Origin of the sequence: Flavobacterium qiangtangense (assembly GCF_042658345.1) — a bacterium.
GTDB lineage: Bacteria > Bacteroidota > Bacteroidia > Flavobacteriales > Flavobacteriaceae > Flavobacterium > Flavobacterium qiangtangense.
Window position 1 is genome coordinate 230,687 of record NZ_JBHSQB010000007.1, and the last position, 115,343, is coordinate 346,029.

General features: G+C 35.6%; 91 protein-coding genes, 5 tRNA genes and 1 pseudogene (1 of these 97 cut by a window edge). 33 read left to right on the forward strand and 64 right to left on the reverse strand.

Going from position 1 to position 115,343, the window contains the following annotated elements:
* Positions 1-119: 119 nt before the first annotated feature.
* Positions 120-193, reverse strand: a tRNA-Met gene (locus tag ACFPVY_RS08880).
* A gap of 149 nt (positions 194-342) precedes the next feature.
* Between ACFPVY_RS08880 and ACFPVY_RS08885 the strand changes: the two genes are divergently transcribed.
* Both ACFPVY_RS08885 and ACFPVY_RS08890 read left to right on the forward strand, forming a co-directional pair.
* Positions 343-735 (forward strand): START-like domain-containing protein, encoded by a 393-nt coding sequence (locus ACFPVY_RS08885; protein WP_379791626.1) that lies wholly within the window; start codon positions 343-345, stop codon positions 733-735.
* A 56-nt stretch (positions 736-791) separates the two neighbouring features.
* On the forward strand, positions 792-1,628 hold the full coding sequence (locus ACFPVY_RS08890; RefSeq protein ID WP_379791627.1) for an aminotransferase class IV: 837 nt from the start codon (positions 792-794) through the stop codon (positions 1,626-1,628).
* Here ACFPVY_RS08890 and ACFPVY_RS08895 read toward each other — a convergent pair.
* The 5 genes from ACFPVY_RS08895 to ACFPVY_RS08915 form a co-directional block, all read right to left on the reverse strand.
* Positions 1,625-2,185 (reverse strand): YqgE/AlgH family protein, encoded by a 561-nt coding sequence (locus tag ACFPVY_RS08895; RefSeq protein ID WP_379791628.1) that lies wholly within the window; start codon positions 2,183-2,185, stop codon positions 1,625-1,627. The two genes, ACFPVY_RS08890 and ACFPVY_RS08895, sit on opposite strands and share 4 nt — an antisense overlap.
* Before the next feature lie 121 nt (positions 2,186-2,306).
* A complete protein-coding gene (locus ACFPVY_RS08900) occupies positions 2,307-2,585 on the reverse strand; it encodes an HU family DNA-binding protein (protein WP_379791629.1) in 279 nt (92 codons plus the stop codon).
* A 177-nt stretch (positions 2,586-2,762) separates the two neighbouring features.
* Positions 2,763-3,710: a methionyl-tRNA formyltransferase gene (fmt, locus tag ACFPVY_RS08905; RefSeq protein ID WP_379791630.1), complete on the reverse strand. Its 948-nt coding sequence runs from the start codon at positions 3,708-3,710 to the stop codon at positions 2,763-2,765.
* A complete protein-coding gene (locus tag ACFPVY_RS08910; RefSeq protein ID WP_379791631.1) occupies positions 3,711-5,603 on the reverse strand; it encodes a RecQ family ATP-dependent DNA helicase in 1,893 nt (630 codons plus the stop codon).
* A 4-nt stretch (positions 5,604-5,607) separates the two neighbouring features.
* Positions 5,608-6,147 (reverse strand): AAA family ATPase, encoded by a 540-nt coding sequence (locus ACFPVY_RS08915; RefSeq protein ID WP_379791632.1) that lies wholly within the window; start codon positions 6,145-6,147, stop codon positions 5,608-5,610.
* Positions 6,148-7,080: 933 nt separating this feature from the next.
* Here ACFPVY_RS08915 and ACFPVY_RS08920 point away from each other — a divergent pair.
* The 4 genes and pseudogenes from ACFPVY_RS08920 to ACFPVY_RS08935 all read left to right on the forward strand — a co-directional run.
* Positions 7,081-10,038 (forward strand): annotated as a pseudogene (locus ACFPVY_RS08920) (reprolysin-like metallopeptidase); the annotation flags it as partial.
* Between the two features lie 1,536 nt (positions 10,039-11,574).
* On the forward strand, positions 11,575-11,853 hold the full coding sequence (locus tag ACFPVY_RS08925; protein ID WP_379792006.1) for a T9SS sorting signal type C domain-containing protein: 279 nt from the start codon (positions 11,575-11,577) through the stop codon (positions 11,851-11,853).
* A 10-nt stretch (positions 11,854-11,863) separates the two neighbouring features.
* Complete coding sequence (locus ACFPVY_RS08930) at positions 11,864-12,097, forward strand: hypothetical protein (protein ID WP_379791633.1); 234 nt, start codon at positions 11,864-11,866, stop codon at positions 12,095-12,097.
* 254 nt (positions 12,098-12,351) lie between these two features.
* Entirely contained in the window at positions 12,352-16,905 is a 4,554-nt protein-coding gene (locus ACFPVY_RS08935; RefSeq protein ID WP_379791634.1) for a DUF8202 domain-containing protein, read from the forward strand.
* 95 nt (positions 16,906-17,000) lie between these two features.
* On the opposite strand, the gene hisS is transcribed toward ACFPVY_RS08935, so the two are convergent.
* A complete protein-coding gene (hisS, locus tag ACFPVY_RS08940; RefSeq protein ID WP_379791635.1) occupies positions 17,001-18,368 on the reverse strand; it encodes a histidine--tRNA ligase in 1,368 nt (455 codons plus the stop codon).
* A gap of 203 nt (positions 18,369-18,571) precedes the next feature.
* Between hisS and ACFPVY_RS08945 the strand changes: the two genes are divergently transcribed.
* A complete protein-coding gene (locus tag ACFPVY_RS08945) occupies positions 18,572-19,813 on the forward strand; it encodes an ABC transporter permease (protein ID WP_379791636.1) in 1,242 nt (413 codons plus the stop codon).
* 58 nt (positions 19,814-19,871) lie between these two features.
* Here the strand turns inward: ACFPVY_RS08945 and prmC are convergent, their stop codons facing one another.
* The 5 genes from prmC to ACFPVY_RS08970 all read right to left on the reverse strand — a co-directional run bounded on the left by prmC (position 19,872) and on the right by ACFPVY_RS08970 (position 22,598).
* Complete coding sequence (prmC, locus tag ACFPVY_RS08950; RefSeq protein ID WP_379791637.1) at positions 19,872-20,720, reverse strand: peptide chain release factor N(5)-glutamine methyltransferase; 849 nt, start codon at positions 20,718-20,720, stop codon at positions 19,872-19,874.
* Positions 20,721-20,800: 80 nt separating this feature from the next.
* The gene (locus tag ACFPVY_RS08955) at positions 20,801-21,268 is read right to left on the reverse strand and encodes a hypothetical protein (RefSeq protein ID WP_379791638.1); all 468 of its coding nucleotides are present in this window, start codon (positions 21,266-21,268) and stop codon (positions 20,801-20,803) included.
* Positions 21,269-21,300: 32 nt separating this feature from the next.
* Positions 21,301-21,501: a hypothetical protein gene (locus ACFPVY_RS08960; protein WP_379791639.1), complete on the reverse strand. Its 201-nt coding sequence runs from the start codon at positions 21,499-21,501 to the stop codon at positions 21,301-21,303.
* The gene (locus ACFPVY_RS08965; protein WP_379791640.1) at positions 21,498-22,109 is read right to left on the reverse strand and encodes a hypothetical protein; all 612 of its coding nucleotides are present in this window, start codon (positions 22,107-22,109) and stop codon (positions 21,498-21,500) included. The genes ACFPVY_RS08960 and ACFPVY_RS08965 overlap by 4 nt, the downstream gene beginning before the upstream one ends.
* A gap of 3 nt (positions 22,110-22,112) precedes the next feature.
* Positions 22,113-22,598, reverse strand: coding sequence for a GNAT family N-acetyltransferase (locus ACFPVY_RS08970; protein WP_379791641.1), 486 nt, complete (start codon positions 22,596-22,598; stop codon positions 22,113-22,115).
* A 27-nt stretch (positions 22,599-22,625) separates the two neighbouring features.
* Between ACFPVY_RS08970 and ribD the strand changes: the two genes are divergently transcribed.
* The 3 genes from ribD to ACFPVY_RS08985 are packed head-to-tail and all read left to right on the forward strand — an operon-like array spanning position 22,626 to position 24,886.
* On the forward strand, positions 22,626-23,666 hold the full coding sequence (gene ribD, locus ACFPVY_RS08975; protein WP_379791642.1) for a bifunctional diaminohydroxyphosphoribosylaminopyrimidine deaminase/5-amino-6-(5-phosphoribosylamino)uracil reductase RibD: 1,041 nt from the start codon (positions 22,626-22,628) through the stop codon (positions 23,664-23,666).
* Entirely contained in the window at positions 23,663-24,271 is a 609-nt protein-coding gene (locus tag ACFPVY_RS08980; RefSeq protein ID WP_379791643.1) for an HAD family hydrolase, read from the forward strand. Before ribD ends, ACFPVY_RS08980 begins: the two co-directional genes overlap by 4 nt.
* A gap of 3 nt (positions 24,272-24,274) precedes the next feature.
* Entirely contained in the window at positions 24,275-24,886 is a 612-nt protein-coding gene (locus ACFPVY_RS08985; protein WP_379791644.1) for an IMPACT family protein, read from the forward strand.
* A gap of 23 nt (positions 24,887-24,909) precedes the next feature.
* On the opposite strand, the gene ACFPVY_RS08990 is transcribed toward ACFPVY_RS08985, so the two are convergent.
* Complete coding sequence (locus ACFPVY_RS08990) at positions 24,910-25,320, reverse strand: acyl-CoA thioesterase (RefSeq protein WP_379791645.1); 411 nt, start codon at positions 25,318-25,320, stop codon at positions 24,910-24,912.
* A gap of 199 nt (positions 25,321-25,519) precedes the next feature.
* Here ACFPVY_RS08990 and dnaA point away from each other — a divergent pair, with 199 nt between their 5' ends.
* On the forward strand, positions 25,520-26,947 hold the full coding sequence (dnaA, locus tag ACFPVY_RS08995; protein ID WP_379791646.1) for a chromosomal replication initiator protein DnaA: 1,428 nt from the start codon (positions 25,520-25,522) through the stop codon (positions 26,945-26,947).
* Positions 26,948-26,990: 43 nt separating this feature from the next.
* Positions 26,991-27,458 (forward strand): low molecular weight protein-tyrosine-phosphatase, encoded by a 468-nt coding sequence (locus ACFPVY_RS09000; RefSeq protein WP_379791647.1) that lies wholly within the window; start codon positions 26,991-26,993, stop codon positions 27,456-27,458.
* Positions 27,459-27,485: 27 nt separating this feature from the next.
* Here ACFPVY_RS09000 and ACFPVY_RS09005 read toward each other — a convergent pair whose 3' ends face one another.
* Positions 27,486-27,797 (reverse strand): type II toxin-antitoxin system RelE/ParE family toxin, encoded by a 312-nt coding sequence (locus ACFPVY_RS09005; protein WP_379791648.1) that lies wholly within the window; start codon positions 27,795-27,797, stop codon positions 27,486-27,488.
* A complete protein-coding gene (locus ACFPVY_RS09010) occupies positions 27,782-28,003 on the reverse strand; it encodes a hypothetical protein (RefSeq protein ID WP_379791649.1) in 222 nt (73 codons plus the stop codon). The genes ACFPVY_RS09005 and ACFPVY_RS09010 overlap by 16 nt, the downstream gene beginning before the upstream one ends.
* A gap of 117 nt (positions 28,004-28,120) precedes the next feature.
* Between ACFPVY_RS09010 and ACFPVY_RS09015 the strand changes: the two genes are divergently transcribed.
* From ACFPVY_RS09015 to ACFPVY_RS09040, 6 genes are all read left to right on the forward strand, one after another.
* Positions 28,121-28,837 carry an SAM-dependent methyltransferase gene (locus ACFPVY_RS09015; protein ID WP_379791650.1) on the forward strand — a complete coding sequence of 239 codons (717 nt, stop codon included), beginning with the start codon at positions 28,121-28,123 and terminating at the stop codon, positions 28,835-28,837.
* Positions 28,838-28,924: 87 nt separating this feature from the next.
* A complete protein-coding gene (locus tag ACFPVY_RS09020; RefSeq protein ID WP_379791651.1) occupies positions 28,925-29,245 on the forward strand; it encodes a hypothetical protein in 321 nt (106 codons plus the stop codon).
* A gap of 53 nt (positions 29,246-29,298) precedes the next feature.
* Positions 29,299-29,475 (forward strand): hypothetical protein, encoded by a 177-nt coding sequence (locus ACFPVY_RS09025; protein WP_379791652.1) that lies wholly within the window; start codon positions 29,299-29,301, stop codon positions 29,473-29,475.
* Positions 29,453-30,571: an aspartyl protease family protein gene (locus ACFPVY_RS09030; RefSeq protein WP_379791653.1), complete on the forward strand. Its 1,119-nt coding sequence runs from the start codon at positions 29,453-29,455 to the stop codon at positions 30,569-30,571. Before ACFPVY_RS09025 ends, ACFPVY_RS09030 begins: the two co-directional genes overlap by 23 nt.
* Before the next feature lie 17 nt (positions 30,572-30,588).
* A complete protein-coding gene (locus tag ACFPVY_RS09035) occupies positions 30,589-31,725 on the forward strand; it encodes an HlyD family secretion protein (RefSeq protein WP_379791654.1) in 1,137 nt (378 codons plus the stop codon).
* A 27-nt stretch (positions 31,726-31,752) separates the two neighbouring features.
* Positions 31,753-33,903 (forward strand): peptidase domain-containing ABC transporter, encoded by a 2,151-nt coding sequence (locus ACFPVY_RS09040; RefSeq protein ID WP_379791655.1) that lies wholly within the window; start codon positions 31,753-31,755, stop codon positions 33,901-33,903.
* A 214-nt stretch (positions 33,904-34,117) separates the two neighbouring features.
* Here ACFPVY_RS09040 and ACFPVY_RS09045 read toward each other — a convergent pair whose 3' ends face one another.
* From ACFPVY_RS09045 to dapF, 5 genes are all read right to left on the reverse strand, one after another.
* Positions 34,118-34,759: a peptidoglycan-binding protein LysM gene (locus ACFPVY_RS09045; RefSeq protein ID WP_379791656.1), complete on the reverse strand. Its 642-nt coding sequence runs from the start codon at positions 34,757-34,759 to the stop codon at positions 34,118-34,120.
* A gap of 97 nt (positions 34,760-34,856) precedes the next feature.
* Positions 34,857-35,771, reverse strand: coding sequence for a DUF2279 domain-containing protein (locus ACFPVY_RS09050; RefSeq protein ID WP_379791657.1), 915 nt, complete (start codon positions 35,769-35,771; stop codon positions 34,857-34,859).
* A 2-nt stretch (positions 35,772-35,773) separates the two neighbouring features.
* On the reverse strand, positions 35,774-36,814 hold the full coding sequence (gene mltG / locus ACFPVY_RS09055) for an endolytic transglycosylase MltG (protein WP_379791658.1): 1,041 nt from the start codon (positions 36,812-36,814) through the stop codon (positions 35,774-35,776).
* A gap of 12 nt (positions 36,815-36,826) precedes the next feature.
* Positions 36,827-37,360, reverse strand: a complete 534-nt coding sequence (locus ACFPVY_RS09060; RefSeq protein WP_379791659.1) for a GNAT family N-acetyltransferase — start codon at positions 37,358-37,360, stop codon at positions 36,827-36,829.
* 183 nt (positions 37,361-37,543) lie between these two features.
* Positions 37,544-38,326, reverse strand: a complete 783-nt coding sequence (gene dapF / locus ACFPVY_RS09065; RefSeq protein WP_379791660.1) for a diaminopimelate epimerase — start codon at positions 38,324-38,326, stop codon at positions 37,544-37,546.
* A 180-nt stretch (positions 38,327-38,506) separates the two neighbouring features.
* On the opposite strand from dapF, the gene ACFPVY_RS09070 reads away from it, so the two are divergent.
* The 9 genes from ACFPVY_RS09070 to ACFPVY_RS09110 all read left to right on the forward strand — a co-directional run bounded on the left by ACFPVY_RS09070 (position 38,507) and on the right by ACFPVY_RS09110 (position 46,083).
* Positions 38,507-39,904 (forward strand): trypsin-like peptidase domain-containing protein, encoded by a 1,398-nt coding sequence (locus ACFPVY_RS09070; protein WP_379791661.1) that lies wholly within the window; start codon positions 38,507-38,509, stop codon positions 39,902-39,904.
* A 148-nt stretch (positions 39,905-40,052) separates the two neighbouring features.
* The gene (locus tag ACFPVY_RS09075) at positions 40,053-41,501 is read left to right on the forward strand and encodes a glyceraldehyde-3-phosphate dehydrogenase (RefSeq protein WP_379791662.1); all 1,449 of its coding nucleotides are present in this window, start codon (positions 40,053-40,055) and stop codon (positions 41,499-41,501) included.
* Positions 41,502-41,670: 169 nt separating this feature from the next.
* Positions 41,671-42,369: a C1q-like domain-containing protein gene (locus ACFPVY_RS09080; RefSeq protein ID WP_379791663.1), complete on the forward strand. Its 699-nt coding sequence runs from the start codon at positions 41,671-41,673 to the stop codon at positions 42,367-42,369.
* A 40-nt stretch (positions 42,370-42,409) separates the two neighbouring features.
* Entirely contained in the window at positions 42,410-42,877 is a 468-nt protein-coding gene (locus ACFPVY_RS09085; RefSeq protein ID WP_379791664.1) for an OsmC family protein, read from the forward strand.
* Positions 42,878-42,927: 50 nt separating this feature from the next.
* Positions 42,928-43,341: a DUF1801 domain-containing protein gene (locus ACFPVY_RS09090; protein ID WP_379791665.1), complete on the forward strand. Its 414-nt coding sequence runs from the start codon at positions 42,928-42,930 to the stop codon at positions 43,339-43,341.
* Between the two features lie 94 nt (positions 43,342-43,435).
* Complete coding sequence (locus ACFPVY_RS09095) at positions 43,436-44,260, forward strand: SDR family oxidoreductase (protein ID WP_379791666.1); 825 nt, start codon at positions 43,436-43,438, stop codon at positions 44,258-44,260.
* A 27-nt stretch (positions 44,261-44,287) separates the two neighbouring features.
* Positions 44,288-45,211, forward strand: a complete 924-nt coding sequence (locus ACFPVY_RS09100) for a helix-turn-helix domain-containing protein (RefSeq protein ID WP_379791667.1) — start codon at positions 44,288-44,290, stop codon at positions 45,209-45,211.
* A gap of 2 nt (positions 45,212-45,213) precedes the next feature.
* Positions 45,214-45,768 (forward strand): DNA-3-methyladenine glycosylase I, encoded by a 555-nt coding sequence (locus ACFPVY_RS09105; protein ID WP_379791668.1) that lies wholly within the window; start codon positions 45,214-45,216, stop codon positions 45,766-45,768.
* 3 nt (positions 45,769-45,771) lie between these two features.
* A complete protein-coding gene (locus ACFPVY_RS09110) occupies positions 45,772-46,083 on the forward strand; it encodes a nucleoside triphosphate pyrophosphohydrolase family protein (protein WP_379791669.1) in 312 nt (103 codons plus the stop codon).
* Positions 46,084-46,139: 56 nt separating this feature from the next.
* On the opposite strand, the gene ACFPVY_RS09115 is transcribed toward ACFPVY_RS09110, so the two are convergent.
* The 7 genes from ACFPVY_RS09115 to ACFPVY_RS09145 form a co-directional block, all read right to left on the reverse strand.
* Positions 46,140-48,407 (reverse strand): aconitate hydratase, encoded by a 2,268-nt coding sequence (locus ACFPVY_RS09115; protein WP_379791670.1) that lies wholly within the window; start codon positions 48,405-48,407, stop codon positions 46,140-46,142.
* Between the two features lie 107 nt (positions 48,408-48,514).
* Positions 48,515-51,286, reverse strand: a complete 2,772-nt coding sequence (locus ACFPVY_RS09120) for a bifunctional aconitate hydratase 2/2-methylisocitrate dehydratase (protein ID WP_379791671.1) — start codon at positions 51,284-51,286, stop codon at positions 48,515-48,517.
* Between the two features lie 345 nt (positions 51,287-51,631).
* Positions 51,632-52,765 carry an acyltransferase family protein gene (locus tag ACFPVY_RS09125; protein WP_379791672.1) on the reverse strand — a complete coding sequence of 378 codons (1,134 nt, stop codon included), beginning with the start codon at positions 52,763-52,765 and terminating at the stop codon, positions 51,632-51,634.
* Positions 52,766-52,810: 45 nt separating this feature from the next.
* Positions 52,811-53,764, reverse strand: coding sequence for an AAA family ATPase (locus ACFPVY_RS09130; protein WP_379791673.1), 954 nt, complete (start codon positions 53,762-53,764; stop codon positions 52,811-52,813).
* A gap of 51 nt (positions 53,765-53,815) precedes the next feature.
* Complete coding sequence (locus tag ACFPVY_RS09135; RefSeq protein ID WP_379792007.1) at positions 53,816-55,246, reverse strand: peptidylprolyl isomerase; 1,431 nt, start codon at positions 55,244-55,246, stop codon at positions 53,816-53,818.
* Positions 55,209-56,057 carry a hypothetical protein gene (locus ACFPVY_RS09140; protein ID WP_379791674.1) on the reverse strand — a complete coding sequence of 283 codons (849 nt, stop codon included), beginning with the start codon at positions 56,055-56,057 and terminating at the stop codon, positions 55,209-55,211. Before ACFPVY_RS09140 ends, ACFPVY_RS09135 begins: the two co-directional genes overlap by 38 nt.
* Positions 56,057-58,027, reverse strand: coding sequence for a peptidylprolyl isomerase (locus ACFPVY_RS09145; RefSeq protein ID WP_379791676.1), 1,971 nt, complete (start codon positions 58,025-58,027; stop codon positions 56,057-56,059). Before ACFPVY_RS09145 ends, ACFPVY_RS09140 begins: the two co-directional genes overlap by 1 nt.
* 249 nt (positions 58,028-58,276) lie before the next feature.
* Here ACFPVY_RS09145 and ACFPVY_RS09150 point away from each other — a divergent pair, with 249 nt between their 5' ends.
* Positions 58,277-59,866 (forward strand): peptide chain release factor 3, encoded by a 1,590-nt coding sequence (locus tag ACFPVY_RS09150; RefSeq protein WP_379791677.1) that lies wholly within the window; start codon positions 58,277-58,279, stop codon positions 59,864-59,866.
* Positions 59,867-59,941: 75 nt separating this feature from the next.
* Here ACFPVY_RS09150 and ACFPVY_RS09155 read toward each other — a convergent pair whose 3' ends face one another.
* The 26 genes from ACFPVY_RS09155 to ACFPVY_RS09280 form a co-directional block, all read right to left on the reverse strand.
* Positions 59,942-60,154, reverse strand: a complete 213-nt coding sequence (locus ACFPVY_RS09155; protein WP_379791678.1) for a hypothetical protein — start codon at positions 60,152-60,154, stop codon at positions 59,942-59,944.
* 11 nt (positions 60,155-60,165) lie between these two features.
* Entirely contained in the window at positions 60,166-64,716 is a 4,551-nt protein-coding gene (locus tag ACFPVY_RS09160; RefSeq protein WP_379791679.1) for a choice-of-anchor J domain-containing protein, read from the reverse strand.
* A 229-nt stretch (positions 64,717-64,945) separates the two neighbouring features.
* Positions 64,946-65,125 carry a hypothetical protein gene (locus ACFPVY_RS09165; RefSeq protein WP_379791680.1) on the reverse strand — a complete coding sequence of 60 codons (180 nt, stop codon included), beginning with the start codon at positions 65,123-65,125 and terminating at the stop codon, positions 64,946-64,948.
* Positions 65,126-65,159: 34 nt separating this feature from the next.
* Entirely contained in the window at positions 65,160-68,414 is a 3,255-nt protein-coding gene (locus tag ACFPVY_RS09170) for a T9SS type A sorting domain-containing protein (RefSeq protein ID WP_379791681.1), read from the reverse strand.
* 222 nt (positions 68,415-68,636) lie between these two features.
* Positions 68,637-75,080 (reverse strand): Ig-like domain-containing protein, encoded by a 6,444-nt coding sequence (locus tag ACFPVY_RS09175; RefSeq protein ID WP_379791682.1) that lies wholly within the window; start codon positions 75,078-75,080, stop codon positions 68,637-68,639.
* A 792-nt stretch (positions 75,081-75,872) separates the two neighbouring features.
* Positions 75,873-76,184 carry a DUF3467 domain-containing protein gene (locus ACFPVY_RS09180; protein ID WP_379791683.1) on the reverse strand — a complete coding sequence of 104 codons (312 nt, stop codon included), beginning with the start codon at positions 76,182-76,184 and terminating at the stop codon, positions 75,873-75,875.
* 3 nt (positions 76,185-76,187) lie between these two features.
* Positions 76,188-80,495, reverse strand: a complete 4,308-nt coding sequence (rpoC, locus tag ACFPVY_RS09185; protein WP_379791684.1) for a DNA-directed RNA polymerase subunit beta' — start codon at positions 80,493-80,495, stop codon at positions 76,188-76,190.
* Positions 80,496-80,791: 296 nt separating this feature from the next.
* Positions 80,792-84,604: a DNA-directed RNA polymerase subunit beta gene (gene rpoB / locus ACFPVY_RS09190; RefSeq protein ID WP_379791685.1), complete on the reverse strand. Its 3,813-nt coding sequence runs from the start codon at positions 84,602-84,604 to the stop codon at positions 80,792-80,794.
* Between the two features lie 257 nt (positions 84,605-84,861).
* Positions 84,862-85,233 (reverse strand): 50S ribosomal protein L7/L12, encoded by a 372-nt coding sequence (gene rplL / locus ACFPVY_RS09195; RefSeq protein ID WP_379791686.1) that lies wholly within the window; start codon positions 85,231-85,233, stop codon positions 84,862-84,864.
* A gap of 55 nt (positions 85,234-85,288) precedes the next feature.
* On the reverse strand, positions 85,289-85,789 hold the full coding sequence (rplJ, locus tag ACFPVY_RS09200; protein ID WP_379791687.1) for a 50S ribosomal protein L10: 501 nt from the start codon (positions 85,787-85,789) through the stop codon (positions 85,289-85,291).
* A 22-nt stretch (positions 85,790-85,811) separates the two neighbouring features.
* Positions 85,812-86,501, reverse strand: coding sequence for a 50S ribosomal protein L1 (gene rplA, locus ACFPVY_RS09205; RefSeq protein WP_379791688.1), 690 nt, complete (start codon positions 86,499-86,501; stop codon positions 85,812-85,814).
* An 8-nt stretch (positions 86,502-86,509) separates the two neighbouring features.
* Entirely contained in the window at positions 86,510-86,950 is a 441-nt protein-coding gene (gene rplK, locus ACFPVY_RS09210) for a 50S ribosomal protein L11 (RefSeq protein ID WP_056069304.1), read from the reverse strand.
* Positions 86,951-87,018: 68 nt separating this feature from the next.
* A complete protein-coding gene (gene nusG / locus ACFPVY_RS09215; protein ID WP_296148654.1) occupies positions 87,019-87,573 on the reverse strand; it encodes a transcription termination/antitermination protein NusG in 555 nt (184 codons plus the stop codon).
* Positions 87,574-87,580: 7 nt separating this feature from the next.
* The gene (gene secE, locus ACFPVY_RS09220) at positions 87,581-87,778 is read right to left on the reverse strand and encodes a preprotein translocase subunit SecE (protein ID WP_379791689.1); all 198 of its coding nucleotides are present in this window, start codon (positions 87,776-87,778) and stop codon (positions 87,581-87,583) included.
* A 15-nt stretch (positions 87,779-87,793) separates the two neighbouring features.
* Positions 87,794-87,864 (reverse strand) — tRNA-Trp (locus ACFPVY_RS09225).
* A 57-nt stretch (positions 87,865-87,921) separates the two neighbouring features.
* Positions 87,922-89,115 (reverse strand): elongation factor Tu, encoded by a 1,194-nt coding sequence (tuf, locus tag ACFPVY_RS09230; RefSeq protein WP_379791691.1) that lies wholly within the window; start codon positions 89,113-89,115, stop codon positions 87,922-87,924.
* Between the two features lie 55 nt (positions 89,116-89,170).
* A tRNA-Thr gene (locus ACFPVY_RS09235) sits at positions 89,171-89,242 on the reverse strand.
* A 75-nt stretch (positions 89,243-89,317) separates the two neighbouring features.
* A tRNA-Tyr gene (locus tag ACFPVY_RS09240) sits at positions 89,318-89,398 on the reverse strand.
* A gap of 34 nt (positions 89,399-89,432) precedes the next feature.
* Positions 89,433-89,506, reverse strand: a tRNA-Thr gene (locus tag ACFPVY_RS09245).
* Positions 89,507-89,598: 92 nt separating this feature from the next.
* Entirely contained in the window at positions 89,599-89,901 is a 303-nt protein-coding gene (gene hpf / locus ACFPVY_RS09250) for a ribosome hibernation-promoting factor, HPF/YfiA family (RefSeq protein WP_379791692.1), read from the reverse strand.
* Between the two features lie 30 nt (positions 89,902-89,931).
* On the reverse strand, positions 89,932-90,828 hold the full coding sequence (locus tag ACFPVY_RS09255) for a tyrosine-type recombinase/integrase (RefSeq protein ID WP_379791693.1): 897 nt from the start codon (positions 90,826-90,828) through the stop codon (positions 89,932-89,934).
* A gap of 72 nt (positions 90,829-90,900) precedes the next feature.
* Entirely contained in the window at positions 90,901-91,095 is a 195-nt protein-coding gene (gene rpsU / locus ACFPVY_RS09260) for a 30S ribosomal protein S21 (RefSeq protein WP_296148638.1), read from the reverse strand.
* A gap of 73 nt (positions 91,096-91,168) precedes the next feature.
* Positions 91,169-92,338, reverse strand: coding sequence for an acyl-CoA dehydrogenase family protein (locus tag ACFPVY_RS09265; protein ID WP_379791694.1), 1,170 nt, complete (start codon positions 92,336-92,338; stop codon positions 91,169-91,171).
* Positions 92,339-92,531: 193 nt separating this feature from the next.
* Positions 92,532-93,407, reverse strand: a complete 876-nt coding sequence (locus tag ACFPVY_RS09270) for a ComEA family DNA-binding protein (protein WP_379791695.1) — start codon at positions 93,405-93,407, stop codon at positions 92,532-92,534.
* Positions 93,408-93,455: 48 nt separating this feature from the next.
* Positions 93,456-93,677 carry a PspC domain-containing protein gene (locus tag ACFPVY_RS09275; RefSeq protein WP_379791696.1) on the reverse strand — a complete coding sequence of 74 codons (222 nt, stop codon included), beginning with the start codon at positions 93,675-93,677 and terminating at the stop codon, positions 93,456-93,458.
* Between the two features lie 56 nt (positions 93,678-93,733).
* Positions 93,734-95,002, reverse strand: a complete 1,269-nt coding sequence (locus ACFPVY_RS09280) for a DUF2851 family protein (RefSeq protein WP_379791697.1) — start codon at positions 95,000-95,002, stop codon at positions 93,734-93,736.
* A 111-nt stretch (positions 95,003-95,113) separates the two neighbouring features.
* Between ACFPVY_RS09280 and ACFPVY_RS09285 the strand changes: the two genes are divergently transcribed.
* Complete coding sequence (locus tag ACFPVY_RS09285; RefSeq protein WP_379791698.1) at positions 95,114-96,787, forward strand: GLPGLI family protein; 1,674 nt, start codon at positions 95,114-95,116, stop codon at positions 96,785-96,787.
* A gap of 347 nt (positions 96,788-97,134) precedes the next feature.
* Here ACFPVY_RS09285 and ACFPVY_RS09290 read toward each other — a convergent pair whose 3' ends face one another.
* The 6 genes from ACFPVY_RS09290 to ACFPVY_RS09315 all read right to left on the reverse strand — a co-directional run bounded on the left by ACFPVY_RS09290 (position 97,135) and on the right by ACFPVY_RS09315 (position 107,274).
* Positions 97,135-98,496 carry a pyridoxal-phosphate dependent enzyme gene (locus ACFPVY_RS09290; protein WP_379791699.1) on the reverse strand — a complete coding sequence of 454 codons (1,362 nt, stop codon included), beginning with the start codon at positions 98,494-98,496 and terminating at the stop codon, positions 97,135-97,137.
* Between the two features lie 245 nt (positions 98,497-98,741).
* Positions 98,742-100,694: a putative porin gene (locus ACFPVY_RS09295; protein WP_379791701.1), complete on the reverse strand. Its 1,953-nt coding sequence runs from the start codon at positions 100,692-100,694 to the stop codon at positions 98,742-98,744.
* Positions 100,695-100,787: 93 nt separating this feature from the next.
* Positions 100,788-101,765 carry a hypothetical protein gene (locus ACFPVY_RS09300; protein ID WP_379791702.1) on the reverse strand — a complete coding sequence of 326 codons (978 nt, stop codon included), beginning with the start codon at positions 101,763-101,765 and terminating at the stop codon, positions 100,788-100,790.
* 85 nt (positions 101,766-101,850) lie between these two features.
* Positions 101,851-102,654 (reverse strand): hypothetical protein, encoded by an 804-nt coding sequence (locus ACFPVY_RS09305; RefSeq protein WP_379791703.1) that lies wholly within the window; start codon positions 102,652-102,654, stop codon positions 101,851-101,853.
* Positions 102,655-102,668: 14 nt separating this feature from the next.
* Positions 102,669-104,159, reverse strand: a complete 1,491-nt coding sequence (locus tag ACFPVY_RS09310; protein ID WP_379791704.1) for a SusD/RagB family nutrient-binding outer membrane lipoprotein — start codon at positions 104,157-104,159, stop codon at positions 102,669-102,671.
* A 10-nt stretch (positions 104,160-104,169) separates the two neighbouring features.
* Positions 104,170-107,274: a SusC/RagA family TonB-linked outer membrane protein gene (locus ACFPVY_RS09315; protein WP_379791706.1), complete on the reverse strand. Its 3,105-nt coding sequence runs from the start codon at positions 107,272-107,274 to the stop codon at positions 104,170-104,172.
* A gap of 197 nt (positions 107,275-107,471) precedes the next feature.
* Between ACFPVY_RS09315 and ACFPVY_RS09320 the strand changes: the two genes are divergently transcribed.
* On the forward strand, positions 107,472-108,098 hold the full coding sequence (locus ACFPVY_RS09320) for a ribonuclease HII (protein WP_379791707.1): 627 nt from the start codon (positions 107,472-107,474) through the stop codon (positions 108,096-108,098).
* Here ACFPVY_RS09320 and lipB read toward each other — a convergent pair.
* On the reverse strand, positions 108,079-108,798 hold the full coding sequence (gene lipB, locus ACFPVY_RS09325; protein WP_379791708.1) for a lipoyl(octanoyl) transferase LipB: 720 nt from the start codon (positions 108,796-108,798) through the stop codon (positions 108,079-108,081). The two genes, ACFPVY_RS09320 and lipB, sit on opposite strands and share 20 nt — an antisense overlap.
* A gap of 593 nt (positions 108,799-109,391) precedes the next feature.
* Here lipB and lysS point away from each other — a divergent pair.
* On the forward strand, positions 109,392-111,089 hold the full coding sequence (lysS, locus tag ACFPVY_RS09330) for a lysine--tRNA ligase (protein ID WP_379791710.1): 1,698 nt from the start codon (positions 109,392-109,394) through the stop codon (positions 111,087-111,089).
* A 145-nt stretch (positions 111,090-111,234) separates the two neighbouring features.
* Entirely contained in the window at positions 111,235-111,543 is a 309-nt protein-coding gene (locus ACFPVY_RS09335) for a hypothetical protein (RefSeq protein WP_379791711.1), read from the forward strand.
* Positions 111,544-111,586: 43 nt separating this feature from the next.
* On the opposite strand, the gene ACFPVY_RS09340 is transcribed toward ACFPVY_RS09335, so the two are convergent.
* From ACFPVY_RS09340 to ACFPVY_RS09355, 4 genes are all read right to left on the reverse strand, one after another.
* The gene (locus ACFPVY_RS09340; RefSeq protein ID WP_379791712.1) at positions 111,587-112,540 is read right to left on the reverse strand and encodes a transporter family protein; all 954 of its coding nucleotides are present in this window, start codon (positions 112,538-112,540) and stop codon (positions 111,587-111,589) included.
* Positions 112,541-112,542: 2 nt separating this feature from the next.
* A complete protein-coding gene (locus ACFPVY_RS09345) occupies positions 112,543-113,586 on the reverse strand; it encodes a cytochrome-c peroxidase (protein ID WP_379791714.1) in 1,044 nt (347 codons plus the stop codon).
* Positions 113,587-113,767: 181 nt separating this feature from the next.
* A complete protein-coding gene (locus ACFPVY_RS09350; RefSeq protein WP_379791716.1) occupies positions 113,768-114,583 on the reverse strand; it encodes an MbnP family protein in 816 nt (271 codons plus the stop codon).
* Positions 114,584-114,721: 138 nt separating this feature from the next.
* Entirely contained in the window at positions 114,722-115,096 is a 375-nt protein-coding gene (locus ACFPVY_RS09355) for a hypothetical protein (protein WP_379791717.1), read from the reverse strand.
* 111 nt (positions 115,097-115,207) lie between these two features.
* Here ACFPVY_RS09355 and ACFPVY_RS09360 point away from each other — a divergent pair, with 111 nt between their 5' ends.
* On the forward strand, positions 115,208-115,343 hold the start of the coding sequence (locus tag ACFPVY_RS09360; protein WP_379791718.1) for a hypothetical protein. The gene runs 317 nt beyond the window's last position; 136 of the gene's 453 nt are visible here — the first part of the coding sequence; its start codon is at positions 115,208-115,210; its stop codon lies off the right edge, out of view.

A 115,343-nucleotide genomic window follows, 5' to 3' on the forward strand; every position in this document is an offset into this window, starting at 1 on the left:
ATCGGGACTTTGGAAAGGCAGCGGGAAATGCGATTGCTGAAACTTCACTATCGATTCGCTTCAAAATAAAAATAAAAAAAATCCCTAACTATTTCTAATTAGGGATTTTGCCTTTTTCGTAGCGAGGACGGGAGTTGAACCCGTGACCTCAGGGTTATGAATCCTGCGCTCTAACCAACTGAGCTACCTCGCCATTTTTTTGGTTATGTGCATCCTTGAATGCGGGTGCAAATATAAAACTAAATTCAGATGTTGCAAATATAATTGGCTAAAAAAAAATATTTTTATTTTGTGGTTAATTTGATTTTATTCTATATATTTCCAAAAAAATAAACCTAGCTCATGGAAAATAAAATACGTTATGAATTAGAATTTCCTTTAAATTCATCGCCTCAATTGCTATATCAATATATTTCAACGCCTTCTGGATTATCTGAATGGTTTGCCGACAACGTAAATTCAAGAGGAGAATTCTTCACTTTTATCTGGAACGATAACGAGGAAAAAGCAAGATTGGCTTCAAAAAAAACTGGCGAGAAAGTAAAATTTCGTTGGGTTGAAGAAGATGGAAAAGATGGTGAATACTTTTTTGAGCTAAGAATTTTGGTTGACGAGATCACAAAAGACGTTTCTCTAATGGTTGTTGATTTCGCCGAAGAAGATGAAGTGGACGAATCAAAACAGCTTTGGGACAACCAAATTTCAGATTTAAAACACGTTATTGGTTCTGTTTAATAGATTTCAATTTATAAGACTTATATTTGCCCTGCATTAATTTCAGGGCTTTTTTTATGATTAATTTTAACGGAACAATTTCTTCAGAAGATAATTTATTGACCAATAATCGCGGATTGCTTTATGGCGATTCTGTTTTTGAAACTGTAAAAATTCTTGACGGAAAGATTCTTTTTGTTGAAGATCATTACTTTAGATTAATGGCTTCGATGCGAATTGTGCGAATGGAAATTCCGATGAACTTTACGATGGAATTTTTTGAGGAGCAGATTCTTTCTTTGGCCAAAGCTGAAAATTTAGAAAAATCTTCTCGTGCTCGCGTGACAATTTTCAGAAAAGAAGGCGGTTTGTATCTTCCAAAGGATAGAAATGTCTCATTTTTAATTTCAGTTTCTGAGCTTGAAAATGCAGTTTATAGCATCGAAAAAGAGAATTATGAAGTGGAATTGTACAAAGACTTTATTGTAACAAAACATCTGCTTTCCACAATTAAATCGTCAAATCGATTGATAAACGTGACCGGAAGCATTTTTGCAGATGAAAACGGCTATGATAATTGCTTGCTGATCAACGACGATAAAAATGTGATTGAAGCTTTAAACGGAAATCTTTTTATGTTGATGGGAAACAAATTAATCACGCCACCAATTTCTGAAGGATGTTTAAACGGAGTTATGCGCAAGCAGGTTTTGGCTCTTGCCAGAAAAATTGAAACTTTGGAAGTTGTGGAAGAACCAATTTCACCATTTGACCTTCAAAAGGCTGATGAACTGTTTGTTACGAACGTAATTAAAGGAATTCAACCGATTACAAAATACCGCAAGAAGGAATATGAAACTAAAGTTTCAAAAGATTTATTGCTCCGATTGAATGCTCAAATCAGATTTAATTAGTTTAAAATCGGATTTTCTGGAGCGTTTGACCAGATGACATAATCGCCACCAAGTTCTAAGATTTTTTCCTTCCAGAAATGTGTGGCAGATTTTCCGATGATTTTATTCTCGTAAACATTTGGGGAAATAATCCACGAATTAGCCTCCATTTCTTTTTCTAACTGGTGCGCGTCCCAACCTGTATAACCTAAGAAAAATCGAATATTGGTCTTCTTAATCTTTCCTTCGTTAATAAGTTCTTTTGTGGACTCAAAATCTCCTCCCCAATAAATTCCGTTTGAGATTTCAATACTGTTTGGAATCAGATTTGGAATATTGTGAATAAAATAAAGATTATCTTGTTCCACGGGACCACCGTTATAAATCTTAAATCTTGCTTCAATTTCAGGAATCAAGTCCTGAATGGTATATTCCAAAGGTTTGTTCAGAATAAAACCAACTGACCCTTCATCATTATGATCGGCAAGCAAAACAACTGAGCGATTGAATGATAGGTCTCCGATAATGGAAGGTTCTGCGATGAGCAACACTCCTTTTTTGAGTTTTTCTGAAATCATTTGGCTACAATTTTTATTAAATTTAACAATAAATATTTTTTATTCCAAATAATTTCGATGTAATGCATAAAAAAAGCCTCTCAAATTGAAAGGCTTTAATTTATTTTTTATCAGGATGAAACTATTTTGAGTTTACTGAACCTTCTAATTCTGCACCAGCTTTGAATTTTACTACATTTTTAGCAGCAATGCTGATAGTTTTTCCAGTTTGTGGGTTTCTTCCTTCTCTTGCAGCTCTTCCAGAAACTGACCAAGATCCGAATCCTACTAAAGATACTCTTCCACCTTTTTTTAATGTACCACCTACGTTAGATAAAAAAGACTCTAAAGCCAATTTTGCAGCAGCTTTTGAAATTCCAGCGTCAGCTGCGATAGCATCGATTAATTCTGATTTGTTCATAATATTAGTATTAATTGTTGGTTAAACATTCTATTGTTATAACAAATTTAGCAGGATTTCCTTACCGTGCAAGACTTTGAATCGGATTTTAGCACATTTGTTGATAACTTAAGCGTTTTGTTAATAAAACCGACTTGTTTTTAATAAAATCACTGTCAAATCACTGTTTATGCGGTCTTAGAAAGCTTTCGCTTCTTCACTCAAACTAATACCGTTCAAAAGCTCGGCAATCTTCAAATTTTTTTTCCCAGGAAATTGCAATTGTACTATTTCGATATAGCCGTCTTTTGTAGCAATTTTCATTTCTTTTTTGGTCGTAATTATTTTCCCAATTGCTTCTGAATGATCTTTTGGAGAAAATCTCGCTTCATAAATCTTCACGTTCCATTCTTGTTCTTTGTCTTTGAAAAATGTCCACGCCGATGGATAAGGCGAAAGCCCGCGAATCAAATCATGAATTTCTTTGCCAGATTTATTCCAGTCGATTTTACAATTGTCTTTATTTAATTTGTAAGCCGTTTTTATATCGTCAGAATCCACTTGTGTTTTTGGTTGCGCTTTTCCTTCTTCTATCAAATTTAAAGTTTCAACAACAGCCTCACTTCCTAAATTCATTAAAGTATCGTGTAAAACGCCAGCATTTTCTTCCGAAGAAATGGCAACTTTTTTGCTTAAAATCGTTGCTCCTGTATCAATTTTATCGTCTATAAAAAAAGTGGTCACGCCCGTTTTCGTTTCTCCGTTGATAATCGCCCAGTTGATCGGTGCCGCGCCACGGTAATTTGGCAACAGTGAAGCGTGAAGATTAAAAGTCCCAAATTTTGGCATTTCCCAAACTGCTTTTGGCAACATTCTGAAAGCCACAACCACCTGAAGATTAGCATTCAAACTTTTTAATTCTGCTAAAAAAGTTTCATCTTTTAAATTTGTCGGTTGCAATAATCTCAAATTATTTTCCAATGCATATTCTTTCACGGCAGAATATTTAATTTTCTGTCCGCGTCCGGCTGGTTTATCGGCTGCGGTGATAACTCCCACAACTTCAAAATTATTTTTGACAATGGTATCCAAAATGCCCACGGCAAATTCTGGCGTTCCCATAAAAACGATGCGTAACTTTTCCATTTATTTCAAGGTATATTTATTGTTTGGCAAAATCTCAATCTTATTTATCTCAAGCAATTGTTGCAATGCAAAGATAATCGCCTCATCTGAAAATTTCGAATACATTTGGATTTCTCTCGAGCTCATCGGACTTGTTTTCAGCAAATCCACTATTTTTTCTGCGGTTGAAGAAACTTTACTTTCTGTTCTGTTCAAAGTGATACAATACGAACAAATACCGCAGTTTTTGCTTTCTTTTTCTCCAAAATAATCTAAAAGCTGACGACTTTTACACGATTTGTCATTCACCACATAATCCAAAACCGATTTCAACTGCGCTTTTTTCAAGTCATTCTGATTCTCCAGATATTTTGAAACCCGATTTATCGTTCGATCATCTTCGCGAACTTCGTTAAAAGTAATCGTCGAATCATTGCTTTTTGCGTGATAATCGATAATTTGTCTTTCCTGTAATTTATTTAAAACTGCTACAACTTGATTTTCTGCAGACTTGGATTTTTTAGCGATAAGCGAAATATTGATCGCCGTAATTATTTCGTAAATCCCTGGATAGGTTCGAAGCATCGCCAAAATAATCTCCTCATCTTGCGGATTCAGGCTCATGTAGCGCATGACTTCTTTTGATTCAATGACAAATTGAACCGTCACTTTTTCTGTAAATTCTTGCGACAGCGAAATGATTCCTTGTCGGTCTAAGAATTGCAAACCGTTATAAGTTTTTAAAATCGGGAAATTATATTGCACGCAGAATTGATTGATATTGAACGAAAATTGCTCGTCAATCCCTTCGCCATAAGCAATTTGGAAAAAATTACACAGCTTCACGTACATCTCCTTCAAAAATTTGCTATCCGGAAGATTATTCAAAATCTGGCTTTCAGAAGATTGCACATCAGACGGGCTGTTCAGCAAAACGGCAAAAGCTTTCTCGCCATTTCTTCCGCCTCGGCCAGCTTCTTGGTAATAATTTTCAAGATTTTCGGGCAATTGAATATGGACAACGGTTTTCACGTTCGCCTTGTCAATTCCCATCCCAAAAGCGTTTGTAGCCACAATTGCTTGAACTTCTTCGTTCTTCCAAAGCTTCATATTTTTATCTTTTTCTTTGGCATGCAGGCCTCCATGATAAAAAGTGGATTTGATTCCAAGGTAATTTAATTGAGAAGAAACGTCAAGGCAGGCTTTTCGATTTCGCACATATATTATGGAAGGCTGTGGATTTTTCTTCAAAATTTGTTCCAAACGATATAATTTGTCTTCCACATTAAAAACCATATAAGCCAAATTTTTTCTGGCAAAAGATTTCTGAAAAACCGCTGGATTTTCTAATTTCAACTGCGAAATAACATCTGTTTTTACGCGGTCGGTTGCGGTTGCGGTCAACGCCAAAAACGGAATTTTAGGAAAATGTTCTTTTAAAGAAGCTATTTTTAAATACGCCGGACGAAAATCGTGTCCCCATTGAGAGACGCAATGCGCTTCATCAATAGCAATTAAATTTATCGGAAGTGCTTTGATTCGGTCTAAAATCCAATCAGCTTGAAGACGTTCTGGAGAAAGGTATAAAAATTTGTAATTCCCAAATTGGCAATTGTCTAAAAGGTCGCTGATTTCATCCGAAGAAATTCCTCCGGTCAGCGCGATTGCTTTGATATTTAGCTTCTGGAGATTGGCGACTTGGTCTTTCATCAACGCAATCAAGGGCGAAATCACAAGACAGATTCCGTCTTGCATCATGGCCGGAATTTGGAAACAGATGGATTTTCCTCCTCCTGTTGGCATCAAGGCAAACGTATCCTTTCCGTCTAAAACCGAAGCAATGATTTCGGCTTGAGGCGTTCTGAATGTGTCGTATTTCCAGTATTTTTGAAGAATCGAAAGCGCTTCTTGCATAGTTCTAGTTCGAAAGATGTCCCAATATAAAAAGAATTCTGTTATCGACAGTATCTTTTGGGACTTCAATCAAGTTATAACCATAACTTTCGTAGGTTTCTTTAAGGTGTTTGTAAATCAAAGTAGCCTGTTCGTAGTTTTCGTATCGGGCGTCATCACTTTCGTAAATTGCTTCCCACGGTGGTAAAATAAAGATTTTTGTGTATTTATGTTCACGGCATGCTTCGTCAAAAAAAGCAGGATAAGCGTCGCCGATATAATGCATGTAAGCCAAAACGTCTGGAATGCCGCGGTCGATGAAAACGACTTCACATTCTTCTTGTAACGCTTGCTTGTGTTGTTTTTTTCTTCCTTCAAGAAGCAACTCGCTGAATAACAGCGGATTTTCAAGAAACAATTGTTCGATTCCTTCTTTTTTTGCTTCGAGTGTAATTTCTCGTGAAATTTCGGGATAACAACAATGTCCGCGTTCAAGCAAACCGTCAATGATTGTGGTTTTTCCAGTTCCGGGCCCGCCGATGATGACAATGATTTCTTTCTGCACTTTTAAAAAATAAGGGGCAAATTTACTTAAAGATTTTTAGATACTAAAGGGAAATTTTATTTTTTAAAAAGCTGTTTTTCACGCCTCGTTTTCACGCAATGGTCGTGAAGTTTCCAAAAATTCGAAAACCTTTCTCAAATAGCCCTGATGGTGGCGACTATCCTTTTTTTCTCTTTTTTGAAAAAAAGATAGTGCCATCCAGCAGGAATTGCGCTTGCTGAAAATGACTGATGATTCGCTTCAAAAAAATTTTGGAAATGTATTGAAAAAATAAAGTTCAGCTCTTAAATTATCATAATTAAAAATTATTTTACAATATTTTAACATTATTAAAAACTTTTTTTCTACGTTTGTAGTCCCAAATCTAATATTAAACTATGAACAAAACTACCCCATTAGTATTGTTGTACCTCGCCCTTGTTGGTATAACTGAAGTCTGCAAAAGTCTTTTGCAAGAACCTCAACTTTTTTTTAAAAGAGATTTAGACTCATCTCTAATTTATATCTTAAAATAATTTCTTCTCATAACCGGCAAATTTGGAATTACGAATGTATAAATCCTGATAGAGGATGCATCATTTTATTCCGCTATTTGATGTTTATGGTTGTCTTACTCAAAAAAATTTATCCCCAAAATTTTTTAATCACATGAAAAAAAATCTACTAATTACATTTTTTTTGGCGTTCGTTTTTTCACAAAGTCTCTTTTCTCAATCTTCAAATTTTTGGAAAGTAAAAGGTGAAAACAACCCACAATTGGTTCAAAACAGAAAAAATAAGGTCAGGAAATTTAAATCGCTCGAACTGGATTTTAACTTATTGAAACAAAAACTTCAAGGAGCAACTTCGAGAGAAACCTCAAATCTGGTTCAGACAGTTCTGTTGCAATTTCCTTTGGAAAACGGAAGTTTTGAGGAATTTGAAATTGAAAAGATGAATGTTTTTCATCCAGAATTGCAAGCGAAATTTCCTGAAATCCAATCATTTTATGGAACTAGCAAGCAAAATTCTCTAAATAAAATTTATATCAGTATTTCTCCTGAGGGATTTACTGGCTTGATTACTGGACATAAAACTATTTATATCGATCCTGTTTCGAAAGGAAATACGACTCAATATATTGTTTATGATCGAACGGACTGCCAAAGAAGTTCGTCTGACGATTTTGTTTGTCATGCAGAAGATGAAGAATTTGAAAATGTATCTAAATCGTTTAACAACAATGAAATAAATAATACAACTGACGGAAAAATAAGAACTTACACGATTGCAATTGCTTGTACATCTGAATATTCTGCGTATTATGGAAATACAATTTCACAGGTTTTAATTGCCATGAACAACACAATTACCCGCGTTAATAGTATTTATTTGAGAGATTTGGCGGTAAAATTTCAAATTACAGCAAATAACGACCGTTTGATTTATATTAATGGAACTAATATAAATGGAAATACCGATCCTTATGATAATTATGATGGGTCGCAAATGTTGGACATCAATACTGCAAATATATCAGGAATAATTGGCGTAAATAATTATAACATTGGGCACGTTTTCAGTACTGGTGGCGGTGGAATTGCAGGCACTTCGCCTTGTAGTTCTGTTTCAAAAGGCAATGGTGTTACCGGAATTGTTACGCCACAATTTGATCCGTTTGATATCGATTATGTTTGTCACGAAATTGGGCATCAATTTGGGGCTGGTCATACTTACTATAACGCTTGTTTTGGTTCAAAAGTTAATGATGATTACGAACCTGGAAGTGCTTCTACCATTATGGGATATGCGGGTATTTGTGCGCCAAATGTTCAATCAAACAGCGATGCCTATTTTCATGCTCGAAGTTTAGCGCAGATGACTGCCCAAATTGCAATGCACACTTGCGAAAGTGAAGTTTCAAATACAAATGCCGAGCCGGTTGCTAATGCTGGATCTGCCTATACGATCCCCAAAAGCACGCCTTTCATTTTGAATGGCTCTGGAAGTTCTGATCCCAATCCTGCAGATGTATTGACTTATTGCTGGGAGCAATATAATAATGACGGGGCTTATACGCAACCTCCGTTGGCCACAAACGTTGGAGGTCCGATTTTTCGATCATTGACACCAACTATTGATGCTTTTCGTGTTTTTCCTAATCTTAATTCGATTATTAATAACGAAACTCCAACTTGGGAAGTTTTGCCGTCTGTGGCCCGAACTTTAAATTTCAGATTGACGGTTAGAGACAACAACACAACTGCACCACAGACAAATAGTGCAAATGTTGTAATAACTGTTGGAACTGCTGGGCCATTTGTTGTCACTTCGCCAAATACTTCTGTTGTTTGGTATGTAAACGAAACAAAAGCGGTGACTTGGAATGTCGCAAGTACAAATACAGCGACCTATTCACAAACTGTTAATATCAAAATGTCAACAGATGGCGGTTTAACGTATCCGACTGTACTTGCGACCGCAGTGGCAAATACTGGAACAGCTAATATCGTTGTTCCAAATTTAATTGGTAAAAATAACAGAATTAAGGTCGAGGCTGCTGCGAATATCTTTTTTGATATTTCAAATGCGAATTTTGAAATAAAATCGAATAAATATGATTTAACAATTGCACAGCCAACTGTTTCTGTTTGCAAACCGACGAATGCAGTGTACACTATCGCTTACGCGCCAGCGCCAGGTTTTTCAGAAACTGTTACATTTTCAACTTCTGGATTACCTTCGGGAGCGATTGCAACGTTTTCTCCTGCAACTAGAAATACTGCTGGAAATGTAACTTTAACCATTTCGGGACTTTCAACTGTACCAACCGGAAATTTCAATTTTGAAGTAAAAGGAACTTCAACTACTTCAAATATAGTAGCAAATGCTGTTTTAAAAACCTTCGACAATAATATTGAAACTGTATCACTGACATCTCCAACGAACGGAGCTCAAAACCAGCAAACTTCTGTTCTTCTTCAGTGGAATCCAATTTCTAGTGCTTCTTCATATATTGTAGAAATAGCGACAAATCCAACTTTTTCTTCAATAGTTGAAACTGCAACTGTAACAGAAAGTTCTTATCAAACAACTACTTTAGTTGCGGGAACAATCAACTATTGGAGGGTCAGACCGTTAAATTCTTGCGTTACCGGAGTGAATTCAGAAGTCTTTTCATTTCAAATTGCACAAGATACTTGCAAAACCTATTCAAATGTTTATTTTGACGGAAATGCAAACTGGGAAACCAATTCAACGAATGCAGTTATCGCCAAAATGAACGTTGTTGATGATATTGTAATCAGCAAAGTGACTTTCAAGTTAAAAGCAACTCATAGTTTGGCTACAGATTTAAAGATGCAATTTAGCAGTCCGACTGGACTTTTTATAGAAGTTTATAATCGTGATTGTTCTGGATCAAATTTTGACGTAACGTTTGATGACGCTGGAACTGATCTTGCCTGCGGAACAAATCCTGCATTAGGCGGAACGCAAAAAGCGAATCAACCTCTGACTCGATTTATAAATTCAAATGCACAGGGAATTTGGACTTTTCTAGCAACAGATCGTGTTGCAAATTCTTCTGGCGGAACACTAACTACATTTTCAATTACAATTTGCGGAAAATTACAAACCGTGAACGATTTGGCTATTGCAAAAAATACTTTAAAACTTTCACAAGGAAATTCTGCAACGGTCACTTCGATTTTATTAGCATCATCACAAGCAAATGCTACTACGGCGCAAATAAAATATACTATAACACAGCTTCCGCTTCACGGAACTTTAAAAAGAAATTCTGTTTTAATGAATGTGGGAAATACTTTTACCCAAGCTGACATCAATAGCAATCTTATAACTTACACGAACGACAATAGTTCAAATAATTCTGACAGCTTTAAATTTGCTTTAACCGGAAACAATGGCGCTTTTCTTGGCGGAGAAGTTTTTAATATTCAAGTATGCACGCCTCCAACGTTAGCAAATTTGCCAGATATCACTGGGCAATGCGATGTAACTTTGTTAGCGCCAACAGCAAGTAGCAATTGTTATGGATCTATTACTGGAACAACAACAACTCAATTCCCTATAACAGCTCTTGGTACAACAGTTGTAACTTGGACTTTTAACGACGGAAACGGACAAACATCAACGGCCAATCAAAACGTAATTATTAGTGGCACAACTTGGAATGGTTCTTCGTGGTCAAATGGTTTGCCTACAGCTTCCTTGGGAGCAATTATTTCTGGAAATTTTACAGCAACCCAAGATTTAGTTGCATGCAGTCTTCTAGTTACAAATAATGCAAACGTTATTGTCAATGCTGGAGTTGACTTAACTATTTCTGGTGATGTAACTGTAAATAGTGGCGCAACATTAACTTTTCAAAATAATTCAAATTTATTACAGACTAAAAATACGAATGGAAACAGTGGTACAGCTTTTGTCAAAAGACAAACTTCTGCTATAATGAGGCAAGACTATAACCTTTGGTCAAGCCCCACTGCTACACAAGGACTATTAGCCTTTTCACCTGCAACATTAACCAATCGTTTTTATACTTACAATCCCACGACAAATCTATATAATGTAGTTGCCTCTCCTTCAACCACAAATTTTGATTTGGCAAAAGGATATTTAATTCGCGTATCAAACACCCACCCTACTTCGCCAACAATCTGGGAAGGCCAATTTAGCGGTGTATTGAACAATGGAAATTATACAGTTCCCGTAAATAATGCCACATATAATGCCATCGGAAATCCTTATCCGTCAACTATTAATGCAAATAACTTTATCAATGCAAATAACATTAACGAAGCAATTTATTTTTGGCGAAAGACAAATAATTCTTTAACAACTTCTTATGCAACTTACACGCAAGCTGGTGGAACCGCGAACGCTGGCGGACTTAGCAATATCACACCGAATGGATTCATTCAAGTTGGACAAGGATTTATCATAAAGTCAACTTCTTCTTCAGTAAATTTCAACAATAGCATGCGAACCGGAAATAATGCCAACCAATTTTTAAGAAATCTTGAAGAAGAAAAACATAGAATTTGGCTCAACCTTTCACATGACGGAATGCCAATAAATCAAATGATGGTCGCTTACATGAATGATGCAACCGAAGGAATTGATGATAAAATTGACGGAAGATTTATAAACGACAATCAAGTTGCTTTAAACTCGTTGATAAACGAAGAGGAATTTGTAATTCAAGGCAAATCATTACCTTTTTTAAATAGTGATATTGTTCCGTTGACCTTTAAAACTGATATCGCCGGAAATTTTTCTATTGCTATTGACCATGTCGATGGATTGTTCGAAAACGGCCAAGAAATTTTTATCAAAGACAAACTAACAAATTTCACTCACAAGCTAAATGACGGAGAATATCAATTTAATTCGCCTGTTGGGGTTTTCAATGACCGATTTGACATGGTTTATTTAAATAACGCGTTAGCAAATCCCAGTTTTAATTTTGAAGAAAACAATTTAATAGTTTATACAAAAGAAAGAAATTTGGTGATTAATTCCTCTCTACTTTTGATCAAAAATGTAAAAATATTTGACGTTAGAGGACGATTTTTATATGAAGCAAAAAATGTCAACACAAATTCTTTAGTAGTCAATGACATTGGCCTTGCAAGACAAACACTTATTTTACAAATCACAACAGAAGACAGCAATATAACTCATAAAAAAGTTATCTACTAAATTTAAAACTATGAAAAAATATATAAATTTAAAAATCTGGTTTTGCTTCTGTATAATGTGTAATTCATTAAGCGTGATTGCCCAACCTGGCGATGACAATCCAGATGGAACTCTTGAAGGAAACGATCCCACGGGAGTTCCAATTGAAAACAATATTTTAGCAACCATTTTAATTATTGCAATCATAGTATTTTGTTTAAAAAAGTTTATTTATTTAAACAAATCGACGACTTCAATAAAATAACCAAAATAAAAAGCTCTAATCTTAACGATTCGAGCTTTTTATTTTTTCTAAAACAATTAGTTTTCAACGACATAACTAAAAAATATTATACATTTTACTACTTATCTTATATAATTTCATTATATTTGTAGTAGATTATTAACATTTTAAAAATTGCATAAACTATAATGTTGTTTCCCCGATAACATTATAGTAGTATTCACAAACCCAAATCTATTTTTAACGAAATTATTAGTATCTAATCCCCATAAGATATGAAAAAAACCTACCCCCTCACCCGTGAGCTTTTGCTCGCGGTAATCTTCATGTTATGTACTTTTCAAGGTCGTTCTCAGACTGTATTAAATCAGGAAAAATTTGAAAGTGGAAATACTGGCATATGGACTGTCGGAAGCACTAACGTCGCCACTCAAACAACATTACCGTACAACGGAGCAAACTCAGTCAGATTTCGAGGAACAACCAATATGACCTTGACATCCAATTCATTAGCCGTTAATATCACTCCATACAATAAAATTGATATCAAATTTTTTTTAGCGAGTAGTAGTAATAATAGTGGAGAAACGATGATATTACAATATCGAGATGTCGCCACAAACGCTTGGCAAAATGTAAAAACAGTGATGGTAAGAACATCTGGAGGTGCCACACGGGACATTAATGTTACAAACCGATATCACGCATACCACGCAACTTTGCTTAACACAAACTTTAATTTTTTAGCGACTGGTCAGTTTCGATTTATAGCAAATTTAGCGGATGCAAATCGATTTCTCTATTTAGACAACATCTCGATTATTGGAACGACCTTTACAACTCCATCAAGAGGTCCCGGTGGCATAACTGCAAATCTTGAAACCTGGCTAAAAGCAGATAAAATAAACGGAACAAATGTTGATGCAGACAACTCCACAATCAATTCTTGGCAAGATCTAGGAAAAGGAAACGACGCAAGCGTAATCGACGATGAAAATGTCTCACTAACAAATAAACCAATATTTAAAAACAATCCTACAAATAATGTTAATTTCAATCCTGTTGTATACTTTAACAACGATAATTTAAGTGCACGTGACTACACAGGATTAACCAATCGTGCAGAACTTAATGCGACAGGTGGTTTTTTCAGTCAAGATCAGTTTATAGTTGTAATTAACGAAAATGGCACAACCTTAAGCAACTCAAGTGGAGTTAGAGACGTCTTTTGTGGACAAGAAGTTAACACGCAAACTTATGAAGAAGATATTTCCGGAATTGGTTTTGGAGATTATTCGCTGAGATTAGATCAAGAAATAATCAGTTATTGCATAGGAAACAGCCCAGTAGATGGTAGTGGAAATCCAGTTGCAGAAGCATCAAGAGGGTATGGAATAGCACAAACTGGCGCAGCAACTTACACCAACTTATTAGGAATAATTAATGCGAGACAAAATCTTGCAACGACGCCCACAGCGCAACAACTCTTTTATAATGGCTTATCAATAACAAATAAAGAAGTTGGCGCGCCGCAATATAGATCATACTCAAATCGAAGATTTTGGATAGGTCGTAGTCAAGCTTTTAACGGAAGTTTCAATGGAAGAATTGCCGAAGCAATTACATATTCTGCCAGAAAAAATGATGCTTCTGAAAGAAGAAGAATTGAGAGTTATCTAGCCATAAAATATGGAATAACCCTTGGCACAAATGGCGTTTCCATGGATTATCAAAATTCTGAAGGGAATGTTATTTGGAACCAAAATAATAATATCGGATACAATTTTAACATCGCCGGAATCGGCCGTGATGACCTGGCAGATTTAACTCAAAAACAATCTCGCAGTTCTAATTCTGCTGCTGAAGTGGCCATTGGTTTAGGAGAAGTTGCCACTACAAATACCGCAAACACAAATACCTTTTCAGTCGACAAGGCATTTTTAGTATGGGGATCAAACAATGCTGCTTTAACCCTAACAGGGACAACTACAACAAGTGTCACATTAGGTTCAAGCATAACAACAAATTTTATTCCAGCACTAAGAAAATATAAAATCGTGGAAACTGGAGGCGAAGTAGCACAAACTGTTGTTTCAATTCCTCAATCTTCTTTCTCTACATTGACAAGAACAGGAAGCCAAGAATATGTAATGATTGTTTCTTCTACTGCCAATTTTGCCAGCGCAGATATTATCGATGTTGTACCAATGACAACAAACGGTACAAACTATGAAACTTGGTATGATTTTGATGCAACAAAATTTTTCAGTTTTGGTGTTGCAAATATTTCGACCACAAAATACAGATTAGAAAATGATAATTCTGATTTTGTCGTGGGCGAAAAAGATGTTAACTTAAATAACGCGTTCACCGTTTCTTCATGGATAAGAACAACGAACAATAACGGTGTTTTTGTAGCAAAAAGTGGCGCTTACCAATTCTATGTAAACAATAACGGCAAGGTTGTGGGAAATTGGAATAACGCCGACAGAGTTGTAAGTAACGCTACAGTGACCACTGGAAGATGGCATTATGTTACAATAGCTTTTGCAAGCGGTACAGCCAAGATTTATATCGACGGTGTTTTAGATGCAACTGCAACGGGACAGCCAACACCAGCAACAAATAGCAGCAATTTTTCTATCGGAGGAGTTTGGACATCAAAAGCTTCAATAACAAGTCGTTTTTTGGGAGATATTGATGAAATTAGAATTTGGACAAATGAATTGACCGAAACTCAACTTCGATTTATCATGAATCAAGAAATTCTAAAAAGTGCAACAAACACTTTTGGAAAAGTCATCCCAAATACAATTACAAAAAATGATATTGCGACACTTTCTTGGAATAATTTGCAAGCTTATTATGACATGAACACGCTTTATGGAACTTGCATAAAAGATCTTTCTGACAATAATCGTTACGCAAGAATTAAATATTTGAATCCTGACAATAACATAATTGCTGGTCAAACCGCTCCTCTCCCTTACGTTTCGAGCACAAATGGTTTATGGCAAAATACGGCAACTTGGTCAAATGGAGCTGTTCAAAACATTGCAAACAGCCCTTCTCTTGTAACGCCTTCCATAAATATAGACTGGAACATCGTGCAAACGCAAAATGCCGTGGAGTCACAAGGAAACAAAACTCTTTTAGGATTAATTGTTTCAAGTAATACCTTGAGCGCAACAAATGATTCAAAAATTGAAGTTTCTCATTATTTAGATTTAGACGGAAAAATTGATTTGGTTGGAGAATCGCAACTAATTCAAACTTTAAATAGCGATTTAGACGTAACCAGCTTTGGATCAATTGAAAGAGACCAACAAGGAACCAAAATTATTTATGACTATAATTATTGGTGTTCACCTGTTGGAACTCCAAATACTACTTCAAACAACAATAGTTATACCGTAAACGGAGTTTTTAAAGACGGAACCACCACAACTCCAACAAATATAAATTGGGTTAGCGGTTACAATGGTTCTCCAACATCGCCAATTACGTTAGCAAGTTTTTGGATTTATAGATTTCAAAGTGCGGCAGGAGATTACGCAAACTGGGTTTACACTGGTCCAAACGGAACATTAAACGCCGCTCAAGGCTTTACTTTAAAAGGAAGTGGCGCAGCGACAGCCAATCAAAATTATACTTTTGTTGGAAAACCTAACAACGGTTTAATTCAATTTTCAATTGGTGCAAATTTGATTAATTTGACCGGAAATCCTTACGCATCAGCGATGGATGCGCAAGCTTTTATCTCCGCAAATAATGTTTCCACAACCGGAACTTTGTATTTCTGGGATCATTTTGGAGGCGGAACTCACAATTTAATGGGTTATCAAGGCGGTTATGCCACTTACAATAATTTAGGTGGCGTTGTGGCCATGTCACATCCGTCGCTTTCAAATGTTGGCCCTGGAACCAAACAACCACGACGTTATGTGGCAGTTGGGCAAGGATTTTTTATCCAAGCAAGTGCCGCCGGAGGAAATGTGATTTTCAATAATAACCAACGTGCGTTTTTTAAGGAAGACGGTACAAATTCAGTGATGTTCAGAAACGGAAATCAGACGTCAAATATTCCAGAAGTTGATTATTTCATGGATAATTCAGAAGACGAAATTCAAGAAGACAATCAGTTTATGAAAATACGTCTGGGTTATAAAACGAAGGATGATTATCGCAGACAAGTACTTTTAGGCTTCGCAAATGAGAATGCCACAAGCGAAATTGATCCTGGATATGACGCAGTAACTATGGACGATCAAGAAAATGATATGTACTTTTTACATGGAGATAAAAGACTGATTATTCAAGGAGATGGCTTTTTCAACATCAACAACAGTTACCAAATTGGGATAAAATCTAGCGGTGTCGGAACAGTGAAATTTGCAATTGATGAAATAGAAAATTTCGACGAAAATCAGCCCGTTTATATTTTCGATAGTTTAACAGCCATTTATCACAACATTAAAACGGAAACTTTTCAAATTGAATTACCTGAAGGAACTTTCGACGAAAGATTTTCATTGCGATTTACAAACGGAGAAAATTTGGGAACTGAAACGCCAACATTCTTAAACGGAATTCAAGTGGCTTTTACCAGCAACAACAATGTTTTACATATCAAAAATCAATTGGTTGACACCACCGTTAATTCAGCAACGCTTTTCAGTATTTTAGGACAGAAATTAGGGACTTACGATGTTGAAAATCAGGCACAGCAATCAATTCAAATTCCGATTTCGAATATAAGCGCGGGAACTTACATTGTAAAAATCGAAACAACGAATGGTAATTTGAGCAAGAAAATAATTATCAAATAATACAAAAAGAGTTTATTTTTAGGTTTTTAGAACGAAAAAGTCCCGTAACAATTGTTGCGGGACTTTTCATTTTTATTGATTTTAATTTATAAATCCTATTTCAATAATTCTTTCAAACCGTCAAAATCAACCGTAAGTTTTTCTCCCGACAGTAGATTTTTTACGCTAAAAGTTTTGGTTTCCATTTCGTTATTTCCAACCATCACCGCAAACGGAATCAAGCGTTTTTCTGCGTATTTAAACTGCTTGTCCATTTTTGCTTTGTCTGGATATAATTCTACTTTGATATTTTCATCGCGCAATTGCGAAATAATTTTCATCGAATAAAAAGCTTCGTCAATTCCATAATTGAAGAAAATGGCTTTTGAAGAAGTAGTCACCGTTTCAGGAAACAAATTCAATTCGTCTATAACCAAATAAATTCGGTCTAATCCAAAGGAAATTCCAACGCCACTCATGTTTTTTAATCCGAAGATTCCGGTCAAGTCATCATATCTTCCGCCACCACCGATGGAACCCATTGCAACCGTTTTTGGCGGAGCCACTTCAAAAATTGCTCCTGTATAATAATTCAAACCTCTGGCCAAAGTCACGTCCAAATCTAAAATTGATTTTTTCAATCCTAATTCCACGACTTTTTCACAGATAAATTGCAACTCTTCTACTCCTTTTCTACCTTCTTCGGAAGAAGAAAGTAAATCAGAAAGTTGGCTTATTTTCTCGGAAATCGTTCCTGTAAAATTGAATAACGGCTGTACTTTTTGAATAGCTTCGGCAGAAATTCCTTTTTCAAGCATTTCTTTTTTCACGCCGTCCTCGCCTATTTTGTCTAATTTATCAAGAGCAACCGTGAAGTCGATCAATTTATCAGAAGCTCCGATAACTTCCGCAATTCCTGATAAGATTTTTCTGTTGTTGATTTTTATGGTAACGTCTTCCAAGCCTAATTCTGTAAAAACCGAATCATATAATTGTACCAATTCAATTTCTTGAAAAAGCGAAGTCGAACCCACAACGTCAGCATCACATTGGTAAAATTCTCTAAAACGCCCTTTTTGCGGATTATCAGCGCGCCAAACGGGTTGGATTTGATATCTTTTGAAAGGAAATTCCAATTCACTTTGGTGCTGAACAACATATCTCGCAAACGGAACTGTCAAATCATAACGCAAAGCTTTTTCAGAAAGCGAACTTGAAAACTTGGCTAAATTGCCATTTTCCAAAGCATTTAAATCGGCTTTTTTAACTTTGTCTCCAGAATTCAAAATCTTAAAAATCAAGCGGTCGCCTTCTTCTCCATATTTTCCCATCAAGGTTTCAGAGTTTTCAAAAGATGGCGTTTCTATGGGCTGATAGCCGAATTTTTCAAAATTATTTTTGATGATTTGGATGATATATTGTCTCTTTGAAACTTCAATTGGTGAGAAATCTCGGGTTCCTTTTGGGATGCCTGGTTTTGCCATTTTTATTCGATTTTTAGACTTCTTAGATTTTTAGACAGTTAGACCTATTTAAGCAGATTTTCGGACTTTACGACCTTCGACTTTTAAACTTTGGACTTGGGTTGCAAATATCTTACTTTATTTTTAGAAATTAGTTTTTAGAATTGAGAATTGAGCGTTACATTTGACTTTAGAGTTTGGACTCCTGACTAAAAATTAAAATTATGCTAAAACTGCTGAGAGAAAATGTGAGTATTGCGATGGGTTCGATCAGAACGCAACTGTTGCGAACGACTTTGACGGTGTTGATTATTGCTATTGGAATCACGGCTTTGGTTGGGATTTTGACACTGGTTTCGGCTTTGGAAAATACAATTTCTGGCAATTTTTCTTCGATGGGATCGAATACTTTTTCGATGAGTCAGTACGATGCTTCGGCACAAATCAACCGAAATAATAGCGTTGAAAAGATAAATCCAATCATCAGTTATCCGCAAGCAAAAGCGTTTCAGGAGAAGTACCAATATCCGTTCACGACGACTTCTTTGTCATTCACAGCAACTTCAACAGCCGAAATTAAATATGAAAGCAAGAAAACAGATCCGGATATTTCAGTTCTTGGAGTGGATGAAAATTTCTTGGTAAACTCTGGTTTGGAAACACAATTGGGCAGGAATTTCACGGCTTTTGACGTTCAAAATAACAGTTATGTTTGCCTCGTTGGTTCTGACTTTTTGAAAGGGCTTTTAAAAGATGTAAACCCGATTGACAAGGTGATTTCGGTTCGAGGCGCCAAATTTAAAGTCATCGGCGTATTGAAAGAAAAAGGTTCGACGTTTGGAAACGCACAGGATTTGAGAGTGATGATCCCAACGCAAGTTGCGCGTTCACTTTTTACCGCTCCAAATATTAATTATGACTTAAAAGTGATGATTAATAAAAAGGAATTGCTTGACGCGGCGGTGGATGACGCGATTATCACGATGCGAAGAGTGCGAAAATTAAATCCGGTTGAGGAAAATAATTTTGGAATTACTCGAAGTGATGAGTTGCTTCAAATGGTGATGTCGCAAACGGCGGCTTTGGGAATTTCGGCTTGGGTGATTGGAATTATTACTATTTTTGGATCGTCAATCGCTTTAATGAATATTATGATTGTTTCGGTAACTGAAAGAACGCGTGAAATTGGCGTTAGGAAAGCACTTGGAGCAAAACGCTCCACGATTGCATTTCAGTTTTTTACCGAAAGTTTAGTCATCGGACAATTAGGCGGATTTGTTGGAATTATTCTCGGGGTTTTAATCGGCTGGGGAATTTCTACTGCTTTGGATTTTGCATTTGTCGCTCCGTGGATGGCGATAATTGCAGCCGTTGTGATTAGCTTTTTAGTTGCTTTAGTTTCTGGATTGTATCCCGCGATTAAAGCGGCATATTTAGATCCGATTGAGGCTTTGCGTTATGAATAAGTTCGCAGATTTTAGTTTTCAGTTAGCAGTCCAACTAAATGGTTGAACTTCTAACCGATTAAACCTTTTTCCCAAAAATCATCCTATCATTTTCATAAATATCTTTTCGCAATTCAATATTTTTGAAGTTTTTTACTTCTAACAAATCAATCATTTCTTTTCCTAAATATTGATTGATTTCAAAATAAAGCTGTCCGTTTTCAGTAAGATTTTTTTGCGCTAATTCTGAAATTTTTCGGTAGAAAATTAAAGCGTCATTATCTTCGACAAACAAAGCCAGATGCGGTTCGTAATCCAAAACATTCTTTTTAATTTCTTCTTTTTCCAAATTTCTCACGTAAGGCGGATTAGAAACGATAATATCAAACTGCTGTTCTAAATCTTCTGTTTCTAAAATATTTTTTATCAGAAAAGTAACTTCTGTTTCATTTTTCAACGCATTTTTTTTGGCAGTTTCCAAAGCTTTTTTAGAAACATCAATGGCAAAAACTTTTGCGTGCGGAAGATTTTTGGCCAATGAAATCGCAATACAACCCGAACCAGTTCCTATATCCAGAATTTTTATTTCTTCTGAAAATTCATTGTTTTTAATAATCCATTCGACCAATTCTTCGGTTTCCGGCCTTGGAATCAACGTATTTTCATTGACTTCAAATTCCAATCCGTAGAAATGTGCGTTTCCTAAAATATACTGAATCGGGATTTCTTTTTCTAATTTTTCTAAAACTGAATTCCATTTTGCCAAATCTTCTTCCGAAAAAACATACGTTGGATTCAACGCCAAATCAATTCGCTTCATTTGATGAAAATCCTCTAAAATGATATAAAAGAAACTTTCGGCTTCAAGAACATCATATAAAGGAAGGAGTTTTTCGATGAAATTATTTCTGTAGTCTTTGGCGAGCATTTTTTTTTGGGTTGAGGTTTTTGGGCGAAAGGTTTAGGGAATATTCTTTTTAAAAACGTAATGAATGTAAGGATATTTTTTCATATTACAGAGAATCTTTTTAAAACTATTGGTTCTGAAAATTCTTCTTTCCAAATTTGAATCAAATAAGAATCTTGTGGATTTTCATCAAAAGCCAAAGCCAAATTCCTAGAGTAAATCCTAGCTCTAAATTCTCCATTTTCTACCTCAGTTTGAAATTGAACTTCAGAATTTGGACAATCTAAAACCTGAAAAAATCCAGAGTCGATTTTTAAACTTGCTTCAACAATATGGTCAAAGTCGTTAAAATCAACTTTTAGATTTCTAGAAACTAATATTTCAAATTCACATTTCACAATTCCTTCTTCATTACCTATAGCAATTCCGAGAATTCCATTTTCTACTGCAATTTTGTTATCATAAGCTTTGTCGGTCCAAAAATTTTCCGAATCTGTCTGTCCTAAAAAATTTTTATCGCAAATATAGAATTGCCCATAATCAGTTGTAAAATCTAAATTAAATTTCATAAAAACATTTTACATTTTTAATTCCGCCTAAATCAACAATCAAACTGAATCGCGATTTCTGAAACTTTTTTAACCACATTTTCTTTCTCCGCTTTTGAAGAAAGAAACAAAATTACTCTTTCTTCTTCGTAATTTCTATTGGCTCCAAAGATAAAATCTAGTTTTCCGTCGTTGTCAATGTCGCCGGCGAAAAGCAATTCCACGAAAGTGTCGTTAAACGATTCTTCTTTCAACAACAATTTTTCTGGAATGTCTTTGGTAGAAATATATAATTTGTAGTTTTCAACCACTTGAAAGGTTTCGAAGCCATTGTCTGTATGTACTTTTCTGAAGAAAGCACTTTGCCTTCCGCTCTTAAGAAATAATCTACATTATTAAAAGTGAAAGTTATTTTTTCATTTGGCCAAATTTTATTCTTAGCAATTTTTAAAAACTTGATTTCTCCTAATTTTGAGTCTTTCAAATCCATAAAAAGCACAGTTTTATTCTTAGATTCAATTATTCTTGTGGAATCTCCAATGCATTCGTCGTAACCGCTTTCTAACTTAAAATCGGCTTTGCCTAAGTAATATTTCCCGTTTTTTTCATACAAATCAATCCAGTTTTTGGTGATTGCATTGGCTTCATTTTTTCCTTCCCAATTGCGGTAACTTCTTGGAATAAGGATATCAAAATCGTTTTTAAATTCAATTTCTTCTTCCACAATTTCTTCTTTTGGAAGAATTTCTTCTACCGAAGAAGTGTCTGAAATTTCCACAATTTCTTCTTTTTCAATTTCTTTAGAATTGTTGCAAGAAACTAAAATCGAAAGCAAAAACAAAGAGAAAAATAGCTGTTTCATATCTTATAATTCTTTAAGCATCCAAACCGGACAAGCATTGTGGCCTGTGTTTCCCAATGGTTTATCCAAATATTGAAATCCTGATTTTTTGTATAAATTTTGTGCGTTTGTCATGTACGGCATCGTTTCCAAATAACATTTTTTGAATTCAAATTGGCGCGCTTTTTCTAGACAAACTTCCATCAATTTGGCTCCAAGTCCGAAACCTCTTGCTTCTGGTAAAAAATACATTTTCTGAAGTTCACAGATTTCTTTTGGTCCATTTTCCAACGGAGCAATTCCAGCACCGCCGATAATTTTCCCTTCATTTTCAACCACAAAATACGCCGATTTTTCTTCAGAATAATTTTCAAACATAAAATCAAGCGACGGATCCGCAAAAGCCGTTCCTACTTTTGGCACGTTGTGTTCGATTAACACATCGCGAATCACTTTGGCAATCACAACATTGTCAGCCTTTTGGATTTCTCTAATAATTATCGCATTCATTTTGACAGAAAAAGGTATTTTTGTGATGTGAAGATACACGAAAAATATATAAAACGTTGCATTGAACTCGCCAAAAATGGCATGGGAACGACCTATCCAAATCCGTTGGTGGGAAGCGTAATCGTTTATGAGAACCAAATTATTGGCGAAGGTTGGCATCGAAAAGCGGGTGAACCACACGCTGAAGTCAACGCTGTAAATTCCGTAAAAGATAAATCTTTGCTGGCAAAATCCACAATTTATGTGAGTCTGGAGCCTTGCAGTCATTTCGGAAAAACGCCTCCGTGTTGTGATTTGATAATCGCCAATAAAATTCCGAATATCGTAATTGGAACTATTGACCCGTTTGCAAAAGTTTCCGGAAACGGCATCAAGAAATTAATTGAAGCTGGAAGAAATGTGACCGTTGGAATTCTAGAAGATGAATGCAATGAATTGAACAAGCGCTTTTTTACGTTCCATAAAAACAAAAGACCTTACGTAATTTTAAAATGGGCCGAAAGTCAAGACGGATTTTTGAGTCCTATATATAAGGAAGAAAAAAAACCGGTTTGGATTACGAATCAATATTCAAGACAATTGGTTCATAAATGGCGAACTGAAGAACAGGCGATTTTGGTTGGAACTCAGACGGTTTTAGACGATAATCCAAAGTTGGATTCCCGCGATTGGAAAGGCAATAATCCGGTTAGAATTGTTTTAGACAGAACTGGAAAAATTCAAAATAATTACTTTGTAAAAGACAATAAATTAAACACAATTATCATTACAGAGCAGGAAAATTTACAGAATGCCTCGAAAATTTCCTTTGAAAATGCTATCTTTGATAGTAAGCTCGCTTTTTCCGTTCTGGATATTTTGTATAAAAAAGACATCCAATCTGTGATAATTGAAGGCGGAAAACAAACGTTGCAAACTTTCATCGATGCGAATCTTTGGGACGAAGCGCGTGTTTTTAAAGGAACAAATTCTTTTGTAAACGGGACAAAAGCTCCCGATTTTAAAGGAAATTTGGTTTCAAAAGAAGCAATTTTGAATGACGAACTTCTAATTTTCAAAAAGGTATGATCACAACGATAATTTTTGATTTTGGAGATATTTTCATAAATATCAATTTCAAGGCGATGGAAGATGCGATGAAATCTCTTGGCCTGAAGGAATGGAACGACGATTTGGACAAACTCAATTATAAATTTGAAAAAGGAAAAATAAAGGAAGAAGACTTTTTGAAAGGAATCCAGAAGTATGTTCCAAATGCTTCTTTGGAAGAAATCAAAACCGCTTGGAGCAAGGTGCTTCTAGACTTTCCTTTATATAGATTAGAATTTCTTCAGAATCTTTCGCACAATTATCAATTGTTTCTTTTGAGCAATACCGATTCGATTCACGTGGAGCAATTTGAAAATATGGTTGGCGAATCGTTCAGCCGTGATTTTTACCAATGTTTTGAAAAAGTGTATTTCTCCTTTGAAATTGGACAGCGAAAACCAGAACCCGAAGCCTTCCAATATATTATTAACAAACACGAATTGTCAGTCAAACGCACTTTGTTTGTCGACGACAGAAAAACCAACACCGATATTGCCGAAAGCCTTGGTATGAAAGTCTGGAACTTGAAAGTTGGCGAAGAAGATGTTGTTGATTTATTCGAGAAAAAAATTATTCCGCTTTAGATTTTGGAACTAAAAGATACTTACAGAACGCTTGATTTTCCTTCGGAAGAAATTTTATACAAAGAAAAAAACAGCAAATTTTTCGGATACGCCTTCCCTATTTCTTCGGAAGACGAAGCAAAAACAATACTTGAAAGTTTAAGAAAACAACACAGTTCGGCAGGACATTGCTGTTACGCTTTTCAAATTGGCACTGATAAAATTCAATTCAGAGCAAATGACGACGGCGAACCTTCCAACTCTGCCGGAATGCCGATTTATGGACAAATTCAGTCTTTTGATGTTACCAATTTATTAGTTGCTGTTGTAAGATATTTTGGTGGCGTAAAATTGGGCGTTGGCGGATTGATTTCGGCTTATAAAATTTCGGCACAAATGGCTCTGGAAGCTTCCGAAATTGTCGAAAAAACGATTGACATTCATTTCATCATCAAATTCGATTATAAAAATATGAATAAGGTGATGCGAGTTATCAAAGAAAAAAACTTGGATATCGTTTCTCAAAAGATGGAAATGAGTTGCGAAATTGAAATCAAAACTCGAAAAAAAAATGCCGAAATGATATTCGACATTTTTTCTAATTTATACGAAATTGACATAAAATTGAACGAATAAATTCCAATTTTGCGAATTCAATATCATTCTTCAATAAACGCTAAAAGTTTCTCAGAAACATAGCTTGGAGGAAGCGTTGGACGACCCGTTTTCATATCCACAAAAACCAACATCGAAGTTCCCGTTGTTAATAACTCATCCTTTTCATTGAATATCTCATAGTCGAATTCTATCTTCACAGACGTCTGGCTTTTGAAGATGGTTTTCACCCGAATCAAATCGTCATAACGCGCTGGCTTTTTATAATTCATCGTCAAAGAAACTACAGGAAGCATGATTCCATTTTCTTCCATGAATTTATAAGACAACCCTAGGTTTCTCAGCCACTCCACGCGTCCCATCTCAAAATATTGGGCGTAATTTCCGTGGTAAACAACGCCCATTTGGTCTGTTTCTGCGTATCTTACTCTTACTTTAAATTCAAATTCTCGCATATTATTATTTACTAATACATTAATTTTAATGTAGCTAATTTCCCAAACTACTTACAACAATATTTTTATAAAATCAATCCCTATTTAATTTTTTTTTACAGATTTTTGTCACATATTTGTTCTCCCAAAGAAGTTACAAAAGATGTACTTTTCTTTTGTAGGAATTACTTTTAACAAACATAATAATTTAACTCAATATATGAACAAAACTGCGCAATCGGTATGGGAAAACTGTCTGTTATTTATAAAGGACAATATTCAGGACCAAGCTTATAAAACTTGGTTCGAACCAATTAAATCGGTTGAGCTAACTGACAACGCTTTGTATATTCAAGTTCCGAGTAAATTCTTTTATGAATGGCTCGAAGAACACTACGTTAAATTATTAAAAGTCGCTTTGACCAAAGAACTTGGTAAAAATGCAAAGTTACTTTATAAAATTAAGATGGAAAACACTTATGGCAACAAACAACCGTTTACGGAACAATTGCCAAGTGCGCACAGAAGCCCTGTAAAACCTCAGGAAGTTGATGTTCCATTGCAAAATAAAAATCCTGAATTAAAAAATCCTTTTATCATTCCGGGAATCAGAAACGTGAAAATCGAGTCACAACTGAATGCAAATTACAGTTTTGACAATTTTCTTGAAGGAGATTCAAACCGTTTGGCGCGTTCTGCAGGTATGGCTGTGGCCAATAAACCTGGAGGAACTTCATTCAATCCGCTATTGATTTTTGGTGGAGTTGGTTTGGGAAAAACACACTTGGCACACGCTATTGGTGTGGAAATAAAAGATAAATATCCCGAAAAAACGGTTCTTTATATTTCTGCGGAAATTTTCACGCAACAATATATTGAGTCTGTAAAGAAAAATACACGTAATGATTTTATTCATTTCTATCAATTAATTGACGTTCTAATTATTGACGACGTTCAATTTTTGTCAGGAAAGACGGGAACTCAAGACGTATTTTTCCATATTTTTAACTACTTGCACCAAAACGGAAAACAGGTCATCTTGACTTCAGACAAGGCGCCTGTGGATATGCAAGACATCGAACAAAGATTACTTTCTCGTTTTAAATGGGGACTTTCTGCGGAGTTGCACCAACCTGATTATGAAACAAGAATTTCTATCTTAAAGAATATTTTGTATCGCGACGGCGTTGAAGTTCCTGAAGAAATTTTAGAATATGTGGCGAGAAATATCAAGTCAAATGTTCGTGAATTAGAAGGTGCTATTATTTCCTTGATTGCACAATCTTCTTTCAACAAAAAGGAGGTTACGCTGGAATTGGCGAAACAAGTTGTTGAGAAATTCGTCAAGAATGTAAAACGCGAAATTTCAATCGATTATATCCAAAAAGTGGTTTCAGATTATTTCCAGTTGGATTTGGATATGCTTCAGTCAAAGACAAGAAAACGTCACGTGGTTCAAGCGAGGCAGTTGGCGATGTTTTTTGCGAAGAAATATACCAAAGCTTCGTTGGCAAATATTGGTTCACAAATTGGAGACCGCGATCACGCAACGGTTCTTCACGCTTGTAAAACGGTTGACAACTTGGTTTCAACAGACAAGCAGTTCAAGAAATTTGTGGACGATATCAACAAAAAATTATCTTTATAAGAGTTCGGTATTTCTGAAATCTTATATCTGAAATCTCGAAATTATGCCTATAAAAATCTTAATGGTTTGCCTTGGAAACATTTGCCGTTCGCCTTTGGCAGAAGGTATTTTGCAGTCCAAGCTTCCGCGAGATAAATTTATAGTAGATTCTGCTGGAACCGGAAATTGGCACGTTGGAAGACAACCTGACTCCAGATCTATTGCCATTGCAAAATTAAAAGGATTAGATATTTCTAAACAAAAAGGAAGACAATTTACTACAAAAGACTTTGAAACCAATGATTATATTTTTGTAATGGACAATTCTAATTACAAAGACGTGATTCAATTGGCTCCAAATCAAGAGGCAAAATCAAAAGTTAGCTTGATTCTTAATGACTTATTTCCAAATGAAAATGTAGATGTTCCAGATCCTTATTATGGAATGGAAGACGGTTTTTCAAATGTTTATGGAATGCTTGATGAAGTTTGTGAGATTATTGCAGAGAAATTGATTGCTAAGCATTCGTAAGGTTTACCCCAGATTTTTGGATTTTTTCTATTCTATTTCTTCTAAATTAGAATTTAAACTTTGAGGATTTCTTCTTTCGTCCCAAATCAATTTGACGATAATTTCATCTTTTGTAATGGAAAAGAAAACAGAAATATGTTTATGTGTAAAATAATATAAATCTTTAATTGACGTCTTTTGCGGAAATGCAATTTTTGAATCTAATTTTTTGATTTTCTGCGTAATTTCTCTATATAATTTTTCACTGTAGATTTTACTTTTATTTCTTTCTTGATAATAATCCATAATGCTGAACATTTGTATCTCAGCATTTTTCAGCCAAATTATTTTTTTTGCCATTCTTTGAATTTTTCATCCATCGCTTGATCATCAATAAATTCTCCCTTTTCATATTGATTTTCGGCTTCATTGACTAAAGAAATTTGATCTTGTGACAATTGATATTTAGAACTATCCAAAATAGTTTTAATTTTTTCAAGCAAAGTAATATCTTCTATTTCAGATATTTGCTCAATTATTTGTTGTTGTAAAGAAATTGTCGCCATAACAAATTAGTTTGAATTACAAATTTACATCTTTTTACAATCAGTATTACAATATTAAATTTCGCAATCACTTTCAGAATCCCTAAATTTACAATCTAATAAAACGAAATAATTACGATGAAATCTTTAGGAAAATTATACTTAATTCCAACCACTCTTGGCGAAAGCGACCCAATGGATGTCTTGCCACAAACCGTAAAAAGAGCGATTGACTTCATTGATTATTATATTGTTGAAAATGAAAAAACAGCTAGAAAATCAATAAAAATTGTTCATCCCGAAAAAAAACAGCCTGATTTAAAAATCAGTTTATTGAACAAACATACCGACGTAAAAGAACATTCAGAAATGATTGCACCTTGCTTACAAGGAATCAATGTTGGTTTAATGTCAGAAGCTGGTTGTCCTGGCGTTGCAGATCCTGGTGCTGCGATTGTAAAAATTGCACACGAAAAGGGAATTCAAGTAGTTCCTTTAGTCGGACCTTCTTCTATTTTATTAGCCTTGATGGGTTCTGGAATGAACGGACAAAGTTTTGCTTTCAACGGCTATCTTCCTATTGAAAAATCAGAGAAGAAAACAGCTTTAAAAAATTTGGAGAAATTGTCTTTTGACAAAAACCAATCGCAGTTGTTTATTGAAACTCCTTATCGAAATAATAAATTATTGGAAGATATTTTGCAGTCTTTACAGCCAAATACGCATTTGTGCATTGCTTGCGACATCACTTTGCCAACTGAATACATCAAAACTTTTAGAGTAGCGGATTGGAAAAAAACGAAGGTTGATTTACATAATAGACCTTGTATCTTTATCATTCATAGGATGAATTAAAAAAATATAACAAAAATTTGTTTAAATGTAATTTTTAGCGTTATTTTACCTAAATAAGATTTTTCTTATTCACTTAAATTACATGCCATGAATTTCTTAAAACAAATAAACCGAATTAAGGAAACTCATATCTTAATTTTAAATGAGCAAACAGGTAATCCCGAAGAATTTGCTATAAAGCTCCACATTTCAAGAAGCCATTTATATAATGTTCTCGAATCTTTAAAAGATTTTGGAGCTGTAATTAAGTATAGCAAAAAATCAGAAAGCTTTTATTATGGTTCGCCATTTGACTTAGAGCTTCACTATTCTTTAAAAATAATTTCAAATGACGAAACCAAAGAAATTTTTGGTGGTTTTTTATTGCGTCCAACTTTATTAGACGGAACTCTTCTTTATTTGCAGTAACAAATAGTTCTCGCGAAACAAAATTGTTATTGTTTAATTTTAAAATTTAGAAAATGAATTTAGAGAAAATGAATTTAGTTGAGATGAGTTCTCAAGAGGTTAAAGAAACTAGTGGTGGATTTTTAGGATTCTTAATTGCTGCAATTATTATTGTTGCTGCGGTTATATTTGCTAATGATGGTAACGATAGCACAGAAACTTATGTTAATGGTGTCAGAGTTGGTAAATAAAAATCATTTCAAAAGGGAGCATTTAATTATGCTTCCTTTTTTCTTTCTCTTTTTTAGTTGCAGAACTTTAAAACAAACAACCTTACCCTTTAAATACGATGATTTTATCTTAGTTAATGTAACGATAAATGATACTTTATCAGGCAACATGATTTTTGACACAGGTTCAAATCACACAATTATTTACAAACAGTTTATCGAATTTGATAAAAACATAAAAAGTAAAGAGGCAAAAATTATTGATTTTTATGGCAACATAGATAAAATAATATATTCAAGAGTCAAAAAATTCACAATTGGCAATCAAGATTTAAGCAATGTAAAAATTAGATTCAATAATCTTAATAATATTTACAAAAAAAACAATATTATTGGAATTTTAGGAACTGATATTATTAGTAAATATTCTTGGGCTTTTGATTTTAAAAACAATGAATTAAAAATTAATTCTCCTATTGATTACAACAATTTAAATATTCTAAATATTGATTTTAAGAAAAAATCGGTAATAAACGAAAATATCACTATCGCCAGCAAAAGAATTAGTAATTTAAGACTCGACACAGGTTGCCTATGTCAATTGACACTAAATTCAAGAGATAAGCCAAATTTATATTTTAAAACAGAAATAAATCTAATTACAAGTATAATTGGTAAAGAGGATAAATATAGTATTGATTTTTCAAACCTTGGCACAATAAGTTACAAAGAAATTGAAAGTGATTCGATACAAATACAAGTTTCTAATAATTTTATAAATCTAGTAGGTATAGATTTTTTTAAAAAAGACATTTTAGTAATCGACGGAATTAACAATAAATTTTATTATTCTGACATACTAAAACACAGACCAAATCAAAACAACAAACTTGGATTAAGATTCGGAATTAAAAATGAAAAAATATTTATCACAGCAATCATTAAAGATTCTCTATCATATAAAAAAGGTATAAAACTAGGAGATGCAATAGAATCAATAAATGAAAATAAAATAAAAATATCAGAAAATACTTTAGACTCAATTAACAATATTAGAAACAATATTAAGAATATAACTATTAAGAGAAATGACGAACTTTTACAATTCTCATTTTAAAATTTTAAATGTTGCAAATGACTTTTAGCTCTGACCCAATTAACACAATCGAAAATCTCCACGCCAAAAATAAAACAAAAAGTATTTCTATTTATTTGGCAATTATTCTTGCATTAATAGCAATATTATTTTTACTACCAATTATCAAAATAGACATAAGCAGTCAAAGCCGTGGCATAATCAGAAGTACAACTGACAATGTTCCAGTAACCACAATTGTAAATGGACGAATCACTTGGATTAATTTAAAAAATAACACGCAAATTTATCAAGGCGATACTTTGCTGAAAATCGCTAAAGAATCGCTAGAAACAGAAAAAAAAGTGCAAAATGATTTATCAGGCACTGCATTTCAAATTTCTGAAGATTTATTAAATGTGCTTAATGGAAAAACTTCAAATTTAAAAACAGCTTCTATTAGAGAAGATTTTAATAAATTTCAAGCTCAAAAAGAAGAACTTCAAAACAAATTTTCTCAAGCTGAAATAAATTATAATAGAAATAAAACCTTATTTGATAAAGGTATCATCGCCAAAGTGGAATATGAAAAATATTTTTATGAATTTGAGTCTTCAAAACATGCGTTAAACAGTTTTATTAAATCTCAAAAATCTACTTGGGAAAATCAAAAACGTGATTTAGAAGAACAAATCAAAAACTTAAAAGGTAGCGTTTCTAAAATAAATGTCGAAGAAAACAATTATGTTGTGATTGCGCCAACTTCAGGCACAATTGAAAATTTTTCGGGTTTGCAAATCGGATCCTTTTTAAATGCTTCCCAACAAATTGCTACTATTTCACCAATCGACGACCTTATTGTTGAAAGTTCTGTTTCTCCAGATGATATTGGCCTAATTAGAAAAAATCAAAAAGTCAAATTTCAGATGGATGCATTTAATTATAATCAGTGGGGATTATTGGAAGGAGTAGTCACAGATATAGACAAGAATATTACATTACAAGAAGATATTGCCTACTTTAAAGTGAGATGCAAATTAAATAGCAAAGAAATGCTATTAAAGTCAGGCTATAAGGCAGAAGTTTCAAAAGGAATGACGCTGACTACAAGATATCTCATTACAAGACGAAGCCTTTTTGACTTGCTTTTTGACAAAGTTGACGACTGGATTAATCCAAAGTCAATCTCTAAATAATATTTCCATTTAAATCCATTCAGAAAAATGTCTTCTATAAAAATTAAACAACATGATATTAAAGATTGTGGTGCTACTTGTCTTGCTTCTATTGGAAATCATTACGGAATTAATTTGCCAATAGCGAAAATCCGTCAATACGCCAACACCGATAAGAGAGGAACCAATGTATTAGGAATTATTGAAGCGTCAGAAAAAATGGGCTTTTTAGCTAAAGGCGTAAAAGGTGGTTTTGATTCTTTAGATAAAATTCCTTTACCTGCAATCGCACATGTTGTGGTTAAAGAGCAACTACATCATTATGTTGTCATTTATGCTGTTAGTAAAGACAAAATTGAAGTTATGGATCCTGCTTTTGGAAAAATGGAAACTTACAATTTCGAAGAATTTAAAAAAATATGGTCTGGTGTTTTAATTCTCTTTGCCAAAAATGATGATTTTATAGCTTATAATGAAAAAGTTTCTTCTATCAGAAGATTTTGGACTTTGGTACAACCACATAAAACTATTCTACTACAAGCTTTAGTTGGAGCTATATTATTTACAGTTCTTGGACTTGCAATGTCAATTTATGTCCAAAAAATAACTGACTATGTTTTAGTAGAAGGGAATCGTAATCTATTAAATTTAATGAGCGTTTCAATGGTTGCAATTATCTTACTCCAAGGTTATATTGGATCAAAGAAAAGTCTTTTTGTCATGAAAACGGGACAATTAATTGATGCAAAATTAATTTTAGGATATTACAAACATTTGCTTCATTTGCCACAGCGCTTTTTCGACACTATGCAAATTGGCGAAATTACCTCAAGAATAAATGATGCCGTAAAAATTAGATCATTTATAAATGAAGTTGCAATTGACATGATAGTCAATGTTTTTATAGTCGTTTTTTCATTTGCGTTGATGTTCACTTATTATTGGAAATTGGCTTTAATAATTTTGCTAGTAATTCCATTTTATGCTTTGATTTATTTTTTACTTAATAAATTCAATAAAAAGGTAGAAAGACAAATAATGGAAAATGCTGCTGAACTCCAAACACAATTAGTTGAAAGTGTAACGCACATTAGAACAGTAAAAGAATTTGGAATAGAAGAATTTTCAAATATTAAAACAGAAAATAGGTTTGTGAAATTATTATTCACAACTTACAAGTCTGGATTAAACAGTATTTTTGCTGGTACGTCCACACAATTTTTAGCATCAATTTTTACTGTAATTCTTCTATGGGTTGGTTCAGGATATGTAATTGATAGAGCAATAACTCCAGGAGAATTATTTTCTTTTTATGCATTGATTGGATATTTTACTTCTCCAGTAGCTTCTTTAATAGGCATGAACAAAACTGCACAGAATGCATTGATTGCAGCGGATCGTCTATTTGAAATCATGGATTTGGAAAGAGAAGAAACGGAAAACAAAATTGAATTACAAAAAGAAAATATCGGTGATATAAAATTTGAAAATGTTTCGTTTAGATATGGTTCAAGAACTGAAGTTTTTAAAAGTTTCAACGCAACTTTTAAAAAGAATGAAATGACTGCTATTGTTGGAGAAAGCGGCAGTGGCAAAACAACATTAATTTCTCTACTACAAAATCTATATCCAATAAAAGAAGGAAAAATAATTATTGGTGATTATGACTTGAAGCACATCTATTATAAAAGCTTAAGAAACTACATTGGCGTGATACCGCAACAATTAAATCTTTTTTCCGGTAATATTATTGAAAACATAGCATTAGGTGATTCATTTCCAAATATTCAAAGAATTATTGACTTATCTAAACAACTTGAAATAACTGAATTTGTTGAAAAGTTACCTAATGGTTTTGAGAGTCAAATTGGCGAAAACGGGGCAATGTTATCGGGCGGGCAAAAACAAAGAATTGCTATAGCACGAGCATTATATAAAAATCCGGAAATACTCTTGATGGATGAGGCTACCTCGTCTTTAGATACAAATTCAGAAAAAATTGTAAAAGATGTGATTGACAATTTTAAATCTCAAGGAAAAACAATCATAGTAATTGCGCATCGCTTAAGTACGATTGCAAATGCAGATACAATCATTGTAATGGAAAATGGCACTATCGTTGAATCTGGAACTCATAGTAATTTGATAAATCAAAATGGCAAATATCTTGATTTATGGACTAAACAAAGTTTGGTGTAATTTTTAAAATAAAAACAATGAAAAATCAAATTTTAAATTTACTACTAGGAAAAGAACACAGAAATTTTTTCGTCATAATCTACTCAATTATAATAATTTCTGCTTTTCTATTTTACAGGTTATGCAATTGGGCAAGCATTTTATTATTATTTCAATTAGAAACAAAAAAGCCGATTATCACTAATCGGCTTTTTTATTTACAAAAATTGAATTTCTAATTCAACTTCACTTTTGCATTCATATTTGCAACGATGTGCGAAGTATCATAACCTCCGAATTTCTTAAAGTAGCTTTTCATTGAGGTCCCGAAACCGTCTTTGAATTTGCTTTTTCCGTTGCTTCTCAAGTAATTTTTAACTGATCCAGCGCCACCTAAATGTGCTGCCGCTAAAATACCAGATTCGGTAATTTTTACGCCGTTAACCACTTTTCCTTCATACTTTTCGATTTCGTATTCCAGCTGTGCTTTGTTGATGGAAAGCAATGCCTTGAACGCTTTTTCTTGAAGTCTTGGGTTGTTCAAAAAATCTTTTTTACTCTTAATCCCAATAGAACGCAGGGCTGACATACCAAATTGGTATTTTCCCATGTATCCAAAAGTGTTGATTAATTTGTATTGTCCTTGAGATTCTCGAATGGCGATTGCCTGTTTGAAGCCGGTGTAAGATTTTCCTGTGTAAGGTAGCTCGAGATTGACGTATTGACTTTCATCTTGTGTTGGGACTGTGTAAATGATTTCCTCATCTTCTCCCACATAAAACCAAGAATTTTTTTCGGATTCTTTAGATGTAAAACCTAAAGTGATGAAGGCGATTATAAGCATCAAGCCTCCAAAAAAGTAACATTTTTTTATCATAAATTGGATTTCTCAAGCACTGTCACCATCTTGAAATTTCTAGGGGGCAAAGATACGATAAAAAATAGGATATTGACTATCAGGCTGTTAATGTTTTCTAAAAATAGATTAAGTGCGCTTTTATTCCGCCTAACTCCCTGAATTCTAAAGTTGGAGCTGGAACTTTTATGGAGTTAAAAATCGAAAAAAGTGTCTTTAAAACGTGATTTTGAGTCTTAATTTTAGTCAAATCTAAATCTAAACTGACGTAAAACTGTCGCGTTCTTTCCTTTTCTGGAAGAAAAACAGTGTTGACCAAACCGTCATTGGCCGTAATCATTCCTTCGGCGCCATAACCGACTGCAACATTCAGCCATTTTGGGATTTTTGACTCCTTAAAAAACGAATGAATATTTGCCGAAAGCCAGTAGGTTTGTCCATTATAATCTTTTAAAATTTCTTCGGAAAATGTGCTTCCCAAAACTTCAGGCCGCGCTCCCGCGTAAGGCGTTCTGTGGAAAGAAAACTTTGGAACAATTCGCTGTTCGTCCCAAAGCAATTCTTGGCCTGCATATAAAATCGTTCCGGAAGCATTTGAAGCAACATCACCCCAAGAAAATCCCCATTCAGCGGAATAGCCGTCCATAACCTCAACAGCAGTCAGAAAAACAAATCCGGTTGTTGCGCCAAAAATTAGTTGATGCTTTTTCGAAACACCGCTCCAGTCGAGCAATTCGGCCGAAAATCTTCCTAAATGATACGAAGAATAAACATGCCCTGCCTTGTCCATTTGCAACCAATGCGCATTGTCATTCTTAAAATGGAAATCTGATTTAGCGTAATCTTTATACCAAAGTTGGTTCAAACCCACCAAAGCTCCTCCGAGAGCTACGGTTTCTGAAAGAACGACTGCGTTTCTTCGAGGTACATTTAAAGAATCAGATGGCGTGAGCAAATCTTGGAATTGATTTTGCGCCACGCCATCTGACAATGAAAATAATAGTAGTAGAAAATAGTATTTAAAAAACCTCAAAACTATCTTTTGATTCCTTGTTTGTTAACCCAAGCCACATATTTCTGGCGATTTACTTCGTGTTGCGCCGGAGTTACCGCAAATTCGTGGTAGCCAAAATTGGTTACGCTCGCACAAAAATAAATGTAATTATGTTGCTCCGGATTTAAAACTGCGTCAATTGCAGTTACATCTGGCATTGCAATTGGTCCTGGTGGCAAACCAAAATTTCTGTATGTATTATAAGGAGAAACGGTTTCTAAATCCTTGTATAAAACTCTTTTGATTACTCTGTTGAAATCATTCTCCGATTTTTTTACTGCGTAAATCACTGTTGGGTCAGCTTCCAATTTCATTCCAGTTTTTAATCGGTTTAAGTAAACACCCGCCACTCTTGGTCTTTCGTCTGTTTTTACGGTTTCTTTGTGAACGATTGAAGCCAATGCAGAAACTTCTAGCGGAGTCAATTTTTGTGCTTCTGCTTTTGCTTTTCTGCTATCGTTCCAGAATTTTCTGTATTCTTTCGCCATTCTATCACGGAATTTTTCTGCAGAAGTATTCCAGAAAAAGTCGTAGGAATTTGGGATAAACATCGCCAAAACGTTTTCTTCCGTGAATCCGTTTTCGTCTAAAAATGCTGCATCGGTAAAAGCTTTCATCAATGAAGTGCTGTCGGCTTCAATCTGCGTACTGATTCTTCCAGCAAAATCTTCCAATCTTTCTTGGTTGTTGAAAGCAATTTTTGTTTCTAAAGGCTGACGCAATGAATTGATGATATCATTATTGTTCATTCCTTTTTTCAGAAGAAATTTTCCTGCTTTTACATTGGCAACGTATGATTTTTTTTCAGCCACATTTCTGAAGCTTTCCAAATTTTCTAAATAAGGAGATACGATTTTTTCGACTTCTAAGTAGTCAGAATCGGTTGGAATGTAAACGAAAAGCTCTTTTTCTTCAAATTTTGTATTGGGTGCAAAAATCTTTTGGTACATAAAATACCCAAAAATCATTAAACCAATCATTACAATGACAGAAGTTATGCCTATGATTTTTTTTAGTTTCAAAGTGGTAGTTTTTTAAAGTTGATGATTGATTAACTGAAACATTGCTTCGTCTTTATAAACGCCGTCAATGAGATTCCATTGTTTTTTTATTCCGCTTTTTTCGAAACCAAAATTAGTAAAAAGAGTGATACTTGCTTCATTCTCTGGATTGATATTTGCAAATAATTGGTTTAAATTTAATTGCTTAAACGAATAATTTATCAAAAGTTCTAAAGCCTGAGAACCAACGCCTTGATTTCTGTTTCCTTCGTTCTTAATAATAATGCCAATTCCCGCACGGTTATTTCTGGGGTCGTATTCGAATAAATCGATTAATCCAATGGCTTTAAAATCGTCATTTTTGCAAATCGCCAAGCGCAATTGTTTCGCTTCATAAATATCTTGGTGTGCATTTTCAAGATATTGGCGAATTAAAAATCGGCTGTAAGGCGTTTGCGTGTTGCTGAATTCCCAGATAGATTCGTCATTTTCTATGGCAAAAATGAATTCAAGATCTTCAGGTTCTAAAGCGCGGAGATAGATATTTTTTCCTTGTAAGGTTGTCATTTGGACTTCTTAGATTGTTAGATTTTTGGACTTTTTAGATTTAAGCGTATTCGCTGTTTATAATTTTTTTCTAAAATTCCTACTTTACACAGACTTGTCATTCCGACGAAGGAGGAATCTTAACTAGTTGCTCAAATGGCGGAGATTCCTCCTTCGTCGGAATGACAAAAAATGTCTTAAAAATTAAACGGCAACAGTTCCTTCAAACACAAATGTAGCCGGACCTTTCAAGAAAACATCGGTATATTTTCCGTCTTTTTCTATGAACGAAACTTCAAGCTTCCCTCCTTCTACATTTAATTTAATGGTATCAGAATTTGTTCTTCCGGTGGCTTTCATAGCGATGGCGACCGCTGTAACTCCGGTTCCGCATGATAAGGTTTCGTCTTCCACGCCTCTTTCGTATGTTCTTACTGAAAAAGTGTCAGTGTCATTTTGATGTACAAAGTTGACATTGCTTCCGGCTTGACCGTATAAATTACCGTAGCGAATTTCGGCGCCTTTTTCTTTTATCGGATAATTTTTCAAATCTTCAACCAACTGAACGTGATGTGGCGAACCGGTATCTAAGAAAATATAATCTTCTTCAATTTTCACGGCATCAACGTCTTTCATCTGAAGCGACACGATTCCGTTTTCAGAAATTGTCGCGTGATGCAAGCCGTCTGTGGCGATGAAAGTCGTTTTGTTTTCAATGACTCCGAGTTGTTTTGCAAAGGCGACCAAACATCTTCCACCGTTTCCACACATTGAACTTTGGTTTCCATCAGAATTGTAATAGACCATTTTAAAGTCGGTTTCTGCATCATTTTCCAATAAAATCAATCCGTCAGCTCCAATTCCAAAACGTCTGTCGCAAAGTTTTGCAATTAATTTGGTATCGTTTTTGGAAAAAGTTTCTTGGCGATTATCAATCATGATGAAATCGTTTCCTGTGCCTTGGTATTTATAAAATGTAATTTCCATGTTCGATGTAATATTTAACCCTACTAGGGTTTGAAACCCTAGTAGGGTTGTAAAAATAAGTCATTACAAAAGTACGAATATTAATGAAAAGTTAATCATTGTTAATCGTGCGTTAAAGCGAAAATAACGGCACAATTTTCAATATATATTTACATCAAATAACTTAATTATTAACATACTATGAAAAGATTTTCCAGTTTATTTCTAGTGTCCTTATTAAGTGGCGCGACCACTTTGGGCGCTTACAAGCTGTTCATTGAAAATGACGGTTTATTATCCAACAACAAAAAATCGATTGTGACGGAAGCTCCTGTGAATTTCACTAAAAACGTGGGACTTGGCGCGGAGACGGTTAATTTTACGGAGGCAGCAGACAATGCGGTTCACACGGTAGTTCACGTGAAAAATGTGACGTATCGAACGGTAAATAATCCCATGCTTGAATATTATTATGGTTACAAAGGCGGTCAACAGCAAGCGCAAGTGGGGACTGGTTCTGGCGTAATTATTTCTGAAGACGGTTATATTGTGACAAATAATCACGTGGTTCAAGACGCATCTGAACTTGAAGTTACCTTAAATAATAAAGATACGTATAAGGCAAAATTGATTGGAACCGACTCAAAAATGGACATCGCGTTGCTGAAAATTGACACCGGTTCTAAACTTCCTTATGCAGTTTTTGGTGATTCTGATGGCGTGAAAGTTGGCGAATGGGTTTTGGCTGTTGGGAATCCGTATAATTTGACTTCGACTGTAACGGCAGGAATTGTTTCGGCGAAAGCCAGAAATTTAGACCAAAAGGGAATTCAGTCGTTTATCCAAACTGATGCTGCGGTAAATCCTGGAAACAGCGGTGGTGCTTTGGTGAATACAAGAGGAGAATTGATTGGAATCAATACGATGATTTCTTCGATGACGGGTTCTTACGTAGGATATTCCTTTGCGGTTCCATCAAATATTACCAGAAAAATCATTGAAGATATTATGGAATATGGTAACGTGCAACGAGGAATCTTGGGTGTTGAAGGTGGCGAATTGAACAGCGCGGTTTCTAAAGAATTGGGTATCAATCGTTCTTCCGGATTTTATGTAAACGGCGTGACCAAAAATTCTGGTGCTGAAAAAGCAGGCTTGAAAAAAGGCGATATCATCATCAAATTAGACGAAACGAGCGTGACTTCTTTTGCCGATTTATCTGGAGTTGTGAACACCAAACGCCCAAATGATGTGATTAAAGTGACGTATGTAAGAGACGGAAAATCTTGGGTTGTTCCGGTGACTTTGACTAAAAACGAGTTTTCTTCGTATAGTTTTAATGGAATGCAATTGGAGGATATTTCTCCGGCGGACGCCAAAAAATTCAACTTGAGTTATGGCGTAAAAATTAAGGAAGTCGAAAATGATTATAACGACTTCTTAAAAGGGAGCATCATCTTGAAAATTGACAATGAAAAAGTAGAAAATGTGGAAAGTGCTTCTGAAATCTTAACTAAAAAGCAAGAAAATCGTGCGATGAAAATCGAATTGATTAACAAAAATGGTCAATTGGAAAGATATATTTTACAGACAAGATAATTTCTAAAACCTCTGAACAAAGCCAGTTTTAACGACTGGCTTTTTTTATGGAAAATTTTTAGCAAAATCCTTTACGAAAACGTTTGAAATCTATACTTTTGCATCGGTAAAAAAAACTTACAACACTCAAACGACACTTTTTTTAATCATGACAAAAACAATTTTATACGAAAAAGAACTTTCTTTTCAGGCAGACAGAAGAAGAGCTGGAGTCGAATTCATCAAGATCATCAGCGACCTTTGGTATGATAAATCGATTGAATTGGTTCTTTTCAAAAATCAGTTGATCAATACCAATGTGAGCGACATCATCAATCTTCACGAATATGCTGGAGAATTTGTTGGAAAACCGATCAATGTTTTTGATTCTGTGGAAATCGCCCGCGCTTTATTATCGCTTGATTTGCCTCCTGCAAAGTTGGACATCGGAAAACTGACGTATGAATATCATTTAGAAGACAATAAATATAATGATGCAAAAGCGTTTGTCATCGACAAATTAAGCAATGCAAAAGACTATAAAAACAACAAGCCAAAAGATGTGGTTTTGTATGGTTTTGGACGTATTGGAAGATTATTGGCTCGTGAGTTGATGTCAAAAACCGGAAAAGGAACGCAATTGCGATTGAGAGCGATTGTTGTTCGTGAGAAAAATGACGCTACAAGTTTAGAAAAAAGAGCGTCTTTATTAAGATATGATTCGATTCACGGAGATTTTCAAGGTTCGGTTTCAGCTGATCCAGAAAATAATGCTTTGATCATCAACGGAACAACGGTTCACATTATTTCTGCCGGAAGCCCAGAAGATATTGATTATTCAGATTACGGAATCCAAGACGCTTTGGTGATTGACAATACTGGAGCTTTCACTACAAAAGAAGCGTTAGAAAGACATTTGAAATCAAAAGGAGTTCACAAAGTTTTGTTGACAGCGCCAGGAAAAGGAATGCCAAACATCGTTCACGGCGTAAACCACAAAGAACACAATCCTGATGAAGTGCATATTTTTTCCGCGGCATCTTGTACAACAAATGCAATTACGCCTATTTTAAAGGCGGTTGAAGATACTTTGGGCGTTGTAAAAGGACACTTAGAAACCATTCACGCTTACACAAACGACCAAAATTTGGTTGATAATATGCACAAAAAATACCGTCGTGGTAGAGCTGCAGCGTTAAATATGGTCATCACTGAAACTGGTGCGGGAAGCGCAGTTGCAAAAGCGTTGCCAACTCTTGCCGGAAAATTAACTTCAAATGCAATTAGAGTTCCTGTTCCAAACGGATCTTTGGTAGTTTTGAATTTGGAAGTAAGCAGAGAAACTTCGGTTGATGAAATTAATGAAATCATGAAACGTTATGCTTTAGAAGGTGAATTGGTGGAACAAATCAAATATTCTTTGAATAACGAGTTGGTTTCTTCTGATATCGTTGGCACTTCTGCTCCATCGATTTATGATAGCAATGCAACAATTGTTTCTGGCGACGGAAAAAACATCGTGCTTTATATTTGGTACGACAACGAATATGGCTACAGTCACCAAGTAATTCGCTTGGCAAAATATATTTCTAAGGTAAGAAGATACGCTTACTACTAGGAATTAATTTGAATTTTAATTTTGGTAAAAAAATCCGTTCTAGAAATAGAACGGATTTTTTGTTTTAAATAATTCTCAAATTGAAACTTTATAATTTATTTAAAATCGCATTATGAGAATATATTAATATTATTTCCTACTTTTGAATTGCCACCAAATTCAGAATGTTATGAAAAATATTTTACTATCCATATTATTTTTCCCACTTTTTTCTTATTCCCAAATCGGAATTGGAACAGAAAATCCAACACGAACTTTAGACGTCAATGGCGATTTAAGAGTTCGCACAACTAATGTAACCGTCCGCGAAAGCGCAGCAAAAGATTCTATAATAACGGTTGGCGCAACTGGAAATATCACACGAGTTAGTTCGAAAACGGTTGTTGAAAGTCATCTCAAATCTTTTGTCAAAGGTAGCTTTCCAATTGGCGGAACGGGAACTATTTCTATGAGTATCACGGCTGGAGGTTATGCGCTGATTCCGTTTAACACCGAAGAATTTGACATCAACGAAGAGTTTAATCCTTTAACCGGAATTTTTACTGCGAAAGCAAGCGGAATTTATTCCGTTTCCGTAAATGTCAAAACTACGCCTGCATTATTAAGTTTAAGCAATGATTTTGGTCTTGCGATTTTCAAGAATAGCGATTTAAAAGTCAGAAATAGTTATGCAAATGTATCTATAAGTTTACTCGGAATTGGATTAGTAAACGCTTCGCCGCCGGTAAGATCGCTTCAAACACTTGTTCAACTTAACGCTGGTGATACAGTTTCATTTAGAGCTTACAGCAGTGGAGCTATTTTAAGTACAGGACTGATAGTTGGTTCGGGAGAAGATTCATTTTTCACAATTCAACAAGTTCGATAAACGCTAAAATTTGATTAGATTTGGAAAAACAATTTATCAAATGCATCCAAATCACAACTATAAACTCACCTTAAAATGGACCGGAAATAAAGGAACGGGAACTTCTAGCTATCGTTCTTACGACCGAAACCACGATATTTTAATCGATAATAAAACCACGATTAGAGGTTCGGCCGATCCCACTTTTCACGGAGACAAAACTGTTCACAATCCCGAAGATTTACTTTTGGCATCGCTTTCGGCATGTCACATGATGTCGTACTTGCACGTGTGCGTAAAAAACGGAATCGTTGTCACAGATTACATCGACAACGCAACCGGAATCATGAAAGTAAATGACGATGGTTCGGGGCAATTTATTGAAGTCACGTTAAATCCAATTGTTACAATTTCTGACGAAACATTTTTAGACAAAGCCAATGAACTTCATAAAGAGGCAAATAAATTGTGCTTTATTGCGAATTCGGTGAATTTTTCGGTGAAGCATAACGCAACTAGTAAAGTATGACAAAAGCGATAAGAAAATAGGTCGAATTTGAAAAATAAAATTAGAATCTAATGGCAAAATCAAAGCTTTCAAACGAAGAAGAAGTCTCAGAATATATTTCAAAATTAGAAACTCCTTTAGCAGAAACAGTCCGTTATCTGACAGAAGTAATTTTAGAAACTGACACTGAAATCGCCTCACATATAAAATGGAATTCCGTCAGCTTTTACTATTCTGGAGAGATGAAAGAATTTGATCCAAAGGAATACAAACGCGATTTATTGGTTTTAAATATTCACCGAAAAGATCAGATTTTGATAGTTTTTCCAACCGGAAACAAGATAAATGACACTTCAGGTTTTTTGGAAGGAAATTACACTGACGGACGAAAACTTGCCAAAATAAAAGATTTGGAAGAGGCAAAAGTGAAGAAAGATGCTTTGCAAAATGTGATTAAAGATTGGCTTTCAAAAATTGAAAAATAACTTTCCGTCATTTCGGCTACGCGAAACATCACTTTGGCGAATTAAAAAGTTCAGCTTCTAAAGACCTTTGCTTTGTAATCTTAAACAAAGTAAAATGAAAACAATCTTCATCACGGGAGCTTCTTCCGGACTAGGAAAAGCGACTGCAAAATTATTTCAATCAAAAGGCTGGAACGTCATCGCAACCATGCGAAATCCCGAAAAGGAAACCGAATTAAGTGGTTTACCGAATGTGACTTTATTGCCATTCGACGTAACTAATTTGGAACAAATTGAAGCTACAATCAAAAAAATTACGTCAAAACAAACTATCGATGTGGTTTTTAATAACGCCGGATATGGTTTGGTCGGCGCTTTAGAATCTTATTCTGACGACCAAATTACTAACCAAATCGACACAAATTTAACTGGAGTTTTGCGCGTTATCAAAGCTTTTATTCCCAACTTCAAAGAAAAAAGAAACGGTTTATTTATCACGACAACTTCGGTTTGTGGATTTTCTTCAAATCCGCTTTCGCCGGTTTACAATGCTACAAAATGGGCTTTGGAAGGTTTCAGCGAAAGCATTTCGTATGACTTGGCTTTGTTCAATATCGGGATAAAAACCGTAGCGCCGGGTGGCATTAAAAGTGATTTTATGAAAGGAATGGTTGCTACATCTGACCAAGATTATGAAATTTTAAACAAGAGATTAGGCGAACTTTTTTCTGATGGAACTTTGATTGAATTTACCGAACCAGAAAAAATTGCCGAAGTAGTTTTTGAAGCCGCAACCGATGAAAAAGATCAGCTTCGCTACTTGGCAGGAAATGACGCTGTAAAAATCAGCAATGAAAGAGAAAATAAAGGCAGAGAAAATTTCAGGAAAGATTTGACAAAGCTTTTCAATTTAGAATCGCCATATAAAAAGACAGTTTAATTGCACATCAATTCGTAAATTCGTAACATGAATAGTAAGGAAAATATACCGCAGAAATTTACTTCGATTGGAGATTTGCAACGCACTTTGGGTCTTCCAAAACCGTTGCATCCGTTGGTGAGTTTGGTAAATTATGCCGATATAAAAACTCCGGAAGAAGATTTGCCAAAGGCGATGTTGCTTGATTTTTATAAGATTTCTTATAAGTTTAATTTACAAGGAAAAGTAAAATATGGCCAGCACCATTATGATTTTGACGAAGGCGGCATTTCGTTTATCGCTCCGAATCAAATTATTGCCTCCAAAGAAGAGGAAAAAGATTATTCGGGCTACACACTTCTCTTCCACCCCGATTTTCTTTACGGTTCTTGCATGGCAAAAAACATCAAAAAGTATGGCTTTTTCTCTTATTCTGCCAATGAAGCTTTGTATTTATCGGCTAAAGAAAGACAGACAATTTCCGAAGTTTTTGAACATATTTCACAAGAATTAGACGGAACGATTGACGATTTCAGCCAAGATGTGATTCTTTCGCACATTGAAGTTTTACTGAATTATAGCAGCCGATTTTACAAAAGACAGTTTATAACTAGAAAAGTTGTCAATCACGATATTTTAACCAATTTGGAAGAATTGCTCGAAAATTATTTCAATGATGAAAATGCTTTGCTGAAAGGACTTCCAACAGTAAATTATTTGGCAGAAAAATTACATCTTTCACCAAGATATTTAAGCGATTTATTGCGTTCGCTAACGGGCCAAAATACGCAACAACACATTCATGAAAAAGTGATTGAAAAAGCAAAAGAATATCTTTCTTCAGATAATTTGAATGTGGCAGAAGTTGCTTATCAATTAGGATTTGAGCATCCGCAGTCATTCACGAAGATTTTCAAGAAGAAAACAAACTTGACTCCGATTGAATTTAAACAGAACTTTCAAAAAAATTAATTATGTCTTATTGTAATGCCGTAGAAAATATGCAACCCGCTGAGCGAAAAGCTTTGCATAAAAATTACCACGATAACCATTATGGTTTTCCGATTCACGATGACAATGAATTGTTTGGAAGATTGGTTATGGAAATAAATCAGGCAGGTTTGAGTTGGGAAACAATCTTGAAAAAAGAAGCTTCGTTCAGAAAAGCATACGATAATTTCAATATCGAAAAAGTCGCAAATTATTCCGAAAAAGATAGAGAACGTCTTTTAAACGATGCCGGAATTATTAGGAACAAATTAAAAGTAAACGCCGCAATTGAAAACGCAAACAGCATTATTGAACTCCAGAAAGAATTTGGTTCTTTTGAAAAATGGCTAGAACATCATCATCCAAAAACTAAGGACGAATGGGTAAAAATTTTCAAAAAAACTTTCAAATTTACTGGAGGCGAAATTGTAAATGAATTCTTGATGAGCATCGGTTATTTGAACGGAGCACATTCTGAAAATTGCAAGATTCAAGAAAAAATAGTAAAACAAAACCCGATGTGGCTTACAAAAAAATAAATTATGGATTTTAAAGAAATCGAGGAACGTTCACTAAAAATCAGGGCAAAATATCACGAACTTGAAAAACAGTACCATGGAAGCGAATGGACTGTTGAAGAAGATGCTTTGGCGTTTTTAACCGACGCTGGTTTGGTGGGAAGACTCACGATGTCGCAACAAGGACGCTGGCCAAAAGCCGATGAAAACAATGCAGAATTGAAACATAAACTAGGAGAAAATATTTGGTGGCTGATTGTCTTAGCAAACAGAATGGACATAAATATAGAGGAAGCTTTGGAAGGATTTTTATCCAAAACTGAAAAGCTGCTGTAATAATAAACAAAAAACTCCCGACTTTCATCGGGAGTTTTATTTATATGGAAATCAAATTATGCGTTTCCTGCAGCTGCAATTAAGTTCAACGCTGAACCGGCTTTGAACCAGCCAATTTGTCCTTCGTTATATGTGTGGTTTGCCAGGATTGTATCTTTAGTTCCATCTGCGTGGACGAATTCTAAAGTCAATGGCTTTCCAACTGCAAATTCTGTCAAATCTGTGAAGTTGATCGTGTCATCTTCTTGGATTAAATCATAATCGGCTTCGTTAGCAAAAGTCAAACCTAACAATCCTTGTTTTTTCAAATTCGTTTCGTGAATACGAGCGAAAGATTTTACCAAAACTGCTTTTACACCCAAGTGACGCGGTTCCATTGCTGCATGCTCACGAGAAGAACCTTCACCATAATTGTGGTCACCCACAACGATAGACGGAATTCCTGCCGTTTTATATTCTCTCTGAACCGCCGGAACTGCATCATATTTGCCTGTCAATTGGTTTTTCACAGAGTTCGCTTTTTGGTTAAACGCGTTGATCGCACCAATAAGCATATTGTTTGAAATATTATCTAAATGTCCACGGAAACGCAACCAAGGTCCAGCCATAGAAATGTGATCTGTTGTACATTTTCCGAATGCTTTGATCAGCAATTTCGCTCCTGTGATATTTTTTCCATCCCAAGGTTCAAAAGGAGCCAATAATTGAAGTCTTTCAGAAGTTGGGCTAACCACAACTTGAACTCCAGAACCGTCTTCAGAAGGCGCTTGGAAACCTGGATCTTCCGCGTCAAAACCTTTTGGAGGCAATTCGTTTCCTGTTGGTTCGTCAAGCATTACTTCTTCTCCGTCTTCATTGATCAATTTATCAGTCAACGGATTGAAACCTAAATCGCCGGCAATCGCCAAAGCAGTTACCAATTCAGGAGAACCAACGAATGCCAAAGTATTTGGGTTACCATCAGCACGTTTTGAGAAATTTCTGTTGAATGAGTGAACGATGGTATTTCTTTCCTCTTTTTCAGCACCTTCTCTGTCCCACATTCCGATACAAGGTCCGCAAGCATTGGCAAAAACTGTCGCTCCAATTTTATTAAAAGTATCGATAAAACCATCACGCTCAATCGTATAACGAACTACTTCAGAACCCGGAGTAATTGTAAATTGTGCTTTCGTTTTCAAATTTTTCTCGGAAACTTGTTTTGCCAACGAAGCCGCGCGAGAAATATCTTCGTAAGATGAATTGGTACAAGAACCGATCAATCCCACTTGAATTTGCAATGGCCAGTTATTTTTTGCAGCTTCTTCTTTCATTTTAGAAATTGGCGTAGCCAAATCTGGCGTAAAAGGACCGTTCAAATGTGGCTCTAATTCAGAAAGATTAATCTCGATAACTTGGTCAAAATATTGCTCTGGATTTGCGTAAACTTCGTCATCCCCTGTTAAATACGACGCAACTTTGTCAGCAGCTTCAGCAACGTCTGCTCTATTTGTAGATTTTAAGTAACGACGCATTGAATCGTCATAACCAAAAGTGGAAGTTGTTGCTCCAATTTCGGCACCCATATTACAGATCGTTCCTTTTCCTGTACAAGACATTGAAGTTGCGCCTTCCCCGAAATATTCAACGATAGCACCAGTTCCTCCTTTTACAGTAAGAATTCCGGCAACTTTTAAGATTACGTCTTTTGGAGCTGTCCATCCTGATAATTTTCCTGTCAATTTAATTCCTATAAGCTTTGGAAATTTTAATTCCCAAGCCATTCCAGACATTACGTCAACTGCATCAGCACCACCAACTCCGATGGCAAGCATTCCTAAACCACCAGCATTTACAGTATGAGAATCGGTTCCAATCATCATTCCGCCAGGAAAAGCATAATTTTCAAGAACAACTTGGTGGATAATTCCAGCACCTGGTCCCCAGAAACCGATTCCGTATTTGTCAGAAACCGAAGAAAGGAAATCGAAAACCTCGTTGCTTTGTGTTTTTGCTCTGGCCAAATCGGTTGCAGCATCTACCTTCGCTTGGATCAAGTGGTCACAGTGAACCGTTGTTGGCACTGCTACTTTTGGTTTTCCGGCGTGCATAAATTGCAAAAGCGCCATTTGAGCCGTTGCATCTTGGCAAGCAACTCTATCTGGAGCGAAGTCCACATAATCCTTTCCTCTTGTGAAAGCTTGCGTTGGATTTCCCTCCCAAAGGTGAGCATATAAAATCTTTTCAGAAAGTGTAAGCGGTCGGCCCACAAGCTCACGTGCTTTGTCAACACGTTCTGCCATAGTACCGTATGCTTTTTTAATCATTTCAATATCAAAAGCCATAGTGTATATATTTGTATTGTTATTCTATTCTAAATGTACGAATAATAAAGCTACTAGAAAAGGAAAGCTTGAGTTTATCACCCAAGCTTTCTTATAAAGTTATGTTATTATATTGCCAATAATTTGTTAGAAGGGACAAATTTCGTCAAGTTGATGCCTTCCACAGCTGCTTTATATTCTTCAATTGTTGGAACTCTACCTAAAATTGTGGAAAGAACTACAACTGGAGTTGAAGAAAGTAATGATTCTCCTTTTTTACCTTCGGTATCTTCAACGACTCTTCCTTGAAAAAGACGTGTTGATGTTGCCATAACGGTATCTCCTTTTGAAGCCTTTTCTTGGTTACCCATACAAAGATTACAACCCGGACGCTCTAAATAAAGCATATTTTCGTATTCTGTTCGAGCCGAAGCTTTTGGAGCATTGTCATCAAATTCAAAACCAGAATATCTTTGAAGAACTTCCCAATCGCCTTCAGCTTTTAATTCATCTACAATATTATAAGTAGGCGGTGCAACAACAAGCGGTGCTTTAAATTCAACCTTTCCGGTTTGCGCTTCCACGTTTTTAAGCATTTGGGCAAGAATTTTCATATCGCCTTTGTGTACCATGCACGATCCGATGAATCCTAAATCTACTTTTTTATCAGCTCCATAAAAAGATAATGGTCTGATGGTATCGTGCGTATATCTTTTAGAAACGTCTTTGTTATTTACGTCTGGATCAGCAATCATTGGTTCTGAAATCTGGTAAAGATCCACAACCACTTCTGCATAATATTTAGCATTTGCATCTGGAGTCAAAGCTGGTTTTTCATATGATTTGATTTCAGCGATACGTTTGTCTGCTTTATTAATCAATCCTTGTAAAACTTGCTTTTCGTTATCCATTCCTTTGTTAATCATAATCTGGATTCTGCCTTTTGCAATTTCCAATGATTCAATCAAAGTGTCGTCTTCTGAAATACAGATAGAAGCTTTTGCCTTCATTTCTGCAGTCCAATCCGTAAAAGTAAAGGCTTGGTCAGCAGTAAGCGTTCCCAAATGCACCTCGATAATTCTTCCCTGGAATACATTTTCTCCACCAAATTCGTGCAACATCTGCGCTTGAGTTGCGTGAACAACATCACGGAAATCCATATAGCTTGCCATTTCTCCTGTAAAAGTAACTTTCACAGATTCTGGAATTGGCATGGAAGCTTCACCGGTAGCCAATGCAAGCGCAACAGTTCCTGAATCTGCACCAAAAGCAACACCTTTTGACATTCTTGTATGTGAATCTCCACCGATGATAATTGCCCATTCGTCAATCGTGATATCATTCAAAACTTTGTGAATAACGTCTGTCATTGCGTGGTAAACACCTTTTGGATCACGCGCTGTGATTAGGCCAAAATCGTTCATGAATTTCATCAACTTTGGAATATTTGCCTGCGCTTTTTTATCCCAAACCGAAGCCGTGTGGCATCCTGATTGGTAAGCACCATCAACAATTGGAGAAATGACAGTTGCCGCCATCGACTCTAATTCTTGAGCAGTCATCAATCCTGTCGTATCTTGTGAACCAACGATATTCACTTCCACACGAACATCTGAACCAGCGTGCAATACTTTTCCGGGTGCGATTCCAACAGCGTTTTTGTTGAAGATTTTTTCAACCGCCGTAAGACCCTGCCCTTCGATAGAAATTTCTTTTGAAGTTGCAAATACCTGAACCGGTTCGATATCTAAAATTTTAGCCGCAACGGTCTGGATTTTCTTTCCAAATACAATTGCATACGAACCTCCAGCTTTAATGAATTCCATTTTCTGAGGTGTAAATGCCTTCGAAATGTCCATCAATTCTTGGTCGCCGTTGTATAGTTTTTTTGTTTTTGTATTGATTGTAAGAACTGTACCTGTTTCAACAGAATAAGCTTCCTCTAAAATTGGATCATTATTCTCATCGCGAACAATTTCGCCATTTTCATCAAGTTTTTTCACCCAGTTTTTTAGGTCTAAACCAATTCCTCCGGTAACATCGACTGTTGTCAGAAAGATTGGCGAAATTCCGTTTGTACCACCCACAATTGGAGCAATATTTACGAATGGAATATATGGACTCGCTTGTTTTCCCGTCCAAAGCGCCACGTTATTCACACCTGACATTCTTGAAGAACCAACTCCCATTGTCCCTTTTTCAGCAATCAACATCACGCTTTTATCTGGATGTTGCGCTTGCAAACCTCTGATTTCAGATTGGGCTTGCGGCGTGATCATACATTGTCCGTGAAGTTCACGATCAGAACGTGAGTGCGCTTGGTTTCCTGGAGAAAGTAAATCTGTAGAAATATCTCCGATTCCGGCGATAAAAGTTACAACTTTAATTTCTTCTGGAACTTCTGGAAGCTTTGTAAAAAATTCCGCTTTAGCGTAGCTTACAAGAATTTCTTTCGCAAATTCGTTTTCGTTTTTATACGCTTCTTTTAAACGATCAATATCAGCATCATAAAGGAAAACTTGTGTTTTTAAAACCTCCGAAGCCTGTCTTGCAATTGTAGTATTTTCTCCTAGAGCTAAATCTAAAAGCACCTCAATTGAAGGGCCGCCTTTCATATGAGATAATAATTCAAAGGCAAAAGCTGGAGTTATTTCTTCAACTAGTGATTCGCCAAGAATAATTTCTTTTAGAAATCTAGATTTTACGGTTGCCGCACTTGTTGTTCCCGGTAAAGTATTGTATTTAAAAAAGTTAAGTGATTCTGCTCTGTGAGCATTATTTGAGTCCTTGATTTGAAAAATAATTTCGCTTAGTAACTCAGCGCCGTCAATTGGCTTTGGGTGAAGCCCTTGTTCTTTACGCTCTTCAATTTCTTTGAGGTAATCGTTATAAATGTTCATAGTTAAATTATAGGAGTCTTTTGAAAAACACAGGCTTTTTTAATCATCGAAGATTTTAAAATTGTGCTTTTAGTTTTGTTTATTTGTTTGAGGCAAATTTACGCATTTCCCTTAATATATTAAATATTTTTAAGAAATGGCGTGTTTTGAAAGATTATTATTTCTAAAATCTTAATTTTAATGATTATAATTAAATTATAATTAAAAAGGGGTGAAATTTTTCCGATTTTGTTAATTTAAAAAAGTTTTATTGTCAAATTCGGAATTCGATTGAGACGAAAACGATAGAAATCGAATTAAGAATGCTTCTAAATTAGCTGATTTCCTCGGTAAAACTGAAAAACGCTAGATTTTTTGCTTCCGAGAAAAGTCTCTCAAATCTGTCAATGGTTTTTCATAAAAGAAATAAAGTAGCGAGCTAATCGAAAAAGTGATGACCAAAAAAATGATTGTGTAAATATGTAATTCGTTTGTTGCATATTTCTCCGTAGGAAAATAAAATTTCATCAGTTGCAAAACTATTCCGTAATGAACTAAATATAGTGAATAAGAAATCAAACTTATGTAGGTAATTATCTTTGTTAGAATCGAATTTTTAAAATTAAAATCATACAAAAAAGGGAAAAAGAGGCACAACGACATTGAATTTAACGGAAGGAGAAAAACGGTATAAAATAAAATGTGATCTGCATCAGACTTTACGAAAAACGATTGCCCGAAATAAAGAACTGACATGAATAAGACGCCTAAAAATGCCAAATGAAATTTATACTTTTTACATTGCTCTAAGTAATTAATGTAAATCCATCTTGCTAAAACACCGAATATTATTGCATCAACTCTATAAATAACAACTGATTTCAGCCCATAATTCCATGCTAAAATTGTTGAATTTTCAGTGGTAAAATGGTGGATGATCTTATTGGTTTGGAATAAAAAAATTAAGAAAACCGTTAAGAATAAAAACAAATATTTCTTTTGGACATTCCTGACTTTTGTTAAAAGAAAAAGTAAAATTGGCAACGACAAATAAGTCCATTCTTCAACAGAAAGACTCCAAGATTCATTAAAAAAACGCGGAAGCAGATCTGAAAAATTTTGTAGAAAAAAGAAATATTTCCAAAATCCGTTGGTATTATATCCGATTACCAAAGCTATCAGAATATTGATTATCAGTATTAAATAATAATTTGGCAATGTTCGAAACCATCTTCGTTTTAAGAAGACAATTACTTCCTTTAGAGAAAAATCGTCGGTTACAAATTTGTCATATAGAATCTTACCTATTAAAAATCCGCTTAAAACGAAAAAGATTTCGACACCTAAAAACCCGAATAATTTTAATACTTGAACCAAAAAAGAATTGCTTTCAGGATATATCCAAAGAGAATGCGAACTCAAAACCATTAAAATGGCTGTGGCTCGCATTATATCTAAACCAAAAATTCGTTTTGGATTTTTAAGTATATCTTGAATCAAGGATTTTCTATTTTCATCAAATATATAAAATCCAATGTTGATATTTTAAAGCAATTTCTGAATAATCATTTCTTCTGTGATTCCTTCGGCGTCGGCTTTATAATTTTTGATAATTCTATGACGAAGAATTCCTGTAGCAACGGCTTTTACATCTTCAATATCTGGAGAAAATTTTCCGTTAAAAGCCGCATTTGCTTTTGCCGCTAAAATCAAATTTTGCGAAGCTCTTGGTCCGGCTCCCCAATCTAAATAATTTTTTATAAAATCATTTGACAAAGCATTATTTGGACGCGTTTTGCTAACCAAAGTTACCGCATATTCGATTACATTATCAGCCACCGGAATCCTGCGAATCAAATGCTGAAAATCTATAATTTCCTGCGCAGTAAACAACGGATTTATTTTATTTGTAAAATCTGAAGTCGTGCTTTTTACCACTTGAACTTCCTCTGCAAATGTTGGGTAATCTAATTTTATAGCAAACATAAAACGATCCAATTGTGCTTCTGGCAAAGGATAAGTTCCTTCCTGCTCAATTGGATTTTGTGTTGCCAAAACAAAATAAGGCAACGATAATTTGTAATGCTGGCCGGCAATTGTCACCGCTCTTTCTTGCATCGCTTCTAATAAAGCTGCTTGTGTTTTTGGAGGTGTTCGATTGATCTCATCAGCAAGAATTATGTTAGAAAAAATTGGCCCTTTTATAAATTTAAACTGGCGATTTTCATCTAAAATTTCACTTCCCAAAATATCCGAAGGCATTAAATCTGGCGTAAACTGAATTCTTTTAAAATCCAAACCAAGTGCTTGAGAAATCGTATTCACCATCAACGTTTTTGCCAATCCTGGAACGCCGACAAGCAAAGCATGTCCGCCAGAAAAAATGCTTAAAAGTATTTGATCAACAACAACTTCTTGGCCAATAATGATTTTAGAAATTTCTTTTTTTAGTTCTAATCTCTTTTGAACCAAATTCTGTATAGCGGCTACGTCTGACATTTTAGATCGTTATTTTTAGTTTAGAAACAATTAGATGAAATTAAAATGAAATTATTTTTGAAGCCAATTGTTTACAAAAACACAATTTCTATATTCTCCATTGATTTTGATGTAAGTTTCCTTGATTTTTTCATCAGTCCACTTACCTATTTTTTCAATTTGTTTTTCTCTAAGCGCAAGTTCCTTGATTTTTATATAATCTAACGCATAATCTGCCGTGTGCGCCTCATAACGTTTTGTAACAGTCAATAATTTATACGATTTTCTGCCTAATCTGTCTTCGTCCATGATTGGTTGCGAAACCTGACCTTGTTGCATTTCTGAAACTTCATTATAAAGAGTCGGATCCATTTTTGTTAATTCAAATCGAGGATCAAGAGTTTGAGGATTCGTCAAAGCTCCACCGTTTGCTCTAGTTTCTTTTTCATCTGAAGAATTTCTCGCAGCATCTGCAAAAGAAATATCTCCGTTTATAATTTTATTTCTAACGCCAATTGCTTCATCTTTTGCTTCTTGCAAAGCAATATCTGAGATTTTTGGAATTAAAAGAATATGTCTTAAATCCACATCTTGACCACGAATTTTTTCTACCAAAATAATATGCCAGCCATATTCCGTTTCAAAAGGCTCTGAAATTTCGCCTTCATCCAAGCTAAAAGCACGCTCTTTAAACTCTTTTACCAAAGGTGATTTTCTGCTTACACGCATGAATCCGCCATTTGATTTTGTACCTTCATCTTTAGAATATAAAACTGCTTTTGAGAAAAAACTTCCGTTGCCAGCAAGTACATCCTTTTTAAATTCATTAAGCTTGTCTTTTACTTTTTGCAACTCTTCTGCAGTAACTTCTGGCTTAATCACGATTTGTGAAACTTCAACTTCAGCACCAAATTGCGGTAACTCTTCTTTATTAAATTTCTTGAAAAAAGTTCTTACTTCTTCTGGATTTACCTCAACATCTTCAATGATTTTGTTTCTCATTTCACTAGTCAGCTTACCCATTTTCAAAATATCGAAGAAGTAAGTTTTAAATTCTTCCTCGTTTGGTTTGTTGTAATATTTCAACAGTTTATCCATTGATCCAGCTCTTTCAACCAAAGCGTCAATTCTTTCTGCCATCATATTATTAACTTCAGAATCCTTGACAACAATACTATCTTGAATAGCTTGGTGCGCATATAATTTGTCCTCTAATAATTTACCCAAAAGTTGGCATCTTGTAATTCCTTCAACCGAATTTCCTTGGCTTGATATTTCGATTAATGCAATATCAATATCAGAATCTAAAACCACATAATCTCCAACTACCGCAATCACGCCATCGATTTTTTGTCTTTTTCCTGTAATCTTTGGCTTTACAGTTTTCACGGTATCTTCCTGAATAATTTCTTGGGCATTCACTGTGTTTAAAACAGCAGCAAAGCCAAAAATTAAAAAGGCTTTCTTAATTATAGATTTCATATTTTTTATTTTTAATGGCATCATCGGTAATCTCTTTTTCAAATTTCTTTATTAATTCTAATTTTCTATTATTCAAAATAACCTGGCGTAAAGTCGGCTTTAAATATTCATAAGGACTTACCTGATTTTTATCCAATACATTTTTTACTTTAACCAGATAAACATTCAGTGAATCGTCTTTTTCAATTGATTTTCCTGTTGCAATATAATTACCTCGATTATCTGGATTTATGAACGGCAATTTCTTGTAAACTTGGTTCATTTCAACCCAAACTGAATCGTTTAAAACAAAACTTTTAAGTTGTAATCCGTAAGTATCCCAAAACTTTTTATCTGATTTTCTATAATCAAAAAATTTGCTTTTTATGGTCTGAAATTTCGGATGATCTTTCGTCAGATGAATGTATCTCAGTTTTACTAAAGTTCCATCTGTTTTAAAATTTTCCTTATTTTGATCGTAGTAAGCTTTTAATTCTTGTTCCGAAATCAATGTATCAACGGTCGTTTTTACTACTTCTTCGATGTAACCGCTGGTATATAAATCAATTTTATACTGGCGAATTAACTTGTTATAATCTTCTTGTCTTTCTTCGCTCAAGTTCATTTCTGCCGCTTTCATCAAGAGTTTTTGCGACGCCCATCTGTCAATAAAATTTCTGACAATAATCGTGCTGTCTTCCTTTGAAGTTCCACTCGGAACCAAGTCTTTAATATCTTCTTTAAAAAGATAAGAGTCATTTACTCTCGCGATAGATTGCGGTTTTGCTTCGGGTGTAAAAAAATTACAGGAAGCCAAAACCATCGCCAGAAAAAGGACTGCAACTTTTTTCATCAAGGCTTAATCTCTTTTTTTACTTTTTCAAAAACTGGTTTGTTGACAGAAACTTTAAATTCTTGCTTTAAATCGCCAACCCATTTTTCTTCTAAATATTGCTGGTAATCATTAACCACTTTTCCGCGCGCTTCGTCAAGTGTTTTTATTCCAGCCGGAAGCAATTTGTTAATCTTAACGACATAAAAATATTCTCCGTCAGAAATCACATCAGAAACACCTTCTTTTTTTCTCGATTCTTTTGGCAATGCGTCACTGTTTTCATCAAAAACTCCTGCATTTGACATCACGTTTACTTTTTCACCTACATTAAATTCAGTTTTGATTTCGTCTGCGGTTTTTCCTTTCTTTAAAAGTTTTTGCGCTTTTTTGGCAAAATCTTTATTTGTAGATGACAAGATTACCGCATCAACCCTGTTTCCCCAAGTGTAGTTATTTTTGTGATCTACATAGAATTTTTGCAAACCGATTGTATCTGTTTTGGCTTTTTCCCAAATTTCTTTTTCCATTAAATCAAACAACAACAATCCATCGCGATATTCGTCCATCACAGCAGAAAACTCAGGGAATTCTGCTTCAAGATTTGCGTTGTACATTTCATTTAATTTGTAATCAACAAACTCTTGGTATTGTTTTTCGACTAATTTACCAATTGGTTTTACCGTATTTTCAGCGCGTTGTTGTGCATTCAGATAGTTCAAAAAGTCGTTTCCAGAAACTACGTTTTTTTCGATTGTAACCAAGTTTCCTTCGTATGGTTTTGCATCTTCTGGCAATTTCCATTCTCCAAAATAGTATTTATCAGAAACTGTTTTTGCAACCGAAGCATACATTTTATCATTTCGTTTTACTGAATATTTTTTACGAAGTTTTTCAGTCAAAGAATTTGTGATCAATCGAGAACGCTCGTCTTTTCTGATTTTGTCTTCCAGTTCAGCAGTCATGTTTTCAATTGGTTCCACTTGATGTTTTTCGACCAATTTTATGATGTGCCATCCAAAATTACTTTCAACCGGAGCCGAAATATCATTTGGCTTTGCCAATGAAAAAGCAGCGTTTTCAAATTCTTCAGAACTTAATTGTCCCGAACCAAAACGGTTTATAACGCCACCTTTTGGAGCAGATGATTTGTCTTGAGAAAACTGTTTTGCAAGACTTTCAAAGTTTTCACCTTGCTGTAATTTTTTATAAATATCTTGAATTGTATTTTTTGCAGCTTGCAGTTCCTCTGGCGTTTGAGATTGTGGTTTTAAAATCATGATGTGCGCCACAGTAACCTCGCCTCTATTGTCACGAATATCTTCTACCTTAATAATATGATACCCAAAACGCGTTTTTGCAATTTTAGAAATTTGACCTTTTTTTGTAGAAAAAGCAGCACTTTCAAAAGGGTAAACCATTCTAAATGCAGAAAAATAGCCCAATTCTCCTTTATTTTCTTTTGCCGAAGGATCTTCCGAATATTGAATTGCCAATTGACCAAAATCTTCTCCTTTTAAAGCCTTTTCTCTAACCTCAACTGCTTTTTTATATGCTTTTAAAGTATCTGCAGGACTAGCATTTTCAGCAACCAATATTAAAATATGAGATGCTTTTACTTCTTTAAGAGATCTGTTATAAGCCTCATCCACAAGCTCTTTAGTGACTTTTGAATCAGTAAGATAGTTTTTTGAAAGCTGATTTCTGTACGATTTTAGCTCCGCTTGGTAAGCGAGGCCTTCTTGTAAACCTAATTTATTTGCTTTATTAATTTTTAGCTTGTAGCCCACAAATAAATCTAAGTATTGATCTAAATCTTTTTGGGATTCGTCTTTTACTAAATCTATATTTTTATTGTAAACCCTTTTAAATTCATCTGTATAATAAGGTTTGTCATCAATTGTAAATAAAACTTCCTTGTTGGCATTTTGAGAATAGCCGGCAAAATTCACAGAAAGCAGTATTCCGAAGAACAATTGTTTTAAATTCATTATGTAAATTCTATAAGTTGGAAAATTAATTAATACGCATAGGTTGCAATCAACAAAAGTAACAATTCAATCGCATTAAACAAGTAGTGCCCTTACTATTAACAAAAATTTATTAACAAATAATTAAAGGTATTTTCGTTGATTCCATTGGTGTTCTTGCCAAAAAAGATAACTCTATTTTTCTCTTATTATTATACGATGGTTATTTGCATAAGAAATAGTATTTTTGCAATCCATTTTACACAGGATATGAGTTTTCAAAAAGAAATAGAAAGAAGAAGGACTTTTGGGATTATTTCCCATCCCGATGCCGGAAAAACAACGCTGACAGAAAAATTACTTTTGTTTGGAGGCGCGATTCAAGAAGCCGGAGCGGTTAAAAACAATAAAATTAAAAAAGGAGCAACTTCCGATTTTATGGAAATTGAGCGCCAAAGAGGAATCTCGGTTTCCACTTCGGTTTTAGCTTTTAATTACCAAGATAAAAAAATCAACATTCTGGATACGCCAGGACACAAGGATTTTGCTGAAGATACTTACCGAACTTTAACGGCTGTTGACAGTGTTATCGTGGTCATTGACGTGGCAAAAGGTGTCGAGGAGCAAACTGAGAAATTAGTTGCCGTTTGCCGTATGCGAAACATTCCGATGATTGTTTTCATCAATAAATTAGATAGAGAAGGAAAAGATGCCTTTGATTTGATGGATGAAGTGGAGCAAAAATTAGGATTAAGAGTAACTCCGTTAAGTTTCCCGATTGGAATGGGGTATGATTTTCAAGGAATTTATAATCTTTGGGAGAAAAATATCAACCTTTTTAGCGGAGACAGCCGAAAAAATATCGAGGAAACCATCGCTTTTTCTGATGTTCAAAATCCAGAATTAGAGAAAATCATTGGTCAAAAACCAGCAGACAGACTTCGAGAGGAATTAGAACTGATTGACGAAGTATATCCTCCTTTTAATAGAGACGAGTATTTGGCAGGTGATTTACAACCTGTTTTCTTTGGTTCGGCTTTGAATAATTTTGGAGTAAGAGAACTTTTAGATTGTTTCGTTCAAATTGCGCCTTCGCCAAGACCAAAAGAATCTGAAACCCGCTTGGTAGATCCTTACGAAGAAAAATTATCTGGATTTGTGTTCAAAATTCACGCGAATATGGACCCAAAACACAGAGACAGATTGGCTTTTGTGAAAATTGTTTCGGGAACTTTTGAAAGAAACAAACCGTACATGCACGTTCGCCAGAAGAAAAATTTAAAATTTTCTAGTCCGAATGCGTTTTTTGCTGAGAAAAAAGAAATCGTGGATATTTCTTATCCAGGCGACATCGTGGGTCTTCATGATACCGGAAATTTCAAGATTGGGGATACTTTAACCGAAGGAGAAATGATGAGTTTTAAAGGAATTCCGAGTTTTTCGCCAGAACATTTCCGTTATATCAATAATGCTGATCCGATGAAAGCCAAACAGCTTGACAAAGGAATCGATCAATTGATGGACGAAGGTGTGGCACAGCTTTTTACTTTAGAAATGAACAACAGAAAAGTAATTGGAACTGTTGGCGCGCTTCAATATGAAGTAATCCAATATCGTTTAGAGCACGAATATGGCGCAAAATGTTCTTATGAGAATTTCCCAGTTCATAAAGCGTGCTGGGTAAAACCAGACGATGCTAAAAATGACGAGTTTAAGGAATTTAAAAGAATCAAACAGAAATTTTTGGCTCACGATAAATATGGACAATTGGTTTTCTTGGCCGATTCTGACTTTACGATCCAAATGACTCAAAATAAATATCCAACAGTAAAATTATTTTTTACATCAGAATTTGAATAATATTTATTAAAATTTGTAAATAAAAGAGCCGTATCAAATTAATGATACGGCTCTTTTGCAAAAATGAAGAAAGTACTATTTTACTGTTGGGATTTTAGTTTTCATTTTGTAAAAAACATAAATTAAACCAATTACTCCCAGAACCCAAATGTAATCTCCAATTGGTGCAACTGGTGCATCAAGCGGATCTGTATCAGCAGGATCACCAAAATCACCTTGGGCAAAAGTTACGGAGCTGACCAATAAAGCCGTCATAACTAAGATACTTTTTGCTATATATTTTTTCATAGTCTTAAATTTTAGAACATTACTTTAATTGTTACCACCTCATCATTTTCTGATGTTACTTGAACCAACAAAACTTGACTTTGAGACACCAAACCTTGTGCTACAAAATCTGTATTATTAATTCCAGATTGCTTGAATAACAAACGACCTCTCACGTCATAAACCGAAACTGCTTTCATAGAATTTCCTTTTGTTTGGATATTCAATTGGGCATTTTTAATGTAAGCTACTACAGAATTAGCAGTAAATGTGCTTTCTGGAGTTCCCAAAGTCGTTTGGTAAACCACATCAAAACGGTTGTTAAAAGTTCCTGCTTCCGAGGTAAATGCGAACGGTGCCAATTTAATATTATTGATCGATCCATTAGAATTATCTCTGATGTAAACATTTTGATCACCTGCAAAAACTCCGTCCATATCAGCAAGAGAGATACTGTAATTTCCTGGTGTTATCGCTTTAAATGATAACGGAACAACGTCTGTTTGATTAAAAGGCAAAGCTCTACCTTGAATTGTATAATCTGCATCTGCCAATCTCGAAGATAAAGCACTTCCCTCATTTCCAAAGGCAAGACCGTCATAAAGATTGTCAACTTCTTGAGTTGCTCCAGATACATATCCGATCAACATTTGATTAAAAGTTGTTCCTTCTGTATTTGTCAAGTTCAACCAAAATCTATGTCTTTCAGCATCATTTGTCGATTGCACTTCAGAAGCCATTCTAAAGAATTGATTTCCGTTGCTCGCTTCACGCATCGCATTTGTAAAATTAGCAGAACCGGCCGCCGTAGCTTTAACCAAGAAACCTTGCCCAACTTGAATTTTTCCATTTGGGACCAAAGCGGGAACACCAGACGTTCCTAAAGTTGCAGCGGTTTGACCTGTCGCATTCCAAAGTGCATAATTTGTTCCGACTGGAAAAGTTCCAGCTGTACTCATTGTCAATGTATGCGCATAGAAATAAAGCGTTCCATTTATTGTAGCGGTGTTTGCCGCAACAAAAGCAGCGGCATCAATCACAGACGGATAAGGATTTCCAACCAAGTTAAAACCTGTTCCTGTCAAAGCTAAAGTAAATGATTTGTTACCATTATTTGGATTTCCTGTAAAAGAACCCATCCAAGTTGCTGGCGTTTCTGGGTGATCATTTGCAGCACGAATTCCATAACCTTTAGCAACTATAAAATCTGTTGTTGCTGTTAAACCGCTGTTGCTGTAAGTATCCGTCGGAGTATTGTAAGCATAAAAACGATTTGTCAAAGTATTTGGAGAGAAAGCGAACAGTTTTTGCCCGGTAACTGGAGAAGACCAAAGTGTGTGATCTAAACGAACCAATTGTGCTGATTCTCTCTTTACAGTAATATTTCCAGTATTTGAACCATTAACAGTTTGAACCAAATTCGCATTACTTTCTAATGTAACTGAAGCTGTAGAAGCTACGTTCATCAAACCATTTAAAGTCAAATTGTTACCAGCTGTAAAAACTACTTGAGAAGTTCCAGTTATGTCAAGCGCACAAGCTGTAAAACCAGCACCGCTATAGTTCCCTGCAATAACAGCCCTGATACCCGCGACTGGAACACCATTAGACCAAGCCATTCCGTCCCATTTTGTTTCTACACCACAAGCTGGTACCGAAGCTTTAACCTTAAATGTTCCACTAGAGGCATTGTACCCCCATACTCTAATATATATCATCTCTCCAGAAGTAAGACCTGTCAAGTTCAAAAGCGAAAAATTACCATCATTAGAGTCATCATCATCACATTCAATATATACTAATGATCCACATGCGCCTCTGTAAGCTTCAATTCCTGTATCAGAAAGTGCCGTGTCAGAATTATTATTAGTTTCAATATCTAAACGGGTAACATTGGCCGGAACTGTAACTCGATACCAAACATCTTTCCCTCCAACAGCAAATGTTGTAGTACCTAAGATTGCACAAGTTGGAATTGCTTCAGGAGATTTTGTTGCATTGACATTAGTTGTAGTTAGCTGAGTTCCTAAAGTTAAGTCTATTGCTCCTGCACATTCATCATTTATAATTGGATTTATCGTTAAAACGCCACTATTAAAAGTTGTTCCGTCCCAATTACCTCCTACGTTTGATGAATTGATTCCACCATAGGCATAAACCCCTCCATTTAATGAAAATCTAGGAGCATAATAGTAAGTTCCTGGAGCTAACGTAGCTCCAATTGTTGCTTTATAACCGTCATTCGCCCCAGTAACCAACGCATCATAAGTCGCTGGTATCCAAGTTGTCCAAGTATTTGGATTTGTATTTAAGCCTATTGGACTGATTCCAATTGCTCCGATGATCCCGGCGGCTTGACCTGAAAGTCCTGGCTCAACATCAGTTAAACCCGCTTCAAATACTTGCGCATTTACAACCATACTTGAACCCACCTCAACAGAACTTGTTGCTGGCGAAGTTAGCGCTACCAAATCTGGCAAGTCTGCTGGTATATTTTCGACAGTAACATCATCAACATACAGATACCAACCGTTTGCTGGAGCGGCATTTCTGACAAATGCAATGTAAACGTTTGTGCCTACGTAAGCAGACAAATCTACTAAAAGCTCTTGATATGTTGTAGAATTCACAGCAACCGATGGCATAACTACAGTACTAAAATCGGCTAGATTTGCGCCAGTTGTTGAAATTCTAATTGAAATCTCATCTGGTTCACCGGCACTACGCGCCCGCACCCAAAATTTTAGTCTTTTTACTTCAGAACCCAAAGCTAATTGAGGCGTAATTATATAATCATTATTTGACAAAGCTCCGTCAGTATACATTTGAGCTGATCGCGACCCTGTTCTTGAATATGCTGCTGTTGTATTAATAGACCAATTATAGCTATCAGAGTTTGCGTTTATTATTCTGAAACATCCAACTGTCGTTGAAGTAGCTTCAAAACCCTCTAACCAAGGGAACGACGTTACAGCATTACATGGTGTCGTAAACGTTGAAGAGGTTGCTGTCCAAGTACTGAAATCCCCAGCACCACAATTAGATCTAACATATAAGGTATATGCAGTATTTGCAGTTAGCACAGAACTTGTTACCGATGTAACTCCAGTAGCTGTCGATCCACTATCTATTAACCCTGTTGCTCCACTCCCACCAACTCCCGATGTACGTACTTCCCATTGATAGCCTGTAGAAGGTGCAGTTGTGGGTGCAGTCCAAGATAAGTTAGCAGAAGTTGTAGAGGTAGCATTTGCATTTACTGCCGTCACGGGAAAACATGATAATGGAGTTGTAAATGTTGATGACTGCACCCAAGTACTAAAGTCGCCTGCACCGCAGTCAGAGCGCACATATAAACGATAAGTTGTATTTACCGCCAACAATGATGTGGCTGCCGTTAATACTCCTGCTACTGTCGCTCCGCTGTCAACAAGTCCTGTTGCGCCGCTTCCACCGGCTCCGGTTGTACGTACCTCCCATTGATAGCCTGTTGAAGGCGCAGTGGTTGGTGCCGTCCAAGATAGATTTGCAGATGTTGGAGATGTAGCCGTTCCGCTTAAAGCTGTTGCAGGAAAGCAAGACAAAGGCGTAATAAATGTTGAAGACTGTGCCCAAGTACTAAAATCGCCTGCACCGCAATCTGATCGAACATAAAGAGTATATGTTGTATTTGGTGTTAAAGTTGACGAGGTTGCAGTAACGATTCCAGCTCCAGTTGTTCCACTGCTCGCTAGTCCAGTGGCTCCACTTCCTGCTGCTGCTGATGAACGAACTTCCCATTGGTAACCAGAAGCTGGAGCGGTTGTTGGAGCCGTCCAAGAAAGGTTTGCGGATGTTGCGGATGCAACTACGCCAGTAACTGCGCTTGCAGGAAAACAAGATGGAGTGATACCACCTAAAACCACATTTGGTATTGTCGTACTGGTTCCTGAAGCCGTCGGTGGCGATGCTGGATTTGGATTAACGGAGTCGCTTCTATAATATATCCCTCTATTGGACCCTGTATATGTTGTGCTTCTCCACGAAACTTCAGTTCCAAAACCGGCAGTATTTTCATCAATCGCCACTACAAGATTGTCTGTATTATTGTAAGGAAACGGAGTTGTAAAAGTTATTGTAACGTTTCCAGGAACCGTAGCCGGATATGAAACTACGCCGTTAAATACTTCCGTAAGACCTGATAGCGGGACCCAGTCTGTCGTAGACGCAAACTGCGTTTTTGTGGTATGCCCCATATAAACTACCCAGTCTTTACTAGTAGCGAAATTTCCAGCTGCAATTGAAGTATTTGCTATAAATGTAATTGAGGTAATGTTTCCTGCAGCATTTATCTGAGCCTTTGTGAAAATTTGTTGGCTATAATTAGACCCATAATTACTATTAATAGGAATATTTACACTTGAAGCTGTTCCTGTCCCAATTGTCACCTGGGCACTTCCTGCTGTCATTCCTAAAATAAAAAACAAAGCTGTACAAAGATGCTTCACCGTGATATTTAGACTCTTTTGACGGGAAAGTCTCCGCTTTTCCCAAATAAAACTCTGCGGATTGCAGCAATCTTTTAATTTGTAATAATTCGTCATAAAAATGGATTTTAATTTTATCAACCAATTTAACTTGTTTAACATACAATTAATTGAATTTTAATTAAATCTCGATTAAATACAAACTAAAACGACGAATGGTGTAAAATATATGTATTTTACCATCAATATTTAATTAAATAATTACAACATTACCCATGTCTATACAACAAAAAAAGCCGTATTGTTAAAATACAGCTTTTTTTATCTTGACATTTAAATTAATTAGCTAGGCCAATTTCTTGCGATTATTTAATTTATAAAAAACGTACATGATTCCGATAACGGCAACTACCCAAATGTAATCTCCAATTGGTGCAACTGGTGTATCAAGCGGATCTACATCACTAGGATCTCCAAAATCACCTTGGGCAAAAGATGCCGAACTCATTAATAATGCTAATATCACTAAACTGTTTTTTGTTATAAACTTTTTCATATTTTTAGTAAATTACTTTGATTGTTGCAACAGTACCTTCTGTCGAAGTAACCTGCAATAATAATACTCCATTTTGAACTTGTAAATCTGATAATTGCACTGTTGATGCATTGATTCCCGATTTAGAATAAACCAATCTTCCTTGAACGTCGTATGCTTTTAACGAAGCCATTTCAAAGTTTTTAGTTTCAACATTCAACACATTAGATCTCTTGAAAGCAACAACTGAATTTGCTGTGAAATCAGATTGCGGCGTTGAAAGTGCAGTTTGGTAAACTACCTCAAACCTGTTATTGAAAGTTCCTTGCGTTGTGCTAAAAGTGTATGAACCTGATTTCAAATCATTCAATGTATTTGTAGCATTGTCTTTTAAGAAAACAGTTTGGTCACCAGAAAATAATCCGTCCATATTTGAAAGCGAGATTGTATAACTTCCTGCAGTTGTAGCAGTAAATGATACCGGCACAACATCAGAAGATTGAAACGGTAATGATCTTGCTTGAATTGCATAATCAGCTTCGTTTATTTTTGTTGAAAGAAAACTTCCGGTGTTACCAAAAGACAATCCATCAAATCCTCTATCAAAACCTTCTGTAGCTCCAGCCACATATCCAATTAAGATTTGATTGAAAGCCGTTCCTTCTGGATTTGTTAAATTCAACCAAAGTCTGTGTTTTTCAACTTCTGAATTAGCTGTAAATTGACTTGCTGTTCTAAAAAATTGATTGTCTGTATCTGCAGTTCTCATCGCATTTGTAAAAGTCACATCTCCTGCGCTTGTTGCTTTTACGATAAAACCTTGACCAACTTGAATTGTTCCATTTGGCGCGACTGTAGAACCTGTTGCCATAGTACTTCCAGTTAAATTCCAAGTAGCATAATTTGTTCCTTGTGGAAAAACACCTTGTGCATCCATCGATAAGCTATGTGCATAAAAGTACAAAGTTCCGTTAAGTGATGGATTCGCGTTGATAAATGCAGTTCCGCTGATTGCTGATGGGTATGGATTTCCAACCAAATTGAAACCAGTTCCCGCAGTTGAAGCTGCGAATGTAACTTCTCCATTATTTGGAATTCCTTTAAAAGTTCCCAACCATTGCGTTGCAGTTGTTGGGTGATTATTTGGAGCACGAACCCCAAAACCTTTTCCAGGAACGAATGTTGAAGTTGCAGAAATACCTGTTGTTACATAAGTATCTGTTGGCGTATTGTACACATAAAAACGATTTGTCAATGTGTTTGGAGAAAAAGCGTATAAATTTTGAGCCACTACAGGAGAAGACCAAAGTGTGTGATCTAAACGAACGATCGGTGCAGAATTTCTTTCAACTGTAATTGCTCCAGTATTTGCAACTGCTGTAGTTTGAATAAGATTTCCGCCGGTTTTTACTATCAAGTTACTATCTGCTTGTGTATTATTGACAATTCCTTCAACAGTAACGGTTGTTCCAGAAGCAATTGTAAAAATTCCGGAGTTAATGGTAAGCGATTTTGCAGTAAAAGCTCCTTGAGCTGTTGACGCTGTTGAATAATCTCCAGCAATTGTCGCGTCAAGAGACGATGTTGGAACTCCATTCGACCAAGTTAAACCGTTCCATGTTGTTGAAGTTGCACTTCCATAACACGTCCAAGTAATATCATCTAAAATAACCTGATTCCCAGTAATATTTCTTACTTCAATTACAACATTTCCAGCAATATTAATATTTTCAACGGTAAAAATATGTTCTTCAGTATTTTGAAAGGCAATTGACTGACCTTTTGAAACGCCGTTCACAAATAATTCAACTTGTCTGTCAGCTTGGGAAGTGAACCCTTTATAAAGTTTCACTGAAAAACTTCCGATACCGCTAGAAATAGTGCTTGAGGTAATTTTACTATTATCCGAGGCCCTTCTTAACATGATGGCTTTCCCTTGTATTCCTGAACCATTATCGTCGGCGTTTTCGTCTCGCGAAGCCAGATAAGTCCATACAACACCATTATTCCCTACAAAGTTTCCATCGCCATAAGATCCTGTAAGATTTGAATTTGAAAAATCTTCAGTTCCACAAACTGCTGGCGCCACTAACGTAGTTGCCGTTGCATTTGGAACGAGTCCATCTGTTTTATAATTAATCGATGTTCCTGAATTTGAATACGAATAAATAGCAAAATGGTAAGTTGTAGAAGGATTAAGACCAGTGATTAATTTTGTTTGAATTCCTTGCGCTATTTTAAAAACACCAGAACCATCACTTAAATTTGCATCTTCTGGTACGTCAGTTCCATCAACCGGAGACGTGAAAGTTCCTGTTTGGTTTATTAACAATAAATAACCCGATGGTAAATTTGTTCCTGTCGCGTCGTTCCAAGTTGCTGTAATTTGTGTATGACTATTTGCTATCGCTATTAAGTTTGAAACGTGATTTGAGGGTTCTGGAAAAACCTGGAAGCCCGTACCTGAGACTGCAACAGTTGGATACGAAGTAACGCCTCCTCCTGAAAATGTAATATTTCCTGATTTTAGGCCTGTCGAAAGAGGATGAAATCTTACATAGACTGGTACATTTGTTAGAGTTGTATTATTTGGTAAAGTAACCGAACTTTCCCAAGAAGTCTGATTCGAACTTACTTCAAAATTTTCTGGTGCATTAACTAAAATTGAACTAGACAAATTAGATCCCGAAACAGAAAACGATGTAGACGTTGACGAGCTATTTGTTGGGATTTCACCGAAAGATGGAATTTCCGTTACACTTGCATTTAGAGTTGGAGTTGTAGCAGAAAAAGCTGTCCAAGATATGTCATCGATATTAATTTGCCCTCCAGCGGTTCTCAGTTCTAATCTCACATTACCTGCTTGATTAATTACAGCTGAATATGCTTGAACAGTACTATTATTACTTACTACGGAAATAGTCGTTCCAATTTTCACATCATTCACATAAACTTCAATTGATCTATTGGAAGTCCCTGTAAAAGCTCGCACATAGTTAAACTGCAATAAACCCATACCATTCGCATAAACTGGAGATGAAACACTTCCAGAACCATTAGTACAAATCGCTTTCCCATTCAATGTTTGATCAGTTCTTGCCAGAGTAGCCGTCCATGTAACATTATCTGTCCCTGTCCAAGATCTATTGGCATAGCCAGATGCTGAAGCAGGAATATTCGAGAAGTTTTCAGATGCTTGCCCCCAAGCTCCATTAAAAAATAAACCAAACGCTAAAATCATCAACGTCCGTAAAAAAGTAAAGTGTAATGTGTTTTTCATAGTTCTGCTTTAAAAATTCGGTACAAATATAGAAATTCTTGTTGTGATATATTTAACCATTATATTACCAATTCGTTAACAACATTAGCTTTACAATCAATTAATAACTTCTTATAGAACAATTTAAAAAAAATCTGACTAAATTTTAAAGGAGGTTTTATGAAGTAAGCAAAAAAAACCTCCCGAAGGAGGTTTTTCTAAATATCAATTATCTAAAACAGATTATTGGTTTTTAATCAGTTTAACCATTTTTGATTTGGCACCCGAAGATACTTCTAAAAGATATGAACCCATTGGTAAATGCGACATATCAAGTTTAGTCTCGGTAGAATTGACTTTTTTGTTCATCAACTCTTGGCCAACCATGTTATACAATTTCAATCCGGTAATTTCTTCGCTGTAAGTTACAGTCAAGACATTACTTACTGGATTTGGATAATATTTCAATGATTCAAATCCAAAACCTTCAACTTTCAAGTTCACTCCTGCTGTAACCGGAAGCCTCGTTGGGCTTTCACATCCTCCAACAGTTTGCGAAGCATAATAAGTTACATTTGAAACTAAAATTGTTGAGGCAGGAAGTACATTTCCACCATTTGGAGCATCATACCAGATAATTCCTGTTCCTGTAACATCAAAGTCAGCAAGCGTGTCTCCTGTTGTATAATCTTGTGGAGAAGTTCCTGTTGGTGCTGCAGTAGTTGTTACGGTAACACTTAATGTTTGTGTAGTTGCACATTGTCCTGCTGCTGGTGTAAACACATAAGTTCCACTTGTTGTATTGTTAACTGTTGCTGGACTCCAAGTTCCTGTAACTCCATTTGGAGATGTAGTTGCTAGAGTTGGCGCAGTTGATCCTGAACAAAATGCAGGAATTGTAGCAAAGTTTGGAACTGTATTTGTTGTTACCGTTACAGCTAATGTTTGCGTGTTAGCGCATTGTCCAGCTGTTGGTGTAAATACATAAGATCCACTTGTTGTATTATTAACTGTTGCTGGACTCCAGGTTCCCGTAACTCCATTTGGAGAAGTGGTTGCTAAAGTTGGCGCAGTTGATCCTGAACAAAATGCTGGAATTGCAGCAAAATCTGGAGTTAAAACAGCGTTAACAGTCACATTAACAGTACTTGTAATTGAGCAAGATTGAGCCGTAGTTCCAGTTACAGTATAAGTAGTAGCAGCGGCAGCTGTGTTAGACTTAAAGTAAACTGTACTTGCATTTGTTCCTGCAACATAAGCTGTTGTAGCTGTAGCGTCAGAATAAAGGTTTGTTATTGGCGACCATGTCAAATTAGCATTTTCTAAAGTAGAAATTCTAAGATTTGGACGATTCGTAACGCCAGTTGGAACAGTTGCATTAGAACAAACATCAACAGTATTATCTTGAGATCTATGTAAATTTAGACCCGAAGCAACTGTAGATGACTGTACTGAAAGCGACGATGCGGCACCATTTCCTGAAGTACCGTTATTGAAGCAAGTTTCAACTAAAAGATTTGAGATACCATCCCAAACTAATGGTGTAGCAATAGAAAAATCTAAATTACCTATTCCTGTTGAAGGGGTGTAAGTTGCCGGCGCATAAACTACCGTACTTGCACCAGAAATAAACGTAGTACCTAAAGTTGCAGCACTAACAAAACCTGCAGAAATTGTAAAGTTATTGAAGGTCGATGGAGTTCCTGCCAACGATACATAACCAATTGAGTTTACTTTTTGTCCTGCTTGCAATCCTAATGCAGATAACTCAGCAGCAGTATACAATGCCTGAGATTTTGACCCACCCCAATTTCCTTTAAACGGAGTAGTTACGACATTAGTAGCAACACCTGAACCGATCTTGCCAGCAACACCTGTAGTTCCTCCAGTTACAACAAGAGGAAGTATTGTGTTTTCACAAACGCTTGCTGGTGATGGAGAAATTGTAATTGGAGTTGGCAAACCATTTACAGACACAACAACAGAAGCTATCGTACTACACAATGAGCCTGCACTTTGCGAAGCTGTCAATGTATATGATGTGGTAGTTGCTGGGTTAAAAATCCAACCTGTAGCTACATCACCTGAAACTCCTGTTGACGGTGACCAAACATAAGTATCATAATCTGAAACAGTAGAAGTTACTGTAACAGGCGCTGAAGATTGTCCAGAACAGAATGCCACAGGATTTCCGCTTAATGTCAATGCTGGCGGTGCAGTTACAGTTGCAACAACTTGCGTTCTTGGAGAGTTACAAGTTCCTGTTGTTTTAATATTATAAATATAATAATAATTTGTTGTTGTTGAGCCACCCCATTCACTTGCAGTCACACTAATATTACTATTGGTATATGGAAAAGCTACAGAAGTACTACCTCTTACAAGACTTACACCTGTAAAAGATTTAACCAAGATTTTATAATTGTTTCCTACAGGAAGATCAAAGTTAATTGGAACAACATTTGGTGTTGTAACCCCTCCATTTACAATATTTACATTTCCTGTTGAATATAATTCAGTACCAGCAGAATTTACAACTTTAAGATTTACTGTTCCAGCCGCAGTTGAATATAGATCTACAGAGTTAATAGTAACTGCATTTAAGGTATTAAAAATTATCCCCCAATCTGTAAGTGTAGTACCAGTCCAATCTGAAGGCGGAGCAATAATACCTCCTGCCAAAGTAGCTCCTAATGTTTGAGCTTCAGCCCAATAATTTGTAGTCGCACTTATAGAAGGTGTAGTAAAAGTATTTCCTGTACCCACTAAAGTTCCATTAGTAGCAGCATTAAACCAATTTATTGTTGCTCCTGCTGTTGCAGTTGCAGCTAAACTTACCGTACCAATTCCACAACGTGTTGCAGGAGTAGTTGTAAGAATGTTATTCGTAAACGTGATTTGTACAGGAGTAGAAATACCTGTATTTCCCCCACAAGTTACAGAAGCTCTATAATATAAAGGCACCGTAGGAATCGTTGAATAAGTTGAGGCCGTTGCTCCTGAAATTGGAGTAAAAGCAGCACCATCAACCGAACTTTCCCAAACATAAGTAACTCCAGTACCTGCAGTTAAGTTTTGCAAAGATAAAGTCACTGAACTTCCAGAACAGATTGTTGCTGCAGAAGCTACAGTATTACCAGGAGTTGGAGTTCCTGAACAAACATTGGAAGTTGCATATCCAATAAATCCTGTATAATTTGCTGAAGGTATTCCTGTAATAGATTGAACCGTGTTTGGAGTTCCTGTCGCAAAAGTTGCTGTAAAACCAAAAGCTGATGTATAAATTCCTGCTTCTGTTGGCGCTTGTACAGGTATGTTAGTTGCAACAATTCCTGCATCTGCAATTCTAACTTTTACATCAGTAATAGTTCCTGAAACTATTGGAGCTTCCCATCTTCTTGATGTATTCAACCCGACAATAGAAGCATCTGATGTACCTGTATTTGAATCAAAAGCTTCTGCTTTCATCTTAGCAACTGTAGTTGTTGCTGGAGATAATGAAATTGGTGCATACGCTGATTTTCCTACAGGAAACAAAATGTATGAAGTGTTTGAAGTTGCAATTGTTCTAGCAATTGGCCCATTAACGTAAGATGTAGCTGAACCTCCAGAAAGAGTTCCAGCAGCAGTAGCCGTACCTAATGTTAACAAATTTGTATTATTTGTATTAAGTAAACCTGCTGTTAATGTTAAAGTTCCACTGATTGAAAGAGGAACATTCAATGTTGCTCCAGCTGTATTATTAATTGTTAAAGAATTTAAATTAGCAGTTTCAGCAGTAGCTAAGTTTTTGAAAACTCCTGTCCCAGAAATTGACTGAGCTACAGTATTTACTACAGCACTACCATTAAAATCTCCTAAATTTAAAGTAGATGTCGTTGTTAAAATTCCATTATTAACTACATTTCCAACTACATAGGTTGCAGAATCTAACCTGTATTCACCTGATGTGATTGTAAGATTTTTTTTAATTGAAATAGGCGATACGGTTTTAACAAATCGATTTACACCAACTGTTCCTGCATCTACAACAACATTTCCAAGCCCATAGTAAAAAGTTCCTGGAAATAAATAAATATAAAATCCATTGCTTCCGGTTGTACTTGAGTCATTAGAAACTCCATTTCCAAATTTAAATGTATGATTTACAGATGCACTATTAAAAGCGCCTCCTTGAGAAACTCTAAGAGCATAAGTAGAAGTACTTGCACTTTGTGGTGGGTCAACAATTGTAATAGTTCCACCTGATAAATTTAAATTTCCAACCGCTGATGCAGTGATATTTAAAAGATGTGTACCAGATGCTACAGAATTTGCAGCAACTCCTGCATCATTTCCATCAATAATGATTTCTCCACCACTTTGATTAAATGTAGAACCACTATTGTGCGACATATTTCCATTCACATTTAAGATTCCACCGCTTACGGTTAAAGTTCCGTTATTTGTAAATGTATTATTTTTTAGAGTACAACCAATTGTTAAATCTCCTGCCGATTGGCTTAAAGTTGCTCCACTTGAGACAATTAGTCCTTTTGAAACATTTCCAACCGCATCAACTGTTACGGTATGTCCTGATGCAATTGTCACATTATCTGTACAAGTTGGAACTGAACCTTTATTCCAAGTAGATGGAGCGTTCCAGTTACCGCTTGCCACACTCACATAAGGAATATCAGAAGAAGCGATTCCAATATAAAGCGGTCCAGCAAATAAATCTGCTTGTGGAACATTAATTCTTTGAGCACCTGGAGTAACAGTACCGGCTTGATGTGTTCCACCAATTGGAGCAGAAGCACCTATAACTCTTACATTACCATTAGATGGATAAAGTGAGTTTTCCGCTAATAAAACAACAATATAAGAAGATGCGCTTACTGCAGTACCTTCATTTGAAACAACCCAGTTGCTATTATACCTATCGGTAACTGTGTATGCTCCGTCAACAATTGACAATCCCGATGCAGTCGTTGTTGCATCATTGTAAACAACTGCAATTTCTCCTGCTACAGCTCCTGTAGCATTTGTCCTTGTGATGTAAATTGGTCTATTTAAACCTGTTGCTGACAAAAAAGGATATCTACTAGTTGCATTGGTAGGATCGGTTGCTGACGTGATTGCCGTACCTGTAGAAGTGGCGTTCCAAAATCTTGAAAATTTACCATTCATGAATCCTGTTCCAGAGGCTGCCGTCAATGTATTTCCTGCCGCAGCATTACCAAAAGTCAATTTATTACCGCCAAGATTTACTTTTGCACCTGTTAAAGTTAAATTATAGGCAACTGCAACGTTATTCATCAACCAATTCACATTAGGCAAAGCTGTTGCTGTGTTATTAAAAATCAAATTTCTAATACTATTCGTTTTAAATGTCCCAGTTCCTGAAACTGTTTGAGCTGCGGAACCATTTAAAGTAAGCGTCCCTTCTGTTGTACCTCCAACTGAAAGGTCTATAATACCGTTTAAAATAATGTTACCACCCACAGTAAGTGTTTTACCAACTGCGGCATTAAAAACATTTACTAATCCCGAAGTATTTACGGTTAAATTCCCAGAAACTGGAAAAGTAGTTGAAGTCGTACTATATGCTAAAGTACCATCTACAACTAAGTTTGCGATCCCTAAACCTGTTGCATTCAGCGTTACTGTATGTCCTGCTGAAACTGTTGCACTATCGTAAATAGATGGGGCAACACCAGCATCCCAAGTGGTTCCAGCATTCCAGTTACCTGTAGCGATTGATATAAAATTACCAGGCGCAAGAGTAGTGTTTGAACCTAAAAGCCCTGTTAATGGAACATTGCCTTCATTGGCAGCTGTAATTTTATAATAATATAATGTATTGGGGATCATTCCTGATTGTGCAGAAGAATATGCAGTTCCCGTTGATGCTATTGAAGTTGACTGAACGATTGTGTTAACAACCCCTGTAGTAAAAGCAGCATCTGTAGCCCTTGTAACAATAAAAAAACTTTCAGTTGTTGAGCTATCAACCCAATTAACATTTGTTGCTGTAGAAGTATTCCCTGTAAATGTAATCGCTGTTGGACTAGATGGACTAGCTCCCGGACTAAAAGAGTACGTTCTTCTACTTCCATCAGCTGCAGAGTTTAAATCTGTAATCACACCTGTTGCAGCGATTATTGGATTTTGAGCGTATGTTGCTGTAGAAGCAGTATGAGTTGAATAAGTAACTGCAGCAAAACTTCCTGCAGTAGAACCGGTATAAAAACCAATCGAAGGCAATCTATTAGTAGTACCTGCAGTAGCAGTCACTGACATTGCGCCATAAACGTATTCAATAGTACCATTTTCAAAAAGACGCATTTGCCAAGTTGAAGTACCAGCTTCCGCAGTACCCGTATAAAACAATTGCATATTTAAAAATTCTACTGTCAAAACTCGGTTTGGAGCAACCCCACTAACCTTGTAGTGGATTTTACCTGAAGTTGTACCTGTTCTAAAATCAGCACAAAAGGCACTTAATCGAGGTGAAGTTGTCGTACCGCCCGTTAGTGTGTAAACGTTGGTATTAACTACAGTCGCTCCTAGTTGAAGTATTCCATCCTCTTGAACAGAAAATTGTGTAAAACGATTTCCCATAAAAAAGAAGTCAAACCCAATAGCGTTGACTGCCGAAGCATTCGCATCAAGTCCTGCAGCAACTAATTGTGTTGAACCAGTCATATCACTTAAGCTACCACTTGTACTAGTAGCAAAAGCGTAATTTGCACTCGATTGAGCAAAAATAGAGTTTGGCATAAAGCAAAGTAGCATAAAAAACATCAATAAGCCTTGCTTAAGACGCTTTTTGACCACTAGATTTGGAGGCCCACTCAGATTAGCATGATGTCCCGACAAAAATTGCCATAACATCTGAGAGTAATTTGTAATCATAGAAAAAAATTAAGTTAATTGAAGAGTGAAAATTATAACAAAATATTAACATGAAGATATATTTATCTAAAAAGTTATTAACCAATTAAAAAGGCCGTCGCATTTTAGGCAATATGAAAAATATCAGGTTAAATTTTTAAAAAATAAACACTTTTCGGGATTTTGTTTTTATTAGAAATTCTAAATTTGGTAGAAATTTATGCAAAAGAAATAGCATCAATTATTTTTTATAGAAACTTTCGATAACGAGTATTTATTAATCGTCAAAATACGTTAAAAAAAACTCTTCATGTCTGTCTTGGCAAAACAGCAGAAGAGAATTCTCACTTAACTAAAAAACCTTAAAATTATTTCAATTCGTATGGAAATATAAAAATTACACTGACAAATAAATTATCCGAATAAAATTAGATTTTACACCGATAGCATTAAATGTTTGAAAAAATTTAATTCTGAGATAAACTTAGACTAAAATAAAATAGATTAAAAACAAATTCGACGAAGGTCATTTAAAATCGTTTAAGACAATATTTTCAAATAGTTACAAAAAAAACCTCTTGATTTCTCAAGAGGTTTTTTGATTTAAGCTTGTCCAGCTGGACCAAAGTTTAAAGGAATTGCGGGTTGATCCGTTTCTTTAATTTCGCCGTGGGCGCTTTCAAATCTGTGGATATTTTCGCCTAATGCCTTTAATAATCGTTTGGCGTGCTGTGGCGTCAAAACAATTCTAGATTTCACTTTTGCTTTTGGAATTCCGGGCATAATGCTTACGAAGTCCAATACAAATTCTGAAGCTGAATGATTTATAATTGCCAAGTTTGAATAAATTCCCTCGGCTGTTTTCTCATCAAGTTCAATGTTAATCTGCCCTTGATTTTGGTTTTGATCGCTCATATCTTAGTAATTATATTCTTCTTTTGTTGCCATCAATTCGTTGTACTCATCTTTTGAACCTACGATTACATTATCATAGTCTCTCATACCTGTACCTGCAGGAATTCTGTGACCAACGATAACATTTTCTTTCAATCCTTCAAGGAAGTCAACTTTTCCAGCAACTGCTGCTTCGTTCAATACTTTTGTAGTTTCCTGGAACGACGCTGCAGAGATAAATGATTTAGTCTGTAACGAAGCTCTTGTGATACCTTGAAGTACTGGCGTTGCAGTAGCCGTGATAACATCTCTTGCCACAACTTGATTCTTATCGTTACGTTTCAATAGTGAATTTTCATCACGCAATTGACGCGGTGTAATAATCTGTCCTGGTTTCAAGTTTTCAGAATCCCCAGCGTCTTCAATTACTTTCATACCATAAAGTTTATCATTTTCAACGATAAAATCTTTTGTATGAATTAATTGATCTTCAAGGAATAATGTATCTCCTGGATCTTGAACTCTAACTTTACGCATCATCTGGCGAATTACAACTTCAAAGTGCTTGTCGTTGATTTTTACACCTTGAAGACGGTAAACTTCTTGAATTTCATTTACCAAATATTGTTGAACCGCTGCTGGTCCTTGGATTCTCAAGATATCGTCTGGAGTGATCGCACCGTCAGACAATGGAACTCCTGCTCTAACGAAGTCATTTTCTTGTACAAGAATCTGGCTTGAAAGTTTCACAAGATATTTCTTGATTTCACCAAATTTAGATTCGATAACAATCTCACGGTTACCTCTTTTGATTTTTCCAAAAGAAACAACTCCATCAATTTCAGAAACCACAGCTGGGTTTGAAGGATTACGAGCCTCAAGAAGCTCTGTAATTCTCGGAAGACCTCCGGTGATATCATTCGCTTTTGATGAACGACGTGGAATTTTTACCAAAACTTTTCCAGACTTAATTTTCTCACCGTTTTCAACCATCAAGTGGGCTCCAACTGGTAAGTTATAAGAACGGATCAATTCGCCATCTTTACCATAAATTAATAAAGTTGGGATTAATTTTTTGTTTCTTCCTTCAGAAATTACTTTTTCTTGGAAACCAGTTTGCTCATCGATTTCAACTTGGAATGATTGTCCTTGTTCTAAATCTTCGTAAGCAATTTTACCAGTAAATTCAGAAATAATAACTCCATTATATGGATCCCATTTACAAACTACAGTTCCTTTTTCAACTACATCTCCGTCTTTAACAAAAATACTAGATCCATAAGGAATGTTGTGTGTATTAAGGATGATTCCTGTTTTAACATCAACCAATTTTAATTCAGTTGAACGAGAAATTACAATATCTGTAATATTTCCTTCAAGGTCTTCACCTTTTACTGTTTTCAAATCTTCGATCTCAAGACGACCTGCAAATTTAACAACGATGCTAGATTCTTCAGAAAGTCCACCCGCAACCCCACCGACGTGGAATGTACGAAGTGTCAACTGTGTTCCTGGTTCACCGATCGACTGTGCAGCAATTACACCAACAGCTTCTCCTTTTTGAGTCATTTTTCCAGTTGCAAGGTTTCTTCCATAACATTTTGCACAAATACCTTTTGTAGCTTCACAAGTCAATGGCGAACGAACTTCCACTTTTTCAATTGGAGATTCATCGATTGCCTTAACGATAGCTTCAGTGATTTGCTCACCTGCTTGGATTAAAACTTCATTTGTAAGAGGATTAATTACATCTTGCAAAGCAACACGTCCTAAAATTCTTTCTCCTAAAGTTTCAACGATTTCCTCATTTTTCTTCAAAGCTCCAACTTCAACTCCTCTTAAAGTACCGCAATCAACAGTGTTTACGATAACGTCTTGAGAAACGTCGTGAAGTCTTCTTGTCAAGTAACCAGCATCTGCCGTTTTCAAAGCGGTATCCGCAAGACCTTTACGCGCACCGTGAGTAGAGATAAAGTACTCAAGGATCGAAAGTCCTTCCTTAAAGTTAGAAAGAATCGGGTTTTCAATAATTTCACCACCACCAGCAGTAGATTTTTTAGGCTTAGCCATCAAACCACGCATACCAGTTAACTGACGAATTTGTTCTTTAGAACCCCTTGCACCAGAATCAAGCATCATATATACAGAGTTGAAACCTTGTTGGTCTTCTCTAATATTTTTCATTGCCAATTCTGTCAATTGAGCATTTGCAGAAGTCCAGATATCAATAACTTGGTTGTAACGCTCGTTATTGGTGATAAGACCCATGTTGTAATTTGCAGAAATTCCTTCAACTTGAACACGTGCGTCAGCAATCAATTGTGTTTTTTGCTCTGGAATTCTAATATCTCCTAATGAGAATGACAAACCTCCACGGAAGGCAAATTTGTATCCCATATCTTTCATATTATCAAGGAAGGCAGCAGTTGTTGGAACATCTGTTACGCTTAAAATTCCACCGATAATATCTCTCAAAGATTTTTTAGTCAATACCTGGTTGATATATCCTGCAGCTTCTGGAACTACTTCGTTAAAAAGTACACGTCCAGCCGTTGTTTGGATAATTTTGTACACTAATTCCCCAGCTTCATTGAAATCTTTTGCTCTAATTCTTACACGAGCATTCAATTCAACTCTTCCTTCGTTTAATGCAATATTTACTTCTTCAGCAGAATAGAAAGTCAAATCTTGACCTAAAATTTTGTGATCTTCTGTAGAAATACGCTCTTTGGTCATATAATATAGACCCAAAACCATATCCTGAGAAGGTACCGTGATTGGCGCACCATTCGCTGGATTCAAGATATTGTGAGAAGCCAACATCAAAAGTTGTGCTTCCAAAATAGCTTCTGGTCCCAATGGCAAGTGAACCGCCATCTGGTCACCATCAAAATCCGCGTTGAAAGCCGTACAAACTAAAGGATGCAATTGGATTGCTTTTCCTTCAATCAATTTTGGCTGGAACGCTTGAATACCAAGTCTGTGCAAAGTAGGAGCACGATTCAGTAATACCGGATGTCCTTTAATTACATTTTCAAGGATATCCCAAACTACTGGCTCTTTTTTGTCAATGATTTTCTTAGCCGATTTTACTGTTTTCACAATTCCTCTTTCGATCAATTTTCGGATCACAAAAGGTTTGTAAAGTTCAGCTGCCATATCTTTTGGCAAACCACATTCGAACAATTTCAATTCAGGTCCAACGACGATTACCGAACGAGCAGAATAATCCACACGTTTACCCAAAAGGTTTTGACGGAAACGACCTTGTTTACCTTTTAACGAATCAGAAAGCGATTTTAATGGTCTGTTTGATTCTGTTTTAACAGCAGACGCTTTTCTTGTATTATCGAATAACGAATCCACAGATTCCTGCAACATACGTTTTTCGTTTCTCAAGATAACTTCTGGAGCTTTGATTTCCATCAATCTTTTCAAACGATTGTTACGGATGATAACTCTTCTGTACAAATCATTCAAATCTGAAGTTGCGAAACGACCACCATCAAGTGGCACCAACGGACGCAATTCTGGTGGAATAACTGGAACCACTTTCATGATCATCCATTCTGGACGATTTTCTCTGTTCAAGTTAGACTCACGGAACGATTCCACAACTTGAAGTCTTTTTAAAGCTTCAGTCTTACGTTGTTTAGATGTTTCGTTGTTAGCAGAGTGACGCAATTGGTATGATAATTCATCCAAATCGATTCTTGCTAACAAGTCCATAATACATTCAGCACCCATTTTGGCGATGAATTTATTTGGATCATTGTCATCTAAATATTGATTTTCCATCGGAAGTGTATCTAAAATATTTAGATATTCTTCTTCTGTTAAAAAGTCAAGTCTTTGTAATGATTCTCCTTCAGGATTTTTTGCAATACCCGCTTGGATCACTACGTATCTTTCGTAGTAAATAATCATGTCTAATTTTTTAGACGGAAGACCTAAGATGTAACCAATTTTATTTGGAAGTGAACGGAAATACCAGATGTGAGCAATTGGCACCACCAAATTGATGTGACCCACTCTGTCTCTACGTACTTTCTTTTCTGTAACTTCCACACCACAACGGTCACAAACGATACCTTTGTAGCGAATTCTTTTATATTTACCACAAGCACATTCGAAATCTTTTACTGGTCCGAAGATTCTTTCGCAGAAAAGTCCGTCACGCTCTGGTTTGTGTGTTCTATAGTTGATAGTTTCTGGTTTCAGAACCTCACCTCTTGACTCAGCCAAGATTGATTCTGGAGAAGCAAGACCTATCGAAATTTTGTTGAACCTTTTAATTGGGTTCTTGTCTTTATTATTTCTATTATTCATCATAGTTTTTACTATTGATTTATTGCAATTAAAATTAATTTAGTCAAATGTCGAATGTCGAAAGTTTTAAAGTCGCTCGGGACTTTTGACTTTTGACTTTCCAACTTTTGACTTCTACATTACCTCGGATTACTTCTCTAAACCTCAAGCGACACTTGAAGTGCTAATTATGAAAAAATTCATAAAAAATCGGAACGGTTTACGGGTATAAATCCTAAAAACTTTGTTATTTGTAAAAAATCAAAGGTCGAAAGTCAAAAGCCATTCAGACTTTCGACTTTCGTCTTTTGACTTAATATTTATTCTTCTAATCTGATGTCTAATCCAAGACCTTTAAGTTCGTGCATCAATACGTTGAACGATTCTGGCAATCCTGGTTCTGGCATAGTTTCTCCTTTAACGATAGCTTCGTAAGTTTTAGCTCTACCAATTACGTCATCCGATTTAACAGTCAAGATTTCTCTCAATGTGCTAGAAGCACCGTATGCTTCAAGAGCCCAAACCTCCATCTCTCCAAAACGCTGACCTCCAAATTGAGCTTTACCTCCAAGTGGCTGTTGTGTAATCAACGAGTATGGTCCGATAGAACGTGCGTGCATCTTGTCGTCAACCATGTGTCCTAATTTCAACATATAGATAACTCCAACAGTTGCTGGTTGGTGGAAACGGTCTCCTGTTCCTCCATCATAAAGATACGTATGTCCGAAACGTGGAATTCCAGCTTCGTCAGTCAATTCATTGATTTGGTCAAGAGAAGCACCGTCAAAGATTGGAGTAGCAAATTTTCTACCCAAGTTTTGTCCAGCCCATCCTAAAACTGTTTCATAAATCTGACCGATGTTCATACGTGAAGGTACCCCAAGTGGGTTCAACACGATATCAACTGGTGTTCCGTCTTCAAGGAAAGGCATATCTTCGTGACGAACGATTCTGGCAACAATACCTTTATTACCGTGACGTCCCGCCATTTTATCCCCAACTTTCAACTTACGTTTTTTAGCGATATATACTTTCGCCAATTTCAAGATTCCAGCTGGAAGTTCATCTCCAACAGTGATCGTGAATTTTTCTCTACGCAAAGCACCTTGTAAATCGTTCAACTTAATTTTATAGTTGTGGATCAAGTCATTCACCATTTTATTGGTTTCATCATCTGCAACCCATTGACCTTTGCTTAAGTGAGCGAAATCTTCAACAGCGTTTAACATTTTTTGAGTGTATTTTTTACCTTTTGGCAATACTTCTTCACCCAAATCATTCATAACTCCTTGTGAAGTTTTTCCGTTAACGATGTTGAAAAGTTTGTCAACCAATCTGTCTTTTAATTCCACAAATTTAGTTTCAAACTCTAGTTCAAGAGCAGCCAAATTGTCTTTGTCTTGACCTCTCTTACGTTTATCTTTTACCGCTCTCGCGAATAATTTTTTATCTAAAACTACACCGTGTAAAGAAGGAGACGCTTTTAACGAAGCATCTTTCACATCACCAGCTTTATCACCAAAGATTGCACGAAGCAATTTCTCTTCAGGAGTTGGATCAGATTCTCCTTTTGGAGTAATTTTTCCGATCAAAATGTCGCCAGGTTTTACTTCAGCTCCAATTCTAATCATACCATTTTCATCTAAATCTTTAGTAGCTTCTTCAGAAACGTTTGGAATGTCATTCGTTAATTCTTCGTTACCTAATTTAGTATCTCTAACCTCTAATGAATAATCATCAACGTGGATAGAAGTAAAAATGTCATCACGAACCACTTTTTCAGAGATTACAATCGCATCCTCGAAGTTATACCCTTTCCAAGGCATAAACGCTACTTTAAGGTTTCTACCTAAAGCAAGCTCTCCATTTTGAGTCGCATAACCTTCTGATAAAACTTGACCTTTAACAACTCTGTCTCCTTTTCTTACGATTGGTTTCAAGTTGATAGAAGTACTTTGATTCGTTTTTCTGAATTTAATCAAATTATAAGTCTTGTCATCAGAATCAAAACTTACCATTCTTTCTTCTTCAGATCTGTCATATTTAATAGTGATGATATTTGCATCAACATATTCAACAACTCCAGGACCTTCTGCATTGATCAAAACTCTTGAATCAGACGCCACTTGTCTTTCTAAACCAGTTCCAACGATTGGAGCTTCTGGTCTTAACAATGGTACCGCCTGACGCATCATGTTTGATCCCATCAACGCACGGTTCGCATCATCATGTTCCAAGAAAGGAATCAAAGATGCAGAAATCGAAGCGATCTGGTTTGGTGCAACGTCAGTATAATGAATTTCAGATGGATCAACGACCGGGAAGTCACCTTCCTCACGGGCAATTACTTTATCAGCAGTAATTTGTCCAGCGCCATCCATTTCAATATTAGCCTGAGCAATCATCTTTCCTTCTTCTTCTTCTGCACTTAAATATACAGGAGTTGATTCTAGATCCACTTTTCCGTTAGTTACCTTACGGTAAGGTGTTTCGATGAATCCCATTCCGTTTACTTTCGCATAAACTCCAAGAGATGAAATCAAACCAATGTTTGGTCCCTCTGGTGTTTCAATCGGACATAAACGTCCGTAGTGTGTATAGTGAACGTCACGAACCTCGAAACCAGCTCTTTCTCTCGAAAGACCTCCAGGTCCAAGGGCAGACAATCTTCTTTTGTGCGTGATCTCAGCCAATGGATTCGTTTGGTCCATGAATTGAGATAACTGGTTTGTTCCAAAGAAAGAGTTGATAACTGATGATAATGTTTTAGCATTAATCAAATCAATTGGTGTAAACACCTCGTTATCTCTAACGTTCATTCTCTCACGAATGGTTCTTGCCATACGAGCCAAACCAACACCGAATTGAGCAGAAAGTTGTTCACCAACTGTTCTAACACGACGGTTTGACAAGTGATCGATATCGTCAATCTCTGCTTTAGAGTTGATTAATTCGATTAAGTATTTTACAATGGTAATGATATCTTCTTTGGTCAAGACTTGCTTTTCCATTGGGATATCCAAACCAAGTTTTTTGTTCATTCTATAACGACCTACTTCACCTAAGTTGTAACGTTGGTCAGAGAAGAACAATTTATCGATAATACCACGAGCAGTCTCTTCATCAGGCGGTTCTGCATTACGCAATTGTCTGTAGATGTGCTCAACGGCTTCTTTTTCAGAGTTTGTTGGATCTTTTTGAAGCGTGTTGTGGATGATTGCGTAATCGCCTTGATTTGCATCTTCCTTGTGCAACAAAATAGTTTTCACATTAGCCTCGATAATTTCTTCCACATTATCTTTATCGATAATAGTGTCACGGTCAAGGATGATCTCATTACGCTCGATAGAAACTACCTCGCCAGTATCCTCGTCCACGAAATCTTCGTGCCAAGTGTTCAAAACACGCGCAGCCAATCTTCGGCCTACGTATTTTTTAAGACCAGTTTTTGAAACTTTGATTTCTTCTGCAAGGTCAAAAATTTCAAGAATGTCTTTATCTCTTTCAAAACCAATTGCTCTAAAAAGAGTGGTAACTGGTAATTTTTTCTTTCTATCGATATAAGCATACATTACGCTGTTGATATCGGTAGCAAATTCTATCCAAGAACCTTTGAAAGGAATTACTCTGGCAGAATATAATTTGGTTCCATTTGCGTGGAATGATTGTCCAAAGAAAACACCTGGTGATCTGTGCAATTGCGAAACAACAACACGTTCAGCACCGTTGATTACAAATGTACCACTTGGCGTCATGTAAGGAATTGTACCAAGATAAACATCTTGAACAATAGTTTCAAAATCTTCGTGCTCTGGATCTGTACAATATAGTTTTAGCCTAGCTTTTAAAGGCACACTATACGTAAGTCCTCTTTCAATACATTCTTGAATTGTATAACGTGGTGGATCAACAAAGTAATCAAGGAATTCCAATACAAATTGATTTCTTGTATCTGTGATTGGAAAGTTTTCCATGAAGGTGTTATAAAGCCCTTCGTTGCCTCTTTCGTCAGATTTAGTTTCCAGTTGGAAAAAATCCTTAAAAGATTTAACCTGAATATCCAAGAAATCTGGATACTGAGGAATATTTTTCGTTGAGGCAAAATTCAATCTTTCAGTCTGATTTGTTATCATCAATGGACAAAATTTTGATTAAAAAAAAAGTGATTTTTTGTGTGTAAACACTAAGTAATCCTTACTTTCTTTTATAATCAGTACATCTTTAAAAATAAACCAAGTTGGAGTTTATTTCTTTCTTCGTACGGATTAAAAGCTTTTCGTATTCAACTCAATGATTAATAAAACCGGATATAATTTTATTATACGAAAAATGGTTTAGGCCGTTGAGTATAACTCAAAGACCTAAACCTAGTTCTTAAAACTGAGTAAACTTATTTAAGTTCAACTACAGCTCCAGCTTCTTCTAATGATTTTTTAAGACCTTCTGCCTCATCTTTAGAAACACCTTCTTTAACGTTTGCCGGAGCACCGTCAACTAAGTCTTTTGCTTCTTTAAGACCTAAACCTGTAAGTTCTTTTACAGCTTTAACTACAGCTAATTTAGAAGCACCAGCTTCTTTCAATACAACTGTAAATTCTGTTTGCTCAGCAGCAGCAGCACCAGCATCACCACCACCAGAAACTACAACAGCAGCTGCAGCTGGTTCGATACCATACTCGTCTTTTAATATTGTTGCTAAATCGTTAACTTCTTTTACTGTTAAGTTAACCAATTGTTCTGCGAATTGTTTCAAATCTGCCATCTTTTCTATCGTTTAAAAATGATTTTGTAAAATATAATTTTGTTTTGCGTACTGATTAAGATTCAGCTCCTTCTTCGTTTGCGAATTGGTTCTTAAGAGCAGAAATAACTCTTTGAGCCGGAGACTGAAGTAATCCGATGATTTCTCCGATAACCTCTTCTTTTGATTTAAGAGAAGCAAGAGAATCTAAAAGGTTATCACCAATGTAAATTTCACTGTTGATATAAGCCCCTTTAAAAACTGGTTTGTCAGATTTTTTACGGAATTCTTTGATGATTTTTGCAGGAGCGTTCGCCACGTCTGCAAAGAATATAGAAGTGTTTCCTTTCAAAGTTTCTGGTAATTCACCATAGTTGTTTTCAGAAGCTTCCATTGCTTTTACAAGCAAAGTGTTCTTAACAACTTCTAGTTTGATACCAGCTTTGAAGCAAGCTCTTCTTAAGTTTGAAGTAGTTTCTGCATTTAGTCCAGAAATATCTGCTACATAAACAATATTTGTACCAGCTAACTGTGCAGTTAAATCTTCAATCGCGATTGATTTTTCTTCTCTAGTCATACTAAAAATTTTTAACTACCAATTATACAGCTTTAGGATCTAAAGCGATAGCAGGACTCATTGTTGATGAGATGTGGATACTTTTAATGTAAGTACCTTTCGCTGCAGTTGGTTTCATTTTGATTAATGTTTGAATAATTTCATGCGCATTGTCGGTAATCATGTCAGCTCCAAATGAAACTCTTCCGATTCCTGCATGAACGATACCAGTTTTGTCAACTTTAAAGTCGATTTTACCAGCTTTAACTTCTTGAACCGCTTTCGCAACGTCCATAGTTACTGTACCTGTTTTAGGGTTTGGCATAAGACCTCTTGGTCCTAAGATTCTTCCTAATGGACCTAATTTACCCATAACAGCCGGCATAGTGATGATAACATCAACATCTGTCCAACCATCTTTGATTTTTTGTAAATAGTCATCCAATCCAACGTGGTCAGCACCTGCAGCTTTAGCTTCAGCTTCCTTATCTGGAGTAACTAATGCTAAGACTCTAACGTCTTTTCCTGTTCCGTGAGGCAATGTTACTACACCTCTTACCATTTGATTTGCTTTTCTTGGATCTACACCCAATTTAACAGCGATATCAACAGACTCATCAAATTTTGCAGAAGCAATAGTTTTGATTAATGCAGAAGCATCTTTCAAAGAATATAGCTTGTTTTTTTCAATTTTAGATGCAGCCTCTTTTTGTTTTTTTGTCAATTTTGCCATGTCTTTTCTTAATTAGAAGGAGCGTCTCCAGTTACAGTTATACCCATAGATCTAGCCGTTCCAGCAATCATGCTCATAGCAGACTCAATTGTGAATGCATTCAAATCAGCCATCTTGTCTTCAGCGATCGCTCTAATCTGATCCATAGTAACTTTCGCTACTTTTTTACGATTAGGCTCCCCAGAACCAGATTTCAATTTTGCAGCTTCTAATAGTTGAATAGCAGCAGGTGGTGTTTTTACAACGAAGTCGAAAGACTTATCTTTGTAAACAGTAATTTGTACTGGTAACACTTTGCCAGGTTTATCTTGCGTTCTAGCATTAAATTGCTTACAGAACTCCATGATATTAACACCAGCAGCACCCAGAGCAGGTCCAACCGGTGGCGACGGGTTCGCAGCACCTCCCTTAACTTGTAGTTTAACTACTTTACTAATCTCTTTAGCCATTGTTTAAAAATTTAACACATCATCATGGAAGCGATGGATGTGCGGTTTAATTATATGTGTAACAAAAATTATACTTTTTCAACTTGCATAAAACTCAATTCTAATGGTGTTTTTCTTCCGAAGATTTTAACCATTACCTCAAGCTTACGCTTTTCTTCGTTGATTTTTTCAACAGTTCCATTGAAACCATTGAAAGGCCCATCGATAACCTTAATTGTTTCACCAAGAGTGAACGGAATTGCATGATGATTGTCAGTTTTCACAGCAAGCTCATCTACCTTACCTAACATTCTGTTTACTTCAGAAAGTCTTAATGGCACAGGATCTCCGCCTTTTACTTCACCTAGAAAACCGATAACGCTAGTTATAGACTTAATAATATGAGGTATTTCGCCGACAAGATTTGCTTCGATCATTACATAACCAGGAAAGTAAACTTTGTCTTTGCTGATTTTCTTTCCGTCCTTTACCGTAACTACTTTTTCAGTAGGAACAAGAACTTGAGAAATATAATCAGCCATTCCCAATCTGTTGATCTCAGTTTCGATGTAAGCTTTAACTTTATTTTCTTGTCCGCTTACAGCTCTGACAACATACCACTTTTTCACATTATTATCTGCCATCTTTTATTTAACCTTTTATCAAATTAAAGAAACCAGCTAATGCTTTTGCGAATAAAACGTCAACTCCCCAAGTAGCCAAAGCGAATAATACAGAAAAAACAGCGACAACAATTGTCAGACGCTGTACTTCTGCCCATTCTGGCCAGGTAACATTATTTTTTAATTCTCCGAATGCTTCAGATATGTAATTAACAACTTTTGCCATTGTAATTTGTTTTTGCACGGGCGGAGGGATTCGAACCCCCATCAACGGTTTTGGAGACCGCTATTCTACCCTTGAACTACGCCCGTTTATTAAAAACCAGTGTCGCCAAAAACGACACTGGCTTTATAAAATATTTATAGAAATTATTCTACGATTTCAGTCACCTGACCTGCACCTACTGTTCTACCACCTTCACGGATAGCGAAACGTAAACCAACTGTCATAGCGATTGGGCTTAACAAAGTAACATCAATTGTTAAGTTGTCCCCTGGCATAACCATCTCTACTCCTGCAGGAAGATTAATAACTCCAGTTACGTCAGTTGTACGTACGTAGAACTGTGGACGGTAGTTATTATGGAATGGTGTGTGACGACCACCTTCTTCTTTTTTCAAGATATAAACCTCTGCTTTGAATTTAGCGTGTGGTTTTACTGATCCTGGCTTAATGATAACCATTCCTCTTTTGATAGATTCTTTATCAATACCTCTTAACAATAAACCTACGTTATCTCCAGCTTCACCTCTATCAAGGATTTTACGGAACATCTCAACTCCTGTAATAGTAGAAGTCAATTTATCAGCTCCCATACCAATGATTTCAACAGCATCACCTGTATTAGCAATACCAGTTTCGATACGACCTGTAGCAACAGTTCCACGACCTGTAATTGTAAATACATCTTCAACTGGCATCAAGAAAGGTTTTGCAGTATCACGAACTGGCTCTTCGATCCAGTTATCAACAGCTTCCATCAATTCAAGAATTTTTGGTACCCATGTAGCATCTCCATTCAATCCACCTAAAGCAGATCCTTGAACTACCGGTCCATTATCTCCATCATATTCATAGAAAGACAATAAGTCTCTGATTTCCATTTCAACTAGCTCTAAAAGCTCAGCATCATCAACCATATCCACTTTGTTCATGAAAACAACCATTCTAGGAATACCTACCTGGCGACCTAAAAGGATGTGCTCACGTGTTTGTGGCATTGGTCCGTCTGTAGCAGCAACTACCAAGATAGCACCGTCCATTTGAGCAGCACCAGTAACCATGTTCTTTACGTAATCCGCGTGACCAGGACAGTCAACGTGAGCGTAGTGACGGTTAGCAGTTTCATACTCAACGTGTGATGTATTAATTGTAATACCTCTTTCTTTTTCTTCTGGAGCGTTATCAATCTGATCGAAAGATTTAGCTGCATTTTTAGAAAAACCTGCTTCAGTCAATACTTTAGAGATTGCTGCAGTCAATGTAGTTTTTCCGTGATCCACGTGTCCAATTGTACCTATGTTTAAGTGCGGTTTGGAACGATTAAAATTCTCCTTTGCCATTTTACTTAATTTTTAATCTTAGTTATATATTAGTGTTCAAATTCTTGCTTTACTGAGCCAATGACGGGAATTGAACCCGTGACCTCTTCCTTACCAAGGAAGCACTCTACCCCTGAGCTACACCGGCAGGGAATCCTGTTTAAAGGATTTATGATTTTTAGATTTAAGATTTAAATCAAAATCTTATTTCACAAATCTTTTGTGGGGAGAGCAGGATTCGAACCTGCGAAGTTTTCACAGCAGATTTACAGTCTGCCCTCGTTGGCCGCTTGAGTATCTCCCCTGACCATTTTATTTTCAATCTTTTAAAAGAACTGAGCCGATAGAGGGACTCGAACCCACGACCTGCTGATTACAAATCAGCTGCTCTAGCCAACTGAGCTACACCGGCAATTACAATAAAAAAAGTCCGCTATTTCTAACGGACTGCAAATGTATATCTTTTTGTTTCTTAATCAAAATATTTTTGAAAAAAAATTTATATTATATATGGGTTCTGATTTTTTCTTTCCTTTTTAGCAAGACTCTTTCAAGCGATTCTCCACACAAATCTACACCTTCCTCAAAAGTTTTGCATTGTTTTTTAACAATAAATTCGTCTCCCGGAACGTGAATTTTTATCTCTGCAATCTTATTTTCTTTATCACTCGTCTTTTCAACTTTCAAAAAAACATCTGCCGAAACTACTTTGTCGTAATATTTTTCCAATTTATCCATTCTCTCTTGAATGAACCCTACCAGTTTGGCGTCAACATTAAAGTTAACTGCTTGCACGTTTACCTTCATAATAAAATTTTTATAGGATTGAACTTTGAATTATTTCTGATTCCTCGGATGTGCATTTCCGTAAACTTTTTTTAGCTCTGCTAAACTGCTGTGCGTATAAATTTGCGTAGATGCCAGGCTAGAATGTCCTAATAATTCCTTAACTGAATTTAAATCTGCCCCGTTGTTCAGCATATGAGTCGCAAATGTGTGTCTTAAAATATGCGGACTCTTTTTTACCTTCTCAGAGACATTACTAAAGTACATATTTATTAATCTATAAACAAAAGAATCATTTAATTTAACTCCTTTTAAAGAAAGAAAAAAATACTCACTATCCTTAATCTGCTGTAAACTATTTCGTTCCGAAAAATAAATTTTGAATTGATTTTGAATTATTGGCAAAATCGGAAGAATTCTTTCCTTATTTCTCTTACCCAAAACCTTCAAAGTGCCTTTTGACCAATCTACATTTGAATTTTTTAAGTGAATCAATTCCGTTCTACGGATTCCGGTTGTGTAAAAAAGATCAATAATTAACTTGTCACGAATTCCTTCAAAACCTTCCGGATAACTTAGATGATTTAAAACAGCATCTAATTCTTTTTCAGAAAAAGGAATTTGCAATTTTTTTGGAGTTTTTAGAGCTTTGTGTTTAAGCAATGGACTCGCCTCGATTTGTTTTATTTTAAGAAGAAATTTATAAAAAGATTTTAAAGAAGAAATTTTTCGATTCACTGAAGCATTTGAGATTCCTGCATCCACTAAAGATACGATCCAAGTTCTAATTTGACTATAATTCACTTCTTCCAAATTACTCCCATCAAACTGGTCATTTACAAAAATTTCAAAGTCAGACACGTCATTATAATATGCCGTCACCGTATGCACGGAATACTTTTTCTCCTTTTCAAGATAATCCTTATATGAATCCTTATTTTTTTGCATAAAAAAAACCGTTAGCATCAAAGTTATAAAACTTTAATCGCTAACGGTAGTATGTCCAAGAAAATTATTTTATTAATTCTCTAATTGGTCTCTCATGTTCTGGATGTAACCAGCTTTTTGAATCTGTGCTCTTTTGATTACAGAAGGCTTGATGAAAGCTTGACGTGCACGCAACTGACGAACAGTTCCTGTTTTATCAAATTTTCTCTTATAGCGCTTTAATGCTCTATCGATATTTTCTCCGTCTTTAATTGGTATAATTAACATAATATTGACACCTCCTCTCGTTAAGGGTGCAAAAGTATAAATTATTTATGAAATATGGATTATGAATTGCAAATTATTTTACCGCTGGTTTATAATTTTCCTTGTCAATAATCATTTTTGACAAAATTTCTTTCAAGATTTCAGAAGTTCCACCACCAATTGGGCCCAAACGGCTGTCTCTCAACAAACGCGCCAAAGGATATTCTTCCATATATCCATAACCGCCTAACATTTGCAGACAGCTATATATAGTTTCGTCAGCCACTTTTGTAGATTTTAATTTAGCCATTGTCGCCTCTTTCACCACATATTCTTTTTGGTTTAATCTTGCAACTGCCGCGTAATTGAATATTTTGCAATGTTCAACATCAGTAGCATGTTCAACAATTGTATGACGCAATGCTTGAAATTTATCGATAGTTTTACCAAAAGCCTCGCGTTCTGACATATATCCGATTGTGTATTCAATTGCATATTCTGCTCTGGCGTGTGCATTGATTGCCATAATTAATCGCTCCAAAGCAAAATGTTGCATAATATATGGAAAGCCTTTTCCTTCTTCGCCCATCAAATTTTCCGCAGGAATTTCAACATTGTCAAATGCAATTTCAGCTGTATCAGAAGCTCTCCACCCTAATTTATCTAATTTTGTAGCCGCAATTCCTTTTTGATTTGCATCTACTAAAAACATACTGATTCCTTTATTACCAGATTCTGGATCAGTTTTCGCAGCAACTACATAATAGTCAGCGTAAACTCCATTTGTGATAAACGTTTTTGAACCGTTGATTACAAATTTATCTCCTTTTTTTACCGCAGTTGTGCGCATTCCCGCAACGTCGCTTCCTCCAAAAGGCTCTGTAATACAAAGTGCTCCAATTTTTTCACCCAAAATACTTGGCGCCAAATATTCTTGCTTGATTCTTTCGTCACCTTCAGCGTTCAAGTGAGTTTGCGCCAAATATGCGTGCGCCCACATTGCAGCCGCAAAACCAGAAGATTTAATTTTTTGAAGTTCTTCTAAAAATACAACCGTGTAAAACAAATCCAAATTCATGCCACCGTAAGCTTCTGGATAATTGATTCCGAAGAAGCCCATTTCTCCAAATTTCTTCCAAATGAAACGTTCAATTGTTCCGGTTTTTTCCCATTTTTCAATGTGCGGAACTACTTCTTTTTGCAAAAAATCTTGCAGACTCTTTCTAAACAGTTCGTGTTCTTCAGTAAAATAATTTGAATTCATAGGTATGACAATGGTGTTTTATATCTTATTTTTTTTAGAAATTCAAATATAAGGCAATTATTTTTTTATTATCAACAGAAAAAATAATATTTTTTATCAAATCCGCAATTTAACAAATCATTTACATCTTATTTAAGAATTAATGCTTGAAAAAGTTGTTTTCAATTTGAGAATTATCATTTCTACTGAATGCTCAATATTCCAAATACTTATCTATAATCTTAACCTTATCAATTGGAAATCCTTTTATTTTGATTAAATCATCTGCATTTTTAATTCCGTTATTCATACTTCGATACGTTACAATTTCTTTATTTAACGGATATCTGAAGTAAGGAAAAAGTTGTAATTCTTTGGCGGAAGCATCATTAATTTTAACTTTCTTGACATTTGGAATCACTCCTACTTTAAACTGCGCATTCAATTTTTCAATAACTTCTGGCGACAAACCCCAAACATCGTTCATCTGTTCCATACTTATAAAACCACCGAGCATGTCTTTTTGTTTCAAAATTCTTTCAGACAAACCCTGACCAATTCCATAAACCTTGATCAAATCTTCCTGTGAAGCGAGATTTATATCGATGATTTGGATTTTTTCTTTTTTGGCGTAAGCCTGATTTGGATAATTTTCAAAACTTTTTGATTGTTTTTTATTTTTTACCCAATCTGGAAATTTGAAATAAGGAGCCATTGTCGCCAACAAAGAATCTGAAACGTTGGTCAGCGCTTGAAATTCTTCCGCAGAATTCACATATAGATTTTTCTTTCTAAATTCTAAAAGCCGGTCAATTTCAGCCGTTGACATTCCGAGTTTATAACCTTTAAAGTCAGTGATAAAATTTGGATTAAACGGATAAATCGTTTGCTTGTAATTCGCCTTTTCCACTTTTGCGGTATCAATTTGGGATTGCAACGAAAGCCATTCCTGCTTCTCCAAAGATTTATCTTCTTCGAATTTCACTTCTCGAAAATAATACGCAATCTGAATTCCTACTATAATAAGAAGCAGTAAAAAAATTCCGGCGCGCTGTGTAGCCGTAAACTTAAAAAAGTCGTTTTTTGACATAATTTATATATTTTATTTGGCGGGGAAATTTTCATTTTGGTGGTAGAATTATAAATCGAAAACAGAACTTCGTTTAGTGTAAACCAAGTCTTTTAGCCTGACAAGAAAAGCCAGCGTTAGATAGACTCCAAACCAGAGTCCTACCGTGAAGAAGGAAATATAAATAAAAAACAGACGAACGCTTGAAGCTCGCATTCCCAAACGATCAGCCAATCTTGAAGAGACTTCAAAACCGTGTTTTTCAAAAAAATGTCTGACTTTGGTGATCATTTGTTTTTATAATTATTCAAAATTAGCAAATTGAATTTGGAAATGCATAAAAAAATCTAACTTTTCATCAACTCTAATCCAACTGCGCACTCCATACAACGCTTGTGATTGCAATATTCATTCTTTAACTGAAGTAAAGATTGCGATTCATACGCATTTTTTGATTGGATTCCGAAGTTGGAAAACTTTTCGATGATGACATTTTTTTCTGACTGAATACTTTCTAATAAGTCTATCAATTCTTCAGAAATGTCTTTTCCTTGTGATTTTTCGTAGGCGAATTTCAGCGGAATAATCGTGTTGATCAATAGCAAGTCCACAAATGAAGTCGTCAAAGATTTTCTTTTCTTTGGAGAAATTTTATCAAACTGATAATGCATTTTCCAATAGTCAGAAACCTCAATTTTAAAGATTTTATAATATTCCGGAAGCGATTCTGCATGAATTACGCTTGAAAATAAATTCAACCGCGAATGATACAAATTTGCCAATTGTGACAATCGAATCGTGGGGAAATTATCTGGCCGATGTTTGAAAAACTGAATCGGATCTATATAAACTTTCTGCAATTGATATTTTGTAAACGCATAATTATATCGAAATTTTAAATCTTTGAAGTACAAATCTTCGCTTTCAAAGTCCAGCAATCCGGTTCTTCCAAAAAATAAAGCTTCGAGATTTTCAACTTCAAAACTTTCTTTCCTGATAATTGAAAACGGAACGGATTGTGCGATTCTCATGAAAATCTCTCCATTTGTATTCAGTCCGAAGCTTTTTGCGATAGCACAAAATAATGTGGCTTCCCAATCATTTTCTGTTTCTTTCAAAATTTTTTGAATTGGAAATGACTTTCTTTCTAATCTTTCAAAGAATAATTTTTCCTGCCAATTCTTGAACACAAAATCATTGACATTTGAAATTTCTCTTTCGCAAAAAATCCAAGTTTTCGACGAAGTCAAATCCATATAATTCTCCAAAGTTTTCTTTGAAACATATTTTTTTAATTCCAAAACAGGAATCTCAGAATTGTCTTTTCTAAAAACCTCGGTATCGTGTTCCCAAACTACATGCAGAATTACGTTTTCATAATTTGTGTCATTTTCGTGGTGATGAACATACCAATCAGAGGACTTTAAATGTATTTCGACATTTCCAGCCCATTTTTGGTTTCCGATAATAATTTGTGAATTGAAAAAATCTGGTCCCGCTTTTTGCAAGTATTGACCTGAATTGAGAATCGTCAATTTTTCAGCTTGAGCAGTTTCTAAATTTGAAAAATCAAACTTTTTGAATTGCCAGATATGATGCAGAAAATCTTCTTTCATTTGGTTTGGAGTTTAAAATTAATTTTGGCTTATATCTCGAAAGATTTTTTAAATGTAATAAATTTTCAATAACGAAGCGCTTATATTTGTAAAACAACTTACATTTCAAAAATGAAATATTTATTTTTCCTTATTTTATTGGCTTTTAGCACGTTATCTTTTGCACAAAAAAATCCGAAAGCTTTAAAAATTACTTACTTAAAAAGTTCAAATGGAAAGTTAATTGAAGGCCAAGATCCAATTATTGTATTTGCTGACAATTCTCAAACAGTGATTTCTACACAAGATATCATTGCTGGAAAATCTAATTTGCCATTTGAAAAGTCAATCGTTGACAGAAAATCTACTAACTATATTCAGTCAGCAAAACTTGCTATAAAAAATGAAATTTTCACTTCGGATAGTACTTCGATTGCCAAACAAAATTTCGAGTTTTTAAATGAAACAAAAATAATTTTAGGTTACAAATGCAAGAAAGCAAAGACGATTATCAATTCGAATACTATTGAAATTTGGTACACAAATGATTTGAAAATTAAAGGAGCTCCGACAGTTTTAGGCCAGAATTTAGGTTTGGTTCTAGAAATGAATCGCAACAATAACTTTGTGATTTCGGCTTCTAAGATTGAAAAATTGAAAGTGATTCCTGAGAACATTTCTTTACCAAAATCAAATCTAAAAACTATTGATTTACTGACTTACAGAGATTTGCTTTGGAAATCAAGGTTTACAACAATCAAGATTTTTGAAAATGAAATCATTAATTTCTCGGATCAATCCAAATCAAACGACAGCATTTTCAGGTTTGGAAATGGAACAATAATAGTCAAAAAAGTAAAAATCCCAAGAATTTCGGCAGGAAGCCAGATTTATGTTGACTTGACAGAACAATCAAATGGCGATGCTTATGATAGAACGGGTTCGGTTTTTCTGATTCCGATGGATAGAAAAATTTCGTTTTTAGATGGATTGCAAAAAGGAATTAAGGAATTGCCGGCGTATGAAAATGGAAACGGGAAATCCTATTTGGGAATGGTTCGCACTGAAAATTACTCGCCGTTGATTGAGTTGATGCGCTTTTTTACGCCTTTTGGAATCAAGCAATATAATTATTTAGAGCTAAAAGACAAAACTTGGCAGGAAAGCGTGTCGTATCGCCAGGAAATTTCTGAACTGGTTCCGGCTTTAGACAATCAAGAAGTTTACATCGGAACTTTCATAGGAAATTATGATAAAGGCGGACACAAAATCAGCTTAAATTTGACGATTCACAAAGAAGAAAAACAAGAAGCAAAAAGCAAAATTGCGTTGCCAATTTTCAATTCCACCAATGTGATGGAAATGGCCGGACAAGATTATGCCACACTTTTTAATTCTGAAAAAGGGTTGGAAGTTACTTTCAATTTAGATAAAGACGTAAAAAATGCCAAGTTGCGATACATCACAACCGGTCACGGAGGCTGGGAAAATGGCGATGAATTTTTACCAAAAAAGAACACAATTATTTTAGACGGAAAAGAAGCTTTCAGTTTTGTGCCTTGGCGAACAGATTGCGGTTCGTATCGCTTGTATAATCCAGCATCTGGAAACTTCACTAACGGATTATCTTCTTCAGATTATAGCCGATCAAATTGGTGTCCGGGAATGGCGACAAATCCAAATTATATTTATTTGGGTGATTTGAAAGCTGGAAAACATACGATTTCTGTAACCATTCCGCAAGGAGAACCTGAAGGCGGAAGCTTTAGTTTTTGGAATGTTTCTGGAGTTTTGATTGGAGAATAGTTTTAAGTTTAGAAAATAGAAAAGCCTGACAAAATAAATTGTCAGGCTTTCTGTTTTTATTTAAAAGTCTATACTTTTTTTAGTTCGGATGCTTTTATGGCAATTCCTTTTCCTTCACGCATTATAACCCTAGAATGGTCTTTTTCGGTTTTGCTTTGAATTAATCTTTCAGATGATGGTTTTTGAGCGTTTCAATACTTTTAAAATGAATTCTGAAAGATTATTTTTTCCTTCTTTCATTTTAAATATTTTTTAGATTTCAGCAAATCCCAATTATTTTGATCTGCAACAGCAATTGCTGATTCAATTCTTTCAGCAAGCAAATCTGTTGTTTCTACAATTTATAATTATTTAATCGAACCGATGATGTCGTATTTTGTAATAATGTGGTGTTTCCCATTTCCTAAATCAACCAAAACTGCTTGATTGTCTTTTGTGAAAAGTTTTGAAACTTCCTCGATTGAAGTTCCGACTTTTACAATCGGATATGGTTTTCCCATAATATCTTTGATTGGTTTTTCGGCCACATTCTTATCAGAAACATAGCTTTGGAACAAATCAGTTTCGTCAACTGAACCCACAAATCCGTTGATATCAATTACCGGAATTTGAGAGATTTTATATTTGCGCATTCTTTCGATCGCGTGCGAAACCAATTCTTCAGTTCTAACAACAACCAAAGGTTTGTCGATATGATCTTTAATTACGTCTTCCGCTTTTTTAATTTCTTCATCAAGGAAACCTCTTTCGCGCATCCAATCGTCGTTGAACATTTTACCAACATAACGGCTTCCTGAATCGTGGAATAAAACTACAACCACGTCTTCGGGCTTGAAATGTTCTTTCAATTGCAACAATCCTTTTATTGCTGAACCGGCTGAATTTCCAACAAAAATCCCTTCTTCTAAAGCGATTTTTCTGGTGTAAACTGCAGCGTCTTTATCGGTTACTTTTGTGAATCCGTCGATTAAAGAAAAGTCAACGTTTAATGGAAGAATGTCTTCCCCGATTCCTTCTGTGATGTAAGAATAGATTTCATTTTCATCAAAAATTCCGGTTTCGTGGTATTTTTTGAAAACCGAACCATACGTATCAATTCCCCAGATTTTGATGTTTGGATTTTTTTCTTTCAAAAATTTTGCAACACCCGAAATTGTTCCGCCTGTTCCTACCCCGACTACAAAATGCGTAATTTTTCCTTCTGTTTGTTCCCAAATTTCTGGTCCGGTTTGCTCATAATGTGCAATTGAATTGGAAGGATTATCGTATTGATTTACGTACCAAGAATTTGGAATTTCAGTCGCCAATCTTTTTGAAACTGAATAATAAGAACGCGGATCTGTGGGCTCAACATCTGTTGGACAAACAACAACTTTTGCTCCAACAGCGCGCAGAATATCCACTTTTTCTTTTGATTGTTTATCAGAAATAACGCAGATTAATTTATAACCTTTTACGATCGCGCCAAGGGCCAAGCCCATTCCTGTGTTTCCTGAAGTTCCTTCAATGATGGTTCCGCCTGGTTTTAATCTTCCGTCAGCTTCGGCGTCTTCAATCATTTTTACGGCCATTCTGTCTTTAACGGAATTTCCCGGATTGAAAGTTTCCACTTTTGCCAACACCAAAGCATCAACCTCTTGAGTTACTTTATTTAATTTTACCAAAGGCGTGTTTCCGATGGTTTCTAATATATTTTTTGCGTATTTCATTTTTATAGAATTCGTAAATTTTGACTGCAAAGGTAGTTTTTAAGTTGCAGAGTTGCAAAGGTTAAACGCAAAGTTGGTTTGCGTGAAGGATTGTCGCGGAAAGCCCGGAACAAAAAAAGGATAAATTTCTTATTGAAAAACAGCGACCGGAGGAAGCTCGTTCTTTCAATTTAGAAATTATCCTTTTTTGTGAGGACTTGCAGCAGAAAGCCTGGTCGCTTTTTCAGCGACACGCCCAAAATATCTTATGAGAAGAAATTCCAAACTAAGCCAAATCTTACGATGAAATCTCGGTAAGGATAATTTGGAGCTGAATAGAAATCATTTCCGGTGAAGCTGGAGTTGAAATGTTCTGCTTTTAAGTAAATTCTGGTGTTTCTGACTTTTGCGTTTATGAAGAAATCGACTGTTGGAAATCCACCAATTTTTCTTTGATTTTGAACGAAGAACTCGCCTAAAACCGGGTTGTAATCGTTGGCATAATATTCTGTGAAATAGCTAAAAATAAATCCGGTTTGGAAATAAAGCGCTTTTTTGAAAATATGATCTGAATAGTAAAGCGTGTTTCTGGTCACAAATTGAGGTACATTTAAAATGTCGTCGTCCTGATCTGTTTTTTGATATAAAACGGTGTTATCTAAAGCCCATTTTCTGAATTCGAATTCTTTTGAAACCTTTAGAGAAAGATAATTTATAGTTCCTGAATATTGATTCGGCTTCACCGTTAAAGTGTCATAACTTGTGTTTATGTCTTGAAAATAAAGGTGATCTTTTAGTGACGAAATGTTTAATGACGCGCTCGCCCACTGCGTGTTTGCGTTAACTTCAATGGTATTTATCTTTTCATTGCTAAAATTGTTTGACCAATTGTAATCCACATAACTGCTTTGGAAAAGATTAAAAATGTGATCTGGAACTTTGCTTACATTCTGATATTTAAAGCTAACACTATTTTTTTCGTCAAATTTGTAATTTACCGACGCGTCTAAATTTGACATTTTTTGATTTGAGATGGAATTGGAAAATAGAAAACGTCCGTTCCAATTGTTTTTCTGGTACGTATATTGTCCTCCAACGATATTAAATTTGTCACTCAATAAATAATTAATGGGCTGGCCTTGATTTATTATCACTCTATTGTAAAAATAATTATATCTAAAATCTTCTATAAAAAATTGAAACTGGCCCAAAGTGGTGTTTTCATAAGTCGCACCAACTTTATTGTACATTCTATTGTAGCGGGTTTTGTCTTTTATATTAGATCTGTTATATGAATTTCCAAATCTTGAAATCGTTCTGTCAGATGTGATATCTGATATGAAAGTCGTTACCGTGGGTTGATTGTATTCGTAAAATTTATTTTCGTAATTAAATTGATGATTAACAAACAGGTTATTAGCTCCTTTTTCAGAGTTAATTCTGAAGAAATGATCCACAAAGTATCTGTTACCCTTCAATATTGACGATGCATCCAATGAATACACATCTAATCTTGGTCTATCGTTGAAATTATCATCGTCCCCTTCAAAATCTTCAATATTTGTAATTCCTCCATTTTCTCCGTTGGTCAAATCTTGCCCGGTGAAATGTGCTTTAAGAAAATAACGTTCATTTTTAGTGTTATAACTTGTAATAAATCTGAAATTTCCGTTGCTTGAAAGCTGGTTTACATATTTACCAAGTGACCTTAAACCTCTGTAACCAACTGCAAAATTAAGTCTTTCTGAAGTATTCAACGTAATAAATGCATCAATCATTTGGCCTTGTTCCATAACTGTTTTAAAGTAAAGTTCAGTCATTGGGGTTGCTACATTATAATATTTTATATCATCGACTTGCATATAGTTAAAGTGTTTGCCCGAGAATCCAAATTCTGGAAACGGATTTATATTGTTTAAACTATATTGTAATGTATTGTAAGTAGAACCTTCATTCGCAAACGGAAGTAATCCAAAATTGTCTTTTCGAAGGTAATTAAATTTGTATTCCTTTTGAATTGTTAGCGACGTATCGACAAAGGTTGTGTCGTTTTTTAATGTAATAATTTTGTATTTATCAATGGTTGCTATAGTATCTATTTTAAGTCCAGATTCTTGCTCAACCTTAGGCGTATTATTTTTAACGTTCAACGGACGCTTGTTTTGCGCAAACAAAAACATTGGACACAGCAAAAGTAAAAACAAAAATTTCTTAATCATTTTTATAACAGTTTGGACAAAGATACTTTTTTTCAGTAAAATAAAAGCATAAAAAAACCGCTCCAAGGAGCGGTTTTCAAAATCAAATGAAAATTATTTTTTCAATTTTCTTTTATTTTTAAAAGCTTGTTTGATGTTACTTTGCTTACCTGAAGCGATAGTAACGTCATCTGCATTTTTAATAGTAAAAATACCATTTTCAACAACAACAGAAGCTATAATTTCAAAATCATCATTTACCGAATCAGATGTCATGAATGGAGCTACAAAAGTGTTTTCGTCATTAAGAGTAGATGAACCACCACGACTGTAAGAGATATTCATTGGAATATCAAATGATGCTAAACCTAATCCATCCAAACCTTGATTTTCATAAAGATATCCAACTAAATAATAAGTTCCATCTTCATAATCAGCAAGGCTCATTGAAAGGTGCTCAGGACAGTCACCTGTTTGAGCATCAGCAATTCCTAAATCATTAAAATCTGCATCAAGAACAAGGATATCAACATCATATTCAATTTCACAAAGAGAATAGTTAGTTCCTGCATAATCAAAAGATTTATCCCAATCAAATGTCAAGTTTAATGTGTTAGAAGCAACATTATTGATATTGATATCGATAAACTCTGAAGCTGGATCAACTTTACCAATCATTGTTGCAGTAGTTGACATTCTAATTCTTACATTTTCTACATCTTCCAATTCTTCATCAGCAAGAGTTGTAATTGTAAAAGTGTAAGAAGTAGTGTTTGCTGGAAAAGTGATAAAATAACCATCATCTCCCCAACCATTAGAGAAATCTGCAACAGCGGCGTTGACTTCGAAATCCTCTACATCAACTGCTGTACCAGAAACCACATCCAATTTGAAATTCATTGGACGAGAAGACGCAACATTAGAAGTCAAAGTTACACTTACAACATCACCTTCATTAACAGTGTAAGAAGTAGTCGCAGCGGTAACAATTGGTTGCGTACCAGATACATAATCAGTTTCATCATCTTGACAAGATGAAAAACCTACGATAAGTGTAAATACACTTAAAAGCTTCAATATATTTTTTTTCATTTTTTTAATTTTAGATTATACTCTAAATATAAATTGAATTTTAAAGAAACATAAAGCATGGAAGCTTTATGTTTCTTTTATAAAATTAATTTACTTTAAATGCAGTTATAGTCCTATCTACAATAGCTACTCCAGTTACATTGATTCCTGTAAACAACAAGTTACCATTTGGCTGAACAGTACCTACTGGCATTGCTGTAGTAGTTCCATAAAGCGGGTTAGCCGCTTGAAATTGCCAATTAGTCATAGTTAAGTTATCACATACATCAGAAAATTCAAACCAATATATAGCTGTGAAAAATGGAAATTGTGTAGCTCTATAAACTCCAGGAGAAAGCTCAGATATAGTGAAATAAGCTGGACCTGTAGTATAATTCCAATAGTATTGACCAGCTAAATCAGAAAAACAAGCAGCTACTAATGTTAAAGTAACCGTGCTTCTGTTTGTTGCCAAAACAACACCATTATCAGAAACAACAGATGTCAAGTTGATCACGACAGTTTTGTCATCACCAACAACAAGTGCATCAGTATTTACAGTAATTGGAATAACTGTTGAAAGTGATCCTGCAGGAATAACTACATTTGAAGCAGAACTTACAAAATCAAACTCTACTCCAGCTGTTGCAGTACTTGTAGAAGCTAATTCCCAATTTACTGTAACATTTGCAGAAGATGGCAATCCTTGATTACCGCCAATTACGTTAACAGGAATAGAATAAGGTTTTACTTCTCCATCAGTAACGAAATTTGCAGCAAGTGTAGGAGCTGAAAATCCAACTAAAACAGATGAACCTCCACCTATTTGCTCGACATTATCATCTACAACGCAAGAAACGCTGATAAGTGATCCGAGTGTCAATGCTAAAAATAATTTAATTTTTTTCATGATAATTTATTTTTTTAGTTACCCCAAAATGGACTAGTGGTGAAAGCGTCATCTTGAGTTTGGTTAGGAACATTAGCTGTGTTAGCTACATATTCTGAAGCTGGATACAAAAGTCTTCTTGGTTTAGCAGGCTTCAAAGCTGTAATTGCCAATGGAACAACTGGGAATCCAGTACGTGTGAATTCAATATATGATTCAACACCATTAATACCATTTAAAGCAATCCATTTTTGAGTCATGATCGCTTCAATTTTATTTGAAGAACCATCCCAACCAATTTTATTTACAGTATTACTAGCAGCAATATAAGTATTGTATTGAGCAGTTGTTAAACCTAAAAGAGTATAAGAAGACTCAATACCACTTTGAAACAAAGCTTTAGCATCACCTGGTAATAAATTTTTAAGTGCTGCTTCTGATTGCAAAAAGTAACTTTCTGCAGCAGTAAAGATATAACCATCTTGTGCTGAATTTTTGATTAATCCAGGTCCGATTTGAGATAAATCTGAAGGGCTATTAGCACCAATCTCTCCTTGAACTACTCCTGTATAAGTACCATCATCGGCTAAACCATAGATTCTTGAAAGTCTTGTATCTAAAACACCAGTAGTTGTTCCATTCAAAAATTCAACTGCAAATTGCGTTGCAACAGTAGACTCTCTTCCACTACGTGGTGTAGTTTCATTAATTTGGAATCCGTAAGTACCATAAAAAGGATTTTGTCTCTCATTAGATGAGTTAGAATATCCAGGATTAATTACAACGTCTTCAGTAATGAACTCAGCATTTGCAGCAACAAGTTCTTGAAATTCGCTTGCTACATAAGAAGAACTTGCTCCTAAATCAGACTCTCTAATCAAAAGTCTCATTTTAATAGTGTTTGCAAGTTTAATCCAGTTATCCATATCACCTTGAAAGATAACATCTTCTCCTCCAACAGCCTTAGTGTTAGCTGGAGCATTTTGAATCAATGCAACTGCATCCTCTAATTGGATTACTAAATCTCTGTAGATAGCTTGATCGTCATCATACTTAGGCGTAGGATTAGTTACATCATGTGCTTCTGAATAAGGAATATCACCATATAAATCAACTAAATATTGAAAATAGAATGATTTCATGATTTTAGAGATAGCCTTATGATTGTCATAATCAGCACTTGGGTAGTCAATGATATCTTGATATGTCAAAGTTGACATATAAAAATTCTCCCAGATTCTAGCATAGAAAGTATTATTGATATCCAAGTTAAACTCAGTAACATAAATTCCTGTAAAAGCGTTTACGTTACCTCCCCAGTTATTCATAAATAAATTACCAAGTGTGTTTGGACGTACTGCAAACTCTCTAAATGGCTGCGTTAACGCACCAGGAAGAGAAAGCTCAGGAGCAACCGCCTCCGCAATTGGATTGTTTGGACTGTCATTTATATCTATATAGTCATCGCAAGAACTTAACCCTAAAACTAGGACTAATGACCATAAATGTATTTTATATTTTTTCATAAATTTTTAATTAAAATGTTAAGTTAAGACTGAAACCATAGCTTCTTGTGTTTGGATATTGGTTTGTACCATTACCTCCAGAACGACTTGTTCCACTTGCTAAACCAACAGCGTTTCCATTATTGATAGAGTTTTCTGGATCATCATATCCTCTGTTCTCTTTTGGAAGTGTTGTGAAAGGATTTCTAGCTTGAACTCCAAAACGTACTGAATCAAGACCAGTTCTATCCAAGAATTTAGTAGGCAAAGCATAGCTTAATGCCAACTCTCTAACTCTAAATGCTGTTGCATCTAAAACAAAATTCTCATCTAAAGTTGAGTATTGTCCTGTAATGTATTGTTGGTAAGAAGCATAAGACGTTCCACCTGTTACAACAGAAGTATTCTCAGTATAAACTCCAGGAGCTGTTTGAACAGATGAGTTAGGGAAAATAAATCCGTTACGTCCGTTTTCAGCAGTTTCTGTTAAGTATCCAAATTGAGCCAAAGTATATTTTGTACCTGAATAATATTGGTGACCTGTTCTATAGTCAAGAGTTCCAGAAAGACGCAAACCTTTATAGTCAAATGAAGTATTTAATCCTAAGATATAATCAGGAGTTGTTTTACCTAATTTAATTGGAGCAGTTGTTCTTTGTGGAGTACCATCAGCACCAACAATTACACGTCCTTCATCATCACGCAAGTAACCAATACCAGTAATAATTGGATATTCTTCACCTTTTGTTGCAGTAATACCATAAGTTCCATAAGGAGAGTAGATTGAAACAGAATCAGAGAAATCAGTTACTTTTTCAATCATAGTTTTACTACGAGAATAGCTCAATTTTAAGTTCCATACAAAATCTTCAGTTTTGATTGGAGTAAATCCTAAATCAAGAATATAGTTTTCTGAACTAGTTTCTCCAATATTTGTAAACAAGTTTGGATTTCCAGAAGCATAAGAAGATGATACGCTTGTAATCAAGTCAGTATTTTTCGCTTTGTTATATGAAGCATCAATTGTAATTCTGTTATCAAAGAAACCTAAGCTAGCAGAAATCTCTTTAGTCAAATAAAACTCAGGTCTGATGTTTGGATCTGTTAATGAGTTATAACGAACTGTCGGATCTAAGTTTGGCACATAAGAGTTCATTCCATCAAATGGGAAACCTGTTGCTTGAACATAACCACGATTAACAGCATAAGCAGCAACGTCAGCATTACCTACTTTAACAACTGCAGCAGCTATTTTCAAATAAGATAAGAAATCACCTTTTAATCCATCAATTGCATTTGTAGCTACGAAAGACAAACCTGCTGATGGATAGAAATAACTATTATTATCTTTAGACAAATAAGAAACAGTTTCTTGTCTTCCTGTAACGTTTAAAAACAAATAATTTTTGTAAGACAAATCTAAGTTACCAAAGAAAGCATATTTACGAGTTCTAGTGTACGTATTAGAACCATTAATTGCACTTGAAACGTTGCTAATGTTATACAAACCAGGAACTGACAAACCAGTACCGCTAACCGCAGTTTGAGTAGTCAATCTATCTTGGATGTTATTTCCTAAATTCACTTTCAAATTAAGATCATCAGTTAAATCATAATCAAAATTCAAGAATAAATCTCCATAAAAGTTTCTAGAAGTATTATTTGAAGTTGCGAATGCAGAAATAATAGAACTATCGCTAAGTTGATAAACATCTACATAATCGTTAGTATATGACAAACTTCTATTTTGAATAAAGTTAACATTTGCATTGTATGCAACATTGATATTTTTATTGATATCATATTGAACTCTTCCAATTGCAGCCACAACATCAGAATTTGTCATTGCTCTTTGATTATCACGAGTCCAGTAAGGGCTTGCGTTATAGTAAGAATAACCGTGCTCATTACCTCCATTAGCAAACAAATTCAACGGAATATTTGTTGGCGTTTGCAAAAGGCTATAATAAAGACCAGAATCAGTTTGCTTAGTTTTTGAAGTGATATAAGTAACGTTTCCATCAACTGTCCATTTACCTGCTTTTTTACCTGCTCTTAAGATAAACGAACTTCTTTTAAGTTCATCACCATCAATGATAAAGTCATTTTTAAGGTTATTTGCAGAGAAAAACAAGTGAGAATTCTCATCACCTGATGATAAAGACACACCATTTTGGTAAAGCATTCCTGTTTTAAAGAAATCTTTAATGTTATCACTTCCTCTTGAAGAGTAAGGCAACATTAAATAATTACCATCTTCTTGTGGCAAACCTGTTGGTTGCAAAGAACCATTAAACTCAGGACCCCAAGCACCATTCTCATAAGAATAATGTTGACCATCCCAACCTTGACCATATCTTGTTTGTCTTTCTGGCAAGTAAGCAACCTCAGTAAAATCTAAAGAGGTAGTAACATTTACAGTCATTTTACCTGATCTAGATCCTTTTTTTGTTGTTACGATAACCACACCATTGATACCATCAGATCCATAAAGAGCCCCACCTTGAGCACCTTTTAAGATGTTCATAGACTCAATAGACTCAGGAGGCAAAGATGATAAGATTGAAGCAGAAGAAATAGCCCCATCAATTACCACTAAAGCTTGATTATTACCAGTAATTGACTTAGCAGCACCAATAACAATTCTCAAAGTTGGATTAACAGAAGTATTAGTAGTGTTAATTTGCACACCTGATACTTTACCTGTTAAACCTTGAAGAACGTTCGGGTTACCCGCTTGAGTTAACTCTCTAGCTTTTACAACCTCTTGAACAGAAGTAATTGCATTTTGAGACTTTCTAATATTAAGGGCTCCTGTTACAACAACTTCCCCAATATCTACTCCTCCTTCAACTAATGAAGAATTAATAACAGAAGAAGCGCCAATTGTAGCCTCTTTTGCAGCAAAACCTATATAAGTAAATACAAGAACTTCCCCTGTACTTGCTTTGATGGAATATTTACCATCAATATCCGTCTGCGTGCCACGCGTTGTACCCTTAACAGTTACGCTAGCACCAGGCAAAGGTCCTGTTTGATCAGACACAACACCTGTAACAGTTTTCTCCTGTGCGAACGAAAACTGCATTGAAAACGCTAATAATAGCGTAAAAATCCATTTGAACTTCGATCTCATATTTAATTTATTTGAGTTAGTTATCCTGCAAACTTCTTAATAATTTCTTAATTAAACAAATATTACTTCGGAATAATGAGCGTTTAAATGTTAAATTATAAGTTTACAGACTTGATTGAGATGCTTAATTTGAATATTAGATTCCTTATTATTAGAAAGGTTGCGTGAATTTTTTATAAATTTGGAAAAAAAACTGAATGTTAAGCATAAGTTATACTAATCTTAAATTTGAATGCGGAACAGACGAAGCTGGAAGAGGTTGCTTGGCCGGCCCTGTAACTGCCGCAGCATTAATTTTACCAAAAGATTTTATAAACGAAACGCTAAATGACTCCAAACAGCTTTCAGAAAAAAATCGTGATTTATTAAGACCAATCATTGAAGAAAACGCGCTTTGCTATTCTGTTACTCACATTGAACCGCTGATAATCGACGAAATAAACATTTTGAACGCCTCAATTCACGCCATGCAAGAGTGTATCAAAAAATTAAATCCAATACCTAATTATATAATAGTCGACGGAAACCGTTTCAAGCCCGTAGAAAATATTCCGCACAGTTGCATCATAAAAGGTGACAGCAAATTTCTAAGCATTGCCGCCGCTTCGGTTTTAGCAAAAACCTACCGCGATGATTATATGAATAAGATTCACGAAGAATTTCCAATGTACAACTGGAAACAAAATAAAGGCTACCCCACGAAAGAACATCGCGAGGCCATCAGAAAATATGGCACCACAAAATACCACAGAATGTCGTTTAGACTTTTGCCAGAACAACTTGAATTAGATTTTATCGAAGAAATTAAACCGTCGCTTCCTTAAAAGTCACAAATTCTGCTTCAAAAAGCTCAGAAAAATATTTTTTAATCTTTTCCTTCACTTCCACTTCATCTACTTTTTCAACACCAAGTTCTACATTTAAAGTAGAAACCGCCTTGCCACGAATGCCACACGGAATAATATTGTCAAAATAACCCAAGTCAGCATTTACATTCAGCGCAAAACCGTGCATTGTTACCCAGCGCGAAGCCCGAACGCCCATCGCACAAATTTTTCGAGCAAACGGAGTTCCCACACCAAGCCAAACTCCAGTTTCGCCTTCGCTTCTTGTACCTACTATATTATAGTCGGCCAAAACGCGAATAATAACTTCTTCAAGAAAGCGCAAATATTTATGAATATCAGTGAAAAAATTTTCCAAGTCTAAAATTGGGTAACCCACAATTTGTCCGGGTCCGTGATACGTAATATCACCACCACGATTAATTTTATAAAAAGTCGCCCCTTTCGCCTCAAGCTGTTTTTCGCTCAGCAAAAGATTGGTAAGATCTCCGCTTTTCCCCAAAGTATAAACGTGCGGATGTTCCACGAAAAGAAAATAATTCGGTGTTTCTAAATCAAGCTCCTCGCGCCTATTTCTGATTTTCAAATCAACAATGTCTTTAAAAAGTTCCTCCTGATATTCCCAAGTCTCTTTGTAGTCTTTCTGACCCAAATCCAAAAGCTGAATTTTCTTGTTCATTTTTCTCGCACTTTATGAACCACAAAGTTACAAACTAATATCCTTAAATATACCATAACGTTTTTTTTGGAAGCGATTGATCAGTGAAGTTCCAGCAATCCATTTTCCCGCTTTCTGCAGTAGCTTTTCTCCGTACCGGAATAAAAGGCTACTGCCGCCAATCGGGGCTATTCAGCAATTCATGGCTCTGATGCAGTTTGTCGATTTTGATTGTCTTTTTTTTAATCTATTTTTGTCATTCCGACGAAGGAGGAATCTCTTCAATATTTGCCAACAGCGGAGATTCCTCCTTCGTCGGAATGACAAGTTACCTCGAAACGACGGTTTTTTGATTCCAATTGTCCCAAAAGCCTACAAAAACAAAAGACCATTCTCCCCTAGCCCTGATGCTGGAATTGTTTGAGCTCTTAATGCTGTGACCAAACAGCATTAAAGCGAGTTCCTGCAGCAGGAAAATGGTTTTAAAAACTTACTGTCGATTCGCTTCAAAAAAAGAAAAATAACTTTTTAAAATGGTCTTGTGACTTTCTGACATTTGACTTTCTGACTTTGCAACTTATTAACTATCTTTGCAGCCTTAAAATTAACACGATATGCAACTTTCAGAGCAAGAAATCATCAGAAGAGAAAAATTGGGCAAGTTGAGAGAACTCGGCATCAACCCTTATCCGGCAAATTTGTTTCCAGTGAACCACACTTCGAAACAGGTCAAGGAAACTTTTGAAGAAGGCAAGAAAGTGATCGTTGCAGGCCGTGTGATGAGCACCAGAATTCAAGGGAAAGCGTCATTCGCATCGTTGCAAGACAGCGAAGGCCGTGTTCAAATTTACATCAACCGTGACGAAATTTGTCCGGGCGATGATAAAGATTTATACAATGAAGTTTTCAAAAAACTGATCGATTTAGGCGACTTTATCGGTGTGGAAGGCGAATTATTTATAACGCAAGTTGGTGAAAAATCTATCCGCGTGAGCAATTTTACGCTTTTGAGCAAAACATTGCGTCCGCTGCCATTGCCAAAAACAGATGCTGACGGAAATATCCACGACGGTTTTACGGATCCTGAATTGCGTTACCGCCAGCGTTATGTGGACTTAGTGGTAAATCCGCAGGTGAAAGAAGTTTTCGTGAAAAGAACAAAATTGTTCAACGCGATGCGTACTTTTTTCAACACGGCTGGTTATATGGAAGTGGAAACTCCGGTTTTACAATCGATTCCTGGTGGAGCGGCAGCGCGTCCGTTTATCACGCACCACAATTCTTTGGATATTCCTTTATATATGAGAATTGCGAACGAATTATATCTAAAAAGATTGATTGTTGGTGGTTTTGACGGCGTGTATGAGTTTTCGAAAAACTTCAGAAATGAAGGAATGGACAGAACGCACAATCCAGAATTTACAGCGATGGAAATTTATGTAGCTTACAAAGACTACAACTGGATGATGAAATTTACAGAAAATTTATTGGATTATTGCGCCAACGAAGTAAACGGAACTTCTGACGTCACTTTTGGCGAACACCAAGTAAGTTTCAAGGCGCCGTATGCGAGAGTTACAATGACCGATGCCATCATAAAATACACCGGTTTCGATATTTCAGGAAAAACGGAACAAGAAATTTTTGAAGCTGCACGCGGGATGGGAATTGCCGTTGACGCAACAATGGGGAAAGGAAAATTAATCGACGAAATCTTCGGAGAAAAATGCGAAGGAAACTTCATCCAGCCAACATTCATCACGGATTATCCGAAGGAAATGAGTCCGCTTTGTAAAGAACACAGAGATAATCCTGAGTTGACAGAGCGTTTTGAGTTGATGATTTGCGGTAAAGAAGTAGCAAACGCTTATTCTGAATTGAATGACCCGATTGATCAAAGAGAGCGTTTTGAGGCACAAATGCAATTGTCAGAAAGAGGCGATGATGAAGCAACAGGAATTATAGACAATGACTTTTTAAGAGCTTTAGAATACGGAATGCCTCCGACTTCTGGATTAGGAATTGGAATGGACCGTTTGATAATGTTCTTGACAAATAACGCATCAATTCAAGAAGTTTTATTCTTCCCGCAAATGCGACCTGAGAAAAAAGCGGTTGAATTATCAGAAGAAGAAAAAGGAATTATCGAAATTTTGAAAGCAAACGAGAATGCAATGAACTTAAATTCATTGAAAGCAAATGCTGGCTTGAGCGGAAAAAAATGGGACGCCGCAATGAAAGGTCTTGCTAAACATGCTTTAGTGAAAGTGGCTGTGAATGGCGAAGATAAGATTGCAGAATACGTAGGATAATTTTTTTCCAAAACAAATAGATAGCAGAAATCGAGAGATTTCTGCTTTTTTTATTAAACCTAATAGTTAAAAATCAAAAAATATTTGTTTTTTTAGTAAAATGAAGTAGTTTTGATGTTCTATAAACTACTAATAATAAATGATGATGAAAAAAATACTTGCTACTTTCGTTTTATTCTTGGCATTTTCGATCAATGCAAATGCTCAATATGAAAAATCTTTAAGCGATGTTGTTGCGTTAAAAGCAGCCGTAAAAATCGATGATTCTTCAGAAAATACGCTTCAGTCTATTTTTTATGACAAGCATAAATTTTTGATGCAGGATAATCTTACTGAACAAATGAAAAACGAAAAATTTCAAGATACTGAAAAAAGACTTGAAGCTGCTCTTCAGCCAGCTGAATTTAAAAAATTGAAAGAAAATCAAGAGTTATACAAAAGATTGACTCGTTAATATGAAAAAAGGGAACCTTGATCAAGGTTCCCTTTTTTTTTGCTTACAAAGAATAATTCAAATTTATTGACCATCGATAATTGGCCTCCACTCTTCCGCCGGTTAAATTTTGGCTAATCGGAAGCATTGCGCTTACACCGATTGAAAATCGTTCAATTCCTGCTTCGATTCCTAATTTTCCGAAAAGAATGTCGCCTTTTGTGTCACGAACGTCTTCTCCATAAATTTGGTTTGTATCATAAACTTCGCCTGCAATTCCCGCTTGTGGAACTAACTTGAAACTTTCTTTTTCCAATTCATAAAAAACGGCAGTTCCATAATTAAATTGGTTCCCAAATTGATAATAGTCTTGATTTTCAGTTTTAAATGTATAATTCAACATTGAATTTAAGCCTATATTTTTTCGTTTTAAAACGTGCTCAATTGCTAAAATATAATCCCAACTTCCAGTTCCAACTTGAAAACTCGGATTGACACTTCCTTTATTTTCAGCATCATATTTTCCGGTTGGCGCTTTAATTCCACCGCCAATTTGCAACTGATTATAGAAAACTGCAGAATCTTTTTTGGTTTGTAAAATCGTGTAAAAACCTAAAATGGTAATATCGCCCAAACCGTCAATATTTTGTTTTCCGGTAGAAAGTTCGCGGTTGTGAAAATGATACGGTACCAATGCCGAGACTTGGATTTTCTCCGTAATTGGAACCCTCGCCCAAACTTGAATCGTATTAAAATTTTCATCAATCCACGGCGAATTATTAAAAAGTCCGTCACGGCTTGAATAGCCTTGATTCATATATCGAATTCCGATGAAATTTTGGTTCAACATCGAACTAAAACCCATTCCTCCACCGCTTGCTGAACAGCCACAAGCATCACAATCTTCTTCAAAAAGGAAACGTTCGTATTTTTTAAAACTATTTTGAATGGTATCTTCTAAAGATTTTGCCGAAACGATTTGCGTTGCAAAAAGCAACAAGAAAATATATTTTTTCATAATTAGGTTTGGAAATAAAATAACGGATTATTGATATATTCTTCATCCGTCAAGGTTTTCAAAAAGGCGATAATTACTTCTTTTTCGGAAGCTGAAATTTGGATTCCCAATATACCATTTTGATTTAAAATTGGGTCTAAATTTTCGGAATGCGAAACTCCATTAGTATAAAAATTCAAAACCGATTGAAGCGAGCCAAATCTTCCGTCGTGCATGTATGGCGCGGTCAATTCGATATTTCGCAAGCTTGGAACTTTAAATTTGTAACGGTCAGATTCAAAACCAGTAACCACTTCCCTGCCCAAATCATTTAAATTTGGATTTGGAGGCAAACCGTTATTTTTAAAGGAATTATCCGTAAATAAATCGGTAGCATGGCACGAAGCACATTTACTTTGAAACAAACTCAAGCCTTGCAATTCTTGAGCATTTAAACTTCCGCCCGATTCATTTCTGATGTATTTGTCATATCTGGAATTACTGGAAACCATCATTGTCATAAACTGCCCTAAGGCTTTCAGCATATTTCCTGTGGTAATTTCGCCGTTATCAAAAGCTTGGCTGAAGAGTTTCACGTATGCTGGGTCTTGTTTCAACTTTTGGACAATATTTGGCAACGTTTCGTCCATTTCCACGGGATTATGGATGGGAACGATGGAAATCATTTCCAGAGAATTTGAAGCTCCATCATAAAAATAATCGGTTTGGAACGCCAAGTTTTGAATGGCTGGCGCATTTCTGTTTCCGATTAAATTATCGATTCCGTGGCTGAAATCGTGGCCGTGATGCGTGAATGCTGACGATTGTTCGTGGCAAAAAGCGCAGGAAACTGTTCCGTCGCGGGATAATCTGCCATCATAAAATAGTTTTCTTCCGAGTTCAAAACCTTTTTTGGTGGGATAATTCAGGGAAATATCTTGTGCCAAATTTGGAAAATTATCTGGAATATTGAAATCTAAATTTTCGTTGATTTCTATGTAATCGCTGTCATCATTTTGGCACGAAAAGAACGCAAAAGTGATGATGAAAAAGATTGTTTTTTTCATAAAGTGTGAGCGTTTTGTGAGTCACTGCCCCAGATGGACGCGGAAACCCCGGAACTCAAAAAGCTATTTTTTCTTGCCTCAAAAAAGCGACCGGAGGAAGCTCTTTTTGTGGTAAAGAAAAAAAGCTTTTTGAGTGAGGAGTTGTAGCAAACAGCTGGATCAGGCCCAAATGAAAATCATTTTAATGTTCTGCTCCGCCGGCATGAACGTGGTCCACGACGAACATCGAAGTCGTGTTTGAAGCGATGGAAATCAGCTTTTCGCCACCCATAATTGCAGCAGAAGTTCCGGCTGGATTCATGGCTTCAGAAAGCTTGATTTTTGTGTTTCCGTCCAAGATTTTATTGGCGTCTGCGATAAAGTGAACGCTTGGCGATTCTGTGGTTCTCACGCGCGCTGTGTTTGGCAAAGTAACCGTTATTTCTCTGTAATTATCAGTCGCGGTGTTGCTTCCTTGGTGCACTTGAAAGGTCTTTTCTCCGACTAAAGTTGGAGTTGTGAAACTCCCTTCGAAACTGATGAATTTGTAGCCCGTTGACCAAGTCCAAGTTAAATTATTGGCGTCGGCGATGTCCCAAAAACTCTGTTGTGCCGTTTCGCCCTGAAGGTAGCGCTGTTGATCAACGCCTAGGCCAAATCTGATTTTTGTGTAGTTTCCAGCAGGAATATTTTCGAGGTGAATTGTGTTTAGTTGCGCTTCTTCACTGATAACGAAATATGAACTTTCTTTGTCATAAACTACTTCGGTTCCGTCGTCTTTTATCAAGACAAAATTGCTTAAGATATAACTAAATCGGTTGATTTTTAGCGTTTCGTTATTTGAATTTGTATAGGTTGAAGCGCCTAAAATCAAGTCGTCTCCGCTCACAGAATTATCAAAATAGAGTTCCATTTCTCCGTTCCCAGAAGCAATTTGCGAATCGTCATCGCTTGAACAAGACGCTAAAAATGAAGTCATTGCCAAAATGGCGAAAATATTTTTTATAGAAAATTTCATTGTTTTATTTTTAAAAAAGTTTTGCGTAAAATTTTCCTCCAAAGCATTTGTTTGGAGAAATAATTAATTTTTCTGCATAGCATTATCAGGAACATTTCCAGAAACGAAAAGGTACCAAATTGCTTTGCTAAACTATTTTTAAGAAATAAAAGATGGTGGGTGAAAAAACGTTTTGCAATTTAAATGAGAATATAAATTGCTATAAACTGAAGTGTTTTGATTGTCAAACACAATCGAGTTTTGTTCAATCGCAAAAGTATTTAGTTCCTCGATGAATAAAATTTCGACTTCAGAATGGTGATTTTTTTTATCAGAGGAAGTTGGTTTTTCGTCTTCAGAAGCTTTTGCCAATTCTTTCATCAAGTGACATTTTCCGTTACACTGAAGTTCTGGTTTTTCTTTATTGACACAAAGGACTTCGGAAATATATTGATAGTCAAAAACATATTGAAAAACCGGAACAATCGGCTTCACCAACATCATAAATGCAACTATGAACAGATATTTTTTCACTTGTGCAAAGGTAAGTCACAATCACAAATAAATCTAAAAATTTCGATAGAATTAAACCTTTTTCTTTTTATGCAGTCTTATCTCCAAACTAAAAATTTAAAACGAAGAATTATGAAAAAAATGTTTATGATTGCAATTATGATGATTGGATTTTCATCGTTTGCACAAGAAAAAATGATTAGCGAAAACAAGCCACAAAGACACGAAAGAGGCGATGTTCCTCAGATGGAGAAATTTACGCCCGAGC

Excerpts from the sequence above, each read along its gene's own strand:
- ACFPVY_RS08885 (WP_379791626.1), top strand. The coding sequence starts at position 343 with ATGGAAAATAAAATACGTTATGAATTAGAATTTCCTTTAAATTCATCG.
- ACFPVY_RS08890 (WP_379791627.1), top strand. The coding sequence starts at position 792 with ATGATTAATTTTAACGGAACAATTTCTTCAGAAGATAATTTATTGACC.
- ACFPVY_RS08895 (WP_379791628.1), bottom strand. The coding sequence starts at position 2,185 with ATGATTTCAGAAAAACTCAAAAAAGGAGTGTTGCTCATCGCAGAACCT.
- ACFPVY_RS08900 (WP_379791629.1), bottom strand. The coding sequence starts at position 2,585 with ATGAACAAATCAGAATTAATCGATGCTATCGCAGCTGACGCTGGAATT.
- fmt (WP_379791630.1), bottom strand. The coding sequence starts at position 3,710 with ATGGAAAAGTTACGCATCGTTTTTATGGGAACGCCAGAATTTGCCGTG.
- ACFPVY_RS08910 (WP_379791631.1), bottom strand. The coding sequence starts at position 5,603 with ATGCAAGAAGCGCTTTCGATTCTTCAAAAATACTGGAAATACGACACA.
- ACFPVY_RS08925 (WP_379792006.1), top strand. The coding sequence starts at position 11,575 with ATGGTTTATTTAAATAACGCGTTAGCAAATCCCAGTTTTAATTTTGAA.
- ACFPVY_RS08930 (WP_379791633.1), top strand. The coding sequence starts at position 11,864 with ATGAAAAAATATATAAATTTAAAAATCTGGTTTTGCTTCTGTATAATG.
- ACFPVY_RS08935 (WP_379791634.1), top strand. The coding sequence starts at position 12,352 with ATGAAAAAAACCTACCCCCTCACCCGTGAGCTTTTGCTCGCGGTAATC.
- hisS (WP_379791635.1), bottom strand. The coding sequence starts at position 18,368 with ATGGCAAAACCAGGCATCCCAAAAGGAACCCGAGATTTCTCACCAATT.
- ACFPVY_RS08945 (WP_379791636.1), top strand. The coding sequence starts at position 18,572 with ATGCTAAAACTGCTGAGAGAAAATGTGAGTATTGCGATGGGTTCGATC.
- prmC (WP_379791637.1), bottom strand. The coding sequence starts at position 20,720 with ATGCTCGCCAAAGACTACAGAAATAATTTCATCGAAAAACTCCTTCCT.
- ACFPVY_RS08955 (WP_379791638.1), bottom strand. The coding sequence starts at position 21,268 with ATGAAATTTAATTTAGATTTTACAACTGATTATGGGCAATTCTATATT.
- ACFPVY_RS08965 (WP_379791640.1), bottom strand. The coding sequence starts at position 22,109 with ATGAAACAGCTATTTTTCTCTTTGTTTTTGCTTTCGATTTTAGTTTCT.
- ACFPVY_RS08970 (WP_379791641.1), bottom strand. The coding sequence starts at position 22,598 with ATGAATGCGATAATTATTAGAGAAATCCAAAAGGCTGACAATGTTGTG.
- ACFPVY_RS08980 (WP_379791643.1), top strand. The coding sequence starts at position 23,663 with ATGATCACAACGATAATTTTTGATTTTGGAGATATTTTCATAAATATC.
- ACFPVY_RS08990 (WP_379791645.1), bottom strand. The coding sequence starts at position 25,320 with ATGCGAGAATTTGAATTTAAAGTAAGAGTAAGATACGCAGAAACAGAC.
- dnaA (WP_379791646.1), top strand. The coding sequence starts at position 25,520 with ATGAACAAAACTGCGCAATCGGTATGGGAAAACTGTCTGTTATTTATA.
- ACFPVY_RS09000 (WP_379791647.1), top strand. The coding sequence starts at position 26,991 with ATGCCTATAAAAATCTTAATGGTTTGCCTTGGAAACATTTGCCGTTCG.
- ACFPVY_RS09005 (WP_379791648.1), bottom strand. The coding sequence starts at position 27,797 with ATGGCAAAAAAAATAATTTGGCTGAAAAATGCTGAGATACAAATGTTC.
- ACFPVY_RS09010 (WP_379791649.1), bottom strand. The coding sequence starts at position 28,003 with ATGGCGACAATTTCTTTACAACAACAAATAATTGAGCAAATATCTGAA.
- ACFPVY_RS09015 (WP_379791650.1), top strand. The coding sequence starts at position 28,121 with ATGAAATCTTTAGGAAAATTATACTTAATTCCAACCACTCTTGGCGAA.
- ACFPVY_RS09020 (WP_379791651.1), top strand. The coding sequence starts at position 28,925 with ATGAATTTCTTAAAACAAATAAACCGAATTAAGGAAACTCATATCTTA.
- ACFPVY_RS09025 (WP_379791652.1), top strand. The coding sequence starts at position 29,299 with ATGAATTTAGAGAAAATGAATTTAGTTGAGATGAGTTCTCAAGAGGTT.
- ACFPVY_RS09030 (WP_379791653.1), top strand. The coding sequence starts at position 29,453 with ATGGTGTCAGAGTTGGTAAATAAAAATCATTTCAAAAGGGAGCATTTA.
- ACFPVY_RS09035 (WP_379791654.1), top strand. The coding sequence starts at position 30,589 with ATGACTTTTAGCTCTGACCCAATTAACACAATCGAAAATCTCCACGCC.
- ACFPVY_RS09040 (WP_379791655.1), top strand. The coding sequence starts at position 31,753 with ATGTCTTCTATAAAAATTAAACAACATGATATTAAAGATTGTGGTGCT.
- ACFPVY_RS09045 (WP_379791656.1), bottom strand. The coding sequence starts at position 34,759 with ATGATAAAAAAATGTTACTTTTTTGGAGGCTTGATGCTTATAATCGCC.
- ACFPVY_RS09060 (WP_379791659.1), bottom strand. The coding sequence starts at position 37,360 with ATGACAACCTTACAAGGAAAAAATATCTATCTCCGCGCTTTAGAACCT.
- dapF (WP_379791660.1), bottom strand. The coding sequence starts at position 38,326 with ATGGAAATTACATTTTATAAATACCAAGGCACAGGAAACGATTTCATC.
- ACFPVY_RS09070 (WP_379791661.1), top strand. The coding sequence starts at position 38,507 with ATGAAAAGATTTTCCAGTTTATTTCTAGTGTCCTTATTAAGTGGCGCG.
- ACFPVY_RS09075 (WP_379791662.1), top strand. The coding sequence starts at position 40,053 with ATGACAAAAACAATTTTATACGAAAAAGAACTTTCTTTTCAGGCAGAC.
- ACFPVY_RS09080 (WP_379791663.1), top strand. The coding sequence starts at position 41,671 with ATGAAAAATATTTTACTATCCATATTATTTTTCCCACTTTTTTCTTAT.
- ACFPVY_RS09085 (WP_379791664.1), top strand. The coding sequence starts at position 42,410 with ATGCATCCAAATCACAACTATAAACTCACCTTAAAATGGACCGGAAAT.
- ACFPVY_RS09090 (WP_379791665.1), top strand. The coding sequence starts at position 42,928 with ATGGCAAAATCAAAGCTTTCAAACGAAGAAGAAGTCTCAGAATATATT.
- ACFPVY_RS09095 (WP_379791666.1), top strand. The coding sequence starts at position 43,436 with ATGAAAACAATCTTCATCACGGGAGCTTCTTCCGGACTAGGAAAAGCG.
- ACFPVY_RS09100 (WP_379791667.1), top strand. The coding sequence starts at position 44,288 with ATGAATAGTAAGGAAAATATACCGCAGAAATTTACTTCGATTGGAGAT.
- ACFPVY_RS09105 (WP_379791668.1), top strand. The coding sequence starts at position 45,214 with ATGTCTTATTGTAATGCCGTAGAAAATATGCAACCCGCTGAGCGAAAA.
- ACFPVY_RS09110 (WP_379791669.1), top strand. The coding sequence starts at position 45,772 with ATGGATTTTAAAGAAATCGAGGAACGTTCACTAAAAATCAGGGCAAAA.
- ACFPVY_RS09115 (WP_379791670.1), bottom strand. The coding sequence starts at position 48,407 with ATGGCTTTTGATATTGAAATGATTAAAAAAGCATACGGTACTATGGCA.
- ACFPVY_RS09120 (WP_379791671.1), bottom strand. The coding sequence starts at position 51,286 with ATGAACATTTATAACGATTACCTCAAAGAAATTGAAGAGCGTAAAGAA.
- ACFPVY_RS09130 (WP_379791673.1), bottom strand. The coding sequence starts at position 53,764 with ATGTCAGACGTAGCCGCTATACAGAATTTGGTTCAAAAGAGATTAGAA.
- ACFPVY_RS09135 (WP_379792007.1), bottom strand. The coding sequence starts at position 55,246 with ATGCCATTAAAAATAAAAAATATGAAATCTATAATTAAGAAAGCCTTT.
- ACFPVY_RS09140 (WP_379791674.1), bottom strand. The coding sequence starts at position 56,057 with ATGAAAAAAGTTGCAGTCCTTTTTCTGGCGATGGTTTTGGCTTCCTGT.
- ACFPVY_RS09145 (WP_379791676.1), bottom strand. The coding sequence starts at position 58,027 with ATGAATTTAAAACAATTGTTCTTCGGAATACTGCTTTCTGTGAATTTT.
- ACFPVY_RS09150 (WP_379791677.1), top strand. The coding sequence starts at position 58,277 with ATGAGTTTTCAAAAAGAAATAGAAAGAAGAAGGACTTTTGGGATTATT.
- ACFPVY_RS09155 (WP_379791678.1), bottom strand. The coding sequence starts at position 60,154 with ATGAAAAAATATATAGCAAAAAGTATCTTAGTTATGACGGCTTTATTG.
- ACFPVY_RS09160 (WP_379791679.1), bottom strand. The coding sequence starts at position 64,716 with ATGACGAATTATTACAAATTAAAAGATTGCTGCAATCCGCAGAGTTTT.
- ACFPVY_RS09170 (WP_379791681.1), bottom strand. The coding sequence starts at position 68,414 with ATGAAAAACACATTACACTTTACTTTTTTACGGACGTTGATGATTTTA.
- ACFPVY_RS09175 (WP_379791682.1), bottom strand. The coding sequence starts at position 75,080 with ATGACTGGTTCAACACAATTAGTTGCTGCAGGACTTGATGCGAATGCT.
- ACFPVY_RS09180 (WP_379791683.1), bottom strand. The coding sequence starts at position 76,184 with ATGAGCGATCAAAACCAAAATCAAGGGCAGATTAACATTGAACTTGAT.
- rpoC (WP_379791684.1), bottom strand. The coding sequence starts at position 80,495 with ATGATGAATAATAGAAATAATAAAGACAAGAACCCAATTAAAAGGTTC.
- rpoB (WP_379791685.1), bottom strand. The coding sequence starts at position 84,604 with ATGATAACAAATCAGACTGAAAGATTGAATTTTGCCTCAACGAAAAAT.
- rplL (WP_379791686.1), bottom strand. The coding sequence starts at position 85,233 with ATGGCAGATTTGAAACAATTCGCAGAACAATTGGTTAACTTAACAGTA.
- rplJ (WP_379791687.1), bottom strand. The coding sequence starts at position 85,789 with ATGACTAGAGAAGAAAAATCAATCGCGATTGAAGATTTAACTGCACAG.
- rplA (WP_379791688.1), bottom strand. The coding sequence starts at position 86,501 with ATGGCAAAATTGACAAAAAAACAAAAAGAGGCTGCATCTAAAATTGAA.
- rplK (WP_056069304.1), bottom strand. The coding sequence starts at position 86,950 with ATGGCTAAAGAGATTAGTAAAGTAGTTAAACTACAAGTTAAGGGAGGT.
- nusG (WP_296148654.1), bottom strand. The coding sequence starts at position 87,573 with ATGGCAGATAATAATGTGAAAAAGTGGTATGTTGTCAGAGCTGTAAGC.
- secE (WP_379791689.1), bottom strand. The coding sequence starts at position 87,778 with ATGGCAAAAGTTGTTAATTACATATCTGAAGCATTCGGAGAATTAAAA.
- tuf (WP_379791691.1), bottom strand. The coding sequence starts at position 89,115 with ATGGCAAAGGAGAATTTTAATCGTTCCAAACCGCACTTAAACATAGGT.
- hpf (WP_379791692.1), bottom strand. The coding sequence starts at position 89,901 with ATGAAGGTAAACGTGCAAGCAGTTAACTTTAATGTTGACGCCAAACTG.
- ACFPVY_RS09255 (WP_379791693.1), bottom strand. The coding sequence starts at position 90,828 with ATGCAAAAAAATAAGGATTCATATAAGGATTATCTTGAAAAGGAGAAA.
- rpsU (WP_296148638.1), bottom strand. The coding sequence starts at position 91,095 with ATGTTAATTATACCAATTAAAGACGGAGAAAATATCGATAGAGCATTA.
- ACFPVY_RS09265 (WP_379791694.1), bottom strand. The coding sequence starts at position 92,338 with ATGAATTCAAATTATTTTACTGAAGAACACGAACTGTTTAGAAAGAGT.
- ACFPVY_RS09270 (WP_379791695.1), bottom strand. The coding sequence starts at position 93,407 with ATGTCAAAAAACGACTTTTTTAAGTTTACGGCTACACAGCGCGCCGGA.
- ACFPVY_RS09275 (WP_379791696.1), bottom strand. The coding sequence starts at position 93,677 with ATGATCACCAAAGTCAGACATTTTTTTGAAAAACACGGTTTTGAAGTC.
- ACFPVY_RS09280 (WP_379791697.1), bottom strand. The coding sequence starts at position 95,002 with ATGAAAGAAGATTTTCTGCATCATATCTGGCAATTCAAAAAGTTTGAT.
- ACFPVY_RS09285 (WP_379791698.1), top strand. The coding sequence starts at position 95,114 with ATGAAATATTTATTTTTCCTTATTTTATTGGCTTTTAGCACGTTATCT.
- ACFPVY_RS09290 (WP_379791699.1), bottom strand. The coding sequence starts at position 98,496 with ATGAAATACGCAAAAAATATATTAGAAACCATCGGAAACACGCCTTTG.
- ACFPVY_RS09295 (WP_379791701.1), bottom strand. The coding sequence starts at position 100,694 with ATGATTAAGAAATTTTTGTTTTTACTTTTGCTGTGTCCAATGTTTTTG.
- ACFPVY_RS09300 (WP_379791702.1), bottom strand. The coding sequence starts at position 101,765 with ATGAAAAAAAATATATTGAAGCTTTTAAGTGTATTTACACTTATCGTA.
- ACFPVY_RS09305 (WP_379791703.1), bottom strand. The coding sequence starts at position 102,654 with ATGAAAAAAATTAAATTATTTTTAGCATTGACACTCGGATCACTTATC.
- ACFPVY_RS09310 (WP_379791704.1), bottom strand. The coding sequence starts at position 104,159 with ATGAAAAAATATAAAATACATTTATGGTCATTAGTCCTAGTTTTAGGG.
- ACFPVY_RS09315 (WP_379791706.1), bottom strand. The coding sequence starts at position 107,274 with ATGAGATCGAAGTTCAAATGGATTTTTACGCTATTATTAGCGTTTTCA.
- ACFPVY_RS09320 (WP_379791707.1), top strand. The coding sequence starts at position 107,472 with ATGTTAAGCATAAGTTATACTAATCTTAAATTTGAATGCGGAACAGAC.
- lipB (WP_379791708.1), bottom strand. The coding sequence starts at position 108,798 with ATGAACAAGAAAATTCAGCTTTTGGATTTGGGTCAGAAAGACTACAAA.
- lysS (WP_379791710.1), top strand. The coding sequence starts at position 109,392 with ATGCAACTTTCAGAGCAAGAAATCATCAGAAGAGAAAAATTGGGCAAG.
- ACFPVY_RS09335 (WP_379791711.1), top strand. The coding sequence starts at position 111,235 with ATGAAAAAAATACTTGCTACTTTCGTTTTATTCTTGGCATTTTCGATC.
- ACFPVY_RS09340 (WP_379791712.1), bottom strand. The coding sequence starts at position 112,540 with ATGAAAAAATATATTTTCTTGTTGCTTTTTGCAACGCAAATCGTTTCG.
- ACFPVY_RS09345 (WP_379791714.1), bottom strand. The coding sequence starts at position 113,586 with ATGAAAAAAACAATCTTTTTCATCATCACTTTTGCGTTCTTTTCGTGC.
- ACFPVY_RS09350 (WP_379791716.1), bottom strand. The coding sequence starts at position 114,583 with ATGAAATTTTCTATAAAAAATATTTTCGCCATTTTGGCAATGACTTCA.